Genomic DNA, 112233 nt, shown 5'->3' with positions numbered 1-112233 from the left:
AGCACGCACAGCAGCCAGACCCTGGCCTCGCAGCGCAGGGCCAGCAGCGCCCCTTCACGCAGGGCGCTGCGCGCCTCGTGGCTGCCGTCAAAGGCCAGGACGATCTTCTGATACATGCGTACCTCCCCCAAGGATTTTAGGGAAAGCTAGGTCAGACCTGGCCCGGTGTCGACGCGCCCTACTTCAGGCGGGTCCACTTCTGGGTCTTGCACAGCGGGGCGACGATGCAGCCCTTCAGCTTCAGCTCGTTGGCGCTGAGCAGCTCGATCGTGCCCGAATAGGTGCCGCCGTCCTCGGGATTGTAGACCTTGCCGCCGGTCCACTTGGTCGGGCCGCCGGTGAAGTCGTACAGCATCTGCAGGTTCTTCAAGGTGCGGCCGCGCTGGGCTTCGTCCTTGTTCTTGACGTCCTTGCGGGTCGGGTCGGTCTTGATGTGGTCCGAGGTCACCAGCTTGCCGCACAGGCTGTTGCCGCAGCGGGCGATCTCGACCTGGCCGCCGTTGCCGGGCGTGGCCCACAGGCCGGTGACGTCGGCGGCGAAGGCCGAGCCAGACACCAAGGTCAGGGCGGCGGCCATCAAGGCGGTGCGGATCATTTGTCTCTCCCTAGTCGCGCGATTTCCAACGCGCGTTTCAGGTCCCTCGTTGCGCGAAGTTCATAGCAACGGCAAGCTCCGAGGCGTTTTCAGGGCGGAAACGGGGAAGATGATGCGTAAACAGCTAGCCCAATTGCCGCAGCTGGCGCGCGGGACCGACGCGGCCATGCTGCTGCTGCGCCTGCTGGTCGGCGTGTTTCTGATCCACGGGGTCTGGGACAATGTCACTAGCGCCGCGCGGATGGCCGAGTTCGAAAGCTTCCTGGCCGCTCACCACTGCCCTCGCCCGCACCTGGCCGCGCCCTTGTCGGTCTATGCGCAGCTGATCTGCGGCGGCCTGTTCGTGGCCGGCCTCTTCACCCGCTGGGCCGGACTGGTCATGGCCTTCAACTTCATGGTCGCCTTCGTCCTGGTGCACCTGGACGAGACCCTGCGCGAGCAGTTCCCCGCCCTGGTGCTGGTCGCCGTCTCGCTGGTCCTGGCCACCCACGGCCCGGGTCGCTACGCCCTGGACGCCCGCCGCTAGCCGTAACGCCGCCGCGGCCCGGCCGCCGCGCGCGACGGGGTGTAGCCGTCGTGGTCCAGCCGGCCCAGGCTCATGCCCAAGTGGCTCGGCAGGTCGCGCACATGACCCAGGCTGTTCAGGCTCATCGCCGCCAGCGCCACCTGCCCGCAGGCATAGGCGTCACCGGCCGCGTCGTGGTGCTTGAAGTCGACGCCCAGGTGGCCGCAGACCACGTTCAGCTTGTGCGACGGCAGGTCGGGCCAGACGCCGCGCGCCACCTGCACGGTGCACAGATAGTCGAAACCCGGCGCCGGCACGTCATAGTGCTCGCAGGAGCGGCGGATCACGCTGATGTCGAACGAGGCGTTGTGGGCCAGGACCAGCGCGCCCTCCAGTTCGGGCCGCAGCCGCGCCAGCACGTCCGGCCACTCGTCGGCGTCCTCGACATCCTGCGGGCCGATGCCGTGGAAGGCGATGTTGAAGCGCGCGAAGCGGTTGCCCGGCGGGCGGATCCAGTGGTGCTCGACCCGCGCCACCTGGCCATCCTCGATCCAGGCCAGGCCGATCGAGCACGGGCTGGAGCGCTGCTCGTTGGCGGTCTCGAAGTCCAGGGCGATGACCTTCATTTGGCGCCCACCATGGCCAGCCACTCGTCCTCGGTCATCACCTGGATGCCCAGCTCGGTGGCGGTCTTGAGCTTGGAACCCGCGCCGGGGCCGGCGACGACCAAGTCGGTCTTCTTGGACACCGACGAGGCGACCTTGGCGCCCAGGCCCTCGGCCTGCGCCTTGGCCTCGTCGCGGGTCATCTTCTCCAGCGAGCCGGTGAAGACGATGGTCTTGCCGGCCACGGCCGTGTCGGTCTTGGGCTTGGCCACCGGCTGGATGTCCAGCTCGGCGACCAGGTTGGCGACCTTCTGGCGGTTGTGCTCCTCGGCGAAGAACCGGGCCAGCGACTGGGCAGCCACGGGGCCGACGCCGTCGACGGCGGCCAGGTGCAGATAGTCATCGCCCGGCGCGCCCGACGCGGCCTCGGCCAGGCCCTGGGCGAAGGCGTCCCAGGTCCCGTAGCGCTGGGCCAGGGCCGCCTTGGCGGGCTTGGTCAGCTTGGGCACGGCGTGGCCGATCTTGATCTCCAGGTCGGCGGCTTCCGGCCACGGATCGGCCAGCAGGCCGCCCTTCCCCGCCTCGATCAGCAAATCGAGCGCCTTGGGGCCGACGCCCTGAGCGGTGGAGAGTTCCAGATAGGTCTCGCCCGGCAGCCCCTGAGCGGCGGCCTCGGCGGCGGCTTGCAGGTCCTCGAAGCGGTCGAAGTTGCGGGCCAGCACGGTCGAGGTCGTCTCGCCGATGTCGCGCGCGCCCAGGCCGTAGATCATCCGGTCCATGCCGATCGTGCGGCGGGCCTCGATGCCCTTCACCAGGTTGGCGATCGAGGTCTCGCCGTAGCCGTCGCGCTCGCGCAGGGCCGCCAGCTTTTCCTCGTCCTTGGCCAGCTTGAATATGTCGGCCGGCTCGGTGATCCAGCCCTCGTCGAAGAAGGCCTGCAGCTGCTTTTCGCCCAGGCCCTCGATGTCGAAGGCGCGGCGGGAGACGAAGTGGCGCAGGTGCTCGACTCGCTGGAAGGGACAGGCGAACTCGCCGGTGCAGCGGCGCACCACCGACTCCTGGCCCGAGGCGGTGACCTCGCGGGTCAGGGCCGTCTTCAGCGGGCATTCGCAGACGTGCGGGAATTCGTAGGGCTCCGGCGCGGGGTCGGGACGCGCGGTGAGGTCGACCTCGACGATCTGCGGGATCACGTCGCCGGCGCGCTGCAAGACGACGGTGTCGCCGATGCGGACGTCCAGGCGGGCGATCTCGTCGCCGTTGTGCAGGGTGGCGTTGGTCACCGAGACGCCGCCGACCGTGACGGGCTTCAGGCGCGCGACCGGCGTGTGGGCCCCGGTGCGGCCGACCTGGATGTCGATGGCTTCCAGGATGGTGCGGGCCTGCTGGGCCGGGAACTTACGGGCGATGGCCCAGCGCGGCGAGCGCGAGACGAAGCCCAGGCGGCGCTGCTGCTCCAGGTCGTCGACCTTGTAGACCACGCCGTCGATGTCGAAGCCCAGCTGCGGTCGCAGCGTCTCGAAGGCGGCGTAGACGTCCAGAAGGCCCTGGGCGTTCTCGACCCGCTTGGCGGGCGGGGCTGTGGTGACGAAGCCCCATTCAGCGAGCTTCTCGAGCGCCCCCCACTGGCTGTCGGCGAAGGGTTCGGAGACTAGGCCCCAGGCATAGCCGAAGAACCGCAGCGGCCGCTGGGCGCTGATCTTGGGATCGATCTGGCGCAACGAGCCGGCGGCGAAATTGCGCGGGTTGGCGTAGGTGCGCTGGCCGGCCTCCTCGGCCGCCTTGTTGAAGCTCGCGAAGGCCTCGAGTTCGACATAGACCTCGCCGCGCACCTCGATCACGTCGGGCCAGCCCGAGCCCTTCAGCCGGTGCGGGATGTCGGCGATGGTGCGCAGGTTGGCGGTGACGTCCTCGCCCACCCGGCCATCGCCCCGCGTCGCGCCCTGGACCAGCACGCCCTTCTCGTAGCGCAGCGAGGCCGACAGGCCGTCGATCTTCGGCTCGGCGGTATAGGCGACGGTCTCACCCGGCGCGATCCGCAGGAACCGGCGGATGCGGGCGTCGAACTCGATCGCCTCGTCGTTGGAGAAAGCGTTGTCCAGGCTCAGCATCGGCACGCCGTGCTCGACCGGCGAGAATTGCTCGGCCCTTGCTGCGCCCACCCGCATGGACGGGGAGTTGTCGCGGATCAGGTGCGGGAAGCGGGTCTCGATGTCGAGATTGCGGCGCTTGAGGGCGTCGTACTCGCCGTCGCTGATCGTGGGCGCGTCCTGCTGGTGATAGGCCAGGTCGTGGGCCGTCAGGTCGTCGGCCAGACGCTCCAGTTCCTCGACGGCCTGGGCTTCGGTGAGGTCGGCGATGGGGATCAGGGACACGTCGGCGAATCCGGGAAGGCGGGAAGTTTCGCGAGGTTAGCAACCTGGCGCGACGCTTGCGACAGCGGGCTCGAAGGAGTCCACGATGTTCAAAGCCGGCACAGTTCCCGCCCTGCCCGTCCTGTCGCGGGACGGTCCGCTGGACGCCCTGCGCTTCCTGGCGGCGCTGTTCATCGTGCTCTACCACGTCGCCGAGCGCGCCCCGGTGTCGCTGTTCAGCCTGAGCCCCGCCTTCGGTCGCGGTTATCTGGCGACCGACTTCTTCCTGATGCTGTCGGGCTATGTGCTGGCCCGCACCTACGGCCCGCGCGTGCTGGGCGCTGAAGTCGACACGCTGGGCTTCCTGAAGCGCCGCGTGCAGCGCATCTGGCCCGCGCACCTGGTCATGCTGGCCGCCTTCGTCGCCTTCTTCGTCGGGACCTCGGCCATCGGCCTGGCGCCGCAGAACCCGCAGTGGTTCGCCTGGGACCAGCTGCTGCCGCAGATCTTCCTGGTCCAGGCCTGGTTCGTGCCGGGGACCTCGGGCTGGAACATGCCGACCTGGACCCTGTCGGCCCTGATCGCCGCCTACGCCCTGTTCCCGCTGGTCTGGCGCAAGGTCGCCGCCAGCAAGCGTCCGCTGCAACTGCTGGCCATGGGCGTCTGCGCCTGGGTGGCCATCGATTTCGCGGCGCTGATGATCTTCAACGTGCCCAGCTACCAGCTGCCGCTACGTTTCGGCCTGATCCGGGGCGTGCCGCTGTTCATGATCGGTCTGCTGGTCGCCCGCCTGCCGGTCACGGCGCTGGCCCGCCGCCAAGCCCTACCGCTGGCGCTCGCGACCCTGGCCATCGTCATCGGCATCCAGGGCCTGGGGAACTTCGATCACTTCAGCCTGGCCCTGCTGGCCTTCCTGATCTACGCGGCCGGCGCCTCCAAGCCGCGCGCCTGGCGCTGGGCCGGCGCGGCCGGCAAGCTGTCGTTCTCGCTGTTCCTGACCAACACCCTGACCGCCGCCGTGTGGTTCGGTGTCGCGCGGATGGCCGAGGCCAAGTTGGGCCTGCCGACGGCGGCGCAATGGGCGCTGTGGGCGGCGGCCATTCCGGCGACGATCGTCGTGGCCTGGGTGTTCGAGCGCGTGGTGGACGCGCCGCTGCAAAAGTGGATCAAGGGGCGTCAGGCCCGCCCCCAACAACCGCTCATCCCCGCGAAAGCGGGGACCCAAGCGGCTTCTCCGCTTGCTGCGCGTCTCGGGACAAACGTCTGACTCAGCTTGGGTTCCCGCTTTCGCGGGAATGAGCGGAGTGTGGGTTAAGCCATCAACGCCCGCGCAGCCGCCCGCGCGGCCTCGGTGACCTCGGCGCCCGACAGCATGCGGGCGATCTCTTCCTCGCGCTGAGCGGGGGTCAGCGGCTCGACCTTGGTGCGGGTCGAGGTGTCGTCGCCCGACTTCGAGATTCGCCAGTGCGCGTCACCGCGCGCCGCCACCTGGGCCGAGTGGGTCACGACCAGCACCTGGGCTTCAGCCGCCAGACGCTTGAGGCGCAGGCCCACCGCGTCGGCCACGGCCCCGCCAACGCCCTGATCCACTTCGTCGAAGATCATCAGCGGCTGCGGGCCGCCGCTGCGGGTGGCCAAGGCGGCTTTCAAAGCGAGCGCGAAGCGGGCCAGTTCGCCGCCAGAGGCGATGGCCTCCATCGGTCCGAACGGCGCGCCGGGATTGGTCGAGATCTCGAAGGCGATGCGGTCCAGGCCCGTCGGACCGGCGCGATCCTCGGCCAGAGGCTCGACGGCGACGCGGAACTTGGCCTTCTCCAGCTTCAGCGGCGTCAGCTCGGCCTCGACGGCCTTGGCCAGGGCGTCGCCGGCGGCGCGGCGTTCGGCCGACAGGGCTTCGGCGGCGTAGAGGAAGGCCTCACGGGCCTCGGCGGCCTCGGCGTCGGCGACCTTCAGGGCGTCTTCCGACGTCTCGATGGCTTGCAGGCGGGCGGCGAACTCGGCGCGCTTGGCCGGCAGGTCCTCGACGAGGACGTTCAGCTTGCGGGCCATGCCGCGCAGCGCGAACAAGCGCTCCTCGGCCTTTTCCAGGCGGTCGGGCTCGAACTCGAAGCTCTCGGCGACATTATCGATGGCGGCGCTGGCTTCCTGAGCCTCGACCAGGGCGCGGTCAACGGCGTCGCAGGCGGCCTGCAGCCGGATCATGGCCGCGCCGTCGGCGGGCGCGCCGGCCTGGAGGGCACGGTCGCGGGCGCGTTCCAGGGCGCGATAGGCCTGGGCCAGCTTGCCCGAGAACTCACCGCTCATCGCGTCCTGGGCCGAAGCCACATCGGTGATGACCTTCTCGGCCGAGCTGAGCAGCGCCCGCTCCTCGGCCAGGGCCGTCTCCTCGCCCTCGCGGGGGTCCAGACGGTCCAGCTCCGAAAGGCGCAGGGTCAGTTCTTCGGTCTCGGCGGCGGCGCGGCCGGCCAGGTCGCGCAGCTCTTCGGCCTTCGTGCGGGCGGCGCGCCAGCCGCTCCAGGCCGCGCCGACGGCGCCGACCGACACGCCGCCAAAGGCGTCCAGCAGGCCCCGGTGGGTCTTGGGATCCAACAAGCCAACGGTCTCGTGCTGGCCGTGCACCTCCAGCAGCAGCGCGCCCAGGTCCTTGAGCACGCCGACGCTGGTGGCCTGGTCGTTGACGAAGGCTCTGGAGCGGCCGTCCGGCGACAGTTGACGGCGCAAAACGAGGTCCTCGTCGCGGCCGTAGTCCAGGCCCTTCTCGTCCAGATAGGCGAAGGCCGGATGGTCGGCGGTCAGGGCGAAGATGGCCGTGGCCGAGGCGTGGCCGGCGGCCCCTCTACGCACCAGGCCGGCGTCGGCGCGCGCGCCGGTGGCCAGGCCCAGGGCGTCCAGAATGATCGACTTGCCGGCCCCGGTCTCGCCGGTCAGCGCGGTCAAGCCCTCGCCGATGGCAAGGTCCAGGCTCTCGATGAGCACGACGTCACGGATGGAGAGGCCGATCAGCATGACGCGCAAGATCGCCGGGAATCAGAGTTTTTCAAAGCGCAAAGACAGAACAAAACAAGATCGGGCCTTTGGAGGCGACCGATCCTGTCGTCGTTACATGCCCAGAACGCCCATCAGCCCCTTCTTGGGCTTCTTTTCACCTGGCGGCGCCAGGGTCGTGTTCTTGTCGCGAGACAGGGCGCGTTCAAGCGCGTTGCGCTTCGTGCCGGCCTTCAGCGGCTCCACCGCAGGGCGCAGGCCGTTGTCGTTCAGCAGCTTGTAGGCGTCGGCGTACCAGCGGTCGCCCGGGAAGTTGTAGCCCAGGATCGCGCCGTTGCGCTTGGCTTCGTCCAGCAGGCCCAGGGTCATGTAACCCTCGACCAGGCGGAACAAGGCTTCGGGCGTGTGCGAGGTCGTCTGGTGGCGCTCGAGCACGGTCTTGAAGCGGCCGATGGCGGCCAGGGTCTGGCCGTTCTTCAGGTAGTAGCGACCGATGGCCATTTCCTTGCCGGCCAGCTGGTCGTTGACCATGTCGATCTTCAGGCGGGCGTCGGTGGCGTATTCGGTGTTCGGATAGCGCTGGACGACGTCGCGCAGCGCGGCCAGGGCCTGCTCGGTAGCCGCTTGGTCGCGGTTCACGTCGACGATCTGTTCGAAGTAGCAGATGGCTTTCAGATAGAAGGCGTACTGGGCCGACGGGTTACCCGGGTACAGCGAGATAAAGCGGTCGGCGTCGCCGATGGCCTCGTTGTACTGGTTGCCCTGATAGTGGGCGTAGCCGGTCATCAGGATCGAGCGGCGCGACCATTCCGAATACGGGTGCTGGCGCTCGACTTCGCGGAAATAGTCGACGGCCTCGTTCCAGTTGCCGCGGTCCAGGCGATCGGCGCCGGTGGAGTACAGCAGCTCGACGGGGCGCTCTTCGTAGGCGAGAGTCGGCTTCTTGGACTTGCCGGCGCAGCCAGCCACCGACACGGCGGCGAGCACAGCGGCGATAGTGACGGCCGAACGTCCCGAGAAATTACGAAGCACGGAGTCTCTCACCTTCGAAGCAAACGCGCGCCCCTGCGCCGTGCAAGGCTTCTACACCACGCCGTGAAAGGCGCAAATGCGATCGCCAAGCCTCGGAGCTGGGGAGCTCCCCCTTTAGACCGCTTCAGCCAGTTCCGGCGCGAGAGCGCGCAGGCGCCAGGCGCGCGGCTGGGACAGCAACGCTCTAACCACGGCGTTATTGAGGCCGTGACCGGCCAGAACGCCTTCGAAGCGGCCCAGGATGGGCTTGCCCAGCACATAGAGATCGCCGATGGCGTCCAGCGCCTTGTGGCGCACGAACTCGTCCGGACGGCGCAGGCCTTCCGGGTTCAGCACGCGGTCGCCGTCGATGACCACGGCGTTTTCCATCGAGCCGCCACGGGCCAGGCCGATGGCGCGCAGGGCCTCGACGTCGCGAACGAAGCCGAAGGTGCGGCAGTCCGACAGCTCGGCGCGGAACGATTCTTCGTCGACGACCAGGTCCACGGCCTGGCGACCGATGGCCTTGGAGCCGAAGGCGATCTCGAAGGCCACTTCGAAACGATCGGCCGGCAGCAGACTGGCGCGCTTGTCACCCTCCTCGACCGTGATCGGGGCCAGGATCTCGATGTACTGGCGGACGGCTTCTTGGCGGCGGCGGCCGGCGCGATCCAGGATCTGGACGAAGGGCTCGGACGAGCCGTCCATGATCGGCACTTCCGGACCGTCCAGCTCGACGACGCAGTTGTCGATCGACAGCGCGGCCAGGGCCGCCATCAGGTGCTCGATGGTCGAGACGCGAACGTCGTCGCCATTGCAGATCACCGTGCCCAATTGCGTTTGGCAGACCGACTCGGCGGTGACAGGGACACGATTGTCGCGGTCATGCACATCGGTCCGCACAAAGACGATCCCCGCGTCGGGAGAAGCCGGGCGCACGGCGACGCGCACATGCGCGCCCGTGTGCAGGCCGATCCCCGCAAAGATCACCGGCCCTGCGACCGTGTGCTGAAAATAACCCGAAGCCGACACTAGAGACCCTTATCGTTGGACGGACAGCTCTGCGGCTATCCTATCGCCCCGCTTAAGCATGTAAGGAGGATGCTGCGTCGCGGCAAAGCAAGTCCTGTTTCGGATTGTTACGCGCTAAGCGACGGATTTAATTACAGAATTGTCACAGGAACGCATGCGCCGAAACAGACCGCCGATCGGCGATCCGTGGTCGGGAATCTCTTGTCTCGCTCCCCTAGCGATAGGCGAAAAGCGGGACTAGGCTCCGCCGCCAAAGGGATAACCGTTTCCAGGAATTTCGGTTTCATGATCAAGACCTTGCGTTTCGCCGCCTCGGCTGTCGTCCTATCAGCCGCCCTCGCGGGAGCGGCCCATGCGCAGGCGCCGCAAAAGCCCCACGTCTTCACCGCCAAGGACATGGCCAGCCTGGACCGCCTGTCCGATCCGCGCGTCTCGCCCGATGGTCGCTTCGTGCTCTATTCCGTGCGGACCATGAACTACCCGGCTAACAAGGCCGCGATGTCGCTGTGGGTCGCCGACCTGAAGACCAAGATGGCCCCGCGCCGGCTGAAGATCTCGGACGGCGGCGCCTCCAGCGGCCGGTGGAGCGCCGACGGCAAGGCCATCTACTTCTCGTCCAGCCGCGCCGGCGGGACCGAGCAGGTGTTCAAGACCGACGTCAGCGGCGAGACCGCGACCCAGGTGACCTCGGCCCCGTTCGACGTGCTGGCCTTCAAGGTCGCGCCGAACGGCAAGAGCATCGTGGTCGGTCAGGCGGTCTTCCCAGACTGCCCCGACTTCTCGTGCACCGAGGCCCGCCTGGCGGCCAAGACCGCGACCAAGGCCACGGGCGTCGTCTATGACAAGCTGTTCGTCCGCCACTGGGATACGTGGAACGACGGCACCCAGAACCACCTCTTCGCCTGGAGCCTGGACGCCAACGGCGTGGCGGCGGGCCAGCCGGTCGACCTGATGAAGGGCTTCGACGGCGACACCCCGACCAAGCCCTATGGCGGCGACGATGACTTCTCGATCAGCTCCGACAGCAAGCTGGTGATCTTCTCGGCCAAGATCGCCGGCAAGGACGAGCCCTGGACCACCAACTACGACATGTGGGGCGTGCCGCTGGACGGCTCGGCCAAGCCGGAGAACTACACCGCCAAGAACAAGGCCTGGGACACGGTCGAGGTCGCCTCGCCGGACGGCAAGCTGATGGCCTATCGCGCCATGAAGCGCCCGGGCTTCGAGGCCGACCGCTTCGCGATCATGATCTGGGACGAGGCGGCCAAGACCGAACGTGAACTGGCCCCGACCTGGGACCGTTCGGCCGACGCCATCGCCTGGAGCCGCGACGGCAAGACGATCTACGCCACCGCCATGGACGTGGGCCAAGGCAAGCTGTTCGCGATCGATGTGAAGACCGGCAAGGTCACGCCCCTGACCGGCGACGGCCACGTCACGGCCTTCGACGTCGGTCCCAACGGCATCGTCTATGCCTCCGACTCGCTGAAGAGCCCGTCGGAGCTGTTCCTGCTGCCCGCCAAGAAGGGTCCGCCGATCCGCGTGGCCAGCGTCAGCGACGAGGCCCTGAAGGACGTCGCCTGGGGCGAACCCGAGCAGTTCGACTTCAAGGGCTGGAACGACGAGACCGTGCACGGCTTCGTCCTCAAGCCCGCCAACTTCGATCCGGCCAAGAAGTATCCGGTGGCCTTCCTGATCCACGGCGGCCCGCAGGGCTCGTTCGGCAACAGCTGGTCATACCGCTGGAACCCGCAGGTCTACGCCAATGCCGGCTACGCCGTGGTGATGATCGATTTCCACGGTTCGACGGGGTACGGCCAGGCCTTCACTGACGCGATCAGCCAGCACTGGGGCGACCGCCCGCTGGAGGACCTGCAGAAGGGCTGGGCCTTCGCGACCCAGAAGTACGGCTTCCTGGACGCCGACCGCGCCTGCGCCCTGGGCGCCTCGTACGGCGGCTACATGGTCAACTGGATCGCGGGCAACTGGGCCGAGCCCTGGAAGTGCCTGGTGACCCACGACGGCGTCTTCGACACCCGCGCCATGGGCTACGCCACCGAGGAGCTGTGGTTCACCGAATGGGAGAACGGCGGCACGCCGTGGGAGGCCAACACCACCTACGACAAGTTCAACCCGGTCGATCACGTGGCCCAGTGGACCAAGCCGCAGCTGATCGTGCAGGGCCAGCTGGACTACCGCATCCCTGTCGAACAGGGCCTGGGCGCCTTCACCGCCCTGCAGCGCAGGGGCGTGCCCAGCAAGTTCCTGTACTTCCCGAACGAGAACCACTGGGTGCTGAAGGCCCAGAACTCGGTGCAGTGGCACAAGGAAGTGCTGGACTGGCTGGATCAGTGGACGGGGAATAGCCGGCCGGGCAAATGACCTAACCCAATCCCCGTTTCCCCGGCGAAAGCCGGGGCCTAGATGCAAGAGCGCCCGCGATCCGGACAGGACCGCGGGCGTTTCTGCGTGCGCCTCCCAGCTCTATGATCTGGGTCCCGGCTTTCGCCGGGAAAACGGATGAAGGTTAGAGCCTTCCGGTAGCCACCGCGAACGTCAGCCGCGCCTTCTTCTCCAGTTCGCCCATCTCGCGCCCCGCCGCATAGGACCGCGCCAGGGCCGCCGGCGCCACGGCCGGGAAGGCCGCCACGGGCAGCCCCCTCACCTCGCCGCGCGCGGCTTTCAGCTGCACCTCGACCCGCTGCTTGACGTCGGCCTGCGTCCAGTCCGCCGGCAGCCGGTCACGCCCGGACTGCTTCAGCCGCCACAGGCCCGACAGCCCCCAGGCCCGCGCCGCGCCCTTCACGGCGTGCGGGTCGGCGCTCGGGTCCAGACGTCGAGCCGCCAGCACCGCCAGCGCCCCGGCCGTGCCGTCGACATAGGCCAGCACCGCCGCCTCGTCCTTCAGCGGCCCTTCGTCCAGGTCGGTGAAGCGGGCCTCAGACAACGCCGCCAAGGCGTTGGGGTCGAACTTGGAGGCGGCCAGCGCCTCGACATTGGGATGCTTGCGGGGCGGCTTGCCGGCCGCGATCTCTTCCATGGCCTCGCGCCACCAGGTCAGGCGGATCTCGCCCATCAGGGCGTTGGAAACCCCGCCGGCCACCCGGGCCAGCTCGTAGTTCATGGCGTACAGCGCGATGACGTCGGCCCGCGCGGCGGCGTCGCCGATGAAGCGGCTGGCCAGCCAGCGGTCGGGATCGACGCGGCGGACGAGGTCGTCGAGGGTTTCGGTATCGGCCATGGTCACAAACAGAAAAGGGCCCGTCCAGACGACGGGCCCTCCCCTTACACGAATTCGTGGCGGTGTTTAGCCGAACAGCGTCTGGTTCATCGCCATGGTCGCCAGCATCGGGATGCTGAGCAGGGTGTTGGTGCGCGAGAACAGCATGGCCAGCTTGGCCGCCTTGGCCTTGGCGTCGGCGTCTGCCTCAACTAGCCCCAAGGCGATCTTCTGGTTCGGCCAGATGAAGACCCAGACGTTGAAGAACATCACCGTGGCCAGCCACATGCCGGTGCCGATGAAGGTGAAGCCCATATCGACGCCGGGCGTATAGCCGCCGGCCAGACCCAGGGTGGCGGCTTCCAGCAGGTAGCCACGGCTGAAGGCCAGGATCACGCCCATCACCCAGGTGAACAGCGCCGCCCAGCGGAACCAGAACAAGGCCTCTGGCGCGATGTACTTGCTGACCGCCGGCTTCAGCTCGGCCGGGATCTGCGGCATCACCCGGATCTGCACGAAGTTGAAGTAGTACAGCAGCCCGATCCACAGGATGCCGAACCAGACGTGCAGCAGGCGGAAGATGGCTTGGAAGTAGCTGCTGTCATGACCGTGCGGGCTGTGCCCGTAACCGATGATGATCACCAGGCCCAGCACGACGCTGACAATGATGGTGTTGCGGAAATTGGAAAGCAGTCCGGACATCGTTTCCCCCAGTCCTTCTGAAAGCTTGGCCCGGACCATAGGACCGTTCGCCAGAGTCGGCAAAGTCGGCCGCTAGGAAGTCCTTAAGGTCGCATCCATAACCTGTAGTTGAACCATAGCGAGGTCCGCCATGCAGGTATCGGCCACCACCCCGTCCGCCCCGGCTCCGCCCGCAACAGGCGGCGTCGTAGCGGAGGTCATGCGCCAGGCCGCGATCCTGGCCGACGACTCCGGCGCCTCGGAGGATCAGAAGATCGACGCCTATATCGCGATCTCCACGGCCATCGTCACCTCTGCCGCAGGCCGGGCCGGCTGGTTCCAGCAGAGCACCCAGGCCGATCGCGACGCCCTGAATGCGACCTGGAACAACTCGGCCGTCTCCAAGCAGATCCGCAAGGCGGCCGACGACTTCAACGCCAGAGGCATGAGCGCCCCGCGCGAGGGCAATGTGATGGCCGACCAGATCGCGCACCTGAACAAGATGTCGGCCACCCAGCAGAAGATGATCTTCGCGGGAACGTCCAGCCTGGATCAGACGCCTACGATCGAGGGCTGGAAAGCCTTCCTGCAGGAGAACGCCGACGGTCGCGACCAACAGCTGGCGGCGGAAAAGGCCGAAAAAGCCAGCAAGGAGCAAGCCGTGCAGGTCTCGCTGTCGGACGACGCCAAGGCGGCCCTGGAGGCCCTGACCGACGAAAACCGCGTCGGCGGCGTCGCCGAAGCGGCGCTCGGCATGCTGCGGAAAGCGGCGGAAGAGCGCGCGGAGGCCAAGGCCGAAAAAGATCGCGCCAAAGAGCCGGGCGCGATCGTTGACGAGACCGCCTAGACCGCGATCAGGGCCGCGGCCAGTCGACGGCCTTCGCTGGCCAGCACGTTGTAGGTGCGCGCGGCGGCCTCTGTGCTCATGAACTCCAGGCCCAGGCCCGCGGCCTTGATGGCGTCGCGGATGGGGCGCGGCGGCAGGGCGTTGACCAGGCCCGTGCCCAGCAGGACGAACTCGACCGCCCCGCCGGCGGCGAACACCTCGGCGAAGGCCTCCGGCGTCAGGCCCTCTAGGGACGTCGCGGCCCAGTCTTGCGGCTGATCGTCGATGATCAGCAGCGAGCCGGGCCGCCAGTCGCCGGCGACCCGAAAGCCGCCGCCGCCCCAGGCGTCGATGGACGGCGGCTGACGCATCAGGGACGCGAGGCCGCGCCGAGCTTGATCGGCGTGGCTTCTTCGTCGCCCCGCTTGACGCCCCACACCAGGATCATCGGCAGGGCGATGTAGATCGACGAATAGGTGCCGATGATGATGCCGAAGATCATGGTGGTGACCAGCGGGAACAGCACCGGACCACCGAACGCCATCGTCCCGCCCAGGGCCAGCAGAGCCGTGGTGCCGGTGATGATCGTCCGCGACAGACGCTCGTTCTCCGACAGATCGATGATGTCGCGCAGCGGGGTCGTCTTGTACTTGCGCAGGTTCTCTTTCAGGCGGTCGAAGGTGATGACCTTCTCGTTCATCGAGTAACCGATGACCGTCAGAAGGGCGGCGATTTCCGTCATCGAGAACTCGATGCCCACCACCGACAGCAGACCCAGGGTCAGGACGATGTCGTGGATCACGGCGACGACCGCGCCCGTGCCGTACGACAGGCCAAAGCGGAACCAGATGTAGCCCAGGGTCAGCAGCAGGGCGACGCCCAGGGCCTTGAAGCCGGACATCAAGAGCTCGCCCGAGACCTTGGCGCCCACTTCCGAGCGGCTGGTCACCTTCAGGTCGGGGAAGCGCTTCACCAGTTCGGCTTCGACGTGCTTGGACGCGGCCGTGGCGGCCTCGCCCTCGGCTGGGCGGAACTTGACCATGGCCGCGTTCGGCGAGCCGAAGCCCTGGACCTGGCCGTCATGGGCGCCGATCTGGTCCAGCGCCGTGCGCAGCTCGCCCTGGGGCACCGGGCGCGGCATGTTGATTTCCAGGGCGACGCCGCCCTTGAAGTCGATGCCCAGGTTCAGGCCCTGGAAGACCAGCGAGCCGATCGAGCCCAGGATCAGGATGGCCGAAAAGACGGCCGCGACCGGGGCCCATCGCACGAACCGATAGTGGGTCGAGCGCGGGATGTAGCGAATGAGGGGCCAACGCATGGTCGGGTCTCCTATGCGATCGGCAGCTTCTTCGGCTTGGTCGCTTTGAACCACCAGCCGATGAGCACTTGGGTGATGAAGATGGCGGTGAACAGCGACGTGAACACGCCGATCACCAGGGTCCAGGCAAAGCCCTTCACCGGGCCCGAGCCGAAGCTGAACATGATCAGGCCCGAGATCAGGCTGGTGATGTTGGCGTCCAGGATCGAGGTCAGGGCCAGCTTGTAGCCGTGGTCGGCCGCGGCCATGGGCGTTCGCCCGGCATTGGCCTCGTCGCGCATGCGCTCATAGATCAGCACGTTGGCGTCGACGGCGACGGCCAGGGTCAGGATCAGGCCGGCGATGCCGGGGAAGGTCAGGGTCGCCTGGCTGAACGACATGATGCCGATGATCAGCAGCACGTTGACGACCAGGGCGATGGCCGCGAAGGCGCCGAACAGGCCATAGGCCAGGATCACGAACACGAACATCGAGGCCGCGCCGATGGCCAGCGAGATCGAGCCGGCCTTGACGGCGTCGGCGCCGAGCTCGGCGGTCACGGTGCGCTGGTCTTCGATGTTCAGTGGGGCCGGCAGGGCGCCCGAGCGCAGCAGCAGGGCCAGTTCGTTGGCGCTCTGGGCCGTGAAGCTGCCGGTGATGATGCCGCTGCCGCCGGTGATCGGGTCATTGATCGTCGGCGCCGAGATCACCTGCTTGTCCAGCACGATGGCGAAGCGCTTGCCGCGGTTGCGGGTGGTGACGTCACCGAACTTCTTGGCGCCCGAGCCGTTGAAGGCGAAGCCCACGGCCGGCGAGCCGTTCTGGTCGAAGGTCTGCGAGGCGTTGGTCAGTTCGTCGCCCGACACCACGGCGCGCTTCTTGACGACGTAGACCGGCGCGAAGCGGTCGCCCTTCAGCACTTCCGAACCGGGCGGGATGCGGCCGGCCTGCATGTCCTCGGGCGTGACCGTCTCGTCGACCATCTGGAAAGTCAGCTTGGCGGTCTTGCCGATGACGGCGCGCAGGCGCTCGGGATCGCTCTCGCCGGCCGCCTGGATCATGATCCGGTTCGTGCCCTGGCGGTTGATCGAGGGCTCCTTGGTGCCCAGGCTGTCGATACGGCGACGGACCGTTTCGATCGATTGGTCGACGGCCTTGGCGGCGTCGGCGCGGATCGCTTCCGGCACGTATTCCAGCTCGATGCGCTGATCGCCCTTGCCGTTGACCGCCACGTCCTTGCCGCTGATCCCGCCGGCCAGCGGCGCGCCGATGTTCTTGCGCAGAACATTCATCGCGTCGTTGTAGCGGGCGGCGTCACCGATGCGGACGCTGACCACATCGCCCTGCTGGGCCAGCTCGCCGAACGGGATCTGCTCGTTACGCAGCTGGAGGCGCACGTCTTCGACCAGGTTCGACAGGCGTTCGCGGTGCAGAGCGTCGGTGTCGACCTCGTACAGCAGATACGAACCGCCCTGCAGGTCGAGGCCGAGGTTCAGCTTCTGGTGTGGCAGCCAGCCGGGCATGGCGTCCAACGTCTTCTGCGGAAGCACGTTGGGCAGGGAGAACAGGATGCCGAAGATCACCGACAGGGTAACGGCGATGATCTTCCAGCGGGAAAGGGTCAGCATGGATCAGTGACTTTTCAGGCGGCGTCAGGAAAACGCCTCGAGAGGGGTTCTAGCGCCTTAGTTCTTGGCGTCGTTGGCCGCGGCCGGTTCGCCCTTGGCGCGGACCTCGGTGATCATGCCCTTGACGACCTTCACGGTCACGCCGCTGGCGATCTCGACGCCGACTTCCTTGTCTTCGACGCGCATCACCTTGCCGATGATGCCGCTGGACAGCACGACGGTGTCGTTGCGCTTCAGGTTGCCCAGCATGTTCTGGTGCTCTTTGGCGCGCTTCTGCTGCGGACGGATCAGCATGAAGTAGAACAGCACGACCATCAGGAGGATGGGAGCGAGCTGGATGATCTGGGCGTTCAGGCTATTCATAGGGACTCCGAGAATTCCGTGCGGCGCGCCGCCTCAAGATAGGGTCGCGCCAAGTCGGCGGAAGCTATGCGTTCGCCTCCCCTTTTGCAATGCAAGCGCACCCGGTATGCAGCTTGCCTATGACTGAAGGCACCGCTCCCCTGCTCGCCCGCATCGCCGACGCCCTGGAACGCTTGGCGCCGCCGCCCCCGCCCGCTCCGGATTTCAGCGGCGCGCGCCTCTTCCGGCATGAGCCCAAAAGCGGCGCTTTCGTACCCGCCCCGGACTATCCGCTGTCGCTGGACAGCCTGGTCGGCATCGATCGCCAGAAGACCCGCTTCGTCGAGAACCTGCGCCGCTTCGCCGTCGGCGTGCCTAACAACCACGTCCTGCTGTGGGGCGTGCGCGGCACGGGCAAGAGCTCGGTGACCAAGTCCGCCTTCGTTGCCCTAGCCAATGAGTTTCCCGACCTGAAGCTGATCGAGGTCGATCGCGACGAGGTCACGGCCCTGCCGCCGCTGTTCGACCTGCTGCGCGCCCGCTCGGAACGTTTCGTGGTGCTGTGCGACGACCTCTCGTTCGAGGACGGCGCGGCCGCGGCCAAGGCCCTGAAGTCGGCCCTGGAGGGCGGCGTCTCGGGTCCGCCCGAGAACGTGCTGTTCGTCGCCACCTCGAACCGCCGCCACCTGATGCCGCGCGACCACGTCGAGCGCCAGGGCGCCATCGCCGCCGCAGAGAACGCGGAAGAGGAGATGAGCGTCTCGGATCGCTTCGGTCTGTGGATCGGCTTCCCGCCCATGGACCAGGACACCTACCTGGCCGCCATCCGGGGCTATGCCGAGCAGTTCGGCCTGCACGCCCAGGACCTGGACCGCCGCGCCCTGCAGTGGTCGACCCAGCGCGGCGCCCGCTCGGGCCGGGTGGCCTGGCAGTTCATCCGCGACCTGGCGGGCGAGTTGGGGGTGAAGCTGCCGGCCTAAACCAAGGCGGCTTGCCACAAGATCAAATCCGGGAATAATTCTCGATTATGAGAATCTCATTCCCGGATTGGCGTCGCCATGCCTGCGCCTGAACCCGTCGAGCCGTCCGACCACGCCCTGGCCGCGCGGCTGGAGGCCCTGCGCCACGAGCGCAGTCTCTCGCTGGACGCCGCCGCCGGTCTGACGGGCCTGAGCCGCGCCACCATCTCCCGGATCGAGCGCGGCGAGACCAGCCCGACCGCCAACGCCCTGGGCCGGCTATGCGGCGCCTACGGCCTGACCATGTCGCGCTTGATGGCGGCGGTCGAGGAGAATGCCCCTCGCCTGCTGCGCGGCAGCGAGGCCGCCCGCTGGCGCGATCCGGAGAGCGGCTATGTCCGCGCCCTCGTCGCTCCGCCAAGCCAGGACTACGCTACCGAACTGGCCCTGGGCGAAATGCCGGCCGGGGCCGAGATCCACTACGATGGTCGCCAGGCGCCCGGGCGCGAGCAGTTCTTCTACCTGCTCGAGGGCGCGCTGAGCCTGGACGTCGACGGCGAGACTTACCGCCTCGAGCCCGGCGACTGCCTGCGCCACCGAGGTGTCGACGCCACCCGCATCGGCAATCCGGGCGCGATCCCGGCCCGCTACCTGATCATCAACAGCACGACGACCTGAGGCCATGACCGACCTTCGCATCATCCCCGGCGACTTCGATGACGCAAGGGTCATCGCCTTGCTGGCCGGCCACTTCGCGGCCATGCGCTCGACTGGCCCCGAGGAGAGCTGTCACGTCATGCCCCTGGACGCCATGCGCGAGGCGGGTCTGGACTTCTTCGGCGCCTGGGACGGCGAGATCCTGGCAGGCGTCGGGGCGATCAAGCGGCTGGACGCCGAGCACGGCGAGATCAAGTCGATGCACACGGCGGCGGCCTATCGCCGGCGCGGCGTGGGCCAGGCGACGCTGGACCACCTGATCGCTCATGCGGCCGCTCTAGGCCTGTCGCGCCTGAGCCTGGAGACCGGAGCCGGCGACTTCTTCATCCCGGCGCGGGCCATGTACGCCCGCAACGGCTTTGCCGATTGCGAGCCCTTCGGCGACTACAAGCCCGACCCGAACAGCGCTTTCATGAGCCGCGCGCTCTGAAGCAAAAAGGCCCGCCTCTTTCGAATCGGGCCTTTTGTCTTTAGCGCGGAAGAACCAGCGCCGGATCGACCGGCTTGGCCTTGTCCTTGGGCGTCGGCGCATAGCGCATCTCGAAGTGCAGCTTGGGCTCGTTGGTCCCGCCGGTGGCGCCGACCGCACCCAGCTGTTCGCCCTGACGCACGTCCTGCTGCATCTTCACATTGATGCTGGAGAGGTGGGCATAGGCCGTGACCCAGCCGTCGGCGTGACGCACCAGCACCAGGTTGCCGTAGCTGGGCACCTGGTTGCCGGCATAGGCCACCTTGCCCTCGGCGGCCGACAACACCGGCGTGCCCGAGGCGGCGCGGATGTCCAGGCCGTCATTGCGCTGGCCCGTGCTCTTGGCGCCGAAGTCCGAGATGATCTCGCCGCGCACCGGCCAGGCGAACTTGCCACGGCCCGAGGCGATGATCTCGGCCTCGGTCGGCGCGGCGCTGCTCTCGATGATCGGACGCGTCGTCGACGGCGGCGGGGTCACGGGCTGAGCCGCGACCGGCGCGCTGGGACGCGAATAGGTGTTGCCGCTGGGCTGGTACGGCTGCGGGCTGGACGGCGTCGGGGCCGGACGCGAGGTCGTCGGCGTCTCGACCTTGGCGTAGCTGGTCGACGGCGTGGACGGGGCCGGCTTGGTCACAGTCGTCGTGGTCTTGATCGGACCCTTGTCCTTGTAGCCGTCCGGCAGGACCAGCTTCTGGCCCTTCTTGACCGAGGCGCTGGCGCGCAGGTTGTTCTCGGCCGCCAGTTCCTTGACGCTGACATTGAAGCGCTTGGCGACGCCGGTCAGGGTGTCGCCGCTCTGGGCCACATAGGCCTTGGACGTCGTCGCCGGGCCCTTGATCTTGGCGCCCAGCTTCAGCGGCTTGTCGGTGTCCAGGTCGTTGGCGTCGGCCAACTCCTTGATGCTCATGTCGAACTTGCGGGCGATCGCGGTCAGGGTGTCGCCCGACTTGACCGTGTGGACCTCGCGCGGGCCCGCCACCGAGACGACGGCGCCGGTAACGCTGAGCGTGGTGGTGCTGACCTGGGTCGTGGCCGGCTCGTCATCGGCCGGCGGCGTGTAGGTCGGACGCGAGGGCGCAGGACGGGTCGGCGTCGGCGCGGCGGGCTCGGCGCCGGCCAGGCTGGTCCCCGGCGTACCCGGGATCACCGTCGTGGTCTTGATCGGGCCCTTGTCCTTGTAGCCGTCCGGCAGGACCAGCTTCTGGCCCTTCTTGATCGCCGAGCCGGTCTTCAGGTCGTTCTCGTCGGCCAGGGCCGCGGCGGTGACGTTGAAGCGCTTGGCGATGGCAAAGATCGTGTCACCGGTCTGGACCACATAGGCCTTCTGCTCGCTGGCGGGGCCGGTGATCTTCTGGCCCAGACGCAGGGTCTGGCCCTTCTTGAAATCATTGTCCCGGGCCAGGTCGTTGACATTGACGTCAAAGCGCTTGGCGATCGAGGTCAGGGTGTCGCCAGACTTCACCACATGCACCTGCGGCTTGCCCGGGACAGTGACCACGGAGCCGGTGACGGTGGTGGTGACCACGGTCTTGGGCGGAACCGGACGGATCACGGGCTGCGGCGCCGGCGCGGGAGCCGGCGGCGGGGGCAGTTCGGAACTGGTGACCGAGGGCTGGGCCTGGGTCGGGATCGGCTGGCTCTGGATCGCCTGCGGCGGCGGCAGGGTCTCGGCCGCGTCGCTCTCGTTCGCGCTGTTGGGTGCCGTGGCTTGCGGGGCCTGGGTGATCGGGAAGTTCGGCGTCGCCCGTGCCGGCACCGGCGCAGGCGCCTGGCCTTCACGCGCCGGATACTGCGGCGCGTCGGTCGCGCAGGCGGAGAGCGTTCCAGCCGTCAGGGCGATCACCGCCGCTTGCGTCCACAACTGCCTCATAACGTCTCCTTTCCCGCCGGAGCCACCAAAGGGCTTCGTCAGGGTGAATCAACCTTTAACACCGAAGGCCGCGGATGCCGCGACCTCCAAACTCACTGATCCTTGGCGACGCCCGCCAGCAGCGGCACGAAGCGCACGTCGCACAGGATCTCTACCCGGAAGCCCCCCTTGCCGTCGCCGGCGTAGCGGCGAAGGCTCTGCACAGGCCCCTTCCCCACCGGCGCGACCAGCACGCCGTTGGGCTTCAGCTGCGAAAGCAGCCGCTTGGGATCATCTTCGGCCGCAGCCGTGACCATAATACGGTCGAACGGCGCCTGTTCGGCCCAACCTTCACCGCCGTCGCCGAATTTGGTGATGACGTTGGTCAAGCCCAGGGTGTTGAAGCGGCTCTCGGCCTCCTTCATCAGGGTCCGATAGCGCTCGATCGTATAGACGAGGCGCGAGACCTTGCTGAGGATGGTGGTCTGGTAGCCCGATCCCGTGCCGATCTCCAGCACGCGCGAGCGCGGCTCGACGGTCAGGGCCTGGGTCATCAGGCCGACGATATAGGGCTGGCTGATCGTCTGGCCGCAGGCGATCGGCAGGGCCGAGTCCTCCCACGAGCGGTCCTTGAACAGGTCCGGCGTGAACAGGTCGCGCGGCGTGGTCTCGATGGCCTTCAGCACCTGCTGGTCGGTCACCCCCTGGTCGCGCAGGGCCTGCATCAGGCGCGGCAGGTCGGCCTTGGCGTTCTCGGCGGCCTTGGTCGTCCGTCCGCTCATGCTTCCGCCTTGAGTTTCGGCGGAGCGCCGCCCAGGACGCCCTTCAGTTTGTGGACACTCTCGTGATGCGTCAGGTCGATGTGCAGCGGCGTGACCGAGATGCGGCCTTCATAGATGGCGCGCAGGTCAGTGCCCTCGGCCGGCTGCGACGCCTTGGCCGAGAAGCCCATCCAGTAATAGTCGCGGCCGCGCAGGTCGGTGCGCTTTTCCATGTTGCGCAGCAGGCCGTCGCGGAAGCCCTGACGGGTCACCTCGACCGCCGTGACCTCTTCGATCGGCAAGGCCGGGAAGTTGACGTTCATGACCACGTCGCCTGGCCAACCCACCTCCAGCAGGCGCTGGACGATGCCGGGACCGAAGTGCTCGGCGGTCTCCCAGTGGGCGACGACCTCGTCATGGAAGAAGGTCATGGTCTGCGACAGGGCGATCGAGCGGATGCCGTGGGCCATGCCCTCGATGGCGCCGGCGACGGTGCCCGACAGGGTGACATCCTCGGCCAGGTTCTGGCCGCGATTGACGCCCGACAGCACCAGGTCCGGCGCGGGGCCGTCGATCAGCTGCTGCACGGCCATCATCACGCAGTCTGTCGGCGTGCCCTCGACGGCGAAGCGACGGTCGTCCAGCTTGCGCACGCGGATCGGGTCCGACAGCGTCAGGGCCCGGCTGGCGCCCGACTGCTCGTATTCCGGCGCGCAGATCCAGACGTCGTCGGTCAGGGCGCGAGCGATCGTCTCCAGGGCCTTCAGGCCCGGCGCGTTGATGCCGTCGTCGTTGGTGAGGAGGATCCTCACGCATCGCCTCCGATGTGGGTGACGCCGCCCATATAGGGCTGCAGCACGGCCGGGATGTGGATGCGGCCGGCCTCGTCCTGATAGTTCTCCAGCACGGCCACCAGGGTGCGGCCGACGGCCAGGCCCGAGCCGTTCAGGGTGTGCACGAAGTGGCCGCCCTTCTCGCCGGTCTTGCGGTAGCGGGCTTCCATGCGGCGCGCCTGGAAGTCGCCGCAGTTCGAGCACGAGCTGATCTCGCGGTACATGTTCTGCGACGGCAGCCAGACTTCGAGGTCGTAGGTCTTCTTGGCGCCAAAGCCCATGTCGCCCGTGCACAGCAGCATGGTGCGGAACGGCAGCTCCAGTTTCTTCAGCACGGCCTCGGCGCACTCGACCATGCGCTGGTGCTCGGCTTCCGACTGGTCGGGCGTGGTGATCGAGACCAGCTCGACCTTGTAGAACTGGTGCTGGCGGATCATGCCGCGCGTGTCGCGACCGGCCGAACCGGCCTCGGCGCGGAAGCTGGGCGTCAGGGCCGTCAGGCGCATCGGCAGCTCTTCCTCGGCCACCAGCTGTTCGCGGACGATGTTGGTCAGCGAGACCTCGGCGGTGGGGATCAGCCAGCGACGGCTTTGCGTGAACCGGCCCACCGATCCCTCGGCAGGAACGATCCACAAGCGCCCATTGTCTCTTTCAAGAACCTCGGCGGCCTCGACGCTGGGATAGTAAATTCCAATCCCCCCCACCTTTCCGCTTTCAGATGGCAGATGAGTGGAGGTGGCCAGGAACAAGTCATCCTCGAATTTCGGCAGCTGGCCAGTGCCGAACAGTGCTTCGTCCTTCACCAGCAGCGGCGGGCTCACCTCGGTGTAGCCGTGCTCGACCGTTTGTAGGTCCAGCATGAACTGGCCGATCGCACGCTCCAGGCGGGCGATTTGGCTCTTGAGGACCACGAAGCGCGCGCCGCTCATGCGGGCGGCGGCCTCGAAGTCCATGCCGCCCAGGGCGTGGCCCAGGTCGACGTGATCCTTGGGGGCGTTCAGCTTGCCGGCCGGCAGGGCCTTGGCGTCGCCCCAGACGCGCTGCTCGACGTTACCGCTCTCATCCTCGCCCACGGGAACTTCCGAGGCGGGGACATTGGGCAGCGAGGCGAGCAGCTCCTTCAGCTTGCCACCGACGATGGCTTCCTCTTCGGCGGCGGTCGCCATGACGCCCTTCAGCGCCTCGACCTCGGCCATCAGGCGCGAAGCCTCGGCCTCATCCTTCTTGGCCTTGGCCTGGCCGATCAGCTTGGAGCTCTCGTTGCGCTTGGCTTGCGCTTCCTGCAGGGCGGTCTGGGCGGCGCGCAGCTGGGCGTCCAGCTTGACCGCTTCAGCGGCCGCGCCCGACCGGCCCTTGCCCGACCAATGCAGGTCGAACGTTTCGGGATTGTCGCGGATGGCCTTGATGTCGTGCATCGAACGCTAGCTCGGAAGAGGCAGGAGAAACGCCCTCTCTAAGGCGCGTCGGCGGGGGCGCCAAGCTTTCCGGGTGGCCTGCCCGGCTCTCAACGGCTTCGTGATCCGGCCGGGCGGCGGCGAAACCTGGGCGCCATTGCGCGAAAACCCGATTTCGGGACACGTGCGACCGCATGACGCAGGCCCAAAAAGCCATTCTTTCCCCGTTTTCGCACCAATCCGCACGAACCATCCAACTGTTAACGGAAATTAGCCGCACTTTGTCATGACGGCTTAATCCCGATGCCCGAAAAGCCGCGCCAAGTTCAGTACGCGTCCTTTTTCAGCGGCCCTCCCCGGCCCTCCCGATCATTCATTAGGAACAAGAAACACCATGAAGACGTTCGCCGCTTTCGCCGCCCTCGCCATCGCCGCCGCCATCGCCGCTCCGGCCGGCGCCAAGACCGCCTCGAACGAAGTCCGCGTCTCGATCGCCGGCAAGAACTCGGTTCAGATCGAAAACGAAATCAAGGCCGCCGCCGCGACCGTCTGCGCCGACACCTCGAAGCTGAACGCCCAGGACTGCATCGAAGGCGCCACCACCAGCGCTCACCGCCAGCTGGCCTCGCTGCTGCGCGCCCGTGACTCGGGCAAGGCCTTCGCCAACGAAACCGTCTCGGTCGTCCGCATCTCGCTGAAGGGCAAGACCCGCGACCAGATCCACCAGGAAATCCGCGCCGCCGCGGCCACGGTCTGCAAGGCCCAGCCGAACTTCAGCGCCATCAGCTACCAGGCCTGCGTGACCGACACCGTCCGCGCCGCCAAGGCTCAACTGCAGGCGCGCATGGGCGCCGCCGCCTAGGTTTCACTCGCTTATCTGAGTGGAAAACGGAGGGCTCCGCGGCTTAAGCAGCGGGGCCCTCTTCGTATCCGGACTAAACCGAAACGATGTCCGTGCCGGCTTCCTCGTCGTCTTCCCGCTTGCGGCGGCGTTCGATCAGCCACACGCACCAGATCGAGATCTCGTAGAGCAGGCACAGCGGCACGGCCAAGGTGATCTGGCTGATCGGGTCCGGCGGGGTGACGACAGCCGCCACGACGAAGACGGCGACGATGGCGTAGCGACGACCGGCGCGCAGCATCTGCGAGGTGACTAGGCCCGCCAGGCCGCCCAGCGACAGCACCACCGGCAGCTGGAAGCTGAGGCCAAAAGCCAGCAGCAGGGTCGTGACCAGGGTCAGATATTCCGACACCCGCGTCTGCAACACCACCTTCACGCCGTCGCCGACGATCTGCTGGCTCAGCGAGAACCACAGCACGAACGGCAGCATCACGTAATAGACCAGCGACGCGCCCATCAGGAACAGCACCGGCGAGGCGATCAGGAACGGCAGGAACGCGTTGCGCTCCTTCTTGTACAGGCCCGGCGCAACGAAGCGGTACAGCTGCCAGGCGATGATCGGGAAGGCCAGGATGATGGCCCCGAACGCCGCCAGCTTGATGTTGGTGAAGAACTGCTCCAGCGGCGCGGTGGCCTGCAGGGTGATCTGGGCCAGCGAGGCGGCCGGGACCTTCTTCACGCCAATCAGCGCCAGGATCAGGTCGAACGAGCCGTGATGGCCGCCGGCGTCCTGCATGGCCTTCAGCCCCTCGGCCACCGTGAACGGGCGAACCAGGAACAGGAAGATCGGCTTGACGAACGCAAAGCAGACGCCGAACGCCACGGCGATGGCGCCGACGCAGATGATCAGGCGGGTGCGCAGCTCGACCAGATGGTCCAGCAGCGGTGCGCGAGAGGACTCGATCTCGTCCTCGGCGTCGTATCCGATGGCTTTGTCGTTCACGAGACGATGTCCGAAGCGGTCGAGCCGCCGGCCTTGGCGGCGCGCTTACGCGGCGCGCGAACGGCCTTGGGAGCTTCGACGGTAATGTCTTTCTTCGCGGCGACGGCCGTCTTCTTGCGCGGCGCCTTTGCAGGTTCGGCGACGGCCGGCTCGGCGGCCGCGACAGCCTTCTTGCGCGGCGCGCGCTTGGGCTTCTCGACGATCTCCACGCCCGGCTCGGCCGGCGGCAGGATCGAATTGTCTGTCGTCAGGGCCGGATTGTGGATCTCGCCCCCGGCATAGGGATGCATCTGGGTCGCGCCGCTGGACAGCGAGGCGTCGATGTCGGCGAACACCTGGTCCACGCCGGTGTCCTGTACCGGATTGGTGAACTGGCCCGAGCGCATGGCCTGCACTTCGCGGCGCAGCTCGTCCAGCTCGGACTGACGGGCCATTTCGTCGAAGCTGGCCCGGAATTCCGAAGCCATGCCGCGCATGCGCCCGACGAACTGGCCGAGCTTGCGCAGGAGAACGGGCAGGTCCTTGGGGCCGACCACGATCAGGGCGACGGCGGCGATGACAAGGAGTTCTGTGCCGCCGATATCAGGAAGCATGGACGCGCCTTAGAACGGTGGAGCTGAACTGCTCCCCGCGAGGTTGGATCGTCGCGCGCGGAGAGCCCCTCCCCGCGCGCCCTAAAGCCTTACGACTTGCGAAGCTCTTCGGCTTCCTGCTCGGTGCGCGGCAGGGCGCCCTTGGCCTTGTTGTCGGCCACTTCACTGCTCGTGTCGTCGTCCTTCAGGCCTTCCTTGAACGCCTTAATGCCCTTGGCCGCGTCACCCATGATGCCCGACAGCTTGCCGCGGCCGCCGAACAGCAGCAGCACCACGATGGCGACGATGATCCAGTGGATAGGACCGAAACTTCCCATAACCGAGACTCCTTGCGACAAGCGCCCTGTAGCCGCTGTGACGCGTCGTTACAACATGCCGGACAATATAGGCGCTCGCGGGGCCGCAGACCATCGTTCGCCCGCGAGGCGATAGGTCGCGTGAGCCCCGGCAAGTTCTGCTCGGTCAAGTTGACCGCCTGGCCAAGCCTTCACTGAACCCTTACGCCACAAGCCTTTGAAAAGCATAGCTAAGCGTAACTGGCGCGCTTCTTGCCAGAATGTCGCACCCCTTGTGTTCGGGAGTGCATTGTCATGTCGATTTCCTCGATTGGTTCTTCCTCGCCCTATGCCGGCCTCTACAGCGGCCTGAGCGCCTCGTCGTCCAACGCGCCGCTGGGCGAGACCTCGCCCCGCGAAGAGTTCATGAAGTTCCAGGCGATGACGCCCGCGCAGAAGATGCGGGCCATGATGCTGGCCAAGCTGGGCGTGACCGAAGAGCAGCTCAAGGCCATGAAGCCCGAAGAGCGCAAGAAGATCGAGGACAAGCTCAAGGAGATGGTCAAGCAGGAGGTCCAGAACGATCCCGAGAAAAAGGATCAGAAGGGCCTGGTGGCGAACATCTTCGCCTAGTCAGCCTTTTCCGGCTCGCCCAGGAAGTCCTGGGCGAATTCCACCTGCTCGCCGTCGTCCAACTCCAGCGGATCCTCATCCTCGTTCGGGCGCAGGCCCAGCGGATCGGGCACCGAGAAGCCCGGCGGAAGGTTCATTTCCAGGAGGCCCGCGGCCTTCATCTCGGCAATGCCCGGCAGGTCGCCCAGATTGGCCAGGCCGTAGTGTTCCAGGAACACATCCGTCGTCCCGAACGTCACCGGCCGGCCCGGCGTGCGCCGACGGCCGCGCATGCGGATCAGGCCCAGCTCCAGCAGGACGTCAATCGTCCCCCGGCTGGCCTGGACGCCGCGCACGGCCTCGATCTCGGCCCGGGTCACCGGCTGGTGATAGGCGACGATGGCCAGGGTCTCCTGGGCGGCCTTGGACAGGCGGCGCGGCTCCTCGCGCTCTTCCGTCATCAGGAACGACAGGTCATTGGCGGTCTGGAAGCGCCAGCGCCCAGCGACCTCGACCAGCTCGATCCCCCTGCCCTCGTAGCGCGTCCGAAGACCCGCCAGGCCGGTAGCGATGTCCGCGCCTGCTGGCAGGCGCTTGGCCAGGTCGACATCGCTGAGCGGCTCGGCCGCCGCGAACAGCAGGGCCTCGATGCAGCGCTCGACGAAGAGAGGTTCCAGCTCGACGGTCATTCAAACCCCATAACCGATTTCCCCGGCGAAAGCCGGGGCCCAGATCCAGCCTGAGCGGTTTGGGATGATCCGAGATACGCGTTTGCAGCCTGTCGAACGCTCGTGGGTTCGATCTGGGCCCCTGCTTTCGCCGGGGAGATCGGAGATGGGGAAAGGCTCATTCCATCACCTCCAAAGGCTCCGCTCTCGTCCGCAAGTAGATGTCCTTGAAGTGCTCCAGCTGGCGCGCCTCCAGGATGCCTTCCTTCACCAGTTCCAGCGAGGCCGACAGGGTCGAGGCCAGGTACGAGGCGGGCGTGGGGCCGTCATCGTCCTCCAGCGCCTTCTCGATCGGGGCGATGGTGGAGAGGACCGTCCAGTCCTCCATCTTGGGCAGCAGGCTGCGCAGGCGGTCGCGGGCGTCTTCCAGCGGATAGGCCGTGGGCGGGCGTGGGGCGTAGTGGCGGCTGTGCTCGCGCTTGCGCTGCTCGATATAGGCGCTCATCAAGCCGTAGAGGTCGCCCTCCAGCCGGGTCGAGGAGACGATCTTGACCGCTTCGGGGTCGCCGCGCATGAAGACGTCCTGCTTGAGGATCGGGCGCTCCTTGAGAGCCTCGACGGCCTTGCGCATGACGTCCAGCTTGGCCAGGCGGAAGGCCAGCTGGGCGGCCATCTCCTCGGCGGGCGGCTCCTCGGCCTTGGCGCGTTCGGGCTTGGGCAGCAGCAGGCGGGACTTCAGATAGGCCAGCCAGGCGGCCATCACCAGATAGTCGGCGGCCAGCGAGAACCGCACGCGGCGAGCCTGCTGGACGAAGGCCAGGTACTGCTCGGCCAGCTTGGTGATCGACAGCTGCAGCAGGTCGACCTTCTGGCTGCGGGCCAGCGCGAGCAGCACGTGCAGCGGGCCTTCATAGCCGTCGATGTCGATGACCAGCGCCGCGCCGTCTTCGGCCGCTTCATCGGCGGCGGCAAAGTCGAAAGTGGGCTGGAAGCCCGTGTTCAAGCGTACTTGCCGTCAAACGCCGCGTCGAAGCGGGCGCGGGCCTCGGCCACGTCGAAGGGCTCGGGAACCTTGACCAGGCGGCCCATGACGACCTGGGCGCGGCGGCGGGCCTCTTTGCCCAGCTTGCCGACGCCCGACATCACGGCCTTCATCTCGCCCATGTCGCCGTTGCAGTGCAGGACGACGTCGCAGCCGGCCGACAGGCTGTCCTTGGCGCGTTGCTTGAAGTCGCCGCTCAGCGCCTTCATCGACAGGTCATCGCTCATCAAGAGGCCGTCGAAGCCGATCGACTCGCGGATGATTTTCTTGATGGCCTTCTTGGACGTGGTGGCCGGGTTCTTGCGGTCGATGGCCGTGTAGACGACGTGAGCCGTCATCGCCATCGGCATGTCCGACAGCACCCGGAACGGCGCGAAGTCGCGCTTGTCCAGCTCGTCCAGCTTGGCCTTCACCACCGGCAGCTCCAGGTGGCTGTCGCTCATGGCGCGGCCGTGGCCGGGGATGTGCTTGATGATCGGCAGGACGCCGCCGGCCAGCAGGCCTTCTGCGGCGGCGCGGCCCAGGGTCGCCACCTGCTCGGGCGTGTCGCCATAGGCGCGGTCGCCGATGATCTCGTGACCCTTGGGGTCGGGCACGTCCAGCACCGGCACGCAGTCGACATTGATGCCGAGGCTGAGCAGGTCATGGGCGATCAGGCGCGAGCCCAGGCGCGTGATCTCGCGCGCGACCAGCGGATCGTTGGCGACCAGCTGGCCATAGGCGCGGCCTGGCGGATAAATGCGCCAGTGCGGCGGTTGCAGGCGGGCGACGCGGCCGCCCTCCTGGTCGATCAGGATGGGCGCGTCAGGCCGGCCGACCGTCTCGCGCAGGGCCGCCGTCAGGGCGCGCACCTGGTTGGGATCGGCGATGTTGCGCTTGAACAGGATGAAGCCCCACGGCTTCACGTCCCGAAAGAGCGCGACCTCTTCGGCCGTCAGGGTGGTCCCGGCGCAGCCGAGGATGGCGGCGGAGGACGAGGCGCCCATCAAGAGGCTCATTTGACGAAGCAGGACTTGCCCGAGGCCGAGATGGCCTCGCAGAACGCCTTGGCCGCTTCGCGCGAGGCAAAGCCCGTGACCGAGGTGCGGTAGAGGGTGGCGCCGTTCTTGTCGATCGCCTCGACCTTCTTGCCCTTGCCGGCGGCCAGGCCGGGGGCCAGGCGCGTGGCTTCAGTCCAGGCCTTGTCGGCCAGGGCGGGCGAGGACAACGCGCCGATCTGCACCGAGGCCGGGCCCGAGGCGGTCGCGACCGGCTTGGGAGCCGGCGTCGTGGTGGCGACCTGGACGGGCTTGGGCGCGGCGGCGACCGGCCGCTGGGCGGCGGCGGTGGCCAGGGACTCGATGGTCGGAGCCGGCTTGGCGGCCGGGGTCGCCGGCTGCGTGACAGTCGGCGCGGGCTTGGCCGGCGGCAGGGCGGCGGTCTGGACCGGCGCGGTCGGCAGCGGCGCGGCCGGACGGGCCTGAGGCGTCTCCGGCGGCGCGGCGAAGGTCGCCGACGGCTGCGGGTCCTCGTTGTGATAGATCTGCAGGCCCGCGGCGGGGTCCTGCGGCTGGCTGCCGGCCGGCGGCGGGGTTTTCATCTGGGCGACCTCGGTCCCCACGGCCTGCGGCGGCTCGTTCGGATTCCGGATGCCGTTGCGATAGATCATCATCACGGCGGCCACCAGGGTCACCAGCACCACCGCGCTGATGATCAGGGTCATGGGCAGCGGGCGCGCACCGCGCACGGGCTGACGCGCGTCGAACGACAGCGGCGCGTCGGTGGGCGGCGTATAGGCCCCGCGGTGCGGATCGGACATCTCAGATAGGCTCCAGCATACTCGGCCCTAGAACAAGGGGCGCACGGATCGAACGCATCGAATCAGACGCGCGCGACCCTAGGTTACCCTCCGGGGGCGCGTCTCAGAAGCGTCCGCCCCGCTCAGGTGGCAGACTTCAAGCCGCTCGCGTCCCCGTTCCGAGTCTTGAGCCTTACGGCCTAGTTCCAGACGTCGAGGTGGAACAGCTTACGGTGCTCTTCTATCGCGAAGCGGTCGGTCATGCCTGCGATGTAATCGCACACCACGCGGGCTCGACCGGCTTCGTCGCGGTTCTGCGACTTGGCGAACCAGACGGTCGGCAGGACCTCCGGCTCCCTCAGGAATAGCGCGAACATTTCGCCCAGAATACGGCGGGCCTGGCTGCGGGTGCGGTTGACGCGCCAGTGGCGGTACATGCGCTCGTAAAGGAAGGCGCGCAGGCGGGCCAGATCCTCGGCCATGTCCGGCGAGAAGGCGACCAGGGCGTGGTCCAGGGCGCGGACGTCGTCGGCCGAGCCCACGCCGGTAGCGGCGGCGCGCTGCAGGGTCTCGCCCATCACGTCGTCGATCATCGCGCCGATCATGCGGCGGACGGCTTCCAGGTGGGTCAGGCGCGGGTCGAGGTCGGGACGCTCGCTCTTCACGGCGAACAGGATCGGGCCGATCAGCGGCACGTCCAGCAGCTCGTCCAGGGTGAAGAGGCCCGCGGTGACGCCGTCATCGACGTCGTGGTTGTTGTAGGCGATGTCATCGGCCAGGGCCGCGACCTGCGCCTCGGCCGACGCCCAGGTGTTCAGGCCCAGCTCGTACTCGTTGTCGTACTTCTGGATGGCCTTCCAGGACGGCTTGCCCAGTTTGTTGGTCACCGGGCCGTTGTGCTTGATGATCCCTTCCAGGGTCTCCCAGGTGAGGTTCAGGCCCAGGAAATCCGGATAGCGGTGCTCCAGCTCGGTCACGACTCGGAACGTCTGCACGTTGTGGTCGAAGCCGCCGTAGTCGCGCATCTGGATCTCGAGCTCGTCCTCGCCGGCGTGGCCGAACGGCGGATGGCCCAGGTCGTGACCCAGGGCGATGGTCTCGGCCAGGTCGCTGTCCAGACCCAAGGCCGTGGCCAGCGATCGCGCCACCTGCGCCACTTCCAGCGAGTGTGTCAGGCGGGTGCGGAAGTTGTCACCCTCGTGCGCGACGAAGACCTGGGTCTTTTCCTTCAGACGGCGGAAGGCCGAGGTATGGATGATACGGTCGCGGTCGCGCGCGAACGGCGTGCGGGTGCGGCTTTCGTCCTCCTGGAACCGGCGGCCCTTCGACTTGAAGGGATCCTCGGCATAGGGCGCGCGGGGGACGAAGTACGGGGTCGAGGACATGAACCGCCTTTATCGCGTTTGACCATTTGACCCCTTCCGTAGAGGCCGCGTCACCCTCATATAGGCCGAAGGTGACTTTTCCACAGCCATGACCCAAGTAGACTTAACGCTTTCCGAAAACGCCGCTCGTCGGATCAAGACCATCGCTGCTAGCGAAGGCCGCCCCCTCATGCTGCGCGTCGCCGTCGACGGCGGCGGCTGCTCGGGCTTCCAGTACCGCTTCGACCTGGTCGACACCGTCGAGGACGACGACCTGAAGATCGAGCGCGACGACGCCGTGGCCCTGGTCGACGTCGTCTCCCTGGCCCTGCTGAAGGGCTCGGAGATCGACTTCGTCGACGAACTGGCCGGCGCCGAGTTCCGCGTCCGCAACCCGAACGCCAAGTCCAGCTGCGGCTGCGGCGTCAGCTTCTCGATCTGAGAACTCTGAAATTTTTGCGATGTTCAAAAACATTGCCTTCCTCGCCTTTGTGGCGAGGACCCAGCGTTCAGCTGGCTTTGAACACGACCATGCTGGCTGAGCCCATCCGGCTTCTCCCAGCCTAACGGCGCCATGGGTCCTCGCCACAAGGGCGAGGAAGGCAACGATATTTTGCCTCGGGTGCTAGGTCGGCACGAACTGCAGCAAGGTCAGCGCCACCGCGCCCCAGGCCAGCGGCGCGGCCATGGCGGCCCAGGACAGGGTCGTCTCGTTCTTGCGCCACAGGATCCAGCCGGCCAGCGGGGCCAGCAGGCACACCACCCAGAACGAGGCGGCGAACACGAAACCCAGCCAGGCGACGGGGTTCGTCAGGTTGCCTGAGCGATCGAAGACCAGCGGCGTGAAGATCGCCAGGATGCCGCCCAGCACGGCCAGAGCCACGCATGCGCCGGTGGCCAGGACCATCAGCAGGACCTGTCTCTTGTCGATCGATCGTTTGCCCGACTTGAGCACACCCGTCATGGGCTCTAGCCTCCCGCCGCTGTCTGGAGCCGTCAATGCGTATAGCCACCTGGAACGTCAATTCGATCAACGCTCGCCTGGAAGGCGTGCTGGCCTGGTTCGAATCGGAGGCCCCCGATGTCGCGGTGCTCCAGGAGATCAAATGCGTCGACGAGAAGTTCCCGACCGAAGCCTTTGAACGGCTGGGCTACAACGTCGTCGTCCACGGCCAGAAGACCTATAACGGCGTCGCCCTGCTGTCGAAGTTCCCGCTGGACGACGTGCGCAAGGGCCTGCCCTTCCTGTCGCAGGACGAGGTCGACGAGCAGTCGCGCTATGTCGAGGCGGTGATCAACGCGCCGACGCCGTTCCGGGTGGTCGGCATCTACCTGCCCAACGGCAATCCGATCGGGACCGAGAAGTTCGACTACAAGCTGGCCTGGATGCGCCGGCTGCAAGCCCATGCCCAGAGCCTGCTCGCCTTCGAGGAGCCGCTGGTGATCTTGGGCGACTACAACGTCATCCCCGAGGCCGAAGACGTCGCCAATCCCGAAGCCTGGCTGGGCGACGCCCTGTTCCAGCCCGAGAGCCGCGGCGCGTTCCGGGCGCTGAAGAACCTGGGCTTCACCGATGCCTACATGCAGGTCGACGGCGCGCCAGGCGGCTACACCTTCTGGGACTACCAGGCCGGCGCCTGGCCACGGAACCTGGGGATCCGCATCGACCACCTGCTGTGCTCGCCCCAGGCCGTCGACCGCCTGGAAGCCGTGGTCATCCACCGCGACGAGCGCGACAAGGAAAAGCCCTCCGACCACGTGCCGGTCGTCGGCCACTTCCGCGACTAGAGCATGGCAGCCGAAAGTGTGTGCGGTTTCGGCGCCCGCCATGCTCTAGATGATAGAGATAGAGCCTATTTATCCGTTTCTGATTTCCATCAGAAACGGACAGGCTCTAGGCGCCGCCTGTCGGCGATCCGCGACTCTCGCTAGCCTGAGCTTCATTATGAGCGAGCTTGCCCGCCTCCTGCTGTTCGTCGCCATCGCCGGTACGGCGGTGACGTTCCTCGGCAGCCTGGCCATCTGGTACGGCGACGAGGACCGCCGCATCCGGCGCGCCCTGCGCAACGTGCTGAAGAGCGAGCCGGAAGGCCTGATCGTCGCGCGTGGCCGGGGTCGTGGCGCGGGCTTCTCGTTCGCTACCAACCTGCTGGCCGTGGCCTGGGACCGGGGCGCCTGGTGCCTGGTCTACCGGCTGGACGAGATGATGGGCGCCGAGCTGCTGGTCGACGGCCAGGTGATGGGCCGCGTCTTCCGGGGCGAAGGCCGCCGGGCCATCGACCACGTCGCGCCCCAGGCCGAACGGGTCACCCTGCGCCTGATCTTCGACGATCCGCGCCATCCCGACTTCACCCTGGACCTGTGGGCGCCTGGCGACGAGCAGCGCCGCGAGACCGCCTCGCCCGGCGAGCTGGTGCAGGAGGCCAACCGCTGGCTGGCCCGTTGCGAAGCCATCGTCCGCCGTCCCCTGCCGCCGCGTCCGGAAAAGCCCGCTGCCGCGCCGGCGACGGTCGCCGTCCGCCCCGCGCCCGCGCCGCCGCCTCCCGCCCCGATGGTCGACGACTTCGACGACGACATGTTCGAGGACGAGGACGACGACTTCCAGGCGCCGCCCCCGCCCCTGCCCGACACCCCGCCGCCACTGCCGCGCCGCTCGTCGTTCGACGACGTCCCGCGCGCCGCCGCGGCCCGGCCGATCTCGCGTCCGACCACGCCGGTCCCAGCGCCCGCGCCCTCCTCTTCTTCCGCTCCGGCCAAGGCGCGCCCAGTCGAGCCCGACATGTTCGACGATCCGCCTTGGGACGAAGAGGACGGCGACCTGCCGCCCCTGCGCCCCGCGCCGGAACCGGAATACAAGCCCGTCTCCAAGGCTCGCCGCGAGACCGCCAGCGACCAGGACGAGCTGCCGTTCGACCTGGACGACTAGAGATCGCGCCCGCGCTGATCACGCTTTCGAGACTGCCAACCGCCGTTCTGCCTTTTTCGATTGCTGCGACGCAGCGACGGGCGTAAAGCGCCGGCCGCCGGTCGCGAACCGGCGCTTTGGAGCCTCGTGCTTGCATGGCGGGTAAAGACCCCCTCGCCGCGTCCGACCTCACCACCCCGACAACTCAAGCTTCCCACCACGGCCACGCGGCGTCGCGTTTCTGGCCGTTGGCGCTGGGCAGCGTGGGCGTCGTGTTCGGCGACATCGGCACCAGCCCCCTCTACGCCTTCCGCGATGCGTTGGCCGAGGCCGCCCGCGACGGCCTGGTCCGTCCCGAGATCATGGGCGTGCTATCCCTGGCGCTATGGGCGCTGATCCTGGTCGTGACGGTCAAGTACGTCCTGTTCCTGATGCGCGCCTCCAACAAGGGCGAAGGCGGGGTGCTGTCGCTGATGGCCCTGGCTCAGCAGGGCGCGGCGGGCCGCACCGGCCTGATCTTCGCCCTGGGCGCCATCGGGGCTGCCCTGTTCTACGGCGACGGCGTCATCACCCCGGCGGTCTCGGTGCTGTCGGCGGTCGAGGGCTTGAAGTCGGTGAAGGGCTTCGAGCACTGGTTCGGCACGCAGGAAGTCATCGTCGTCAGCCTGGTCATCCTGGCCGGCCTGTTCAGCTTCCAGGCCAAGGGCACGGCCAAGGTGGCCGGCATCTTCGGCCCGATCATGGTCTGCTGGTTCCTGTGCCTGGGCGCCCTGGGCGTCTGGCACATCAAGGACGACCCCAGCGTGCTGGGCGCGATCTCGCCGACCTACGCCATCTATTTCCTGACCCACCACGGCCTGACCGGCTTCCTGGTGATGGGCGCGGTGTTCCTGACCGTGACCGGAGCCGAGGCCCTGACCGCCGACATGGGCCACTTCGGTCGCGGCCCGATCCAGATGTCGTGGTTCGGCCTGGCCCTGCCGATGCTGGCCCTGAACTATTTCGGCCAGGCGGCCCTGGCGTCCAAGGCCCTGGCCGTCGCCGAGGCCTCCGGAACCGCCCTGCCCAACGCCGACTGGTTCTTCCTGATGGCCCCGCACCAGTGGCGCCTGGGCCTGGTCCTGTTCTCCGGCGTCGCCACCGTCATCGCCAGCCAGGCGGTAATCACCGGCGCCTTCTCGCTGACCCAGCAGGCGATCCAGCTGGGCCTGCTGCCCCGCATGGACATCAAGATCACCTCATCGACCGAGGCCGGCCAGATCTATGTCGCGCCGATCAACTGGCTGCTGTTCGTCGGCGTCGTGCTGGTGGTGCTGTCGTTCCGCTCGTCCTCGGCCCTGGCCCATGCCTACGGCATCTCGGTGACTGGCACGATGGTGGTCACCACCCTGCTGGCCTACATCGTCGTGCGCCACGTCTGGAAATGGCGCCTGGTCACGGCTCTCGCTTTGATCGTGCCGCTGTTCGCCCTGGACCTGACCTTCTTCACCGCCAACCTGCTCAAGGTTCTGACCGGCGGCTGGGCCCCGCTGGCCCTGGGCGCGGGCCTGTGCCTCTTGATGTCGATCTTCGTCAGCGCCACCGAGCGCCTGCGACTCAAGCTCAGCAAGGACGGCCTGCCGTTCGGCGATTTCCGCGAGATGATCCTGCGCCGCCCGGCCGGCTCGACGGCCGGCTCGACGGCCGGCACGGCCGTGTTCCTGACCTCGGATCCGAACACCACCCCGCCGGCTCTGATGCACAGCCTCAAGCACTTCAAGGTGCTGCACGAGCGCAACGTGCTGCTGAAGGTGGTCAACGAGACCCGCCCCTACGTCCCCGAGGCCGAGCGGATCGAGACTCAGACCCTGGACGACCGCTTCTCGCTGGTCACCCTGCGCTACGGCTATATGGAAAGTCCGAACATCCCGAAGGCCCTGGCCGCCTGCCGCAAGCAGGGCCTGAAGTTCGACATCATGAGCACCTCGTTCTTCGTCAGCCGCCGCACCATCGTGCCGTCGACGGCCAACGACGCCCTGCCGGCCTGGAAGCGCAAGCTGTTCACCTTCCTGACCCGCAACGCCGCCGACCCGACGACCTTCTTCCACCTGCCTCCGGGCCGGGTGGTCGAACTGGGCACGCAGGTGAGCCTGTAAAAAAGTCTGAAAGAAACTTCGCCGCGCCCCGACTAGGGCCTCGTATCAAGAAGCGAGGATCGCGCGATGAAGTTGAAGTGGATGCTGCCGATAGGCCTGTTCGCCCTGAGCCTGGCGACCTGGATCGCGTTCGGGATCGCGGTGGCGATGCATGTCGAGCGTAAGGTGCTGATCGCCATGGCCGCGTTCGGCGCCCTGGCGCTGGAAGGCGTCATGTGGAGCACGGCGGCCATCTTGGGCGTCAGCGCGTTCCAGGCCCGCCGCCAGATCTGGGGCCGGGTGCGCGCGGTCTTCCAGAGGGCCTGATCACCGTTGTCGTCGCCACCGACCTTCCGGACCGTCGTTCAGGATCACGGCCCCATGCTGGCCCGCGTCGCCGCGGCCTATGAGGCCGACCCGGCTTTGCGCGAAGAGCTGAACCAGGAGATCCTGCTGGCGGTCTGGAAGGCCCTGCCAAACTGGCGCGGCGACGCCTCGCTGCGCACCTTCGCGGCCCGCATCGCCCACAACCGCGCCGTCGACCACGTAGCCCGCCAGGCCTCGCGGCCGCGCTCGGCCGTGCTGGACGAGGCCCTGCCCAGCGGCGCGCCCTCACCGCTCGACACCCTGGAGCAGCGCGACCGGCACGAGCGCCTGATGGCTGCCGTGCGCCGCCTGCCGCTGCCCCTGCGCCAGGTGACCGTCCAGACCCTGGAAGGCTTCACCCCGGCCGAGATCGCCGAGGTGCTGGGCGTCAACGCCAACACGGTCTCGATCCGCCTGACACGCGCCAAGGCTGCCCTCAAGCTCGAAATGGAGAAGGGCTGATGAGCCAGGATCCCTGGAACGAATGGTCCGACGCCTGGCAGGACACGCCGCCCGCGCCGACCGCCGAGATCGACGCCATCGAACGCCGGATCCGCCGCCGCCTGTTCTGGCGTTCGGCCCAGGCGGCCGCCGACATCGCCGCGTGCGTCTTCGCCCTGGCGCTGTGCGCCTGGGTCCTGCTGACGCGCGACGACGCCGTCTCCAGAAGCACGGGCGCCATCGGCCTGGCCTTCTCTTTGTTTGGCCTGTTCGTCGTGTTGGCCGCCCGCCGGCCGCCCGGCGCGATGGCCGATCGCTCGGTGGCCTCGGCCCTGGACTGGGAGATCCTGGAGATCGACTCCGACATCCGCCGTTCGTGGGGCGGCCTGGTCATGGCGGCGGCCGGCCTGGTCTTCCTGGCCGCGATCGTGGCCATCGCCTTCGAGGCGCACCGGCTGCCGCGCGCGGTGTGGGGACTGCCGGCCGCCGGGTTCGTATCCATCCTGGGCTCGGTGGCGTGGTCCGGCGGCCTGCTGGTGCGGCGCAAGGCCCGGAAGCGCCGCCTCCGGGCCCTGCGTGACGAACTGATCGACGACTAGACGAGGCCCCGCAGGACCGCGTCCAGCGCGGTCACTCCCTGGCGCGGCTGACCTTCGAAGGTCAGCCAGCCTTCGTTGAAGCCGTCCAGCATCTGGATGCGCGGCAGCGGCTCGGCCATGCCCTGGGCGCGGAACAGGCCGCCCCAGGTCTCGCGCGGCACGACCTCTGCGCGGACGTCACGGCCCAGCACGCGGGCCAGGGCGGCGGCCAGGTCGTTCGGACTGATCGCAGCGGGACCTTCCAGTTCGATCAGGCGATGACCGGTCCAGGTCTCGCGCAGCAATTCGGCCGCCGTCGCCCCGACGTCGCGCGCCGCCACCATCGGGATGGCGCGGTCCAGCGGGGCCAGGAAGCTGCGAAGCACGCCTTCGTCGCGTGCGGCGGCGATGTCCCACTCGGCATTGTCCATGAACCAGGCCGGCCGCAGCACCGTCACCGGCAGAGCCAGGTCGGCGATCGCCGCCTCCATCAGGGTATGCTGGCTCAGCAGGTTCGGCTGCCTGGCCTGGGCGCCGACGGTCGACAGCCAGACCACGCGGCCGGGCCGGCTGGCTTCGAGGGCCGCCCGCAGCGCGGCGACGTTCGCACGCGCTTCCGGAAAGCCTGGGGCGGGATCGAACACCGGCGGCGGCACGACGAAGACCGCCTCCGCGTCCGCGAAAGCCCGTATCAGGGCCGCCGCATCGTCCATGGCCGCCACCGCGACCTTACAGCCGCGCTCGGCCCAGGCCGCGCCTTTGGCGGCGTCGCGAACGACGGCGCGGACCGGCAGGCCGGCCTCCAGCAGACGACGGGCGGCGGCTCCGCCCACCCGACCGGTGATCCCCGTGATGACGTACATGGCGCACTCCTTCTCGATGTCGCGCCAGGACATCTATGCCAGTAGACGCGTTGCCTTAATCGCCATTGAGTCACATCATTCATGACATCAAATCATGGATGATCGCATGACCTTCGACGGACGCCTGGTCGCCAATATCGGGGTGCTGGCCGCGATCGTGGAAAGCGGCAGCTTTGCCCGCGCCGCCGACGCCCTGGGCCTGTCGCCGTCGGGCGTCAGCCGGGCCCTGGCGCGGTTGGAGCAGCGGATCGGCGTGCGACTGCTCGAACGCACCACCCGCTCGCTGGCCCTCACCGACGAAGGCCGCCGGCTCTATGCCGAGATCGGACCTCTGCTTAGCGGCATCGAGGACGTAGTCGCCGGCGCCTCGGGCGCGGCCGGGGCGGTGCGCGGCCGCCTGCGGGTCAATGTCGACGCCTTTTTCTCGCGCCACCTCTTGGCGCCGCACCTGCCGCGCTTCCTGGATGCGCATCCGGAGCTGGCGCTGGAGCTCGTGGCCAGAGACCAGCTAGGCGACCTGATCGGCGACGGCTTCGACCTGGCCGTCCGCTTCGGCGAGCCGCCGGCCTCTTCCCTGGTGTCGCGCAAGCTCTTGGAGACCCGCACCGCGACCCTGGCCGCCCCGGCCTATCTGGCGCGGATGGGACGGCCAGCCCAGCCCGCCGACCTCGCCGCCCACGCCTGTATCCAGATGCGTCACGCCCAGACCGGCGAGCCCCTGCCCTGGACCTTCCGGCGCGGCGCGGAAACCCTGACCGTACCGACCAGCGGCCGGCTAGCGGTCAACGAGGTCGGCGCCTTGATGGGAGCCTGCCTGGCGGGCGTCGGCGTCGCCCGCGTCAAGGCGATCGGCGTCCAGGACCTGATCGATCGCGGCGAGCTCGTCGACCTCTTCCCCGACTGGACCGGCGAGACCTTCCCGCTCTACGCCCTCTATCCGTCACGCCACCTGCCGGCGGCCAAGACCCGGGCCTTCGTGGATTTCGTGGCGCAGATCGTGAAGGGTTAGGCCTTCAGGTGCGCGGCCAGGGCGTCGATGAACAGGCGCGTCTTGGCCGGGACCAAGCGGGCGCTGGGATAGACGGCCCAGATCGACCAGGACTCCAGCACCGCGTCGGCCAGCGGGACCTCGACCAGCCGGCCGGCGGCGACGTCCTCGCGGATGTTCCAGTCCGACAGCATGGTGATTCCCAGACCGCCCAGGCAGGCCATGTGCAAAGTCTCGACCCCGCTGGCCGTGAACCGCCCGGCCACCCGCTGCTGAACCGGCTTGTCGCCGATCATGAAGGTCCAGTGCGAGACGCCGGTGATCGCCAGGCACTGGTGCTCAGCCAGGTCGGCCAGCACTCTGGGCGCACCGTGCTCGGCCACATAGTCCGGCGAGGCGTAGAGCTTGCGCGGGTTGTCATCCAGGCGGCGGGCGATCAGCGAGTTGTCGCGTAGCACCGCGATGCGGATGGCTACGTCGATGCCGCTGGCGACAATGTCGGTGATGGCGTCGGTGACCTGCAGGTCGACCTGCAGGTCCGGATTGGCCCGCATGAAGGCCGGGATCATCGGCGCGACCATCTTGCGGCCGAACGGGGCCGAGGCTGTCACCCGCAGCATGCCCGAGGCCCCTGCGCCCGATGGCCGGATCGCCGCCCGCGCCGCCGCCTCGCCCTCCAGCATGGCCTGGGCATGGGGCAGGAACGCCTCGCCCTCGGCGGTCAGGGACAGGGCGCGGGTCGTGCGGTGGACAAGCCGCGCGCCAACCTCATCCTCCAGCGCCGCCAGTCGGCGCGAGGCGGCCATTGGCGCGATACCCAGACGACGGGCCGCGGCCGCCAGGCTGCCCGCCCGCGCCGCCTCGACGAAGACGCCTATGTCCGCAAGATCCATTATATCGAAATCCGATCGGCCGACTTATCGAATATGACCAATTATACGCGAAATCGATAGCCCATACATCCCGGCCCGACGGAGAGCGAACGCTGCTCTCCAGGGAGCCGATCATGACCTTCATTCTTCCCCGCGCCGCCTTCCGGGCCGCGCCATTGGGCCGGGGCCTGACCTTCGCCATGGCGACCGCCGCCGGGCTGGCGGTCGCCAACATCTATTACAGCCAGCCGATGTTGGGCCTGATCGAGCGCGAGCTGCCCGGCCCGCTCACCGCCTTCGTGCCCACCGCGACCCAGCTGGGTTATGCCGCCGGCCTGCTGCTGCTGGCCCCGTTGGGCGACCGCGTCGAGCGCAAGACGCTGATCGTCGGCCAGTTCATGGCGCTGGCCTTCGCGTTGGTCCTCGCGGCCCAGGCCCCCAGCGCCGGCTGGCTGCTGGCCGCCTCGCTGTTGCTGGGCATGGCCGCCACGGTCGCCCAGCAGATCGTGCCGCTGGCCGCACACCTCGCGTCGGCCGAGAAGCGCGGCGCCACGGTAGGCGTCGTGATGTCGGGCCTGCTGTGCGGCATCCTTCTCAGCCGCACCGTCGCCGGCTTTGTCGCCACGGGCCTGGGATGGCGAGCGATGTTCTGGCTGGCCGCGCCCGTCGCCTCGGCCGCCGGCTTGCTGATGGCCGCGACCCTGCCGCGTAGCAAGCCCGACAGCGACCTCTCCTACGGCGCCCTGCTGAGCTCGCTCGGCAAGCTGTGGATCGAGCACCCCGCCCTGCGGCTGGCGGCCTTCACCCAGGCCAATCTGTTCGCCGCCTTCACCGCCTTCTGGACGATCCTGGCCCTGCACCTGCAAGAGCCGCGCTTTGGCCTGGGCGCCGACGTCGCCGGCGTGTTCGGGATCGTGGGCGTGGTCGGCGTCATGGCCGCGCCCCTGGCCGGCCAGCTGGCCGACAGGCGCGGGCCGCACCTGGCCATCGCCTTGGGCGCGGTCCTGACTCTGGTCGCCTGGCTGATCTTCGGCCTGTGGAGCTCGGTCGCCGGCCTGCTCGTCGGGGTCGTGGTGCTGGACTTCGCCGTGCAGGGCGCCCTCGTGTCGAACCAGGCCCTGGTCTACGCCCTGAAGCCCCAGGCCCGCGCCCGCCTGAACACCCTCTTCATGGGCGCGATGTTCTTAGGCGGCGCAGGCGGCTCGGCCGCGGCGGCGGCGGCCTGGACCCACGGCGGCTGGAGCGCGGTCGCGGTGCTCGGCGGCGGCCTGGCGGTGATCGCGGTACTGCTGCAGGTGTCGGGCGGCCGGCGGCGCTAGCCTTCCGCCGCCCACTCCACGGCCAGGGCCAGGTCCAGCGCCCGGGCGGCCTCCTCGCCGGTCACCACCGGCCGGGGGGCCTCGCCGCGCACCGCCTTCAGGAAACCCGCGACCGACAGGCCCAGCGGGTCCTTGCCGGCCGGGGTTTCGGTGAAGTTCTCGATCAGCGGGAACGGCGTGGTGTTGCGGAAGGTGCGCTGGAGGAAGTCGATCTCGACCTCGCCCGAAGGGTAGACGACCTTCATGGTGCGCTCGCGGGCTTCGGCCACGCGTGAGCTGTCGAAGATGGCGACAAAACCGTTGTCGAAAGTGGCCTCGGCTTTCACCCAATCCAGCGAGGTCGAGCGGGTGATGGCCCCCTCGCCTTCCACCGTGATCGGCTGACCGTCACAGAGGGCCAGGGCCAGATCGATGTCGTGGATCATCAGGTCCAGCACCACCGAGACGTCCAGGTTGCGGTCCGAAGGCGTGCCCCGGCGGACGGCTTCCAGGCGCAGGGGCTGTTCGGGAATGTCCAGAAGGCCCATGGCCTGGAACACGACGCGTTCCTGGTGACCGCAGGCCAGCGGCACGCCGGCCTTGGCGGCGGCGGCGACCATCTTGTCGGCGTCCTCGGGCGAAACGGCGATCGGCTTTTCCGAATAGACTGGCTTGCCCGCCTTCAGCGCGGCCAGGGCCGGCGCGGCGTGATGGACAGCCGGCGCGGCGACCGTGACCACATCGACGGCGGCCAGGAAAGCGTCGATGTCGTCGAAGGCCTGGGCGCCCAGCGGTCCCGCCAACGCTTCGGCGCGCGCCAGATCGACGTCGTAGACGCCGACCAAGGTCACCCCCTCCAGCTCGACATACTTCTTGGCGTGATAGCCGCCGAACACACCGGCGCCGACGACGCCTGCCTTCAGGTTCTGGGTCATGGGCGGTGTCTACCCCGCTTCGGGACCGCTTAGAAGCACTGGAGACTTCCGTAAGGGCGCGCTAAACATCCGTTTAAATTAGCAACGCTCACCAAGAGCAGTCGGAGGAACCGTCATGACCACCTCGCGTGAGATCCGCCTGAAGAGCCGCCCCGTCGGCCTGCCCAAGGCCTCGGACTTCGAACTGGCGACCGTCGAGCTGGCCGCGCCGGGCGACGGCGAGGTGCAGGTCCGGAATCTGTGGATGTCGGTCGACCCCTATATGCGCGGCCGCATGTACGATCGCCCCAGCTACGTGCCGCCCTTCCAGATCGGCCACGCCCTGCAGGGCGGCGCGATCGGCGAGGTCACGGCCTCCAATGATCCCGACTTCAAGCCGGGCGACGTCGTCAACTCGATGTTCGGCTGGCGCGAGGCGTTCAACGCCAATCCCAAGGCCCTGGCCGCCGCCGGCATGGGCGCGATCACCAAGATCGACACGCAGGGCGTCCCGCCCCAGGCCTTCCTGGGCGTGGCCGGCATGCCCGGCATGACCGCCTATGTGGGCCTGCTGCGCGTCGCGGCGCTGAAGGACGGCGACGTGGTCTTCGTCTCGGCCGCCGCCGGCGCGGTGGGCTCGGTCGTCTGCCAGATCGCCAAGCTGAAGGGCCACACCGTGATCGGCTCGGCCGGCGGGCCCGAGAAGGTCGCGTTCCTGAAGTCGATCGGCGTCGACCACGTCATCGACTACAAGGCCACGCCCGACGTCGTCGCCGAACTGGCCAAGGTCGCGCCCAAGGGCATCGACGTCTATTTCGAGAATGTCGGCGGCATCCACCTAGAGGCGGCCATCAACTCGGCGCGGCCGTTCGCCCGCTTCGCCCTGTGCGGGATGATCTCGCAATATAACGAGACCGGTAAGCCGGAAGGCCCACCCAACATCATCCTGGCCGTGGGCAAGAGCCTGCGCCTGGAGGGCTTCATCGTCTCGAACCACTACGACCTCTATCCGCAGTTCGCCAAGGACATGGGCGAGTGGATCAAGGCCGGGAAGATCAAGTGGAACGAGACGGTCGAGGACGGCGTCGAGCGCGCCCCGGACGCCTTCCTGAAGCTGTTCTCGGGCGAGAACCTGGGGAAGATGCTGGTGAAGCTGGCCTAGGCGCCCGTCAGTCGCGGGGTTCGAGCTTGAACAGTTCGAGCCCCGTCGGCGTCTTCTTGAACTGGAACTTCACGCGCGAGCCCGGCGTGATGGGCGCCTCGGCGATGGTGTCCGCATAGACCTTGAACTGGTTGCGGCCAGGCTTGAGACCCGCCGCGCTCGCGCCGTCGTGATCGAGCGTGAGAATTTGCCCATCCAAGCTGGAAATCACCCCCTGCGCATCATAGGCGGGTAGCGATTCCGTTGACGGCATGGCCTCGACGACGCCCGGTTTTGAACGCCCGTCCTGTGAAGCTTGTCCACATGCGGTCAAGCTGAGAACGGCAAACGCGGCGATAAAATATCGGAAATTCATAGGCTTACCGAAATTCCCCAAAACGGCGAGCGTCGCTCGCGCGGCGCGCCCCCCATGTTTTTTCTCGCAACTGCGAAATCGGCGTGATTTCCGGTAGCGAATTTGTGATCGAAGTTTTACTGTAGGGGTAACCGACGGCTCTCCACGTCGGCTTCGACCGTCATCGAGCTGTCACACACCCCATCGCCTTCCCCTAGCGGAGGCGCGGCGGGGCGGAAAGAGGCTCTCGGCGTCGAAATAGCGGAGAGAGCCCGGCCCGCCGGAAAAAGTCCGAGATCTGACGATATGAGCGATCGCTCCAGCCTCTTCGACGTACGCTCCTCCACGAGCGTCACCCTCGATCAGGTCGTTCGCCGTGACACGGTCGAGATCCCGGCGGAAGTGCCGCTGGCCATGCCGGTCCAGCCGCTGGGCTTCTGGCAAGGCGGCCCGCGCCGCGCCACCGCGCTCACCGCCAACATGACCATGCGCCGCTGGGTCGTGGCCCTGGCGACCATCGTCATGGGCTTCGCCGGCTGGAAGGCCACCTTCGACACCGTGGCCCTGGGCGGCGTGACCCGTCTGGAAGCCGTGGTCGTGGTGCTGCTGGCCCCGCTGTTCCTGGCGCTGTCGCTGTGGTTCTGCACCGCCGTGGCGGGCTTCGCGATCCTGCTGGGCAAGCCCAAGGATCCGCTGGGCATCGACGGCGAAGCGCCCATGCCCAAGCTGCACACCCGCACCGCCATCCTGATGCCGGTGCACAACGAGGACGCCGCCGGCGTCTTCGCCCGCCTGCGCGCCATGGACGCCTCGATCGCCGAGACGGGCATGAGCCGCCACTTCGACATCTTCGTCCTCAGCGACACCCGCGACGCGCAAGTTGCCCTGGCCGAGCAGGCCTGCTTCGCCCGCTTCCGCCGCGAGGCCCACAGCAACGTCTTCTACCGCGTCCGCAAGGAAAACACGGGCCGCAAGGCCGGCAACGTCGCCGACTGGGTGCGCCGCTGGGGCAGCGCCTACGAGCACATGCTGGTGCTGGACGCCGACAGCCTGATGACCGGCGAGGCCATGGTCCGCCTGGCCGACGCCATGGAGCGTCACCCGGGCGCCGGTCTGATCCAGACCATGCCGATGATCATCAACGCCCAGACGATCTTCGCGCGCACCCTGCAGTTCGCCACGCGCCTGTACGGCCGCGTCGCCTGGACCGGCCTGGCCTGGTGGTCGGGCACGGAGAGCTCGTTCTGGGGCCACAACGCCATCGTCCGCACGCGCGCCTTCGCCGAGACCTGCGGCCTGCCGCACCTGGGCGGTCCCAAGCCGTTCGGCGGTGAAGTGATGAGCCACGACGCCCTGGAAAGCGCCCTGCTGCGCCGCGGCGGCTGGAGCGTCCACCTGGCCCCGTATTTGGAAGGCTCGTACGAGGAGAGCCCCTCGAACCTGCTGGACTTCGCCACCCGCGATCGCCGCTGGTGCCGCGGCAACGTCCAGCACGTGCCGCTGATCGCCCTGCCCGGCCTGCACTGGATGAGCCGCCTGCACCTGGTGATCGGCGTGCTCAGCTACGCCCTGTCGCCGCTGTGGTTCATCGCCCTGTCGGCCGGTATCACCTCGCGCGCCCTGATGCCCGAGCTGAAGAAGGCGGCCTTCACCATGGCCGACCTGCAGGCCGCCGCCCATGCGCTGATCGACTGGCGCGAGATCCAGGCCACCGCCTGGGCCATGATCATCACCTTCGTGCTGCTGTTCGGCCCCAAGATCCTGGGCTCGATCCTGGTGTTCTCGCGCAAGCAGGAGACCAAGGGCTTCGGCGGCAAGCGCCGCGTGGCCGCCGGCCTGGCCGTCGAGATGCTGCTCTCGGCGCTGGTCGCCCCGATGCTGATGTTCACTCAGACCCGCGCGATCATCGAGATCATGGCCGGCAAGGTCGGCGGCTGGGCCACCCAGCGCCGCGACGCCGACAAGGTCAGCTTCAAGGAAGCCTGCGCCGCCATGGGCTGGATCAGCGCCACCGGCCTGGCCCTGGGCGCGGTGTTCTGGTTCACGCCGGACCTGTTCACCTCGACCGCTCCGATCCTGCTGGGCCTGATCGTCGCCGTGCCGCTGACCATGCTGGGCGCCAACAAGGTCGCCGGCCTGAAGCTGAAGACCAACGGCCTGTTCATGACCCCGGAAGAGCGCCGCCCGCCGGCCATCGTCCGCGCGGCCCTGGGCCCGTCGTGCGAGCCGCCGATCCGCTGGTTCGCCCGCAACGGCAGCCCGATCGGCCCCAGCAACGAAGTGCGCGACGCCGCCTGATAACAGGCGTCAAGCGCTTTCCTAGGCTGGTTAGAAGGCTCTCGGCGGAGTAGAAGCGCGGCTTCCTCTCTCTCGGAGCCGCGTGCCGTGTCGCGTCTGTTCAGCGCCTATGTGATCGTCGACTGGAGCGCGGCCGCCAAGCCGACGACCGGCGCGGACTCCATCTGGATCGGCGTTCTCAAGCGCGACGTGCGCTTCCGCCTCACCTTCGAGAGCTACAATCCCGCCACGCGCGGCGAGGCCGAGACCCGGCTGGCCGCCATCCTCGACGACCTGAAGAAGCGCAATGAGCGCGCCCTGGTGGGCTTCGACTTCCCGCTGGGCTTCCCGCGCGGGCTGTCGGCGGCCCTGTCGCTGCCGGGCGAGGTCCGCTGGCGCGCGGTCTGGGACCAGCTGGCCAAGATGGTCAAGGACAAGGCCGACAACACCAACAACCGCTTCGGCGTCGGCTCGGAAATCAACCGCCGCCTGACCGGTGGCCCCTTCCCGTTCTGGGGCTGCCCGCCCAAGGACGCCCTGACCACCCTGCAGCCCAAGCGCCCGCGTGAGCATGGTCCGGACGATCTGCCGGAGTTCCGCTACGCTGACGAGGCGGCCAAGGGCGCGCACTCGATCTGGAAGCTCTACTACAACGGCTCGGTCGGCGGTCAGGCGATCGTCGGCATCCCGGCCGTGCGCCGCCTCAAGGACGCGCGCGGCGAGACCGTGCGGGTGTGGCCGTTCGAGACGGGCTTCAAGACCCTGACCGAGGCCGACCTGGACGGCGTCGCCACCGTGGTCGCCGAGGTCTACCCGTCGCTGATCAAGGCCGTTCCGGCCGCCGGCGAGGTCAAGGACCTGGCCCAGGTGCGGGGCCTGGCCGAACACTTCGCCAAGCTGGACGAAGCCGGCAAGCTGGGCGCGATCTTCGAAGCGCCCAAGGGGCTGTCCGAGGACGCCGTCGTGGCCGCCGAGACGGAAGAAGGCTGGATCCTGGGGGCTTAACCCCCTCTCCCCTTGCGGGAGAGGGTGGCCGCCGAAGGCGGTCGGGTGAGGGGTCGCGCTCCGCTACCCGACAGGCCTTTCAACCCCTCATCCGTCAGCTGCGCTGACACCGTCTCCCGCAAGGGGAGAAGGAGAATTCTTCCGATCGCGCCAGTCCAGCATCCGGAACCGGGTCAGCAGGAAGCCGGCCGCCAGGAAGCTGGTGACGATGATCGAGACCAGCACCCCGTTCAGGCCCATGCCTCTGGGGATGGCCAGGAACCAGGCCAGCGGACCCATGACCAGGGCGTAGCTGATCAGGTGCGTCACCGTCGGGACCCACACCTCGCCGCGCGCCCGCAGGGCCTGGGCCGCCACCACCTGAACGGCGTCCGGGGCCAGGAAGAAGCAGGCCAGCACCAGGGCCGGCAGGATCATCTGCAAAGCCGCCGGGTCGGTCGTATAGGCCAGGGCCACCCAGTGCTTGGTCGGGTACAGGATCAGGCCCGACAGCACGCCCACTGCGCCGATCACCGCGAAGGCGATCCAGCCGGCGCGCTTCATGCCTTCCGGATCGCGCGCGCCATAGGCCCGGCCGACCTGCACGGCCGTGGCGGTCGCCATGCCCAGCGGGATCATGAAGATGATCGCCGAGACGTTCAGCACCACGGTGTAGGCGGCCACCGCGATGGCGCTGATCCAGCCGCAGACCAGATTCATGCCGGCGAAGGCCGAGACCTCGAAGAAGTTCGACGCGCCGGCCCCGTAGCCGATCTTGCGCTGCTCGATCTCGGCCGGCTTGTCGCGCGGCGGCTTGTCGAAGACGCCCAGGTCGCGGGCCTCCTTCATGCGCAAGACATAGATGGCCAGGGCCAGCATCAGGGCGGTGCGGGCGATGAAGGTCGACCAGGCCCCGCCTGTCGCCCCTAGCGCCGGCAGGCCGAAGGTCCCGGGCACCAGCAGCAGGTTGGCGGCCAGGTTGACGACATTGGCCAGCCACATGAACACCGCGCCCGGCCCCGGCCGCGACAGGCCCTCCAGCCAGAAGGTCAAGACGACCGAGACGGCATAGACCGGTAGCGACAGCGAGAAGACGATCAGCGGAATGGTCGCGCCGTCCGCCAGGCCGTCCTTCAGGCCCAGGCTGTGGAGGAACAGCGAGCCGAACAGCGCCAGCAACACCATCGAGGCCAGGCCCAGTCCCAGGCCGTAGCTGAGGCCCCGGCGCAGCACCGCGCCGGTCTCGTGCCGCTTGCCGGCCCCGATGGCGCGGGCGGTCATCACCTGCACCCCGACCAACAAGCCGACATTCATGGTCACGAAGATCGACGACGGCGCCCAGGCCATGGCGTGGAAGCCCAGCTGCTGGGCCGAGAAGTGGCCGACGACGATGGCGTCCGTCAGGCCCATGACCATGATGCCCAGGCGCGACAGGATCACCGGCCCCGCCAGGCGGAGCAGTTCGATCAGATCGGTCATGATGGGGCCGCGCGGCCGCTTCGGAGGAAGCGCCGTTCCGGCCGCGTCGCGCGGCATGGTCGTCACCAATGTCAAAGAAGGGGCGCAAGGTGGCGCATGCCTGCTTTTGCGGCAACACCCATTCGGCGCAGGTTGGAACATCGCTCCCGGCCAGTGGTTTTCGAGGCTCAGTCCTTCAGGAGCGCGCCATGTCCGAGAACCAGACCCCCGAGTTCGAACAGACCGGCGAACGCGTCGCCCAGGCCTATCGTGACATCCAGGCGCCGCTGGACGCCAAGGAGCAGAGGTCCTTCGAGCCCAAGGAAGAAGACCCCAAGAAGAGTCACGCCATGCAGGCGGGCGCCCGCCCCTACCCGGCCCCGCCCTTCCCCGAGCAGCACCAGGCCAAGCCGGGCGAAGAATACAAGCTGGACCCCGCCCCGATGTACGACGCGCCCTTCTACAAGGGCTCGGGCAAGCTGGAGCACAAGGTCGCCCTGATCACCGGCGCCGACAGCGGCATCGGCCGCGCCGTGGCGGTGCTGTTCGCCCGCGAAGGCGCGGACGTGGCCATCGGCTATCTCAGTGAAGACACCGACGCCCAGGAGACTAAAGAAGCCGTCGAACGCGAGGGCCGTCGCGCCATCCTATTGCCCGGCGACGTCGCCGACCCCGCCTATGCCAAGGCGGCGGTCGAGCGGACCGTCGCCGAGTTCGGCCGGCTGGACATCCTGGTCAACAACGCCGCCTTCCAGGAGCACGTACTCGACTTCGAGGACCTGACCGAAGAGCACTTCGACCGCACCCTGCGGACCAACCTCTATGGCTATTTCCACATGGCCAAGGCGGCGGTGAAGCATCTGCCCAACGGCGGTTCGATCATCAATACCGGCTCGGTCACCGGCCTGCTCGGCAACAAGGACCTGCTGGACTACTCCCTGACCAAGGGCGGCATCCACGCCTTCACGCGGTCGCTGGCCACGCACCTGATCGAGAAGGGCATCCGCGTGAACGCCGTGGCGCCCGGCCCGGTCTGGACCCCGCTAAACCCGGCCGACAAGCTAGGTCCGGACGTCGCCGAGTTCGGGGCCAAGACCCCGATGAAGCGGGCGGCGCAACCCGAGGAGATCGCGCCGGCCTACGTGTTTTTGGCCTCGCCCCAGACGGCTAGCTACATCACGGGCGAGATCCTGCCGATTATTGGCGGGTACAATGGGGGTTAGCCCCCTCCCCGACTTCCCCGGCGAAAGCCGGGGCCCAGATCGAACCCAGGGCGCCCGACGTCGAGGCGCAGAATTAGGCGCACTCACCCCAAATTCTCCGGATGAATCTGGGCCCCGGCTTTCGCCGGAGAGATCGGAGTTCGGGAATGGTTAGTGCGGCCACACCTCGGCCAGCACCTTGGCGTGACCGTCCTTCAGGCTGACCTCCATCGAAGGTTCGTCGGGCTTGCCGGCCGCGAACAGCTCGTAGATCACCATGCCGTCGGTCTGCTTGCTCTCGATGACGCGGACCGGCTTGATCGCCTTGCCCGACGCGGCGGCCGCGTCCCGCACGATCTGCGGCGCTGACGCCCAGGCCACGTCGCGCTGGGTCTCGACGATCTCCCAGCCGCCGTTCTTTTCCAGCAGGTCGAACTCGATCTCCGAACCATCCGGCATCACGCCCTCGACGTCGTAGTAGCGGCGGTCGGCGCGCTCTTTCAGCTCGGCTTCCTTGATGGTCATGCCCGGCGCGGCGGCCTTCACGACCGAGGTGACGGCGGCGGGGATATCCTTGACCGCGACCTCGGTGACCTTGGTCTTGGGCGCGTCCGCCAGGGCGGCCGGAGCGATGGCCAGCGCGGCGAGGGTCAGGATCAGCGAGCGGTTCATGGGAAATCTCCTGGTCTTCGGGAAGGATGGGCGCCGTTCTAGAACGCCGACGCTGACAACCGCCTGACGCATGCTATGCAATCGCCTCCGAACAAGGAGTCGCAAATGGCCCGCCGCGTCGCTCTCGTGTCCCTGCTCGTCGCCGACTATGACGAGGCGATCGGCTTCTATGTCGGCAAGCTGGGGTTCACCCTGGTGGAAGACACCGACATGGGCCACGGCAAGCGCTGGGTCGTCGTCTCGCCCGGCAGCGATGGAACCAACTTCCTGCTGGCCCGCGCCACCGGCGATCAGGCGGCGGCGATCGGCCAGCAAGGCGGCGGTCGCGTCTGGCTGTTCCTGCACACCGACGACTTCGCCGGCGACCACGCCCGCATGAGCGCCGCCGGCGTCACCTTCCTGGAGGAGCCCCGCCACGAGGCCTATGGCACGGTGGCGGTATTCGAGGACCTGTCCGGCAATCGCTGGGACCTGCTGCAACCCAAACACTGAGAAGAACAATGGCCCGCCTGCTGACCCTCATCGCGGCGGTCGCCGCGCTCTCCGTTTCCACGGCCGAAGCCGCGCCGAAGATCCGCGTGCTGTATCTCGACCAGTCGGTCGGCTTCGTCCACCGGCCCGTCGCGCGACCCAAGAACAGCAACGGCCCGACGCCGTCCGAGATTGCCCTGGCCGAGATCGGCGCCAAGTCGGGGGCCTTCACGGTCGAGTCGACCCAGGACGCCCGCACCATCACGCCCGAAAAGCTAAAGGACGTCGACGTCCTGGCCTTCTACACCACCGGTGAGCTGCCGATCCCCGCCGAGAACTGGGCGGCGATCCAGAAGTGGGTCGAGAGCGGCAAGGGCGGGTTCCTGGGCCTGCACAGCTCGACCGACACCCACTGGGACTATGCGGGTCCCGGTCAGACCTATACCGCCTTCATCAACGGCAAGTTCGCCGGCCATCCCTGGACGCAAGGCACGCCGATCACGGTGCAGGCGCTGGGCGGCAAGGACCCGCTGAACACCGCCTGGCCCGCCCGGTTCGCTTTCGCCGAGGAGATCTATCAGTACTCGGACTATGATCCGGCAAAGGTGCGCGTGCTGCAGGCCCTGGACTTCACCGAGACGCCGCTGAAGCGTCCGTGGTTCGTGCCGATCACCTGGACCCGCCAGATCGGCCAGGGTCGCCTGTACCACTCGAACCTCGGCCACACGCCCAGTACCTGGGACGACCCGCGCTACCGCGCCCAGCTGGTCGACGCCATCCGCTGGACGGCCCATCGCGCGCCGGGTTCGGCCAAGCCCAATGCCGACGAGCAGGCCCTGTGGGCGCTACGTTCGCTGCTGGCCTATGACGGTCGCCCCAAGGCGGACGTGGAGGCGCGGATCGCCAAGCTGGCCAAGGCCGATCCCGCCTGGCTGCGCGACGCCGCCGCCCGCACCGCCGCCCTGCGCCCACTGTGGCCGGCCAAGCCCGACAGCGACAAGGCCCCGTTCGAGACGGCCTACAAGGCGGTGCTGGACGAGGTGGTGGCTAAATCAAACCCCTAGTCTCCACCCCGCCTTCCTAGGCCTTGTGCCTAGGACCCATGGTTCAGCGCCTCCGAGCTCCCGGATCTAGCGCGTAGGTCGACGCTTTACCGGCCACGTCCGGCCTGGCGGCGCGATGGGTCCTAGGCACAAGGCCTAGGAAGGCAAAAAGGGGGAGCGGAGCACGCTACTTGCTCTCCACCACGTCTCCGCTATCGATCGCGCCCGACGGCCAGGGCGTGCGCTTGTCCCCTCGCACCCGCGTCAGGCCGGTGAAGGCGCTGGGCACGCCCTCGGCGGCGAAGTCGGGGCCGTCCATCAGCTGATAGTGCAGGTGCGGGAACATCGAGGTCCCGGAGCTGCCGACGGCGGCCACCGTCTGGCCGGCCTTGACCCTGTCGCCGGCCTTCACCGTCACGCTGCCCTGCTTCAGGTGTCCCAGGGCGCTGTAGAGGCCGTCGGCGTGGCGGATGATGACGTAGTTGCCCAGCACCAGGTTCGAGCGCGCCTTGAAGGTAGACGGATCGAACTTGCCATCGTCGGTCTGGGCGTTCTCGGTGTCGACCACCACCCCATCGGCCGGCGCGCGCACCGGCTGGCCGAAGCTGTAGTAGTCCTCGTTCCGCTTGGGATCGTCGGCGTGGTCCAGACCCGCCTCGTCCAGTCGCACGAAGTCGTACGAATAGCGCATGGCGTTGCTGGTGAAGCCGAAACCCAACAGGGCCGGGTGGTGGTAGTCCCAGCGCCGGTGATGGGCCAGGTGGTCGTGGCCGTCCCAGACCCAGACCTTGCCGGCCAGCGGCATCATCAGCTTCAGGGCCGAGGCTGGCGGGGCGCGAAAGCCCGCCTTGGCCGAACCCTTCACGGTCGCGTCCTCCCCCTCGCTGGGCGACAGCTCGACCTCGACCCGCACGCCGCCGGGCGCGATGTCGGCCGGGATCAGCGGGAACGGATTGAACATCAGCCGCGACTCGCCGGGCTTCAGCGGCGCGATGGCCAGGGTCTTGACCGAGGCGGCCACGCCATTGCCGTCAACGCGGCGCTCCAGCACCTCGCGACCCGAGGCGTCGGCGATGTGGACGGTCAGCTGCCCGACCTCCATCGGCTTGTCGCCGTCATTACGGACCAGGATGTCGAAATTAGCGCTGGGGCCGGCGGCGGTCGCTTCCAGATAGGGCCGCTCGGGCAGGATCTTGACGGTCTGGGCGATGGCCGCGCCGGCGCACGAGGTCAGCAGCAGCGCCGCGAGCGCGGTCTTCACGTGGTTCATGGGGTCCCTCCGAAACCGACCCTGCCATGCGTCCCGGCGGCGCGCCGCTTAAACCTCCGTCATGTCTGGACCAAAGGCCTCGGCGGCATAGGTGCGCAGCTGTGCGGCGATGTCGGCGGGCCAAGCCTGGATGCGCGTCTCGAAGCCCGCATAGTCGCCGGCGAACAGCGCCCGCATGGCCTCCTCGAAGCCTGGCAGGTCGCCGCCGATCGCCGAGGCGAAGCGGTAAGCCGCCTCGCGGGCGGCGCGGATGCGGTCAGGTCCCTCGTTCTCACGGCGGGCGGCCTCCACCAGCTTGCGCAGCGCCACCGACGCGCCGCCCGGCTGGCTGGCCAGCCAGTCCCAGTGGCGAGGCAGCAGAGTCACCTCGCGCGCCGTCACACCCAGCTTGGGCCGGCCTCGTCCGCGCGGCGCCTCGGCCGGCGGGGAGAGTCGCGCGGCGATCGCTTCAGGGCCGCCGCTGAGGTCGAAGTCGACGCCTCGGCCGTCGGGTCCGAAGATCAGGACACCCGCCTCGCCCATCAGCCGCTGAGCCGCCAGGGCCGCGTCCAGGCGCGAACCGGCGGCCACGCGGTCCTGGCCGTGGAACACCACGTACAACTCTTCCATCACAACAGCCCCGTGGCGTTCATGGCCGCGATCCAGTGCTCACGACGTTCCTTCAGTCGGCTGTCTCGCCCGAACCTGTCCAGTCCCTCGACGTCGACCGCCTCCACGGCTTCGAAGGCGAGGGCCTCGGCGCCGTGCGTGTTCCAGGCCGCCTGCAGGGACTTGTCGCGGTGCGAGCCGAGGCGCAGCGAGAACCAGATGCCATTCTGGCGGGTGGACAGGTCGGCCGTCGCCCCGACCCAAGCCTGCCCCGTCACTGGGCAGCGCACGGCGTAGATGCCGGCCTCGACCTTGCGTTCCTTGTATTCGCGCAGCAGCGCCTTGCGTCCGGACATGGCGAACCTCCTAGGGCGCGCCTTTTACCCGGATGAAATGCGAAGTCAATAATATCCGGGTAAATTAGGCTTGCGAGGGCCGATAGGCGATGTAGCCCCGCTCGACCATCCGCCGCGTGGCCTCGTAGACCGCCGACAGCTCCTCATAGGTCGCCCGCAGATGGGCCAGGCGCGCGACCTGGGCTTCGGACAGGGTGGTCCCCGCCTCGGTCATCGACGCGGCCTCGGCCACCCACTTGGCGCGGGCGGTGGCGGCGGCGACGGCGAGCCTTTGAAAGCGCTCAGCGTCGGCATGGGCCACGGTCGCGCCCAATACGGCCTTGTTCGACGCGAAAGCGGTGTAGTCGATCTGCTCGAGATAGCCGCGCAGCCGGCGCTGGACCTGGGGATCGACGTCGCTGGGCTCGAAGTGGTCGCCCGTACGCCGCGTGCTGGAAGTCATGATCGCCATGACGGCCTCCGATCCGGCCGAAGCGGCCGCTCAGACGCACAGGGTGCGCCTGACAGTTTAAGGAGCGATTACGGGCCAACCACTGACGCGGAGGTTGATTTAATGCGTGAGGCGCCTAGCCTGCCGGTATCCTTAGGAGCCGCCATGCGTCTGATCGCTCTGTTGTTCGCCGCATCCCTGGCGACCGCTTCCCTACCTGCTCCGCCGGCGGCGGCGCAGATCGCGCAGATCCAGCTCTCCGCCCAGGAAGCGGCGGACCAAGCCGTTGTGCGCAAGGCCCAGCAAGCCGGCTCATTCACGGCAATGGCGCCGATGGAGAAAGACCTGATCGCGGTCTTGGACCATGCGCCGGCCCACTATCCTCAGATCGAGCGTGTGGGCGACGTGACGAACATCCGCTTCACCGGCGCATCTGGCCCGGGCGCGGGGGCGCTCGCGGGAGCCATTCAGGCCAAGGGCGAGACGTTCGCCGTGGGCATGAACACCTACGCCGTCGCCGCGATGATGCTGGGTTCGCTGGCCAACGAGCGGCGCGATCCACGGAAGGCCATCGCCTATCTGGATCGAGGGCTGGCCCTGCAACCCGGCAACCTAGTGCTGCTCGCCGAGCGCGGCATGGCCATGGTCGTGCTCCGTCAGTTCTCCGACGCCCTTGCGCTCTACGAGAAGGCCGAGAAGCTCGACTTCGTCACCAAGGGGCTGAACCGCGGCGCCGAGGGCCGACTGCTGCGCGGCAAGGGCTTTGTCCTGATCGAGCTGAAGCGCCTGGACGAGGCCGAGGCCGCCTATGTCGCCGCCCTGAAGCTCGAACCCGATCACCCGACGGCCAAGGCCGAGCTGGATTACATTCGCAAGCAGCGGGGCGGCGCACCTCAGACCGAAATCGAGCTGAAGAACGTGCCCCCGCCGCCCGCCAAACCCTAGCTCAACAGCTTGCGGAAGTTGATCCGCACCGTGCGGCCCAGCGGGTCCAGATAGTCCTTCTGATAGGCCTGGGGCGTGGCGCCGTTCTGGTCGCGGACGGTCTGCTTGGTGTCGAGCAGGTTCTCGAAGTTCAGCGACACCTGAGCGCCCTTCAGGATCGGGAACTTGTCGACCGCCTTCTTGCGGGCCGGGACGGCGAAGTTGGCGAAGAAGTTCACACCCACCGTCGCCAGGTCCGAGAAGTACAGCGTCTGGCCGCCAGTCGCGCCGCCATTGACCCAGGTCGAGGCCTTCCAGGCGCCGTTGAAGCGCATGCCCAGGCCGTCCTTGAAGTAGCCGCCCTGGATCTGCAGCTCGTGCCGCGCCTGGCCGCCGCGCGCGCTCAGCGCCGAGCCGTCCAGCTGGTCCAGCACCGGCAGGCCCTTGCGGACGGTGATCTCATCGGTCAGGCGCCAGGTGTGATAGACCGAAAGCTGGAACATGCCCTGCCCCGGCCGCATCATGCCGGGAGGCGGGCCGCCCATGCCGCCGCCCGGACCACCGGGACCGCCGCCGCCCATGCGCATCATGCCGCCGCCACCGGGACCGCGACCACCGCCCGGACCGCCAAAGCCCCCCGGCGCGCCCGGCGTCGGCTGGCCGACCGCCTTGAACAGGTTGAAGCCCCAGCGAATGTTCTCGGTCTCGGCGCTGGCGAAGTTCACCGGCCGCGCGTCGATGGCCAGCAGGCGGCCCGTGGCGTCGCGCGTGAAGCGGTCGGGGAACGCGGCCTCCAGGTCCGGCGTGATGGCCGGGAACGAGGCGATCATGTTCTTGGTCTCGGACCGCGTGTAGGTGGCGTTGAAGGTCAGCTCGATCTTCTCGATCGGCTTGTAGTTCACGCCCAGCTTCTGGACCTGGCGGTTGTCGTTGCGCAGGGCCGCGTTGCCGCCGTCGGTGCGGTTGATGATCACCGTCTGGCCGGTGGTGAAGTCGAACACCGAGACGTTGGGCGTCACGACCACCGGATCGTTGATCTGGTTGGTGGTCGGCGCGCCCTCTTCGTCGGTGAAGCTGGCGATGAGGCTGATCTTCTTGATCGGCGACCAGTTCACGCCGCCGCCCAGGGTAGTCAGCCCCCCCAGGTCCGACAGCTCGTCATAGCCGGCGTTGAAGTTGACCGACAGGTCGCCGACCTTGGCCAGGACGTTCTGGCGCGTGCTGGTCAGCGGCAGGCTGAAGCTGCCCTGGACGCTTTCGGTGGTGCGGGTGATGTCGCGCGTGGTCGTCACGCCCGAACGGACGGTCTTGGAGTCCAGGCTCTTGCTGTTGGCCCCGATCTTCAGGGTCGTCTGCAGCGCGCCGGCCGGGACCTGGAACAGGTTGCCGTTCAGCACCAGTTCGGCGCTGGCCGAGGTCGAGACCGAGTGGGCGGTGTCGGGCGCGGCGGTCTTGTACAGGCTGGGCGAGATGTAGCCGAACGGATTGACGTTGGGATCGCGCGCCGTCACCGCCGCCTGGAAGGCGGTGACGTCCAGGCCGCGGCCCGTGGTGGTGTCGGTCGTGGTGCGGTCGAAGTCGCCGGTCAGGTTCCAGCGCCAGTCCTTGATCCGGCCGTTGGCGGCCGTGCTGACCTGGGTGCGCAGCGTGTCGACGTCGCGCGTCATGGCGCTGGGCGCATCAATGAAACGATAGCCGCTCACGGCCTGCGAGAACGGTGAGAACGGGCTGCCGGTCGGCAGGTTGAAGGTCACGCCCGGCAGACCCAGCAGCGAACGGCTGCTGCTGTCCTCGAGATTGCCGGTGATGGTCAGCTGGGTCTGGCGGTTCAGATCCATGCTGTAGGAGCCCTTCAGCGTGGCCTTGTCCGACTGTGCGATCAGCGAGCGGTCGCGGGTCAGGTCGCCGGTGTTGTAGCGGTTGGCGCTGGAGACGAACTCCGACAGGCCCGCGCGGCCGACCAGGGCGGAACTCGGCACGCCGGCGAAGGTCACCGGGCCGCCGACCAGGGCCGACAGGGCCGGATCCAGCTGGCCGCCGCCGATGCCGCCGACATTGCCCACTAGGTCGAACGGCTGGCCATTGGGCGAGCGGACGATGTCGCGGTCCTTCTCCAGCAGGTACGGGTCGTGGGAGACCTGCAGGTCGACGTTCCAGCGCTTGTCGCCGTTGATGTGCACGCGGTTGGCGCCGGCGTTCGGGTCGATGCGCCCGCCGTCCGTGGCGACCGTCGCCGCCACCTGGGTCATCAGGGCGTTGTAGTTCTTCTTGAGGATGATGTTCACGACCCGCTGGTCGGCCTTGTAGCCGTAGCTGAGCGCAACCTCCTCTGGCAGGACCTGGAACTTCTCGATCGCCTCGGGCGGGATGCCCTGGATCTCCTGGAAGCCCGAGATGCGGCGGCCATTGACCAGCATCACCGGCCCGCCGCCGCCATCGCGGCCGCGCGTGCTGGTGGTCTGGGGCGTCAGCATGGTCATCAGTTCGCCGATGCTGGTCGCGCCGAAGCTCTGGATCTCGGCTTCGTTCAGCTCGATCTCCGGCTCGATCATCCCCTCGACCTTGCCGCGCGGATCGGCCTGGATGGTCAGGCCCTCGACCTCATTGGGACCGTCGTCCTTCACCTGCGGCTTGGCCTGCTCCACGGCCGCCGGCGCCAGGGGCGCGCTCACGGTGGTCGCGGGATCAAACGCGGCGGCGGCCAGGCCGTAGAGAAGCACGGTCGAAAGGGTCATAGAGGCCCGTGAAACAGGAGTGACGGAAGACGCCGACACGTGTCGACGCCAACGCTGGGTTGCCGCTCCTTACGGGCCTGCGCCCTGCCTCGCAACGCCCCCCGGCGCTAAGAAAAGGCAATGCAGCATAAACCGCACACGGGTGTGTCTTTCAGGCCCTGCATCGCGGCCTGAGCATTGAAATAACGTCACATTTTGAGCAGTGACGTGTTGCATTGGAAATTATGTTACAAATGAGAAACAAACTGCGCCATTGGGCCGCAGGATGCTCGAGCACGTCGAAATCGGCCGCCGCTCGCAAGACTCTTCCGCGAGCGGCGCAACCTGGACGCGTCAGCGTTCAAGGAACGGCTGGAAGCCGCCGAAGATCATCCGCTTGCCGTCGAACGGCATCTTGTCCATGTAGCCGTTCAGCCGCTCGTCGGCCATGACCTTGGCGTTGATCTCGTCGCGGCTGGCGCGGTCCTTGTAGGTGATCCACGAGAAGATCACGATCTCGCCCTCCTGCGCATGCACCGCACGCGGGAACGAGGTCAGCTCGCCATAGGGCACGTCGTCGGCGACGCACTCGACATACGACAGGGCGCCGTACTCCATCCAGACCCTGGCCCCGAGCTCGGCCATCTCCTTGTAGGCGTCCAGTTTGTCCTTGGGGACCGGCACCAGAAAACCATCGACATAGGCCATGAGGTTCCTCCTTGTGATCGTCGTTGACGAACCAAGGACGTGGGACGACCGGCGGTTCCGACAGCCTAGCGGACGTCCTCGCGAATTTTCTGCATCAGGCCCTGAATGGCCTTGGCGTGACCGCCGGTCAGATCATTGTCGGGGAACACCGTCAGCGGCATGTCGGGCGCCAGCCCCCTGCCCTCCAGGTCCTCGCCCTTGGGTCCCTTGTAGGTCTCGGCCGGTAGGCCCAGGGCCCAACCGTTGGGCAGCGGTTTGGGCAGCTGGTCCGAGAAGGCCCCGCGCGTAGTTCCACCGACCTGCTTCACATTGGGCAGGGCCTTCATCATCAGGGTGAAGGTCTCGCCAGCGCTGACCGTGACGTCGCTGGTCACCAGATAGACCGGCCCGGTGAAGCGCGCCCCGCTGGCCGGCTCGACCCGCACGGGCTGCAACGACGCCTTGGCCCCGACGCCGACCTTCGAATAGGCCAGGTGCGAGGCGTCGGCAAAGCGGCCGGCGACCCGCGCGCTGATGGTGTCGTAGCCGCCCCGGTTGTTGCTGACGTCGACGATCACCGCCTTGGCCCCGGCGAAGGCGGCGATGGCCTCATCCAGGATGGCGTCCAGGGGCCGGGGATCGTCCGGCGCGGCGTTGCGAGCGAAGGCGCCCATCGTCACCAGGTTCAGATAGCCAATGTCGTCAACACGGCCCCAGAACACGCGGTTGGCGCCCGCCTGCCGCCCTTTGCCTTGGAGGACCTGGGTCAGGATCCCCTCACGATAGGCCTGCAGCCAGGTCTTCTCGTCGCCGGCCGGATCGGCGGCGCGCACGCGCATCAGGGTCGGGGCGTCGCCAGGCTCCAGGTCGCGGCGATTGCCGTCGACCATGCCGTGCAGCTCGACATGCGGATCATCCAGGCCCGCCAGCAGGTCGGCCAGGGCGGTCCACAGCTGGAACTCGGTCGAGCTGGGCGTGACCTTGGCCAGCGTAGCGGCCTTGCGCGCCTTCCAGTCGATGCCCGGGCGCGGATAGAGCTCGGCGAAGGTGTCGGCCGCGAAGGCGACGATGCGGTCGGGCGTCCAGCCGGCCGCGCTGATGCAGGCATTGGGCAGGTTCGGCAGACGGTCGAACATGTAGCGCGTGCCGTCCGGATCCCCGGTCAGGGTGATCGCCCCCTGCCCCTCGGGCCGCCACTGGCTGAGCACCCCGTCGGGGTCAGGCTCGTTGCGGGGATCGGGATAGCAGGCCTCGCCGGCGGCCTGGAACAGCTGCGCGCCGTCCGGCCCGAACTGCACGATCCAGCCATAACCCCGCGACTTCCACGCGCCCCGCAGTTCAGCCGCCACGGACCCGCCCTTGGGCTGGACGGGCCAGAACGGGCTTTCGGCCAGGGCCGGCGTGGACAGGGCAAGGACGGCGACGGCCGCAAGACTCAAGCGTTTCATGGGCGCGACGGTGAAGGTGTCTCCCCCGCCGCGCCAGTGAAATTGTGGTCAGCCGCGCGCGGCGCTCTTCTTCTGATGAAGGGTGACGACCGCGTTCTCGACAGCGACCTGCTTGCCCAGGAACTTTCCGGATCGCTCCTCCTGCGTGCCCTCACGCGCTATTCGAGCGGCCTCGTGAAGTGCTCTCTCGACGCGCTCAATATCGAAAATCGGCTTTGTCACAGGCCGAATTCTAGCCCAGCTCGATCTTCGCCGTAAGAATACAGTCAGCCCCCAAACCGCTCATCCCCGCGAAAGCGGGGACCCAAGCTGACGATCAGTTTGATTGCGCGCCTCCGATATTAGCCCGCCGACTCGGCTTGGGTCCCCGCTTTCGCGGGGATGAGCTGCGGGAGAAGCAGCGCAAGGCCGGAGCTCCCGCCGAGCGGCGAACGTTGAGAGAAACGAAATCACAAAGGCCCGGTCCATCGGAACCGGGCCTCGGAAGTCGATTTAACGCCTGCGGCTCCCCGTTTTCACCCTAAGAACGAGCCATGCGTCGACCACGCTTAGAGGGTCAGGCGACCATCAAAGAGGTGTTCAAGTGACATCCCTTTCACCGCCTTTGTGGGCGGCATGGGGTGAAACGCTCACAACCGCCCAGCGTGCCTTCGCTACTCCGTCTTCAGGTAGATCTCGCTACCCTGTTCCTTGAACTTCTCGCTCATCTCCGCCATCCCGAGCTCGGCGCTGTTGGGCGCCTTGCCGGCCGCGAAGTCGCGGACTTCCTGGCTGATCTTCATCGAGCAGAACTTGGGTCCGCACATCGAGCAGAAGTGGGCGGTCTTGTGCGCTTCCTTCGGCAGGGTCTCGTCGTGGAACTTGCGGGCGGTCTCGGGGTCCAGGCCCAGGTTGAACTGGTCTTCCCAGCGGAACTCGAAGCGCGCGCGGCTGATGGCGTCGTCCCACATCGCAGCGCCCGGGTGGCCCTTGGCGAGGTCGGCGGCGTGGGCGGCCAGCTTGTAGGTGATGACGCCGGTCTTGACGTCGTCGCGGTCCGGCAGACCCAGGTGCTCCTTAGGCGTGACGTAGCAGAGCATCGCCGTGCCGAACCAGCCGATCATCGCCGCGCCGATGGCCGAGGTGATGTGGTCGTAGCCAGGCGCGATGTCCGTGGTCAACGGGCCGAGGGTGTAGAACGGGGCCTCGTGGCAGTGCTTCAGCTGCTCGTCCATGTTGGCCTTGATCTTGTGCATGGCCACGTGGCCCGGCCCCTCGATCATCACCTGGACGCCGTGGTTCCAGGCCACCTTGGTCAGCTCGCCCAGGGTGCGCAGTTCCGAGAACTGAGCCTCGTCATTGGCGTCGGCGGTCGAGCCGGGACGCAGGCCGTCACCCAGCGAGAACGACACGTCGTAGGCGCGCATGATCTCGCAGATCTCGTCGAAGCGCTCGTAGAGGAAGTTCTCCTTGTGGTGGGCCAGGCACCACTTGGCCATGATCGAGCCGCCGCGGCTGACGATGCCGGTGACGCGCTTGGCGGTCATCGGGATGAACGGCAGGCGCACGCCGGCGTGGATCGTGAAGTAGTCGACGCCCTGCTCGCACTGCTCGATCAGGGTGTCGCGGAAGACCTCCCAGTTCAGGTCCTCGGCCACGCCGTTGACCTTCTCCAGCGCCTGGTAGATCGGCACCGTGCCGATCGGGACGCTCGAGTTGCGGATGATCCAGTCGCGGATGTTGTGGATGTTGCGGCCGGTCGACAGATCCATGACCGTGTCGGCGCCCCAGCGCGTGGCCCAGACCAGCTTGTCGACCTCGTCGGCGACAGTGGAGAGCACCGCCGAGTTGCCGATATTGGCGTTGATCTTGACCAGGAAGTTACGGCCGATCGCCATCGGCTCCAGCTCGCCGTGGTTGATGTTGGCCGGGATGATGGCGCGGCCGCGGGCGATTTCCTGGCGCACGAACTCGGGGGTCACGAAGTCCGGGATCGAGGCGCCGAAGTCCTCGCCGTCGCGCACGCACGGGCGGGTCTGCTCGCGGCGCAGGTTCTCGCGGATGGCGACATATTCCATCTCGGCCGTGATGATCCCGGCGCGGGCGTATTCCAGCTGGGTGACCAGCTTGCCCGGCTTGCTGCGATAGATCTTGCGGTCGGTCGCCGGGAATTCGGGGGCCAGATGCTTGCCCTGGGCGAAGCCGTTGTCCTCGGGCTTCACCAGGCGGGGCTGGGTCACCAGCTCGACGTCGCCGCGCGCTACGACGAAGGCCTCGCGGGTGCGCGGCAGGCCCTTCTCGATGTCGATGGTCACGGTCGGGTCGCTGTACGGACCCGACGGGTCGTAGATGGTCACCGGCGGCTCGTTGGCCGACGGGTGGACGGCCACCTCGCGGAACGGCACGCGCAGTTCGGGGAACAGCTCGCCGGCCTGATAGACCTTGCGCGAGCCGGGGATCGGGCCGGTCGAGATCGTCTCGGCCACGGATTTGATGGTCGTCTGGATGTTCATTTCGGGCGCTCCTTCGGCTTTAAGGAGACCCGGACGTGCGCGCTTAAGTCGGTTTACGGACGGACGATAAGCTCCGATCCGCGTTCCCTCCCTTCGCCGGCATGACCCGGATCAGGTTCTACGGGTCAGGGCCAAAGCCCAATCTCAGCCGCGCGAGCGACCCCCCGGTGAACAATGGCCGGACCCTAGGCCGATTGCCGTGCAGGTCAAGCGCCGCGTGCGAGCGGCATCACGAAGCCGTCAACGCCGTTACCTTTGCCCTTGTCGGCGCGAATGGAGCGTGACCGCCTTAGTTCACCGCCTTCGAGGGCAAGCTCATGATCCTTCATCCCGACCGCCGCGCCGTCCTGCTGGGCGCGCTCGCCGCTGGCCTCGCCACGCCGGCCCTGGCCAAGACCACCGCCCGCAACATCGTGCTGGTCCACGGCGCCTGGGCCGACGGCTCATGCTGGAGCGAGGTGATCCCGCTGTTGCAGGCCAAAGGCTTCAACGTCACGGCGGTGCAGAACCCCCTCACCTCTCTGGCCGACGACGTGGCGGCGACCCGGCGGGTGCTGGCGCGGCAGGACGGCCCGACCGTACTGGTTGGCCACTCGTGGGGCGGCGTGCCGATCACCGAGGCTGGGCTGGACCCGAAGGTCACCGCCCTGGTCTATGTCGCCGCCCGCGCGCCGGATGTCGGCGAGGACTTCAACGCCCTGGCGGCGACCTATCCGACCATGCCGGTCCGCGCCGGGGTGGTGACGGTCGACGGCTTTTCCTGGCTGAACCAGGACGTCTTCGTTCGCTTCTTCGCTGGCGATCTGCCGCCGGCCAAGGCCCTGGCGCTGTACGCCACCCAGCAGCCCATCGCCGCCACGCTGTTTGCAAACCGCACCACCGTCGCCGCCTGGCGCGAGAAGCCCAGCTTCTACGCCGTCTCGGCCAACGACCAGACGACCAATCCGGACCTGGAGCGCTTCGTGGCCAAGCGGATGAAGGCCACGACGATCGAGCTGCCGTCCAGCCACGTGTCGATGATCTCGCATCCCAAGGCGATCACCGACCTGATCGTCCAGGCAGCGAGCGCCTAGAGCCGCGACGCCGAGAAGGTGTCGCAGGCCGCCGGATCGCCCTGGTCGTAGCCGCGCGTGAACCAGCGCTGGCGCTGGGCGCTGGTGCCGTGGGTGAAGCTGTCTGGGACCACCTCGCCCTGGCCGCGCTTCTGGATGGTGTCGTCGCCGACCGCCGCCGCCGCGCCCAGGCCGTCCTGGATGTCGGAGCGGTTGATGACAATCTGGCCGCCGGAAACCTTGCCCGCATGGGCCGCCCAGACGCCGGCATAGCAGTCGGCCTGCAACTCCAGCCGCACCGAGCCGCTCTCCTCGCCGCGCGCGCCCAGACGGCGGGCCTGCTGGTCGGCGCCCAAGAGGTGCTGCACGTGGTGGCCGATCTCGTGACTGATGACATAGGCGCGAGCGAACTCGCCCTGGGCGCCGAAGCGGGTCTCCAGCTCGCTCCAGAACGACAGGTCCAGATAGACCTTCTGGTCGGCCGGGCAATAGAACGGCCCCATGGCCGACTGCCCCGTGCCGCAGCCCGTGCCGGTGGCCTGCTTGTACAGCACGATGGCCTCGGGCGGCCGGTAGTCGACGCCTTCGTTGCGGAAGATCGGCGTCCAGACCTCGCGGTTGGAGGTCTCGATCACGTCGACGAAGCGGCCATCGCGGTCACTGACCTCGCCGCGCACGCCTTCCTGCTGAGCGGGCTGTTGCAGGCCCTGCGTCGCCTCCAGGGTCGTGCGCGGATCGATGCCGAACACGAAGTAGCCGATGGCGGCCAACACCACCGCGCCCACGCCGCCGCCGGCGATACCGACAGGCCCCAGACCACGCCGGTCCTCGATGTTGCCGGACCGGCGCCCGCCTTCCCACTCCATAGGATCCTCGCGTCTGGTGCTATTTCGGTTCGCTGGCCGGCCGGATGGCCCGCATGCGCGCATTGCTCTCGGCCAGAGCCTGCGCCGTCAAGCGCTCAAGCTGCTGGGTCGAGGCGGAAAGGTCGGTGTCGCGGCTGGGAACGGCGTCCGTCGTCAGCGGGCGCAGGTTCGGCCCGGCGCGCTGCTCGTCCAAACCCCGCAGCCGCAGCGCGGTGTCGGCGCGCGCCTGGGTGTTCTGGATTTCGGTCTGGCTGGCCATCAGATCGCGGCGAGCATCCTGCAGAGCGTGCTCGGTCATGAACCGGTCCTGCAGCGCGGTCTGGGCGTAAGCGGCGCCACCCAGCACCGCCAAACCTCCGAAAAGAAGGCCGGCCGTCAGCAATAAAAGCCCACGCGTCATCGGATACTCCTCGTCACAGGACGGCCGATGACGCGCAGAAGCGTATCAGGGCCGCTTGACCGTGAAACGCGCGAGCTCGGTCTTCGGCGCCAGCCAGTCGGGGGCCAGCTCCGAGGCGCGGTTGTAGTCACGATAGGCTGCGTTCAGATCGCCCAGGCCTTCATTGGCCAGGCCGCGATTGAAGAACGCCTTCTCAGGGTCCTTCACGCCCAGGGCCAGACCCTTGTCGATCTGCTCGACGCCTTCGCGATAGCGGTCCTCGCCGACGAAGGTCGCGCCGCGATTCACATAGGCCTCGCCCAGGTTGGGATCGATGCTGGACGCCTGGTCGAAGTCGGCGCGGGCGGCGCCGAACTGGCGCTGGCGCATCTGCAGCACGCCGCGGTTCACATAGGTGCGGGCGCGGTCGCGGAAGTTCAGGGTCTCGACCTGCAAGGCCGTGGTGCAGGCCAGGACCGAGCGGTTGTCGGCGCGGCCCTTGAGGGCGGCGTCGGAGCACTCCTGGGCCGAGCCGCTGCCGATCACCAGGTTCGAGGCGGCGGCGGCGCCAGCAACGGAAAGAAACGCCGCCGCGCCGAGCGCGACGAGCGGGAACGTACGGTTCATGTCGTCCTCCCTGGGCCGGTCTCAGGGCCGGCCTCATGCGACCGATCATAGCACCACGCCACCAAGCCGGACATGGTTTCCGCACAATGCGCGTGGCGCGCCTCATCTAAATTTAAGGTTGCGACAGACCCCACCTCGGTTCACCATCGCGGAGCTTTCAAGGAAGCCGTTCCATGTTGCTTTTCGCCTTCATGACGCTGTTGGCCGCCCAGGACCCCGTCCCGCCGCCGCCCGGCAATGTTGTCGCGCCCCTGGTGATCGAAGGCCGCAAGGTTCCGGAGGTCCCGTCCAGGCTGGAAATCACCGATGGCTTGAACGACCTGCTGAAAAAAGAGCCGGATCGTATGATCTGTCTGATGATGACGCCGACCGGCTCGCGCATCCCGCGCTGGAATTGCGGCACGCTTCGCCAGTGGTATCGGTTCCAGGCCAATACCGGTGGGCGGGATGGCGGTCCGATCGAGGACGTGCCGCCCACCGAATTGGTCGCCGCCGTCCAGGACCAGTACATGCGCAAGGCCATGCAGATCCGCGCCGAGAAGAATGCGGCGGAAGCCGCCCCGAAGCGCTAGGCCATGTTGCTTCTAGCCATCACAGCCTTGCTGGCCGCCCAGGATCCCGCCTCGCCGCCGCCCGGCAACCTTGTCTCGCCGCTTGTGATCGAGGGCAAGAAGGCTGCCGAGGTCCCCTCCCGGCTGGAGATCACTGAAGGCCTGAACGGCCTGCTGAAGAAAGAGCCCGATCGCGTGGTCTGCCTGGACCGCAAGCCGCTGGGCAGCCGTATCCCCAGGATCCAATGCGACACCCTACGGAACTGGTATCTCCTCCAGGCCAAGACCGGCGAGCGGGACGGCGGCGCACTCGAGGACACGCCCCCCACCGAACTGGTCGCGGCCGTCCAGGAGCAGTACCTGCGCAAGGCCATGCAGATCCGCGAGCAGAAGGCAGCGGCGGCGGCGGCCGGCAAGCGCTAGCTCGCGCTTTGCCCGGGGCGTGCTAACAGAGGCGGCGAGTCCCTTCAGGAACCGCGTCTCATGCATCTCGCCCGCTTTCCCCGCGCCCGCTTCGCTCACCTGCCCACGCCGCTGGAGCCCTTGCCCCGCCTGGGCGCGGAACTCGGCATCGACCTCTGGGTCAAGCGCGACGACTGCACCGGCCTGGCCGGCGGCGGCAACAAGACCCGCAAGCTGGAGTTCCTGCTGGGCGAGGCCCTGGCCCAGGGCGCCGACACCCTGGTCACCCAAGGCGCGGTTCAGTCCAACCACGTGCGCCAGACCATCGCCGCCGGCGCGCGCTTTGGCCTGAAGACCGAAGTGATCCTGGAAGAGCGCACCGGCTCCAAGGCCAGCGACTACATGGGCAACGGCAACGTCCTGCTGGACAAGCTGATGGGCGCGGCGATCCGCTATGTGCCCGGCGGCACGGACATGGTCGCCGAGCTGGAAGCCACCGCCGACAGCGTCCGCCAGCGCGGCGGCAAGCCCTACATCATCCCCGGTGGCGGCTCGAATACGGTCGGCGCGCTGGGCTATGTCGACTGCGCCCGCGAGTTCGTCGTCCAGGCCGACCAGATGGACCTGAAGTTCGACCGCTTCGTCACCGCCACCGGCAGCGCTGGCACCCACGCGGGCCTGGTCGCCGGCTTCGCGGCCCTCTCGGTCGACATTCCGATCCTGGGCTTTGGCGTCCGCGCCCCCAAGCCCAAGCAGGAAGAGAACGTCTACAACCTGGCCGTCGCCACCGCCGAGACGATCGGCGCGGCCGGCAAGGTCAAGCGCGAGGCCGTCGTGGCCGACTGCGACTATGTCGGAGAAGGCTACGGCCTGGTCGACCAGGGCGTGATCGACGCCCTGACCCTGGCTGCCCGCACCGAGGGCCTGCTGTTCGACCCCGTCTACTCCGGCAAGGCGCTGAAGGGCCTGATCGACCAGGCCAAGAAGGGTGCGTTCAAGGGTGAGCGGGTCGTGTTCCTGCACACCGGCGGCGCCCAGGGCCTGTTCGGCTATCAGAGCATCCTGGAGCCCGCCCTCTGATGAGCAAGGTTCTCGGGGTTCTGGGCGGCATGGGTCCGGCGGCGACCCTGGACTTCCTCGCGAAGCTCCAGGCCGCCACGCCGGTCAAGCGCGAGCAGGATCACCTGCGGGTGCTGGTCGACATCAATCCGCACGTGCCGGACCGCAATGTCTCGACGTCGGATCCAGGCCCCGTGCTGGCGGCCATGGCGACAGGCCTGCGCGACGGCGGCGCCCAGGTGCTGGCGATCGCCTGCAACACCGCCCACGCCTATGCCGAGGAGGTCCGCGCAAGCGGCCTCCCCCTGGTCGACATGCTGGAAACCGCGGGCCTGGCCGCACAGGCCAAGGGCGCGACCGTCGTCGGCGTGCTGGGCACCAGCCTGGCCCTCGGCCTCTATCGCGACCGCTTCTCGCACATGGGGCTGGAGGTGGTGATGCTGGACGACCACGAGCAGGTCGAGTTCATGGCCCTGCTCTATCGCATCAAGCAGGGCGATGTCGGCGAGGCCTCCCGCGAGACCATGGCCGCCCTCGCCCATCGCCTGGTCGGCAAGGGCGCGCAAAGCGTGGTGGCGGGCTGCACGGAGGTGCCGCTGGTGCTGAACGCGTCGGACCTGTCGGTGCCGTTCCTGGATGCGACGGAAGAGCTGGCGCGGCGCTGCGTGGCCGTCTGCCTGGAAGCCTAGCTGTTCAAGGTCTTGAACGGGACGTCGTCATGCGAGGCCTCGAACATGCCCAGCAGGGCCGCCGCGCCGCGCGAGGCCTGGGCCATGCGCAGCAGCGCCGCCCGGGCATGGGCGTTGTCGGCGATCTCGGCTTGACGCTCGAGACGCTCGGCTTCCGTCAGGTGATCGTTTCGGTTCCCCATGCTGCAAACGTTTACAGGACATGAATGACACCACCATGCGACCGCTGGACGCACACCGTTCATTAACCAACGTTTGGCGTGCGCCCGATTGTCACAGAATGTTAAAATCCAAGCATAGCCGGAAATGAAAACGCCCCCGGACCTGGAAGGTCCGGGGGCGTTGTCCTGTTCCCCAACAGGACGGCGTCGGCTGCGCTGAAACACGAGCGCGGCGGCGTCGCCTCAAAACTGATGACGCTATTTCGCCGAACGCGGATCGGCAGGCAACGCGTCGCCCTGTCGCAGGCCCCATTTTGAGGAGCCGGTCAAGCTAGAAATCGTTTGCGATCAATGGGCTCGACCAGAAACCGGGATTTCCCCCGCGACGAGGCGCCGCACTTGGCCCGCCCGATGGGACCGGTCGCAAAAATGGGTGGTCAAATCAATGACACCGGTAGCAAGCTGCATAAAGATCGTCGCGACAAGACGACGGGGCCCTTATCGGCCTGGGAGGAACGCTTCTAAGGCCCACCCTTTGGCCTGGCTCTTCCGGTACGATGACGGCTCCGCGCCAGCCGGAGTTACCGCATGCCGCTCAGCCCCATCTCTCGCCGCCGCCTGATGGCCACCACCGCCGCCGCCTTCGCGGCCGCCGGTCTTCCGTTCAAGGCCATGGCCCAGACCAGCAAGACCCAGGCGCTGGACGTGATGAAGAAGGCCTCCAAGTTCATGGTCGAAAAGGCCGCCTACAAGGGCGGCTACGTCTGGAGCTACCTGCCCGACTTCTCGCGCCGCTGGGGCGAGATGGAAGCCTTCCCGACGATGATCTGGGTGCAGCCTCCCGGCACCGGCACCGTGGGCCACCTGTTCCTGGACGCCTATCACGCCACGGGCGACGAGTATTATTACGACGCCGCCTGCAAGGCCGCCGACGCCCTGATCGCCATCCAGAACCCGGCCGGCGGCTGGAACTACATCGGCGACATGGCCGGCGAGGCCTCGCTGAAGAAGTGGTACGACACCATCGGCAAGAACGGCTGGCGTCTCGAGGAATTCCAGCACTACTACGGCAATTGCACCTTCGACGACGAAGGCACCGCCGAGTGCTGCAAGTTCATGCTGCGCATGTACGTCGAGAAGAAGGACGCCAAGTACAAGGCCGCCTTCGAGAAGGCCCTGAAGTTCGTCCTCGACAGCCAGTATCCGGTCGGCGGCTGGCCGCAGCGCTATCCGCTGAAGGACGAGTTCCACCACCACGGCAATCCGGACTACACCAGCTTCATCACCTTCAACGATGACGTGGTCGGCGAGAACATCGAGTTCCTGATCATGGTCTACCAGGCCCTGGGCGACAAAAGCGTCCTGGACCCGATCCGTCGCGCCATGGACTGCTACGTCGCCTGCCAGCAGCCGATGCCGCAGCCGGGCTGGGGCCTGCAGCACACCGTCGCCGACCTGAAGCCGGCCGGCGCCCGCACCTACGAGCCCAAGGCCTTCGCCACCCACGCCAGCGCCAGCTGCCTCTCGCAGCTGATGACCTTCTACCAGCTGACGGGCGACCCGAAGTACATCGCCCGCGTGCCGGAAGCCCTGGACTGGCTGGACAGCGTGCGCCTGCCCGACAACGTCATGCCCGGCAAGCCGCGCTATCCGACGTTCATCCAGATCGGCAACGGCCGTCCGCTGTTCGTGCACCGCACGGGCTCGAACGTCGTCAACGGCCGCTACTACACCGACGAGAACCCCGAGAAGACGGTCACTCACTACTCGTCGTTCCGCAGCGTCGACACCAAGGGCATGCGCGCGCGCTACGAGAAGCTGAAGGCCATGGGTCCCGAAGAGGCCAGCAAGCACTCGCCGCTGAAGGGCACTCGCCCGCTGCCCAAGTACTTCATGGTCAAGGACCTTTCGGTCGACGACCTCACCGTCGGCGGCGACCTGTCCAGTTCGGCGACCAAGGGCGTCCAGGCCGATCCGGCCAAGGTCGCCAAGCTGACGGCCGAGCTGAACGCCGAGGGCTGGTGGCCCACGCCCCTGACCTCGACCAGCCAGCCCTATATCGGCGATGGCCCCGCCACCCCGACGCCTGGCGACTTCTCCGAGACCAAGGTCGGCGACAAGTACGACACCTCGCCCTATCCGGATCCGCATCCGGCGATCGGCATCTCCACGGGGGCGTTCATCGCCAACATGGCGACGCTGATCAAATACGTGGACGCCCAGGCTTAAGCAGCCTCAGGCGATCAGACGCGTCTCGGCTGGCGTCACTTCGGCGAGCAGCCGGCCGAGCGCGTATTGATAGAGGGCGATGTCGTTCTGGTTCTGCGACAGCAACTGGCGGTGGGCCTTGGGGTTCAAGGCCTCGGCCGTATCCTCGCCGCCCGTGACGTTCAGCCGGCGCACGCCCGGCAACCGCCCCGCGAAGGCCATGTCGGCCCAGGCCAGCGACTCGTAGGGGTGCTCGCAGACATAGAACCAGACCATCTGGTCGATCAGCGTCTTGGCCGACGCCTGGTCGCCCTCATAGACCGGCGACCAGCCCGAGCCCGTCAGCTGGCGGAAATGATGGTCATAGGTATGGATCACCACCGCCGGGTCGTCGCAGGTCACGAAGTCGTTCAGCGACAGTTGCTTGGCCAACGACACCGCCCGCCAGCGCGGATCGCGGGCCTGGGCATCGCTCATCTCGACCACGTGGCGGAAGTAGCGATAGACTGAAACCACGCGATCGACCGGCCAGCGGAAGTTCGTCGCCGCCGCCATCCCCTCACCCACCGCCTGGTAGATATCCAGACCGTAGTGGCCCGCATAAAGGTCGTAGCCGGCGAAGACGTCATAGCAACCTCCGCGCGCGGCATGCTCGGTCGCGTCGTTCTCGATCACCGGACAGCGGCGCTCGGTCGTGAACAGGCCCTTCAGCGCGGAGACCAGAGAAGTCCCGCCCGCCTTGGGATTATGGAAGAAGAACAGACGCTCGACCATCTTACGCCCCGCCGCTGACAAGGCGCCGAGTCGCGACACCTCAAGTTGTCTAACGTAGAAGCGTCACCAATCCGTCGTGAATTCGACGGCGAGCATTGAAAAAAGATAGCGCTACCGATCCGGCCAGAAATCATCCGGACCTGGACGGTGTCCGAGCTTTCAGGAAATGCTTTCGCCCAGCGCCGCGCGCACGACGTGGGGCGCGTGGTCGATGACTCGCAGATAGGCGGTCAGGGCGGCATCCGGGCGCGCCTCGCCGTGCTCCAAGTCTTCCAGCAGCGTCAGGTCGATGTGGAACACGCGGGCGAAGTCGGCCTGGCTGAGACCCGTGCGCCAGCGGACCGCCTGGACCAGGGCGCGGGCCGACCGGGCACGCGCGGGCGTGGCGGCTTCGTCGATCGCGAGGTCGGCAGCGGTTCGGGTCATCATCGGTACGCTCCTGGACTGACGGCCTCCCCTGTGACGCCCTTTTAGGACGCCCCGATTGCAGAAATTCGACGGCTTTGAGTCAGTGCGTGTCTATCGCGTGGCGGTCAGGGCGCGGGCCTTGGAATCCACTTGGTCGACCCCGCGCAGGGCGTCGCCGGATGCTTCCAGCATGGTGTTGAAGACCTTCAGGTCGCCGGTGGTGATGTGCTTGACCTTCTTGTCCCGCGACCACTCAAGCCCGATCAGCTGTCCCAGGCGGCAGGCCTTGGGGAGCAAGGCGAGCTGCTCCTTGGGGCCGCCCTTGACCAGCAGCTTGCCGACCACCTCGTTCCAGTTGGGCGCGCCGGGCAGGCACAGGGCCAGGTGATCGCAGTCGCCGGTCCAGAAGCGCTTGTACCAGCGAGCGTGCTCGGGCGTGTCGTATTTGAGGACGGCGCTGGGCATGACGACGCTACGGCAGTCGCCGCGCACGAACTCGTCGGCGCGCGCCGTGCTGGCCGTCAAAAACGCTCCGACCACGATCAAACCTAGAAGACGGACCAATCCAAAAGACCCCGAAACAAGCGGAGCCGTTCTTAAGACCGATCCTTCGACAAAAATGCGGCGGTGGCCTCGATCGCCTCGACCAGGCTGACCCGTTCCAGGGTCACGCCCTCGGGCAGGCTGGAGAACAGCCGGGTCGGCGCGGCCGCATCCAGCATGACGAAGACGCCCCGGTCGTCGGCGCGGCGGATCAGGCGGCCGAAGGCCTGGCTGATGCGGGCGCGCGCCACGGCGTCGTCATAACCCTTGCCGCCAAAGCGCAGGCGGCGGGCCTTGTGCAGTACGTCCGGACGCGGCCAGGGCACGCGGTCGAAGACCAGCAGGCGCAGAGATCGGCCCGGCACGTCCACCCCGTCGCGGATGGCGTCGGTGCCCAGCAGGCACGCGTCCTCCTCGGCCCGGAAGATGTCGACCAGCGCGCCCACCTCCAGCGGATCGACATGCTGGGCGTAGAGGGCCAGGCCATTGTCGGCCAGCGGCGCGGCGATGCGCTCGTGCACGGCTTTCAGGCGACGGATGGCGGTGAACAGGCCAAGACCCCCGCCCCCGGCCGCAAGGAACAGCTCGCGCATGGCGGCCGAGACCTGGCGCGGGTCTTCCTTGTTCACGTCGGTGACGACATAGGCCTTGGCGTTGTTCTCATAGTCGAACGGCGAGGCCAGGCGCAGCACCTTGGGCGCGGACGGCAGGCGCGCCGCCCCCGTGCGCATCTCGGCCAGGGCGAACGGATCCTCCAGGGCCGGGTCGACCAGGGTGGCGCTGGTCACCAGCACCCCGTGGGCCGGCGACAGCACCGCCGCGCGCAGCGGCTCGGTGGGATCCACCCAGTGACGGCGGCAGGCGGCATCGACCACGCGGCCGTACAGGAAGGTGGCCTCGAACCAGTCGACGAAGTCCGGATCGGTCTCGGTCGGTTCGACGTCGTCGTCCTCGATGGCCTTCAGGATCGAGCGCCAGGCCGGCAGGGTCATGCGGGCGCGACGGTCCAGGCCGCGCAGCGCGCCTTCGATCCGAGCGCGTTCCGAGGCGCCCAGGTGTTCGGCGTCCTCGTCCAGCACGTCCTCAAGGGCGCGAGCCAGGGCCAGCAGCGGCGCTTCGATGGCGGCCAGGGCCTTGGCGGCCTCCGGCGCGCGCTCGCGGACGAGGTCGGTGGCCGGACGGGCGTCGCATTGCAGGCCCAGGTCGGCCCCGCCACGATCGCTGGTGCGGGCGCGCAGCTGCTCGATCACCGCGACCAGGAAGTTCTCGATCGGCCCGATCGGATTGATCTGGCCGTCCGGGGGCGCGACCCGACCCGACCAGCCCTCGCCCGGCAGGGCGGCGGCGGCCTGGATGACCTGGTTCATCGCCCCGCGCGCCCCCTCACGGTCACCCAGGATGTCGAGCAGACGCGCTTCAAGCCCCCTGCCCCGCCGGCCGCGGCCTTCGGGTCCCCGGATCCAGCGCCGCAGTTCCGCCGCCTCGGCGCCCGAAAGCGCCGCCGAGAACGCGCTGTCGGCGGCCTCGAACAGGTGGTGGCCTTCGTCGAAGACAATGCGCTTGAGGCTTGTGGTCTCGCCGTCGCTCTTCAGCCCCCGCGCCGTCCGCGCGCCGTCGAAGGCGGCCTGGGTCAGGACGAGAGCGTGGTTGGCGATCACCAGGTCGGCGCGCTTGGACGCCCGCACGGCCTTTTCGATGTAGCAGATGCGATAGTGCTGGCAGCCGGCGTGGATGCACTCTCCGCGTCGGTCGACCAGGTTCGACGGGCTGGCCTGGGCCGAGGGCGGCACCGCGCTCAGCGTCGGCAGCCAGGCCGGGAAGTCGCCGCCGGTCATGTCGCCGTCGCGAGTGGCGCGGGTCCAGCGGGCCGTCAGGGCCAGGCCGATCAGGTCGCCATTGCCCAGCTGGGCGCTGTTGATCTGTTCCTGAAAGTTCAGCAGGCACAGATAGTTCTCACGCCCCTTGCGGACGACAGCCTTCTTGGCCCGCTCCTTGGGGTCGGGATAGATCGACCGGCTCTCGCGCTCGATCTGCCGCTGCAGGGCGCGGGTATAGGTGCTGACCCAGACCGACGGGCCGTTGGCCTCGGCCCACAGCGAGGCCGGCGCCAGATAGCCCAGGGTCTTGCCGACGCCGGTGCCGGCCTCGGCCAGCATCATGCGCGGCTCGCCCTCGCGCTCACGCGGCTGGAAGGCGAAGGCCGCCTCCTTGGCGAAGATCGCCTGAGCCTCGCGCACCTCTTCCAGGCCGGAGCGCTGCAGCAGCTGGGCCAGGCGCTCACCGGCGCGTTCGGGATCGATCGGCCGCGAGCCAGCCTCACCGGGCGGGGCTTGGTCTTCCCATTCCAACAGGCGCGCCCAGACATCCAGACCCGAGCCTCTGAAGTGGTTTCCGGCCTGCACCGAACGCAAGGCGCCGATCACCGCCGGCCCCCACGACCAGCCGGCCTTGGCCAGGGTCTCGGCGACGGCCAGGGCTTCCTCGCGCGACGGAACCGGCGTCAGGGCCAGCTCGCGCAGCAAGGCGTCAGCGCTCTCACGCAGGCTCTGGGCCTGTTCGGCGGCGCCGTGTGGCTCGCGCAGGCCCAGCGCCATGGCCAGGCCCACGGCCGAGGGCGCGCAGAAGGTTGCTGGGCGGACGAAGGCATAGAGTTCCAGCACGTCGAACAAGCGGGCGTGACGCGCTGGCGGCGACAGGTTCAGGCGGCGGGCGGTCATGGCCGCGTGGGCCACCAGCACCGGGCCGTGCTCGAACAGGTCCCGCGCATCCGGCGGACGCAGCATCCGGCCTTCGCCGCCGCCATCGGCCACGCCGGCGCGCGGTCCGGGCAGGACGACCAGGGCGGGCGCCAGGTCCAGAGTCGGGGGGGAAGCAGTCACGCGAGTCTGTTAGCAAAAACCGGCGCGAAACAGAATAAGAACAACGGGGTATCTAGCCGATCGAGCCGTCGTCTTCCTCGTCGTCCAGGCCCAGCAGCCGATTGACCGCCTTCTGGGCCTTGCGGCGCAGCTCCGGCTCGTCGCTCTGCGCGGCCTTGCGGTACATCATCAGAGCCAGCTCGTCATTGGCGGCGATGCCCTGACCGCGCTCGCACATGATGCCCAAGTCGTACCAGGCTTCGAGGTAGCCGCGATCGGCGGCCCGCTGGAACCAGCGCATGGCCTCGGTGTAGTTGACCGGCACGCCTTCGCCGTTGTGGTGCACCACACCCAGGTTCGACATGCCGGCGGCCAGATCGTTGCTGGCGGCGGCGGCGTAGAAGCGCACGGCCTCGGCATGGTCCTGCTTCACGCCCGAACCTTCCGAGTGCAGTCGGCCCATCTCGTTCATGGCGTCGGCCGAACCCATCTCGATCGCGCGCCGCAGCATGGCCACGCCCTTGGCGGTGTCCCTGCGCGTGCCGTAGCCGGCCAGATAGGCCTCGCCAGCGCTATAGGCCCCGCGGGCGGAACCGGCGTCGGCGGCCTTCAGGTACCAGGCCAGCGCCACGCGCGGGTCCGGGGGCAGGCCGTTGCCGCCCTCGTGGCTGACCCCGATATTGTACATGCCGTTCGGATCGCCCAGCCGAGCGGCCTCGCTATAGAGCATCAGGGCCGCGCGTCGGTTCTTGGGCACGCCGTCCGCGCCGTCGAAGTAGATATTGCCCAGCTCGACCATGGCGTCGGTGTCACCGCGAGCCACGCCCTTGCGTAGCCAAGCCAGAGCCTGTGGCACGTCGCGGGTCACGCCCTCGCCGTCCAGGTAGAGCATGGCCAGGTCGACATAGCGGGTGGCGTCACCGCCCTGGGCGTCACGCAGGGTGGCCTCGAAGGTCGCCTTGGCTTCCGGTCCCGCATCCGCCCGCGCGAAGGCCGCGCCGCCGGAGACCGACAGCGCCAAGGCCAACATCACAGGCAGAACTCGTCGACGCATCGCACCCCACCGTCCCCCGGATCGTCGCACCGAGGAGCCTGACGTCAAGCCAGACACCGGAACAGGCCGCCCGCGCAACCGGACTCGCCCGTCAGGCGGCGACGAACGACGCGGCGCCCGATTGCCAAGCCGATCGACCTCGCCGAATACTCAACTCACAACCTCCAATGGAGCCTCATTCGTGCGCCACGCCCTCCTCGCCATCAGCCTGCTCGCCGTCGCAGCGCCGGCGCTGGCCGCAGAAGCCCCCGCGCCAACCATCAATGTCGTCGGCAGCGGCCGGGCCGAGCGCTTGGCCGACTACGCCTTCCTGAACTTCACGCTGCGGGGCGAAGGCGCCGCCTCGCCTGAGGCCGTCAAAGCTCTCGCCCTGGCCCAGGCGCGGCTCGAGGCCAGCCTGCCCAAGCTGCCCGGCAAACCCACGACCGAGACCCGCAGCTTCAACCTGCAGATCCGCGAAGTCCGCGCCAAGGGCTGCGAGAACCGTGGCTATCCGCAGATGACGAGCGGCGACTGCACGATCGTCGGCAGCATCGCCACCCAGGGCTTCCAGCTACGCATTACCCCGGCCTCACGCGCCGGCGACGCGGCCTCGTTGATCGCCCAGTTGGGCGGGGCGGACGTCAACGCCTCGGGCGGCGGCGTGACCGACGACAAGGCCCTGAACGAAGCGGCCATGCGCGATGCGATCGCCGACGCCAAGCGGCAGGCCCAGCTGATCGCGGCCGCGTCCGGCGTGAAGCTGGGCCCGATCGTCCGTGTGCAGGACAGCCAGGAGATGCCGATCGGGGCCTTCAGCTATGGCGCGCCGCCTCCGCCACCGCCACCTCCGCCCCTGCCGGTCTCGGCCGTGCAGCTGACTTCGCCGCTGAACTACGCGCCCCAGCCGATCGTGCGGACGGCCCGCGTCATGGTGACCTACGGCCTGGAGCCGTAATCACTGGACGAAACAGAAGGGGAACATGCTATACCGCGATCAATGCTCGCGGCTGACGCCCTTCCCCCGAAGTTCCGAGACTGGTTCGCCGCCCGCGGCTGGAGCCCTCGCGCGCATCAGCTGGCCATGCTGGAGAAAGCGCGGGCCGGTCGCGGGGCGCTGCTGATCGCCCCGACGGGCGGCGGCAAGACCCTGGCGGGCTTCCTGCCCAGCCTGATCGAGCTGGCGCAGCGCCCGCCGCGCAATACGCCGGCCGGCATCCACACCCTCTACATCTCGCCGCTGAAGGCCCTGGCCGTCGACGTCGAGCGCAACCTGCTGACCCCCATCCGCGAGATGGGCCTGCCGATCGTGGCCGAGAGCCGCACCGGCGACACGGGCGAAAGCCGCAAGGCCCGCCAGCGCATCAAGCCGCCGGACATCCTGCTGACCACGCCCGAGCAGCTGGCCCTGTTCTGCGCCTGGGAAGGGGCGCGCGAATACTTCGCCGACCTGCGCTGCGTGATCATCGACGAGGCCCACGCCATCTGGCCGTCCAAGCGCGGCGACCTGCTGGCGCTGGATCTGGCCCGCCTGCAGCAGTTCGCGCCGAACATGCGGCGGGTGGGCCTGTCGGCGACGGTTGACGATCCGGACCTGGTGCGAAAATGGCTGGGCGCTGGCGAGGCCGTCGACCTCGTCCTCGGCTCGGGCGGCGCGCAGCCGGTGGTCGAGGTGCTGGTTTCCGGCGGCCGCGTGCCTTGGGCCGGCCACACGGCCGAGCACGCCATGGCCGAGGTCTACGAGATCATCAAGCAGAGCCAGACGGCGCTGATCTTCGTCAACACCCGCTTCCAGGCCGAGTTCGCGTTCCAACGCCTGTGGGAGCTGAACGACGAGGGCCTGCCGATCGCCCTGCACCACGGCAGCCTCTCGGCCGAGCAACGCCGCAAGGTCGAGGCGGCCATGGCGCGCGGCGAGCTGCGGGCCGTGGTCTGCACCTCCACGCTCGACATGGGCATCGACTGGGGCGACGTGGATCTGGTCATCCAGCTGGCCGCGCCCAAGGGCGCCTCGCGGATGGTCCAGCGGATCGGCCGCGCCAACCACCGCCTGGACGAGCCCAGCCGCGCCCTGTTCGTGCCCGCCAGCCGCTTCGAGATGCTGGAATGCCGCGCCGCCGCCGACGCCATCCTGGAAAACCACCTGGACGGTGATCCGCCTCGTGTCGGCGCCTTGGACGTCCTGGCCCAGCACATCATGGGCTGCGCGTGCTCGGAGCCCTTCAAGCTGACCGATCTCTATGACGAGGTCCGCTCAGCCGGTCCCTATGCGGACCTCAGCTGGGAGGACTTCGAGACCGTCGTCGACTTCGTCTCGACCGGCGGCTACGCCCTGCGCACCTACGACAAGTTCCGCCGCATCGTGCAGACCCAGGACGGCCTGTGGACCGCCCGCGACGGCCATGCCCGGCAGCAGCACCGCATGAACGTCGGCGTCATCGTCACGCCGGGCATGATCAACATCCGCATCGGCGGCGGCAAACGCCCCATGGGCGGCCGCAAGATCGGCGAGGCCGAGGAAGGCTATTTCGAGCAGCTGACGCCGGGCGACACCTTCATCTTCGCCGGCCAGGTCTGGCGCTACAACAGCCTGGTCGGCGCCGACGCCTTCGTCTCGCCTGCCCCGAACGACGACCCGAAGATGCCCAGCTGGGGCGGCTCGAAGTTCCCGCTGTCGACCTATCTGGCCAGCCGCGTGCGCCAGATGATGCACGACGAGACCGAGTGGAAAGCCCTGCCCCCGGACGTCCAGGAATGGCTGGCCTGGCAGAAGATCCGCTCGGCCATCCCCGATGAGGGCGAAATGCTGCTGGAGACCTTCCAGCGCGGCAAGCGCTTCCACATGGTCTGCTACCCGTTCGACGGCCGCCTGGCCCACACCACCCTGGCCATGCTGCTGACCCGGCGGTTGGACCGCCTGGGCGTGGGGCCGCTGGGCTTCGTCTGCAACGACTATGCGCTGAACATCTGGTCGCTGCGGCCGATGGACAGTCTGGATCTCGACGAACTGTTCGCCCAGGACATGCTAGGCGACGACCTGGAGGCCTGGCTCGACGAGAGCTTCATGATGAAGCGGGCCTTCAAGCATTGCGCCCTGATCGCCGGGCTGATCGAACGCCGCCACCCCGGCGCCGAGAAGTCCGGACGGCAGGTAACCTTCTCGACCGACCTGATCTACGACGTGCTGCGTAAACACCAACCCGACCACCTGATGCTGCGCTGCGCCCGCCATGATGCGGCCACCGGCATGCTCGACATCGCCCGCCTGGGCGACATGCTCCAGCGCGTGCGCGGCCACATCCGCCACGTCCAGCTGGACCGCGTCTCGCCCTTCGCCGTGCCGATCATGCTGGAGATCGGCCGGGAGCGCGCGCCGGGCGACGCCGCCGGCGAAATGATCCTGGCCGAGGCCGAGGAAGACCTGATCGCCGAGGCCATGTCGTGACGCGTTTCTCCCCTTCAACCTGCGGCGGCCTGCGGATCGGCCTCTCCAATGTCGAGGTCATGCTGCGCTGGTCCGGCGGCCTGTGGCTGGAGCGCGAGCGCGCCCTGGTCGTGGCCGACCTGCACTTCGAGAAGGGCAGCAGCTACGCCGCGCGTTTTGGCCAGATGCTGCCGCCCTACGACACCCGCGAGACCCTGGACCGCCTGGACCGCGAGATCGCCCTGCTCTCGCCGGCGCGGCTGATCTTCTTAGGCGACAGCTTCCACGACGGCGACGGTGAGGCCCGCCTGGCGGTCGACGACTACAAGCGCCTGGAAGGCCTGGCGGTGGGGCGCGAGCTTGTCTGGGCGGTGGGCAACCACGACGCCGACGGCCCCAAGGCGCTGCCGGGTGAGATCATCGATGAAGCCGAGATCGCCGGCCTGACCCTGCGCCACGAGCCTCTGCCTGGCGTTCAGCTGGGCGAGGTCGCCGGCCACCTGCACCCGGCGGCCAAGGTCTCCAGCGGCCGGGCCACCACCCGCCGCCGCTGCTTCGTCACCGACGGCCAGCGCCTGGTGCTCCCGGCCTTCGGGGCCTTCACGGGCGGTCTGAACATCCTGGACGAAGCGTTCTCGAACCTGTTCGCCGGCCCGCTGCTGGCGGGTGCGCTGGGGCCGAGCCGAGTCCACGCGGTGGGGATGAAGTCGCTGCGGCCGGACTAAAGCTTCCTTCTCCCCTTGCGGGAGAAGGTGTCAGCGAAGCTGACGGATGAGGGGTTGAAAGGCCTGTCCGGACAACGGAGCGCAACCCCTCACCCGACCCGCTGCGCGGGCCACCCTCTCCCTCAAGGGGAGAGGGAAATCTACATATGCAGCGCCTGCTCCAGCGAGAACGCCAGCGAGATCGCCGCGCCGGCGGTCAGCAGGGTGCGCATGCGCGGGCGCCAGGTGGGGCCGTCGTGGTCGGTGACGTCCCAGACCCATTGCAGCAGGAAGACCAGCAGGAAGCCTGACAGCTGCCAGGCCGGCTCGAACTTCAGCTCGCCCAGCAGCAGGCCGAACCCGGCCAGGGGGAACAGCAGGGAGATGCCCAGCACCGACCAGCGCGGGCTGACGTTCTCGATCTCGAGCCCGCTGCGCACGCCGCCGAAGTACGAGACCATGGCGGCCGAATAGGCCAGCAGGCCCAGCAAGGCCGACTTCTGGATGGGCGCGGGGCCGTAGCAAAACAGCATCGACGCGATGAAAAAGGGAATAAGGGTCGATAGACCAAAGACCCATACCGCCGGCGGCACCGGCGTCCGCACCCCCGCGGACTCGTTCATGACTCAACTCCTTCGGAAGGCCACCGAAGCGGCCCACCCTGCCCCGAGCGCGACTATTACCGACACGAGCCCATAGGTCCACGGACGATCTTTGGCGAAGACGTAGAGGGCGCGCTCGGCCCCCGCCTTCTCGACCACCAGGGTGCGATCGCGGATCGAGACCGGTTTTCCGTCCTGGAAGAGGACGATCCGGGCCGTGTACTGGCCGATCGGGGCCTCGGCGGGCAAGTCCAGCTGGGCGCGGAACAGGCCCTTGTCCACAAAGCGGACGCCCTGCGGGTCGGCGGCGTAGAGGCCGGCCTTTTCTTTCAGACGCAGCACGGCGCGTCGCCAATCCAGATAGTCGGCGCCGAGTCGGCTGACCACGACATCGCGGACGCCGTATGTGGTCTCGACGCGTTGCTCCAGCGGCGCGGCGATGGCCAGGTGCTCCAGGCCCGCGCCAAGGTGACGCAGCGGCGCGAAGCCGGCGATGTCCTGCAGCTTGCGGGTCGAGGCCACGCGGTAGAAGCCCGGCGCGCCGTGGAACACGACGGGACGGCTGTTCAGCCACAGACCGGCGACCTGGGTCTTGCGGGCGATGCGCAACGGTTGGTCGGGGCCGCGCACGATGACGACGATGTCGCTGGGTCGATCCTTAGGATCGAACACCGCGCCGTACAGCACGATCCGCGCGCCGCGGAAGCCGGAGCTGACCCGGATCTCGGTGTCGGTCAGGGCCGCAGAAACCGCGGGCGCGGGAGGCGCTTCGACCAAGGGGATCATCGCGCCGTCCCCGTCATGATAACGAAGGCCTCGTCGGGCTTGATGAACAGGTCCGCGCCCATGCGCAGGCCAACCAGCAGCACCAGCAGCGCCAGCAGCGCCCGCAACTCCTCGGCGCGGAACCGGCCCGAGGCCCTCGCGCCCAGCTGGGCCCCGATCACCCCGCCCAGCAGCAGCAGGGTCGCCAGCACGATGTCGACCGTCTGGTTGCGGCCGGCCTGCAGCACGCTGGTCAGCGAAGTGGTGATGACGATCTGGAACAGGCTGGTGCCCACCACCACCGGCGCGGGCATGCGCAGCAGGTAGATCATGGCCGGCACCAGGATGAAGCCGCCGCCCACGCCCATCACCGCCGACAGGATGCCGACGAAGACGCCCAGCAGGATCGGCGGAATGACGCTGATGTAGAGCCGCGAGCGCGGGAAGCGAATCTTGAACGGCAGGGCGTACAGCAAGGCCGGTCGGCGGTCGCGACGCGGCTTGGGCGGCTGTCCGCTGCGACGACGCAGGATCGCGCCCACTGACTCGGTCAGCATCAGCGCGCCGATCACGCCCAGGAACAGCAGGTACGAGACCGACACCGCCAGATCCGCCTGGCCGATCAGGCGCAGCCAGCGGAACACCTCGACCCCGGCGAACGAACCGATCGCCCCGCCGCTGGCCAAGACCGCGCCCATCTTGAAGTCGACCGAACGCTTCTTGCTGTAGGCGATGACGCTGGAGACCGACGAGGCCGCGACGTGGTTGGCCTCGCTGGCCACGGCCACGACCGGCGGGATGCCCATGAACACCAGCACCGGCGTCATCAGGAAGCCGCCGCCAATGCCGAACATGCCCGAGATGAAGCCCACGAGCCCGCCCAGCACTACCAGCAGCAGCGCATTCACCGAGACCTCGGCGATGGGAAGGTAGAAGTGCAAAGCTCGCGCGGCCCTTGCGGCGTCAGGGTTTACCCTGATTGCCGGGCCGCGCCTTGCGCGTCAACGCGTGGCTAGCGCGCGTAGACCGAAAGCTTGTTCAGCGTCTCGCCATCGACGCTGCCGGTCGAGGGCAGGCCCTGATCACGCTGATAGGCCTGGATGGCCATGCGCAGGGCCGGCGAAGCGACGCCGTCGCGCGGACCTTGGTAATAGCCCAGTTGCGACAACACCCGCTGGGCCATGCCCAGATTGGCGTTGGCGGCGGCCGGAGCGGCGCCGGTCGACAGGCTGGCCGTGGTCTGCGTCTGCGGACGGAAGGCCTGGGCCGAACGGTCGGCGGTCTGCTGGGCTTCAGCGGTCAGCTGAGCGCGCAGGGCCGTGGCGCGGCTGCGGGCGGTGGCGTCACCGGCGCGGCCGGCGATCACGTACCACTTGTAGGCCTCGGCCGGGTTCTGGCTGACGCCGTAGCCGCCTTCGTACAGCTGGGCCAGATTGAACTGGCTGTCGACGAGGCCCAGGTCCGCGGCCTTGCGGAACCAGGTCGCGGCGGTGGTCACGTTACGCGGACCGCCCTCGCCCTTGAAATAGTAGAGCGCCAGGTTGTGCATGGCGCGCGGGTCGCCACCGGCGGCGGCGCGCTCGCTCCAGCGGCGGGCCTCCGGCATATCCGACTTCACGCCGCCCTTGCCGGCCTCGAACATCTTCGAGAGGTAGAACTGGGCGGCCGGATAGCCACCGTTGGCGGCCTTCTTGACGCCGTCCAGGCCCGAGCGGTCGCCCGTCTCGATCTTGCGGACGCCATCCTCGAACAGGGCCTTGGCTTCATCGGTCGGCTGAGCCGGGGTCTCGGCGGCGACCGGAGTCGCTTGAGCGGCCGTCAGGGCGACAGCCGCGCGGGGCGCGCCCGGCGTCGTGTCGGCTTCCGGACCGGTGATCTCGACGTCGGCCTTGCGGCCGTTGATGGCGTCCGCCACGCGCGGCGGCAGCGCGCCGGCGCCGTCGGTGTTCATCAGCATCAGGCCGCCGACGCCAGCGCCAACGACAGCCGCCGAGCCGATGGCGACGGCGACGGTCGCCACGGTGGCGCCCAGGCGGTTCTTGGTCTTCTTGCCGGCGAAGCCGAAGCCGCTGAACAGCGACGCGCCCGACTTCTCGGCCTTGGCGGCCTTGCCCTTCTTCTCCGGCTTGGCCTTGCCGCCGCCCTTGGCGTCGGCGGCAGCCGCCGCGCGGGCGGCCGCGCGGGCCTGCTCGATGATGTCGCGGGTCGACATCGGACGCGTCGGCTCGGCCGGGGCGAAGTCGGAGACGTCCGGCTCGATCTCGTAGCGCGGCGCTTCCGGCTCGAAGCCGTCGGCCAGGGCGTAGTCGTCGTGACCGAAGCTGGGCTCCTCCGGCTCGGCGGCCGGGAATTCGGCGACGTCCTCGGCATACGAGGGGGCAGCTTGAGCGCGCGACGGAGCCGGCGCCGCGAAGACGTCCTGCTCTTCTTCTTCATGACCGCTGAACGAAGCGGCCTGGTTGAAGTAGCTCTCTTCAAACGGCGAGACCGGCGGCGGCGCGGCGCGAGCCGGCGCGGGCGCCGGGGTCGGGGCCGCCGCGACGGGCGCGGGGGCCGGAGCGGCCTCCAGCTTGCGGGCGGCGTCGTGAAGGCGGGTGTCGATCTTCTCGCGCGCTTCCTCCAGCATGCGGAGCGTGCGCTCCTCGCTCTGGCGGATGCGGTCGACCAGCTCCTGGCTGGAACGCTCGTGACGCTGGTTCAGGCGCTCGGTGACGCGGGCGACCTGCTCGCCGACATCGTCGATGGCCAGGGCGTTGCGACGCTCGGCGCTGCCGATGCGCTCGGCCAGCTTCTCGGTGATGCGGGCGATCTCGCTGCCCAGCTTTTCCAGGGCTTGAGCCTGGACGCTGTCGTTGCGGTTCAGCTTGTGCTCGACGGTGGCGGCGATGCGCGCCACTTCCCCGCCGACCTGCTCGATGGCGGTGGCGTTGCGCTGCTCGGACGCCTGGACGCGGCGGTTGAAGGCGTCGGCGACGCCGACCACTTCGCGGCCCATGCGCTCGATGGCCTGGGCCGAGCGCTGCTCGGCGGCCTGCACGTGCGCGGCCATCTCGCCCAGCTTGCGCTCCATGCGGTCGAAACGACCGTCGGCGGTGTCGCGCAGCTTGGCGGCCATCTCGACGCGAGCGGCTTCCATCTTCTGGGTCAGGGTGGCGGCCAGGCTGTCCAGGCGCTCCTGCACGCCGGCGGCCGGGTTGGCGCCTTCGACCGCGCCCATGCGCTGGTCCAGGGCCGAGAACGACGAGCTCATTTCGCGCAGGGCCTCGCTGGTGCGGGTCTCGGCGGCTTCAAGACGTTCGGACAGGCGCGCCACGACGGCGTCGACCAGGGCGGACGGATCCTGAGGAGCAGCGGCTGATTGTTCGTTTATACGGGCTTCCAGGGCGGCGATCGCCTCGCGGGTGCGAGCCTCGCCGTCATAGAGATGGCCGGCGACCTTACCCAGAGCGCCTTCCAGGGCACGCAGGGCCTCGGCCGAGCGCGGGCCAGCCGCCTCGGTCTCGATGCGACGCACGCGCTCGGTCGCGCGGCTCTGCTCGGTCTTAAGCTCGTCCACAGCGCCTTCAAAACGGGCGGCGACGGCGATCTGTTCACGCTCGGATTGTCCCAAACGCGTGAGCGCGTCGCGGACCGAGTGGTCGATGCCGGAAATGGCGGCGGCGTTGCGGCCTTCGGCGGCCTCGATGCGCTGGGTCAGGCGGTCCAGGGCCAAGGCCACGCGGCCGACCTCGTCCGCCGGGTGTTCGGCGATCTCGATGCGCGAGGGCGCGTCGCCCTTGACGATCTCCAGATAGGCGCGGTTCGGCGTGTTTTCGGAGCCGGCATTCTGCTCCGAACCCAGACCATCGCCTTCGATGATCATCCGATTGAGCCATTCGCCCAGAGTCATGCCGGAGCGACGCGCGAGGTCTTTAGCGACCTCTCGTGCCTTGGGGTCGATCCCCTTAACGCTCCATGGCGACGCCGCAGTCATTGCGAATCGATCTCCTCGCATCTGAGGAAAACGCTAGTCACCGATTCCTGGGGTGTAAACGCGACCAAAACGCCAGATCTAGTGGCGGATCGATTCATTGTGGAGGAATCGGAACGGAGTCCCAAGGTTCTGTAGCGTGGTTAAAACGCAAGAGGGTTAACGCAGGTTAACCATTTGCCAGGCCGATTGTCGCAGGCCTAGAAGCGGCCATGGACTTGACCCTAACGATCATCGCCGCGAGCGCGTTCCTGATCCTGGCCGTCTTCTGCGGCTGGCGCGGCGCGCGTCCGCTCAATATTTTAAAGGGCCCGCGCATGATCCCGTGGCGTCCCCTGATGATGGTCTGCGTGGTCGCCCTGATGCTGATGCTGGTGCATCTGTTCAACCTGCTGGGCGTCCAGACCGGCAACCAGCAGCGCTACTAGGTCGCAGGAGTCGCACCCGTCAGCTGGCGGCCTTTTTGGGCCGTTTCGTCAGCCCGGACATGCCGCCCGAGGACAGCAGACCGATGTCGGCGAGCAGGAAAGGGATGGCCCACTTGTGGGGCGCGGCAATGTAGCGCGGCTGCCAGACGGGGTCGTACTTGTCCTTGTACCGCCGCACGCCCTGGAAATTGTAGATCTCCTCGCCGCGCTCGTAGAGCAGCCGGCCCACCCGCGACATGATCGGCGCCAGGGGACGATCCTCCAGCCCCGCCAACGGCGCGACGCCGAACTCGAACGCCTGGTAGCCCTCGTCCTTGCCCCACTGCAGGAGCTCGACGAACAGGTAGTCCATGACGTTCTTGGGCGCCTCGTCGGAGTAGCGCATCAGATCCATCGAGAACGCGGTCTTGCAGGCCGTCAGCCACAGGGTGGCGAAGGCGACGATCTTGCCCTCCTCGCCCCGCACCACCGCGACCGGGAACTCGGCCACGTAGCGCGGGTCGAAGCCGCCCATCGAAAAGCTCTTCTCGCCGCCGGCGTGGTGCGAGAGCCAGACGTCGGAGATCGCCTTCAGCTCGTCCATGATCGCCGTGGCCGCGCCGACCGGCAGGACCTCGAAGGCCGCCCCGCCCTCCCCGGCCTTGCGCCAGTTGCGACGCAGCACCTCGCGGCGGCGGCCGACCAGGCTGAAGGCTTCCAGCGGCACGGCGGCGCTCTCGCCGGTCTTCTGGATGGCCAGGCCCAGGTCGACGGTGTCGGGCAGGTCCTCGGGACCCAGGTTGTAGAAGCCGGCGCGCGCGGCGTGGGCGTCGGCCAGCTCGCGGAAGCGCCAGAACAGCTCCATGCGCTCCTCGTCCTTGCCGATCGGCGGCCCCAGGGCCACCCACGAGCGGCCGCGCACCCCGAACATCAGGAAGCTCTCGCCCGAGGCCGAGAACAGGAAACGCTTGTCGCCCAGCAGGGCCAGGTTGGCGCTGGGCTCGGCGTCCTGCGCCTTGGCCAGGATGGCGCGGACGCGGTCGAACTCGGGATCGGTGTCGTCGACCACGCCCGGCGTGGCGGCGGTGGCGATCAGGCGCCAGATGCCAACGGCCAGCAGCACGATGGCGGCGGCCACCGACGAGCGGATGGCGCGGGCGGCCTCGTCATGGTCCTGCAGGACGCGGATCCAGGACTTGTCGGCGAATTCGGTGTGGTTGAACGACCACCAGCCCAAGAGGCTGGCGCCGACGATGGCCGCGCCGGCCGAAAGCAGCCAGCCGGGCGTGATCTCCATCCGGGCCAAGGCGGCCTTGCGGGGAAAGGCGTCGTGGAACGGCAGGATCGCCAGGAAGCAGACGGCCAGCATCGCCGTCTCTTCCCAGTTCAGGCCCTTGAAGATCGCCAGCACCGCCGAGGCGGCCAGCACGATCAGCGCCGCCCACCAGGCCGCCCCCAGCCGCGCGCGCAGGCCAAAGGCCAGCAGCAGCAAGACAAGGCCCAGGATCGAGGAGAAGAAGTGGCTGATCTCGATCAGCAGGTCCGGCGCGAAGGCCAGCAGCAGCAGGAACCGGGTCGGCTCGGAGGGCGTCGCGCCCGAGGCCAGCAGCATGACCCCCGCCGACGCGGCCAGGATCGCCGCCAGCATCGGGGCGATCGCCAGGGCCGCGGGCCTGAAAACTGTCGAGGACATCCAGATCCCGGAGAGACGAATCCCCAGCGGGATTCAGCAGTGAGCCCTCGTATAGCGCGCAAACGATGACATGGTCGCCAGCCAAGATGCGAACGACCGTTTGAATCGACTTGCCGCCGTCGTCGCGTGGCGTAGTGTGGGCGCCAATCAGAGACGTCCGCTTAGGGAGAAGAACCATGGCCGATTTCGGGGGAACCGAGCTCGACGCCTTCCGCGCCGAGACCCGCGCCTGGCTGGAGGCCAACTATCCCAAGTCCCTGAACGCGCCGATGAGCAGCGAGGACGAGGCTCCCTGGGGCGGCCGTCGGATGGTCTGGAAGAACCCGGACGCGAAACTCTGGCTGGACCGCATGGCCGAGAAGGGCTGGACGGCCCCGATGTGGCCCAAGGAATACGGCGGCGGCGGCCTCTCGAAGGCCCAGAACAAGGTGCTGGAGCAGGAGCTGCGCCGGCTGAAGGCCCGCCCGGCCCTGATGAGCTTCGGCATCTGGATGCTGGGCCCGGTGCTCCTGGAATACGCCACCGAGGAGCAGAAGCAGCGCTTCCTGCCCCAGATCGTGAAGGGCGAGATCCGCTGGTGCCAGGGCTATAGCGAGCCCGGCGCCGGCTCCGACCTCGCCGCCCTCCAGACCAAGTGCGAGGACAAGGGCGACCACTATCTGATCAACGGCCAGAAGGTCTGGACCAGCTATGCCGACCAGGCCGACTGGATCTTCTGCCTGGTGCGCACCGACACCACCAAGAAGCACGAGGGCATCTCGTTCGTGCTGTTCGACATGACCTCGCCCGGCGTCGAGGCCCGCCCGATCAAGCTGATCAGCGGCTCGTCGCCCTTCTGCGAGACCTTCTTCGACAATGTGCAGGTTCCCAAGGAACAGCTGGTCGGCAAGCTGAACGGCGGCTGGGACATCGCCAAGCGGCTGCTCCAATACGAACGCCAGAACATCAGCGCCTCGGGCTTCGGCGGCGGCGGTGGCCTATCGCCGGTCGAGGCGGCCAAGAAGGAGATCGGCGTCGACAGCGAAGGCCGCATCGCCGACGGCGACTTCCGCGCCCGCCTGGCGGCCCATTCGATGGACGCCCACGCCTTCATGCTGACCGTGCGCCGCGCCGAGGCCGAATCCAAGCAGGGCTCGGGCCCCAGCGCCGCCGTCTCGATCATCAAATACGCCGCCGCCAAGATGAACCAGGAGCGCACCGAGCTGCTGGTCGAGGCGCTGGGCCTGCAGGGCCTGGGCTGGGAAGGCGAAGGCTTCGCGTCGGAAGAGCTGGCCGCCCCGCGCGCCATGCTGCGCGCCAAGGGCAACTCGATCGAGGGCGGCACCAGCGAGGTGAACCTCAACGTCGTCGCCAAGCGCGTCCTCGGCCTGCTGGATCATCAGTAAGCCATGATCGAGTTCTGGTACGAGTTCGCCTCGACCTATTCCTATCCGGCGGCCATGCGCATCGAGCGCCTGGCCGCCGAGAAGGGGGTGGCCGTGGCTTGGCGTCCGTTCCTGCTGGGTCCGCTGTTCCATGAGCAGCAGGGGCTGAACGACAGCCCGTTCAACGCGGTGCCCGTGAAGGGCGAGTACATGTGGCGGGACCTTGAGCGGGTCTGCGACCAACAAGGCCTGCCGCTGCATCATCCCAGCCAGTTCCCGCGCAACAGCCTGCTGGCCGCCCGCGTGGCGCTGGTCGGGATCGAGGACGGCTGGACGCCGGCGTTCAGCCGCGCGGTCTACCAGGCCAACTTCGTCGACGACCTGGACATCGGCAGTCCCGAGGTTCTGGCCCCACTGATCGCCGAGGTCGGTGCGGGTCCCGAGCACGTCCTGGCCGCCGCCCAGTCCGATCCGATCAAGGCCCTGCTGAAGGACCATGTCCGCCAGGCCAAGGAACGCGGTCTGTTCGGCGCGCCCAGCTTTCTCACCGCCGACGGCGAGCTCTTCTGGGGCAACGACCGTCTGGAACAGGCCCTCGACTGGGCCGTCCGTCACCAATCCAGGGAGCACGCCTGATGGCCGTCCTGACCGAAGAACAGACCATGCTGCGCGACGCCGCCAAGGGCTGGGCCAGCGAAAGCGCGCCCGTCGGCGCCCTGCGCAAGCTGCGCGACGGCAAGTCCAGGCAGAGCTTCGACCCGGCCGCCTGGGCCGAGATGGGCGAGATGGGCTGGGCGGGCGTGATCGTCCCCGAAGAGCATGACGGCTCGGCCTTCGGCTATCTGGGCCTGGGGCTGATCCTGGAAGAGACCGGCCGGACCCTGGCGGCCTCTCCCCTGCTCTCCACCGCCATGATCGGCGCCTCGGCGCTGAATCTGGGCGGTTCGGACGCGCAGAAGGCCGCCTGGCTGAGCAAGATCGCCACCGGCGCGGCCGTCGCCACCCTGGCCATCGACGAGGGCTCGCACCACAATCCGGCCCGCACCGCCCTGACCGCGACCAAGGGTGGCGCGGGCTACGTCCTGAATGGGACCAAGACCTTCGTACTGGATGGCGAGGCCGCCGATCTGCTGATCGTCGCGGCTCGCACCAGCGGCTCGGGCACGGACGGCCTGACCCTGTTCCTGGTTCCCGGCGACGCGCCCGGCGTCACCCGTACCCACCTCGCTTTGCTGGACTCGCGCGGCGCGGCCCAGATCGCCTTCGACGGCGTCGAGGTCGGCGCCGACGCGGTGCTGGGCGAGGTCGACAAGGGCTGGGCGGTGCTGGAGCCGGTGCTGGATCGCGCTTATGCGGGTCTCGCGGCCGAGATGCTGGGCAGCGCCTCGGCGGCCTTCGACATCACGCTGGACTACATCAAGACCCGCACCCAGTTTGGCCAGGTCATCGGCACGTTCCAGGCCCTGCAACACCGCGCCGCCAAGTGGTTCACCGACATCGAGACCACCCGCTCGTGCGTCGAGGCCGCTCTTGAAGCGTTTGACGCCGGCGGCGACACCCGCGCCCTCGCCTCCCTGGCCAAGGCCAAGGCGTCGGAGCTGGTCCACCTGGCCAGCAACGAGATGGTCCAGATGCACGGCGGCATTGGCATGACCGACGCCCACGACAGCGGCCTGTTCATGAAGCGCGCCCGCGTCACCGAGGCCCTGTTCGGCGGCGCCAGCTTCCACCGCGACCGCTACGCCCGCCTGATGGGCTTCTAGCGAAACACCACCCCCAGTCCTGGGGATAGGCCGCCCTCGCGGCCTCCGGATACCGTTGTTCTTGTATCGACGGACCGGGGGTCCCGCGGGGAGCGGGTTTCAAAGACGGCTTCCGTCATTGGGGAGCCGCTTATGACCAAGATCATCGCCACCGCCGCCGTGTTGGGCCTCGCCCTCGCCGCGACCACCGCCCACGCTCAGACCCTGCAGCTGACCTATCCGACCGACGCGTCGATGAGCTGCGACCAGATCAGCGCCGAGATGACGCGCATGGATCAGGTGATGGGCGTCTCGAACGGGGCCATCGCCAGCGCTGAGGGCGCCGCGCGCGGAGCCGAGACCGCCGCCAGCCTGGGCGTCAACGCCGCGCTCTACAGCGGCGCCCTGGGCCGGGTGCCGGGCCTGGGCATGTTCGCCAACGCCGCCGCCGCGCAGGCCAAGGCCGCCGCGGCCGCCAAGGCCCAGCGCGAAGCCCAGAACATCCAGGTCGCCCAGCAGCGCCGGGCCGTGATGGCCGGCCTCTATCAAGGCAAGTGCGGCGCGGCCGCCGCCGTGGTGCCCGCGACGCTCACGACCACCAGCCCGGCTCCTGCCGCCCTTCCCACCCTGGCTGCGACCCAGGACGTCATCCTGCGTGGCTCGGCGGCCCCCAACGGCGCGGCGGTCGGCACGGTCAAGGCCGGCGGCGCGGTCTATCCGACCGGCCAGCGCAACGGCGTCTGGATTGAGGTCGACGACGAGAACGGCGCCCGGGGCTGGATGTCCTCGGCCTTCGCCAAGGCGAAGTAGCCACCGGCGCTGGGTCGCTCACCTTCAGGGTAGCTGATGGGCGACCGCGCGCGTGGGACCAGGCGAACCAGGCCTCCTCCCCATCCCTTAGGGTTGGGCCTACCGCCTGAGGCGTAGGAACCGCCGCCCGCGCCATCGGCCTTCCTTGCGGCTCCCCGGACGCAAGGAAGCCGCCCATGCCAACGAAATCCTTCACTTGAGGGCCGCCGCAAGGCGGCCTTTTCTTTGCCTCTTCCAGATAATCAGAGGTTGAAGGATCGATAGACTGACTAGTTATGTCGACTTCCCGACAAACAACCAGCATGTCAAATGATGGATACCCACAAAGAGTTTGCCTGACTCTTTTCTTTTTGCTGCGCTCCTGACTGGATTGTGTCGGCTAAGCGACGGCGCCCAGCAACTGGCCCACCTATAGCTTGCAACCCTTGCCGTGAGACGGCGTTCGATTCGCCATGACTGGGCCGTTAGCGACCTTGAAGAACCGCCTTCTTTCCGCATTGCCGACCGAGGACCGGGCTCTTCTCACCCCTCATCTTTCCACGGTGGACCTCGAGAAGGGCCGCCTGCTCTATGATCCGGGCGACCTGATCGATCAGGTCTATTTCCCGACCGACTGCATCATCTCGCTGATGACGCTGATGGAGAACGGCGCGGCCATCGAGTCCGCCACCATCGGTCGGGAAGGCGCCCTGGGCCTGATGGCCGCCGTGGCGCCGCGCCAGTCACTGAGCCGCGCCATCGTCCAAGCCCCCGGCTCGGCCCTGCGCATCGCGTCCGGCCCGCTGCACGAGGCCTGGAGCCGCAGCGCCGCCCTGCGCGACCTGGTCGACCGCCACAACGAGGCCCTGTTCGGCCACGCCATCCAGTCGGTCGCCTGCAACGCCCTGCACGCGGTCGAGGCGCGTTTTTGCCGCTGGCTGCTGTCGTGCCACGACCGCCTGGACAGCAACACCATCAGCCTGACCCAGGAGTTCCTGGCCGATATGCTGGGCGTCCAGCGCACCACCGTGACGGCGGTCGCCGGATCGCTGCAGGCCAAGGGCCTGATCCGCTATCGCCGGGGCGTGGTGGATATCCTGGATCGCGCGGGGCTCGAGACCATGACCTGCGAGTGCTACGGCGCGGTGCGCCGGGGCTACGAGCGGCTGCTGCCGACGTCGTTCGCGTAGCTACAGAACCCGCTTTCCCGGCGAAAGCCGGGACCCAGATCTCAAGGCGCTGGGGCTGATTGGAAGAGCGCAAAGCTTCTAGAGCCCACTTCAGCGCTCCTCCATCTGGGCCCGGCTTTCGCCGGGGAGATCGGATGTAGATTGTCTACCTACGACGAACCGGAGCCGGCGCATGCGCCAGGCGCAGCAGATTAGCCGCGCCCGGAGCGCCGAACGGCGTCCCCGCCACGACCAGCAGGCGTTCGCCCGGCGCCACCAGGCCCAGGTCCAGGGCCTTGCTCGAGGCGTCGGTGGTGACGACTTCCAGACTGTCGGGCTGGGCGCTGACGCGCGGCTCGATGCCCCAGCACAGAGCCATGCGACGCACGGCGTTGATGTCCGGCGACAGCGCCAGCACCGGCTGCAGCGGACGTTCCCGAGAGAGACGACGCGCGGTTGCTCCTGTGGTGGTGAAGGCCACCAGGCACTTGGTCGAGCCCGACTTGGCCGCGCCGGCGGCGGCGACCACCAGCACGTCGGCGTCGTCGTCGTCGTGGCTCTGCTCGGCCTGCATCAGCTCGGGCCAGCGCGGATCACGCTCCACGCGCTCGATGATGCGGTTCATCATCGACACCGACTCTTCGGGATATTCGCCGGCGGCGGACTCGGCCGACAGCATCACCGCGTCCGCGCCTTCGTAGACGGCGTTGGCGACGTCCGAGGCTTCAGCGCGGGTCGGGGTCGGCGAGCTGATCATCGACTCCAGCATCTGGGTCGCGACGATCACCGGGATGCCGCGCGCGCGCGCTTCCCGCAGGATTTCCTTCTGGGCCACCGGCACTTCTTCCGGCGCCATTTCGACGCCCAGGTCGCCACGGGCGACCATGACGCCGTCGCACAGGTCCATGATCGGACCCAGCACCTTCAGGGCCTGGGGCTTTTCGATCTTGGCCAGCACGGCGGCGCGGCCTTCGACGATGCGGCGCAGCTCGGCCATGTCTTCCGGGGCCTGCACGAACGACAGGGCGATCCAGTCCACGCCCAGGCGCAGGGCGAAGGCCAGGTCCTCGCGGTCCTTCGGCGTCAGGGGCGACATCGGGATAACGACGTCCGGCACCGCCACGCCCTTGCGCTCCGACAGCTTGCCGCCGTTGACCACGGTGGTGTTGGCATAGCCGGGACCCGCGTCGGTCACGGTCATGCGCAGCTTGCCGTCGTCCAGCAGCAGGGTCGCGCCCGGCCGCATCGCGGTCAGGATCTCGGGGTGCGGCAGGTGCACCCGCGTCTCGTCGCCCGGGGTCGGGTCGTTGTCGAAACGGAAGGCCTGGCCGGCCTGGAGCACCACCGGACCGTTGGCGAACTTGCCGACGCGCAGCTTGGGACCTTGCAGGTCAGCCAGAATGCCCAGCGGACGGCCCACGGTCTTTTCGGCCTCGCGGATCGCCGCATAGACGGCCGCGTGGGTCTCGTGCGCCCCGTGGCTGAAATTCAGGCGGAAGACGTCAGCCCCGGCCTTGGCCAGGGTGACGATCATTTCGGGGGAGCTCGACGCCGGGCCAATCGTGGCCACGATGCGAGAGCGACGGGCGCGGATCATGCCGTCGCTCCTTCTTTTTGGGTCAGCTTGGCGGACAGAAGGCGTCGCCCTCGTTGGAGGCCAGTCTGATTTCGGTGAATGACAGAGTCATGCGTCCGGCGGTGGACAGCGAGAACGGGGACGAAACATGCGTCATGTCCGCGCCCTTGGCCTTGAAGCAGGAAAGTTTGATCTTGGCCGTACGCCATTCGCCGAGTTTCGCACCTGACAACGTTGACGTTACGTCTACCGTCGCGCCACAGGATTCGCCACAGGCCAAAGCCAAGGAAACCGGTTTCCCTGGGGACGCATCCACCCTGTAGCGGATCGAGATCGCCATGTCGCCGGTGGTCTGTCGCGACAAATCCACAGGCGGGCCAGCGATGGTAACGGTCCCAATCCCCTCGCCGCTCCAGGTCGCCTCGCGTGCATTTTCTTGGGCGCCCGCATCGACCGTTTTCACGGACGCCGCGCCGGCGACGTTCATCGCCCACGGCGCGGGAACGCGGCCGGCGACGAAGTAGCGATCGACATTGGCCTCAGCGCCGGCCGCGCCGGGGTTCTCCGACAAAGCAGCCACCTTGCCGGGCTTGGCGTAGCTCAAGCCGTAGCCATAGGCGAACAGCGGATCGTAATTGGCGTCGCCGACATTGATCGGCTCCTGGTCGGCGCGCTTGGGCCAGCTGAACGACAGCTTGCCGTGGAAGTCGTTGCGCGGCTTGCCGGCGCCGTCGCCCACCAGCACGTCGGCCACGCCGCCGCCTTCCGAGCCCGGCAGCCAGGCCGCCACGAAGGCGTCCGAGGCGTTGATCTCGGGATTGGTCCACATCGGGCGGCCGCTCAGGAACACCGACACCACCGGGATGCCGGCGGCCTTCAGCTTCCTGAGCAAGGCCAGATCGGTCTTGTCGCCCGGCTGGTACTCGTTGCTGGCGACGTCGCCCTGGAACTCGGCATAGGGGTTCTCGCCGAACACCACGATGGCCACGTCGGGCTTGGTCTTGAAGTCGCCCGAGGTCGACAACTCGGCGCTGCCGCCGCCGGCCTTCACCGCTTCCGCGATGCCGCCATAGATCGACTGGCCGTGCGGGAAGTCGCTATTCTTGTTGCCCGTGCCCTGCCAGGTCAGGGTCCAGCCGCCGGCCGCCTTGCCGATGTCGTCGGCGCCGTCGCCGGCCACCAGCACGTGGGCCGAGCTCTTCAGCGGCAGCACGCCCTCGTTCTTCAGCAAGACGAGCGACTTGCGGACAGCCTCGCGGGCCACGGCGCGGTGGGCGGGCGAGCCAAGAAGCTCGTACTTGCCCTCCAGCGGCCGCTTGTTCTCGAACAGGCCCGACTTGACCTTGACCCGCAGGATGCGGCGCACGGCGTCGTCGATGCGCGCCATCGGGATCTGGCCGGCCTTCACCTGAGCCAGGGTGTTGTCGTACAGGCCCTTCCAGCTGTCGGGGGCCATGATCATGTCCATGCCCGCGATATAGGCCTGGGCGCAGTTGGTGTTGGTGCAGCCCTCGACCTGGCCGTGGGCGTTCCAGTCGCCGACGACGAAGCCCTGGAAGCCCAGCCGTCCCTTCAGCACGTCGGTCACCAGGCTCTTGTTGCCGGTGTGCTTGACCCCGTGCCAGCTTGAGAACGAGACCATCACCGACAGGATGCCGGCGTCGATCGCGGGCGGATAACCGGCCGCGTGCAGGCGGACGAGATCGGCTTCCGAGATCTGGGCGTCGCCCTGGTCCTTGCCGCCTTCGGTGCCGCCGTCGGCCAGGAAGTGCTTGGCCGAGCCGGCCACGTGCGCCGCGCCCAGCGGCTTGCCGGCGACCAGTGGCCCTTGCAGGCCCAGGGTCATCGGGCCTGAATAGCTCTTCACGACCTCCGGATCCTCGGCATAGCCCTCATAGGCCCGGCCCCAGCGCTCGTCGCGGGGCACGGCCACGGTGGGGCCAAAGGTCCAGTCGGCGCCGGTGGCGACCATCTCTTCGGCGGTCGCCTCGCCGATGCGGCGGATCAGGTCCGGATCGCGCGCCGCGCCCAGGCCGATATTGTGCGGGAAGATCGTCGCGCCCACGACGTTGTTGTGCCCGTGCACGGCGTCGACGCCGAACATGATCGGGATCTCCTGGTGGCCGCCGCGGGGCTCCAGCGCCGCGGCGCGGAAGGCGCGGATCCACTCGACCCAGCGCTGGGGCGTGGCGCGGTCGTTGCCGTCCGGCGCGCTGTTGCCGCCGACCAGCACCGAGCCCAGGCGGTATTTCTTGAGTTCCTCAGGCGTGATCGAGGCGCCGTCGGCCTGGATGGTCTGGGCGACCTTCTCCTCGACGGTCATCTGGCCCATCAGCTTGGTGATGAAGGCCTCGGTCTTGGCGTCGGTGATCGCCGCGGGGCTGGCGGCCTTGGGCCACATCTCTGGATGGGCGGTGGCGGCGGCAGCGTTGGTCTGGGCCGAGGCGACGCTCGCCAGGCCTGCGGCGAGGATCAGGGTCAGCGCCGAGGCGGCGGCGAGACGACCGTATGCGGACATGGTGTTTCCCAGGATACGCCCGCCCCCCTGGCGGACCATGTGAACTCGAAAAACGCTCGGCGCGGCGCTTGCGGGATGACCGCGCCGAGCGAAAGAAAAGCGGTTCAGGGCCGCTTGGAGGGGAGTGATCGTGCGCACAGGATGGCGCGACGGACGCTGGTCCGGTCAGGCGAGGTCATGGTGTTTCCTCCTGACGCCGCCTTACCGTGGGCGACCGTCTTGATCACTGCGATCTCATGTAAATCGGACAGCGCTGTCAAGAGCAATATGATTGCGGTAACATCGATTACACCCCTGAAGCGTGTCTAACGCGGGCCCCTCCTAGGTGGCTGGGCCCGTGGATTCCCGGACGACCAGCTCGAAGTCCAGCAGGCGCGACGGCGGCGGCGCGCCCTCCTCCCGCTCGACGCCGTGCATCAGCATGTCGGCGGCCGCGCCGGCCATGGCGTGGATCGGCTGGCGCACGGTGGTCAGCTGCGGCCAGGTGATCTTGGCGCCGGGCGTGTCGTCGAAACCGGCGACCGACAGCTGGGCCGGCAGGTCCAGGCGCATGCGGTTGGCCACGGCCATGACGCCCAGCGCCATGTCGTCGTTCGAGGCGAAGATGGCGGTCGGCCGGTCGACGCCGCCCAGCAACTTCTCGGCGGCCTCGAAGCCAGAGCGGAACGAGAACCAGCCCTGCTCGACCCGGTCGTCGCGGATCGGCAGGCCAGCGTCGCGCATGGCGTCGATGAAGCCCTGGTGGCGCTGGTGGGAGGCGCCGTGGTCGGGGTGGCCGATGATGAAGCCGATGTCGGTATGACCCAGCCCGATCAGGTGCTTGGTCATCTCGTAGGCGGCCAGGCGGTCGTCCATGCTGACCCACGGGGCGCGGTCGATATCGCCGCCCGGCGCGATGCGGACATAGGCGACACCTTCCCTCTCCAGCGCGGCCAGCACCACCGGGTGGTCACTGAGCGGCGGCGTCAGGATCACCCCGTCCATGCGCAGGGTCGCCAGCATCGGCGCGATCTGGTCCTCGACGTCGGCGGTCGAGTCGACTGGCTCGACGATCAGGTGGAAGCCTTCCTGCCGGCACCGCGCGATGGCGCCCAGCTGCACGTCGGTGACATAGCCGGGACTGGGGTTGTCGAAGAAGACGCCGATCAGATAGGCCTTCGAGCCCGCCAGGCTGCGGGCCGAGATGTTGGGGCGATAGTTCAGCGCGGCCACGGCGGCCTGCACCCGGTCGCGGGTGTCGGCCTTGACGTTGGGCTCACGGTTCAGGACCCGCGACACCGTCTTGATCGAGACGCCGCTTTCGCGCGCCACGTCGTGGATCGTGATCTTGGCGCTCAATTCCGTCCCTCGCCGCCCCGATTCGTGCGTTATGGCGGCTACTTAGCCATGACAAGGCTGTCATGGCGAGCCCCCTCCGGCGGGAAACCGGAACGCGTGCGCAGCAGGGTTCTCAGCTGGAAATCGAGCCGCTATCCAAGGCTTGAGGCGTCACCGCCTCGAGGGGGACGACGGCATGTTGAATTGGAAAGTCCTGGCGACCACGGTCGCGCTCACCGCGCTGGGCGCGACCTCGGTCCAGGCTCAGGTCGAGAGCGACCCGGTCATGCGCCTCAACCAGATCGGACGCCATATCGGGCGCGCGACGGTCTGCGAGGAGTTCGGCTTCGACGTGCACAAGGAGCGCGTCGAGGCGCTGGCGGTCGACGCCATCGCCGTCGGCGTCCGCGGCGGCTTCTCGGAAAACCTTTCCGGAACCTACGTCCAGAACGCCATGAACCAGGCCATGCAGCAGGCGCAGCAGGACATCCAGGCGATGTCGGCGGTCGATCAGAAAGACGGCGCCCGGTTCGCCGAGAACATCCGCACCCAGGCCCGCAAGATCGTCTCGGCCTGTCGCGCCGCCGCCAACGATCCGATGACCAGGACGATCATCGAGGCGCCGTCGTCGAGCGACGAAACCCTGGTCCGCGAATTCGCCGACAAGGTGCTGACGCCCGCCGGCCAGGCCAGCTGGCAGACGCCCTACATCAACGCCGGCGCCGACGTCGTCCAGGCCGTCGCCGTCTGCGCCAACCACCTGACCCGCGCTCAATCCGACGCCTATGTCGCCGAACTATACGCGCCCAACCGCTTCCCGCTGGCGATCGAGGAGAAGGCCATGACCTATTTCGACTTCTGGAAGCAGAAGGGCCGCGAAAGCATGGCCGAACTGGATCTCGACGCCACCCAGTGCAACCGGCTGCTGACGACCCGCGCCGCTGCGTTAAAGGCGGCGCGCTAGGTCATGAAATCCCGCGCCAAACTGCTCGCCACGCTCCTCGCCCTATTCGCGACCAGCGCCGCCTCCCAGACCGACCAGCAGGCCATGATCGAGCGCCTGAACATGCTGGGGGCGATCAGCACCGAAGGGGTCTATTGCGAAGGCATGGGCTTCAAGGTCCGGCTCGACATACCTCCGGCCGAAGCGGAGAAGTACCGCAGGATCGCCGTGGCGGACGCCAAGCGGGCGGGCATCAGCGAGACGCTCGCCAACCTCTACATGCAAAACGCCGGGCAGAGCCGGCTAGCGCTGATCGAGACCCAGAGCCAGTTCATGCTGGACTCCTGGCGCGTACGCGACCGCAAGCCGGATGCGACCCTTAGGTTCGCGAGGCAACGCGCCGAAGCTTGTCGTCGTATTGCCGACGATCCGATCGGGTCGCTCATGGTCTCTGGGCCGCTGACCGTCGATGAGGGAACTCGGAACTATGCCGACCAACTCCTCACGCCCATGGCCCTGGCGTCCTGGCAGACGCCCTTCATCAAGGTCGGCGGCGAGCTGGCCGGCTCCGTCGGCGGTTGCGAGACCCACCTCACGCCCGTCCAGACCGACGCCTATCTGGCGCTGCTTTCCGAGCCCGGACGCGTCGCGCCAGACGTCGACGAAAAGGCCAAAAAGTACTTCGCTTGGAAACGCGAGCGCTCGCGCAAGGAGATCGCCTCCGACGGGCTGGGCGCGACGGCCCACGGCTACAGCCCGGCGCGTTGCAGCGAGCTGCTCACCGAACTCAGTGGTTTGCTGAAGACGGCGGCCAACCAGTAGCCGCCGTCCAGGCGGTCCCTTACGAGACCGCCGCCCGGCCCTCGGGCGTCAGCGCCACCGCCGCGCCGATCAGCGCCGTGTGCGGGTGCAGGATGACATGCGTCGGGATCGCCTGGGTGAAGCTCGACAGGCGGCCCTTCTCTTCGAAGCGCGCGCGGAACGGGCTCTTTTCCAGGATGTCGATGATCCGGGGCGCGATGCCGCCGGCGATGAACACGCCGCCGCGCGAGCCCAGAGTCAGGGCGATGTCGCCGGCCGTCGAGCCCAGCACCGCGCAGAAGCGGTTCACCGTGGCCAGGCTGTCGGCGCAGCCCTCGGTGGCGCGTTCGGTGATCTGCTTGGCGGTCAGGGTCTCCACCTTGCGGCCTTCGGCGGCGCCCAGAGCGACGTGCAGGTCTTCCATGCCGGGGCCCGACAGGATGCGCTCGACCGAGACGCGGCCGCCGTCCAGCATCTTGGTCAGGTAGCGCAGCACCTCGATCTCGACCTCGTCCAGCGGCGCGAAGGCGACGTGGCCGCCTTCGGTGGCCAGCGGGATCTCCTGGCCGTGACGGCGCACCAGGCCGGCGACGCCAAAGCCGGTGCCGGGGCCGAGGATGGCGAGATCGCCCTCGCCAGAGGTCGGCAGGTGGCCGATCTGGCGCAGGTCCTTGGGCGCCAGGCGCGGGGCGGCCAGGGCCTGGGCGGTGAAGTCGTTGATCAGCTTGGCGTTCCGGAAGCCGCCGGCGCGACGCAGGCCATCTTCCGAAATCCGCCAGTCCAGGTTGGTCATGTGGACCTGGCCGTGGTCGATCGGACCGGCCACCGCCACCACCGCCTGGTCGGCGTGCTTGACGCCGACCTTGTGCAGATAGGCCTCGATGGCGTCCTCGGCCGTGCCGTAGTCTTCGCCCTTGAAGGCGGTGGGTTCGATCAGGCGCGGGTCCTGACCGTCGAATTCGACCAGGGCGAAGCGGGCGTTGGTGCCGCCGATGTCGCCGACGAGGCCGAGACCCCCGCTGTGATTGCCGTCCATGACCTAGTGCTTTCCTAAGCGAAGACGGAGGCGCCGGCATCGGCCGCGCCGACCCCGCTGCGCATCCATCCAAACAGTTCCCTACCAAAGCCCGGCTTGGACGCCGGGACGTTCGCCGGCGTACGGGCCAGCAGAGCCGCCTCGTCCACCAGGATCTTCAGTTCGCCGGTTTCGGCGTTGACGCTGATCACGTCGCCATCCTGGACATAGGCCAGAGGCCCGCCCTTGGCGGCTTCCGGCGTCACGTGGATGGCGGCCGGGGTCTTGCCCGACGCGCCCGACATGCGGCCGTCGGTGACCAGGGCGACCTTGTAGCCGCGATCCAGCAGCACCGAGATCGACGGCGACAGGTTGTGCAGTTCGGGCATGCCGTTGGCCGACGGGCCCTGGAAGCGGACGACCACGACCACGTCGCGATCCAGCTCGCCGCGCTTGAAGGCGGCGATGAAGTCTTCCTGCTCCTGGAACACGGCGCAGGGAGCTTCGATCACGTGGTGCTCGGGCTTCACGGCCGAGATCTTCATGACGCCGCGACCCAGATTGCCGGCCAGCAGGCGCAGGCCGCCTTCCTTGCTGAACGGGTCGGAGACCGGGCGCACGATGGCGGTGTCCAGGCTCTCGGCCGCGCCGTCACGCCAGGTCAGGACGCCGTCCTCAAGGTGCGGCTCCTGGGCGTACAGCGACAGGCCCGGACCGGCGATGGTCTGGACGTCCTCGTGCACCAGACCGGCCTTGAGCAGCTCGCGGATCACGAACGCCATGCCGCCGGCGGCCTGGAAGTGGTTCACGTCGGCCGAGCCGTTCGGATAGACGCGGGCCAGCAGCGGCGTGGCCTTGGAGATGTCGTCCAGGTCTTCCAGCGTCAAGATCACGCCGGCCGCGTGGGCCATGGCGATCAGGTGCAGGGCCAGATTGGTCGAGCCGCCCGTGGCCATCAGGCCGACCACGCCGTTGACGATCGACTTCTCGTCGATCATCCGGCCGACCGGGATGAATTCGTTGCCCTTGTTGGTCACGGCGGCGGCGCGGCGCGCGGCTTCCTTGACCAGGGCCTCGCGCAGCGGCGTGTTGGGGTGGACAAAGGCCGAGCCGGGCAGATGGAAGCCCATCAGCTCCATCAGCATCTGGTTGGTGTTGGCCGTGCCGTAGAAGGTGCAGGTGCCGGGGCCGTGATAGCTGGCCTGCTCGGCTTCCAGCAGTTCGGCGCGTCCGACCTTGCCCTCGGCGTAGAGGGCGCGGATGCGGGCCTTCTCGCTGTTGGGCAGGCCCGAGGTCATCGGACCGGCGGGCACGAACAGGGCCGGCAGGTGGCTGAACGTTAACGCGCCCATCACCAGGCCCGGCACGATCTTGTCGCAGACGCCCAGGTACAGCGCCGAGTCGAAGGCGTCGTGGGTCAGGGCGACGGCCGTGGCCATGGCGATGACGTCGCGCGAGAACAGCGACAGCTCCATGCCCGGACGGCCTTGGGTGACGCCATCGCACATGGCCGGCACGCCGCCGGCGAACTGGGCCGTCGCGCCCACTTCACGGGCCGCGACCTTGATCAGCGCCGGATACTCTTCCAGCGGCTGGTGAGCCGACAGCATGTCGTTATAGGCCGAGACGATGCCGATGTTCGGCGCGTTCGGGTCCAGCGCGCGCACCTTGTCGACGCCCGGCGAGGCGGCGAAGGCGTGAGCCCAGTTGGCGCAGGACAGCTTGGCCCGGCCCGGCTGGCTGTCGATCGCGTGCTGCATATTGGCGAGATACGCCGCGCGGCTGTCCTTGCTGCGCTCGACGATGCGGGCGGTGACTTCAGCGATGACCGGGTTCAGGCTCATGGCGATTACTCCGCCCACAGGATGCGGACCTTGGCGCGGTCCTGCTTCAGGATGGCGGCGACCGGCAGGGCCGGATCGAAGTCGCCTTCCAACAACGCTTTCTTGGCCGCGCCGGTCACCAGCAGCACGATCAGGTCGGTGCGGGTCAGGGCGGCCAGGGTCAGGCTCAGACGCTGGATGTCCGGCGCCGGATCGCCGGGCGGCACGGCCAGGACCGAGCGCTCGGTGTGCGGATCCAACCCGCGCGCCAGCACCGGATTGCCCGGAAACAGCGAGGCGAAGTGGCCATCGGCGCCCACGCCCAGCAGCACCACGCCGAACGGCGCGGCGGCGTTGACGCCCTCCTCCGCCTTCAGCGCGCTCTCTTCGTGGGTCACGCCCTCGAAGAACAGCGGCGCGAACTCGGCTTTCGCCGCCTCGCCGACCAGCAGGTGGCGACGGACCAGGCCCTCGTTGCTGCCCGGATCGGACGGCGGGACGAAGCGCTCGTCGGTCAGGGTGACCGTAATCTTGTCCCAGGGCGCGGTCATGCCGGCCATGCGATCATAGACCGGGGCCGGCGTCGTGCCGCCGGTGGCCGCGAAGCCCGCCTTGCCGTGGGTGGCGACGGCCGTGGTCAGCGCCCCGACCAGGATCGAGGCGGCGGCGTCATAGAGGTCTTCGCGCGAGCCGAAGGCTTCAAACTTGGCCATCGCTTACGCCTTCCACGACCGGCCGCCGGGCGAGATCAGCCCTTGCGCCGACTGCGGTCCCCAGGTGCCCGCCGCGTAGTGGGCCGGCTCGACGCCCGCTTCCGCCCAGGCGGCCGAGACGGCGTCGATGAACTTCCAGGCCTGCTCGACCTCGTCGCGACGCACGAACAGGGTGCGGTCGCCGCGGAAGGCGTCCAGGAACAGCTTCTCGTAGGCGATGCGGCGACGCCCGCCGCTCTGGCCGAACGACAGCGACAGCGGCAGCGACTGCAGGCGCATGCCCTCTTCCGACAGGCCTGGGCGCTTGTTCATCAGCGTCAGGACGATGTTCTCGTCGGGCTGCAGGTCGATGACCAGGCGGTTGGCGCACAGGTCGCTGTCGGTAGCCTTGCCGAAGATGTTGTGCGGCAGCGGCTTGAACTGGACGACGATCTGGGTGCGGCGGTCGGGCAGGTTCTTGCCGGTGCGCAGGAAGAACGGCACGCCGTCCCAACGCCAGTTGTCGATCGCCACCTTCATGGCCACGAAGGTCTCGGTCTTGGTGGGCTTGCCCACTTCCGCGACATAACCCTCGCGGGCCGAGCCCTCGACCACGCCGGCCACGTACTGACCGCGCACGGTGTCGTGGGCCACGCTCTCCTTGGTGAAGGGGCGCAAGCTGCGCAGCACCTTGACCTTCTCGTCGCGGACCGCGTCGGGGTCGAAGCCCGACGGCGCCTCCATGGCGACCAGGCACAAGAGCTGCAGCATGTGGTTCTGCACCATGTCCCGCAGCGCGCCGTACTCGTCGTAATAGGGCCAGCGGTCGCCGACCTTCTCGGTCTCGGCGATTGTGATCTGCACGTGGTCGATCGTGTTGCGGTCCCACAGGGGCTCGAACAGCACGTTGGCGAAGCGCAGGGCGGTCAGGTTCTGGACCGTCTCCTTGCCCAGATAGTGGTCGATCCGGAAGACCTGGCTTTCGTCGACCACGGCGGCGACGGCGGCGTTGGTGGCCTTGGAGCTCTCCAGGTCGCGCCCCAGCGGCTTTTCCAGGATCAGGCGGGCCTTGGGACCGGTCAGGCCGGCGGCTTGCAGCGCCTGGCAGGCCGGGCCGTACAGGCTGGGCGACAGCGAGAAGAAGATTACCAGGTCGCCGTGCTCGCCGATGCGCTCGGCCAGCTTCTTGGTGTCGTCCTCGCTGGTGATGTTGGCGGGTACGTAGTCCAGGCGGGCGGCCAGGCGGTTCCAGGCCGCCTCTTCCACCGTCGCGCGCTTGCCCAGTTGCTCGCGAACCAGGGCGCGATAGCTGGCGGCGTCATGGTCCGCGCGAGCAACGCCGATGATCCGCAAGTCGTGCGGCAGCAGTCGATCAAGTTCGAGGAAGTAGAGCGAAGGCAAAAGCATTCGCAGAGCCAGATCCCCCGCACCGCCCAGCAGCACAAGGACCTCGCGGCCGTTCTCGCCGTCGTCTTTTTTCTTCACCAATGTCGTCCACCCTATGACAACGTTGTCATGACATGCCTGCGGCAGAAAGGCAAGCGCTCGCGGATCCTCCCGCCATATGGGACGGGAGGCGGGCTCTAACTAGGCTAAACGTCTAGAGCCCGCCATAAGACCAATCGGGTTTTGACGGGTGAATTTTCCGTGACGCGGCAGGGCTTTCAGGCCGCCCGTGCCTCTAACTTCAGCGGAATTGACGTGTAGGGGAAACCCCTGCCCTATCGGGCGCCGGCCGGCTTCCCGGTGCGGAAGCGGTCCTTCATCCGACCGATCCAGCCGTTGAAGGCCTCGTTGTCGGCGGTCACGCGGCTGAAGTCCGAGGCCGACAGCGATTCGACGCTCATGCCCTGCAGGGCCACGCGCAGACCGTCCGGATTGCCGGCGGTGTCAATGAAACCCGACCAGCGCTGGCGCAGGCGCGCCAGCGACTTGTCGTCGTCGGCCAGGCTGTAGGCTACGGCCGTGCGCAGCAGGCGCGCCTCGTCGCCGGGGCTGAGGGGGCCGGTGGTCTTGAAGCGGTCGCCCAGCGAGCGTTCGTACATCGCCCCGGCCAGCGGCCAGGCGTGCTGCTTCCAGGCGATCTCGGCGCGGATCTCCTGGCCGTCGCGGCTGTTGTCCTTCTCGATCAGCTCCAGGGCGTCGTCGTAACGGCCAAGGCTCATCAGGGCGCGAGCGGTGGCCAGGCGACGCTCGACGTTCAGGGCCGGCGGCAGGATCGTGGTCCGGGTCGCGTTGATGGTGTCCAGCGCGTCTTCCGGCTTCTTGTTCATCAGGTAGATCCAGGCCAGGTCGGTGGCGACCTGGGCCTTGGGCACGCCGTTCAGGCGGTTGTCGACCTGGTACTTCAAGAGCTTGGCGGCGTCGTCCAGCAGGTCGACATCGACCAGGCGGCGCACCAGGTTGCGGACCATCTGGTCGCCGTCGGCGCCGATCGGGGTCAGGTCCTGGAAGTCGTAGAACAGGCCCACGGCCTGCACCGGCTGCATGCCGTCGGCCAGGCCTTGCAGGAACAGCTGGCGGAAGGTGTTCGACAGGTCGTTCTGCAGAGCCACCGCCTCGGGACGGTCGGGTAGCTGACGACCAGCCGAACGCAGCACTTCCAGCGCCTCGCGATAGCGGCCCTGGTCGATATAGAGCTTGCCCAGCGCGCGAATGACTTCCAGCTCGACGCCGTCGCCGCGCCAGCGATAGCGCAGCTGGTTCAGGGTCTCGGCGGTCTTCTGGGCGGTGATCTGGCCCTTGGCGTAGCCCAGCTGGGTCGCGTGCAGGATGGCCGGCGTCGCCAGCCGGTCGATCGGCGCTTTCGCGATCGCTTCGAACATGCGGCGCGCGCGGACCTTCTCGCCCTTGGCTTCGAAGATGCGGGCCTGGGTCAGGCGGATGTCCAGCTGGTCGGGCACGGGCACGTTGGGCACGGCCAGGGCCTTGGTCACCAGTTGCATGGCGCCGATCAGGTCGCCGACACCCAGGGCCGCCTGGGCCTGGGCGTGCAGGAAGCGCGCGCGCCAGACCGGCGGGAACAGGTCGAGAGCCCGGCCGCCGCCCGCGAACTTGCTGCGCGCGTCGGCCCACTGGCCTTGCTTGGTCGAGATATAGCCGCGCCACAGGGCGCTGGATGGATCGTCGCTGAGCACCGGCGAGGAGAAGTCGGCGTCGGCCTCGGTCAGGCGGCCGGCCATCACCTTGGCCACGCCGCGCAGGCCGCGGAACTCGGCGTCGCCCAGCAGGGTCTGGTGCTTGCGGCCCGCGGCGTTCAGCACGCCGATGGCCTCGAACGACATCTGCGAGCCGACCAGGAAGCGGGCCAGGGCCATGCGGGCGCCGGTGTCGCTGTCCTTGCCGTCGCCTTCCGGCGCGGCGGGGATGGCGCCTTGCAGGGCGTTGTAGCGAGTGAGGAAGCCGCCCGAGCCGGTCTTGGGCCAGTTGTCCAGGTCGATCAGGGCCGGCATCGACATCGGCTGCGGCGCGCCGGCGGCGGCCTCTTCCGGCGGGGTATTGGCCGAGATCGGCGACAGGATCAGGCCCTTGGGCCGGCCGATGCGCAGCAGGTCGCCGTCGGCCTGCACCAGCAGGTCAGTGGCGTAGGGTTCGATGGCCAGGCCCTGCACCGATTGCAGCAGCGCCATCTCGACATATTCGCGCCGCGACGGCAGGCCCTTGGACGGGGCCAGGGCCGGCGCGACGATCATCTTGTCGCCGACGGCCGGATCGGCCACCCAGACCGCCTTGGTCACGCCCGAAACGCTGGCCGACAAGGTCGCCGGGTGCACGCTCTCGTCGCGCGCGACCTTGATGATGTCGGGGCTTTCCTGCGAGCCGGGACCCAGGCTGATCTTCCACAGACCGCCCTGCCCTTCGGCCACATAGGGCTTGCCGGCCTGGGTGACGATGCGCAGGGCGCTGTAGTCGGGGCCCTTGAAGACCTGGAACTTGGAATAGCCGACGCTGGACGACGGCAGTTTGGACGTATCGAGCCGCGCGGGCGTGTCGAACACGATCCAGACGGCCTCGCCGCGCCGGAACACGGCGGCGCCAGCCGGGGCCGCCCAGTTGAAGCTGAGCGTGACTTGCTGGTCCTCGCGCTCGAACTCGACCTTGACCACGCCGCTGGCGGGCATGGGATTGGGGCGGCCGATCGGGGCGGCTGGCGCGGCAGTCGTCTGACTGGCCGGCGGCGCGCCCGGGCGGGCGAAGATGTTGACGAAATCGACCCCGTCGGCGTTGCCCAGACGCGCGTCGGCGTCGTCGGTAAGGGTCAGCACGATCTCGAGCACGCCGTTGACGTGGCGCGCTTCGGAGGCCTTCACCCAGCGCGGCGGCGCGATCTTCAGGCTGGAGAGATCGGGATTGGCGTCGCGGCTGAACCGCATCACCAGCGTCTGGCCCTCGCGGTGCGAGACCATCTTCGCGCCGCCGCCCCAATGGAATTCGACCCGCGAGAAGTCAGCCGCCTGCGCCACGCGCACGTCCAGCGAACCGCGCGCCGCAGCGGGCGGCGGCGCGGCGTAGCCGGACGGCGCCAGCGTGCCCGCGATGACCGCGGCGGCGACGCTGGAGCGCAGGAGCTGGCGAAGGGTCATGGGCCTCCCTTAGCCGGCTTTTTTGGGAGCCGACTTGGCCTTGGGGGCCGCGGCGCCGGCCAGGCCGGCGTCGGCCTGCTGGGTCGGCGCGGCGGCGCCAGGCGCAGCGGCCGCATTCTCGGCGATCGCGGCCTTGCCCTTCTCGACGGCCGGGTTGGCCATGCGCGAGGCCAGGCGCTCGGTCAGGATCTTGGCTTCGCCCGGCGCCATGTTGGCCAGGATCTGCGACAGCGCCCGTTCCTTCATCTTGGCCGCGATCGGCAAGCGAACTTCGTCCGACAGCAGGGTGATGCGGGCGGCGGCATCCTTGGGCTTCATGCCCTGATAGACGGTGACCAAGCGATCGACTTCGGCCTGCTTCTGGTTGTCGACCTGGCCCAGAAGCCCCTGGATGTCGCCCTTCAGGCCCGTCAGGGACTTCATCTTGGCGTCCAGCTTGGCTTCGGCGGCGGCCAGCAGCTGCAGCTGGACGTCGATGTCCTGCTCACGCTGGTCCAGCTGGCCACGGCGCGCGCCCAGGCTTTGCAGCACGCGCAGTTCGGCGGGCGAGAGGCCGGCCTCCTTGGCCAGCGCATCCGCCGAAGGGGCGCAGACGCGCGGCGGCGGGGCGTTGGCGGCGGCCGGTTGACCAGCGCCCTCGGCCGAAGCGGCCTGCTCGCCTTCAGCCTTCTTGCCTTCCGGCTTGGCGACGCCTTCAGCGAAAGCCTTGGCCCCGCCCAGCAGGTCGGGCAGCGACTTGGCGCCGGCCATGGCGTTGATCGCCAGGACGCCGCCGACAGCGATACCGACCAGGGGGAGGATGCGAGGAACGTTCTTCATCAGCGGGGCGCTCTGGGGTTGCTTCCGGGACGCGAGCCATCGGCCGGTCCGTCGAAGAGGTCATCATCGATCCGCGCCCGTGAACGCGGGGTTTCGCGGGAGGCGCTGGGGCCTCCCAGATTGCTGCGAGCGGCCGGCGGGAGGCGGTCTTCCCGGTCCAGCAGACGCTCGAAATCTTCAGCCTTCAGCCGGCGTTCCGGCTGAGGAGCCGGCTCAGGCTCCCGGCGCGTCAGCGCAGGGCGCTCGAAGCGTTCCTCACGCTCGACCGGACGCTCCGGGCGAGCGGGCGTCGGGGCCGGAAGCGGACGGCTGGTCCGCTCTTCCAGCTGGGCCGCCAGGGCCTGGGCGCGCTCGATGCGCACCGCCAGGGTCTCGGCCGCCTCGTCGGTGGCCGCGCGCAGGTCGGCCAGGCCCTGCTCGGCGCGGGCCGCGGCCTGGTCCAGTTCCGCCACCGCCTTGGCGAAGCCCTCGTGGCTGTCGCGCAGGGCCTTCAGGCGGCGCTCGAGACGCCAGCCGAAGGCCAGCGCCGCGATCAGCAGCACCGCGAGAAACCCGTTCATGGCGAAGGCGATCAGGCTCATTTCAGCTTCTGCACGGCCTTCTTGGCGGCGGGCGTCAGCGGAGCCTCGGCCCGGACGGCGATAGAGTGATTCCGGCGACCCATGCGGCCGCGCGTCAGCGGGATCGACCCGGCGCGCAGCTCGACCAGGCTGTCAGGCGTGGCGTTCAGCATCAGGGTGTCGCCCACCTGCATGTTCAACACGCGCGACAGCGGCACCTGCTGCTCGTCCAGAACGGCGCGAACCTCGGTCTGGGTGGTCCACAGCTCGGTGGCCAAGTGGCCTTCCCAGATGTTGTCACGGCCGAACTTCTCACCCATGAACTGCTGCAGCAGCATCTTCCGGATGGGTTCCAGCGTGGCGTAGGGCAGCAGCAGTTCGATGCGGCCGCCGCGGTCTTCCATGTCGATGCGCAGCTTCACCAGGATGGCCGCGTTGGCCGGACGGGCGATAGCCGCGAAGCGCGGGTTGGTTTCCAGGCGGTCCAGCGAGAAGCCGACCGGATGCAGAGGTTCGAAGGCGCTCTTCAGGTCCTGCAGCACGACCTCGATCATCCGCTGCACCAGCACGCGCTCGATCGTGGTGTAGGGACGGCCTTCGATGCGCATCGCGGCCGTGCCGCGACGGCCGCCCAGCAGCACGTCGACGATCGAGTAGATCAGGTTGGAGTCGACCGTCAGCAGGCCGTAGTTGTCCAGCTCCTCGGCCCGGAACACCGCCAGGATGGCCGGCAGCGGGATCGAGTTCAGGTAGTCGCCGAAACGGATCGAGCTGATGTTGTCGAGCGAGACTTCGACGTTATCCGACGTGAAGTTCCGCAGGGACGTCGTCATCAACCGCACCAGGCGGTCGAAGACGATTTCCAGCATCGGCAGACGCTCGTACGAGACCAGCGCCGAGTTGATGATGGCGCGGATGCCCGTGCGGTCTTCACCGCCGTCGCCGGAGAGGTCGAAGCCCAGCAGGCTGTCGATCTCGTCCTGGTTCAGGATGCGTTCCGAGCCCGCCTCACCGCCGCCGTCATCCCAGCCGCCCATGCCGCCGGAAAAGTCGCCGAACTCGTTGCCGCCGCCAGCATCACCGCCGCCATCGAAGGCGCCGGGGGGGTTCTGCGAGGCCCATTGGGCCATCGCGGCCTGATCGTCCAGTTCGTCCGCCATGTTTGTTCGCCCAACCAGCCCGAAGGCTTAGTTGATCAGCATCTCCTCGATGAGGACCGCATTCACCTTGGCCGGCGCGGCGACCAGGTTCACCCGGCGCA

At 68.2% G+C, this 112233-nt stretch carries 109 protein-coding genes and 1 riboswitch (2 of these 110 cut by a window edge); of the genes, 42 read left to right on the top strand and 67 right to left on the bottom strand.

Features of this window, described 5'->3' with window-relative positions:
- Positions 1-116 carry the 5' portion of a universal stress protein gene (locus tag J7528_RS01155; RefSeq protein WP_291870512.1) on the bottom strand. Its footprint begins 370 nt before the window's first position, so 116 of the gene's 486 nt are visible here — the first part of the coding sequence; its start codon is at positions 114-116; its stop codon lies off the left edge, out of view.
- A 62-nt stretch (positions 117-178) separates the two neighbouring features.
- The gene (locus tag J7528_RS01150) at positions 179-595 is read right to left on the bottom strand and encodes a DUF2147 domain-containing protein (RefSeq protein ID WP_291870510.1); all 417 of its coding nucleotides are present in this window, start codon (positions 593-595) and stop codon (positions 179-181) included.
- 112 nt (positions 596-707) lie between these two features.
- Between J7528_RS01150 and J7528_RS01145 the strand changes: the two genes are divergently transcribed.
- On the top strand, positions 708-1121 hold the full coding sequence (locus J7528_RS01145; RefSeq protein WP_291870508.1) for a DoxX family protein: 414 nt from the start codon (positions 708-710) through the stop codon (positions 1119-1121).
- Here J7528_RS01145 and J7528_RS01140 read toward each other — a convergent pair.
- Both J7528_RS01140 and ligA read right to left on the bottom strand, forming a co-directional pair.
- Complete coding sequence (locus J7528_RS01140; RefSeq protein ID WP_291870506.1) at positions 1118-1750, bottom strand: 3'-5' exonuclease; 633 nt, start codon at positions 1748-1750, stop codon at positions 1118-1120. The two genes, J7528_RS01145 and J7528_RS01140, sit on opposite strands and share 4 nt — an antisense overlap.
- Positions 1723-4077: an NAD-dependent DNA ligase LigA gene (gene ligA / locus J7528_RS01135; protein WP_291870504.1), complete on the bottom strand. Its 2355-nt coding sequence runs from the start codon at positions 4075-4077 to the stop codon at positions 1723-1725. Before ligA ends, J7528_RS01140 begins: the two co-directional genes overlap by 28 nt.
- Positions 4078-4162: 85 nt before the next feature.
- Here ligA and J7528_RS01130 point away from each other — a divergent pair, with 85 nt between their 5' ends.
- Positions 4163-5323, top strand: coding sequence for an acyltransferase (locus J7528_RS01130; protein WP_291870502.1), 1161 nt, complete (start codon positions 4163-4165; stop codon positions 5321-5323).
- A gap of 44 nt (positions 5324-5367) precedes the next feature.
- Here the strand turns inward: J7528_RS01130 and recN are convergent, their stop codons facing one another.
- The 3 genes from recN to lpxC form a co-directional block, all read right to left on the bottom strand.
- On the bottom strand, positions 5368-7062 hold the full coding sequence (gene recN / locus J7528_RS01125) for a DNA repair protein RecN (protein WP_291870500.1): 1695 nt from the start codon (positions 7060-7062) through the stop codon (positions 5368-5370).
- 93 nt (positions 7063-7155) lie between these two features.
- On the bottom strand, positions 7156-8085 hold the full coding sequence (locus J7528_RS01120) for an outer membrane protein assembly factor BamD (protein ID WP_291870498.1): 930 nt from the start codon (positions 8083-8085) through the stop codon (positions 7156-7158).
- 102 nt (positions 8086-8187) lie between these two features.
- On the bottom strand, positions 8188-9084 hold the full coding sequence (gene lpxC / locus J7528_RS01115) for a UDP-3-O-acyl-N-acetylglucosamine deacetylase (protein ID WP_291870496.1): 897 nt from the start codon (positions 9082-9084) through the stop codon (positions 8188-8190).
- Positions 9085-9369: 285 nt separating this feature from the next.
- On the opposite strand from lpxC, the gene J7528_RS01110 reads away from it, so the two are divergent.
- Positions 9370-11466 (top strand): S9 family peptidase, encoded by a 2097-nt coding sequence (locus J7528_RS01110; protein ID WP_291870495.1) that lies wholly within the window; start codon positions 9370-9372, stop codon positions 11464-11466.
- Positions 11467-11611: 145 nt separating this feature from the next.
- Here J7528_RS01110 and J7528_RS01105 read toward each other — a convergent pair whose 3' ends face one another.
- Both J7528_RS01105 and J7528_RS01100 read right to left on the bottom strand, forming a co-directional pair.
- Positions 11612-12325: a squalene/phytoene synthase family protein gene (locus tag J7528_RS01105; RefSeq protein WP_291870492.1), complete on the bottom strand. Its 714-nt coding sequence runs from the start codon at positions 12323-12325 to the stop codon at positions 11612-11614.
- 66 nt (positions 12326-12391) lie between these two features.
- Positions 12392-13006 (bottom strand): urate hydroxylase PuuD, encoded by a 615-nt coding sequence (locus J7528_RS01100; protein WP_291870490.1) that lies wholly within the window; start codon positions 13004-13006, stop codon positions 12392-12394.
- A 130-nt stretch (positions 13007-13136) separates the two neighbouring features.
- Between J7528_RS01100 and J7528_RS01095 the strand changes: the two genes are divergently transcribed.
- Positions 13137-13832 (top strand): hypothetical protein, encoded by a 696-nt coding sequence (locus tag J7528_RS01095; protein WP_291870488.1) that lies wholly within the window; start codon positions 13137-13139, stop codon positions 13830-13832.
- On the opposite strand, the gene J7528_RS01090 is transcribed toward J7528_RS01095, so the two are convergent.
- Genes J7528_RS01090 through yajC form a run of 4 tightly spaced genes read right to left on the bottom strand, consistent with a single transcriptional unit; the run spans position 13829 to position 17099 of the window.
- A complete protein-coding gene (locus J7528_RS01090; RefSeq protein WP_291870486.1) occupies positions 13829-14182 on the bottom strand; it encodes an MTH938/NDUFAF3 family protein in 354 nt (117 codons plus the stop codon). The two genes, J7528_RS01095 and J7528_RS01090, sit on opposite strands and share 4 nt — an antisense overlap.
- Positions 14182-15129 (bottom strand): protein translocase subunit SecF, encoded by a 948-nt coding sequence (secF, locus tag J7528_RS01085; protein WP_291870484.1) that lies wholly within the window; start codon positions 15127-15129, stop codon positions 14182-14184. Before secF ends, J7528_RS01090 begins: the two co-directional genes overlap by 1 nt.
- An 11-nt stretch (positions 15130-15140) precedes the next feature.
- Entirely contained in the window at positions 15141-16736 is a 1596-nt protein-coding gene (gene secD, locus J7528_RS01080; RefSeq protein WP_291870482.1) for a protein translocase subunit SecD, read from the bottom strand.
- Positions 16737-16793: 57 nt separating this feature from the next.
- Complete coding sequence (yajC, locus tag J7528_RS01075) at positions 16794-17099, bottom strand: preprotein translocase subunit YajC (protein ID WP_291870480.1); 306 nt, start codon at positions 17097-17099, stop codon at positions 16794-16796.
- A 119-nt stretch (positions 17100-17218) separates the two neighbouring features.
- On the opposite strand from yajC, the gene J7528_RS01070 reads away from it, so the two are divergent.
- The 3 genes from J7528_RS01070 to J7528_RS01060 all read left to right on the top strand — a co-directional run bounded on the left by J7528_RS01070 (position 17219) and on the right by J7528_RS01060 (position 19184).
- On the top strand, positions 17219-18058 hold the full coding sequence (locus J7528_RS01070) for an ATP-binding protein (RefSeq protein WP_291870478.1): 840 nt from the start codon (positions 17219-17221) through the stop codon (positions 18056-18058).
- 78 nt (positions 18059-18136) lie between these two features.
- Positions 18137-18715 carry an XRE family transcriptional regulator gene (locus J7528_RS01065; RefSeq protein ID WP_291870477.1) on the top strand — a complete coding sequence of 193 codons (579 nt, stop codon included), beginning with the start codon at positions 18137-18139 and terminating at the stop codon, positions 18713-18715.
- A 4-nt stretch (positions 18716-18719) separates the two neighbouring features.
- Positions 18720-19184: a GNAT family N-acetyltransferase gene (locus J7528_RS01060; protein ID WP_291870475.1), complete on the top strand. Its 465-nt coding sequence runs from the start codon at positions 18720-18722 to the stop codon at positions 19182-19184.
- Between the two features lie 40 nt (positions 19185-19224).
- Here the strand turns inward: J7528_RS01060 and J7528_RS01055 are convergent, their stop codons facing one another.
- The 4 genes from J7528_RS01055 to serS all read right to left on the bottom strand — a co-directional run bounded on the left by J7528_RS01055 (position 19225) and on the right by serS (position 24081).
- The gene (locus J7528_RS01055) at positions 19225-21093 is read right to left on the bottom strand and encodes a LysM peptidoglycan-binding domain-containing protein (protein WP_291870473.1); all 1869 of its coding nucleotides are present in this window, start codon (positions 21091-21093) and stop codon (positions 19225-19227) included.
- A gap of 92 nt (positions 21094-21185) precedes the next feature.
- Positions 21186-21854, bottom strand: a complete 669-nt coding sequence (locus tag J7528_RS01050; protein ID WP_291870469.1) for a protein-L-isoaspartate(D-aspartate) O-methyltransferase — start codon at positions 21852-21854, stop codon at positions 21186-21188.
- Positions 21851-22645, bottom strand: coding sequence for a 5'/3'-nucleotidase SurE (surE, locus tag J7528_RS01045; protein WP_291870467.1), 795 nt, complete (start codon positions 22643-22645; stop codon positions 21851-21853). The genes J7528_RS01050 and surE overlap by 4 nt, the downstream gene beginning before the upstream one ends.
- Positions 22642-24081 carry a serine--tRNA ligase gene (gene serS / locus J7528_RS01040; protein ID WP_291870465.1) on the bottom strand — a complete coding sequence of 480 codons (1440 nt, stop codon included), beginning with the start codon at positions 24079-24081 and terminating at the stop codon, positions 22642-22644. The genes surE and serS overlap by 4 nt, the downstream gene beginning before the upstream one ends.
- Before the next feature lie 373 nt (positions 24082-24454).
- Between serS and J7528_RS01035 the strand changes: the two genes are divergently transcribed.
- Positions 24455-24922, top strand: coding sequence for a hypothetical protein (locus J7528_RS01035; RefSeq protein WP_291870463.1), 468 nt, complete (start codon positions 24455-24457; stop codon positions 24920-24922).
- Between the two features lie 73 nt (positions 24923-24995).
- On the opposite strand, the gene tatC is transcribed toward J7528_RS01035, so the two are convergent.
- The 3 genes from tatC to J7528_RS01020 all read right to left on the bottom strand — a co-directional run bounded on the left by tatC (position 24996) and on the right by J7528_RS01020 (position 26814).
- Entirely contained in the window at positions 24996-25904 is a 909-nt protein-coding gene (gene tatC / locus J7528_RS01030; protein WP_291870461.1) for a twin-arginine translocase subunit TatC, read from the bottom strand.
- Positions 25901-26497, bottom strand: a complete 597-nt coding sequence (gene tatB / locus J7528_RS01025) for a Sec-independent protein translocase protein TatB (RefSeq protein ID WP_291870459.1) — start codon at positions 26495-26497, stop codon at positions 25901-25903. Before tatB ends, tatC begins: the two co-directional genes overlap by 4 nt.
- 89 nt (positions 26498-26586) lie before the next feature.
- Positions 26587-26814, bottom strand: a complete 228-nt coding sequence (locus J7528_RS01020) for a twin-arginine translocase TatA/TatE family subunit (protein WP_291870457.1) — start codon at positions 26812-26814, stop codon at positions 26587-26589.
- Positions 26815-27087: 273 nt separating this feature from the next.
- Here J7528_RS01020 and J7528_RS01015 point away from each other — a divergent pair, with 273 nt between their 5' ends.
- Positions 27088-27405, top strand: a complete 318-nt coding sequence (locus tag J7528_RS01015; protein WP_291870455.1) for a hypothetical protein — start codon at positions 27088-27090, stop codon at positions 27403-27405.
- Here J7528_RS01015 and scpB read toward each other — a convergent pair.
- The 5 genes from scpB to J7528_RS00990 form a co-directional block, all read right to left on the bottom strand.
- Positions 27402-28073 (bottom strand): SMC-Scp complex subunit ScpB, encoded by a 672-nt coding sequence (gene scpB, locus J7528_RS01010; RefSeq protein ID WP_291870452.1) that lies wholly within the window; start codon positions 28071-28073, stop codon positions 27402-27404. The genes J7528_RS01015 and scpB overlap by 4 nt on opposite strands.
- 157 nt (positions 28074-28230) lie before the next feature.
- The gene (locus tag J7528_RS01005; protein WP_291870450.1) at positions 28231-29055 is read right to left on the bottom strand and encodes a ScpA family protein; all 825 of its coding nucleotides are present in this window, start codon (positions 29053-29055) and stop codon (positions 28231-28233) included.
- A complete protein-coding gene (gene nagZ / locus J7528_RS01000) occupies positions 29052-30092 on the bottom strand; it encodes a beta-N-acetylhexosaminidase (protein ID WP_291870448.1) in 1041 nt (346 codons plus the stop codon). Before nagZ ends, J7528_RS01005 begins: the two co-directional genes overlap by 4 nt.
- Positions 30089-30892 carry an SPOR domain-containing protein gene (locus J7528_RS00995; protein ID WP_291870446.1) on the bottom strand — a complete coding sequence of 268 codons (804 nt, stop codon included), beginning with the start codon at positions 30890-30892 and terminating at the stop codon, positions 30089-30091. Before J7528_RS00995 ends, nagZ begins: the two co-directional genes overlap by 4 nt.
- A 179-nt stretch (positions 30893-31071) precedes the next feature.
- The gene (locus J7528_RS00990; protein WP_291870445.1) at positions 31072-32256 is read right to left on the bottom strand and encodes a deoxyguanosinetriphosphate triphosphohydrolase; all 1185 of its coding nucleotides are present in this window, start codon (positions 32254-32256) and stop codon (positions 31072-31074) included.
- An 88-nt stretch (positions 32257-32344) separates the two neighbouring features.
- Between J7528_RS00990 and erpA the strand changes: the two genes are divergently transcribed.
- On the top strand, positions 32345-32677 hold the full coding sequence (erpA, locus tag J7528_RS00985) for an iron-sulfur cluster insertion protein ErpA (RefSeq protein ID WP_291870443.1): 333 nt from the start codon (positions 32345-32347) through the stop codon (positions 32675-32677).
- 183 nt (positions 32678-32860) lie between these two features.
- On the opposite strand, the gene J7528_RS00980 is transcribed toward erpA, so the two are convergent.
- Positions 32861-33199: a hypothetical protein gene (locus J7528_RS00980; RefSeq protein WP_291870441.1), complete on the bottom strand. Its 339-nt coding sequence runs from the start codon at positions 33197-33199 to the stop codon at positions 32861-32863.
- A 35-nt stretch (positions 33200-33234) separates the two neighbouring features.
- On the opposite strand from J7528_RS00980, the gene xth reads away from it, so the two are divergent.
- From xth to J7528_RS00950, 6 genes are all read left to right on the top strand, one after another.
- On the top strand, positions 33235-34023 hold the full coding sequence (xth, locus tag J7528_RS00975; RefSeq protein ID WP_291870440.1) for an exodeoxyribonuclease III: 789 nt from the start codon (positions 33235-33237) through the stop codon (positions 34021-34023).
- Positions 34024-34180: 157 nt separating this feature from the next.
- Complete coding sequence (locus J7528_RS00970) at positions 34181-35161, top strand: hypothetical protein (RefSeq protein WP_291870437.1); 981 nt, start codon at positions 34181-34183, stop codon at positions 35159-35161.
- Between the two features lie 134 nt (positions 35162-35295).
- Positions 35296-37275 (top strand): potassium transporter Kup, encoded by a 1980-nt coding sequence (locus J7528_RS00965; protein ID WP_291870435.1) that lies wholly within the window; start codon positions 35296-35298, stop codon positions 37273-37275.
- A 66-nt stretch (positions 37276-37341) separates the two neighbouring features.
- Positions 37342-37581, top strand: a complete 240-nt coding sequence (locus tag J7528_RS00960; protein WP_291870433.1) for a hypothetical protein — start codon at positions 37342-37344, stop codon at positions 37579-37581.
- A gap of 6 nt (positions 37582-37587) precedes the next feature.
- A complete protein-coding gene (locus J7528_RS00955; protein WP_291870431.1) occupies positions 37588-38082 on the top strand; it encodes a sigma-70 family RNA polymerase sigma factor in 495 nt (164 codons plus the stop codon).
- Positions 38082-38660, top strand: coding sequence for a hypothetical protein (locus tag J7528_RS00950; RefSeq protein ID WP_291870429.1), 579 nt, complete (start codon positions 38082-38084; stop codon positions 38658-38660). Before J7528_RS00955 ends, J7528_RS00950 begins: the two co-directional genes overlap by 1 nt.
- On the opposite strand, the gene J7528_RS00945 is transcribed toward J7528_RS00950, so the two are convergent.
- The gene (locus tag J7528_RS00945; RefSeq protein WP_291870427.1) at positions 38657-39535 is read right to left on the bottom strand and encodes an NAD(P)H-binding protein; all 879 of its coding nucleotides are present in this window, start codon (positions 39533-39535) and stop codon (positions 38657-38659) included. The genes J7528_RS00950 and J7528_RS00945 overlap by 4 nt on opposite strands.
- Positions 39536-39608: 73 nt before the next feature.
- Between J7528_RS00945 and J7528_RS00940 the strand changes: the two genes are divergently transcribed.
- Complete coding sequence (locus J7528_RS00940) at positions 39609-40511, top strand: LysR family transcriptional regulator (protein ID WP_291870425.1); 903 nt, start codon at positions 39609-39611, stop codon at positions 40509-40511.
- Here the strand turns inward: J7528_RS00940 and J7528_RS00935 are convergent.
- On the bottom strand, positions 40508-41383 hold the full coding sequence (locus J7528_RS00935) for a LysR family transcriptional regulator (protein WP_291870423.1): 876 nt from the start codon (positions 41381-41383) through the stop codon (positions 40508-40510). The two genes, J7528_RS00940 and J7528_RS00935, sit on opposite strands and share 4 nt — an antisense overlap.
- A 113-nt stretch (positions 41384-41496) precedes the next feature.
- On the opposite strand from J7528_RS00935, the gene J7528_RS00930 reads away from it, so the two are divergent.
- Positions 41497-42681 carry an MFS transporter gene (locus J7528_RS00930; protein WP_291870421.1) on the top strand — a complete coding sequence of 395 codons (1185 nt, stop codon included), beginning with the start codon at positions 41497-41499 and terminating at the stop codon, positions 42679-42681.
- On the opposite strand, the gene J7528_RS00925 is transcribed toward J7528_RS00930, so the two are convergent.
- Positions 42678-43595 carry a Gfo/Idh/MocA family oxidoreductase gene (locus J7528_RS00925; protein WP_291870419.1) on the bottom strand — a complete coding sequence of 306 codons (918 nt, stop codon included), beginning with the start codon at positions 43593-43595 and terminating at the stop codon, positions 42678-42680. The two genes, J7528_RS00930 and J7528_RS00925, sit on opposite strands and share 4 nt — an antisense overlap.
- A gap of 115 nt (positions 43596-43710) precedes the next feature.
- On the opposite strand from J7528_RS00925, the gene J7528_RS00920 reads away from it, so the two are divergent.
- Entirely contained in the window at positions 43711-44736 is a 1026-nt protein-coding gene (locus J7528_RS00920; RefSeq protein WP_291870417.1) for an NADP-dependent oxidoreductase, read from the top strand.
- 7 nt (positions 44737-44743) lie between these two features.
- Here the strand turns inward: J7528_RS00920 and J7528_RS00915 are convergent, their stop codons facing one another.
- Positions 44744-45091 carry a copper-binding protein gene (locus J7528_RS00915; RefSeq protein WP_291870416.1) on the bottom strand — a complete coding sequence of 116 codons (348 nt, stop codon included), beginning with the start codon at positions 45089-45091 and terminating at the stop codon, positions 44744-44746.
- A 285-nt stretch (positions 45092-45376) separates the two neighbouring features.
- Between J7528_RS00915 and mdoH the strand changes: the two genes are divergently transcribed.
- Both mdoH and J7528_RS00905 read left to right on the top strand, forming a co-directional pair.
- Positions 45377-47368, top strand: a complete 1992-nt coding sequence (gene mdoH / locus J7528_RS00910; RefSeq protein ID WP_291870414.1) for a glucans biosynthesis glucosyltransferase MdoH — start codon at positions 45377-45379, stop codon at positions 47366-47368.
- 87 nt (positions 47369-47455) lie between these two features.
- Positions 47456-48352: a cobalamin biosynthesis protein CbiG gene (locus J7528_RS00905; protein ID WP_291870412.1), complete on the top strand. Its 897-nt coding sequence runs from the start codon at positions 47456-47458 to the stop codon at positions 48350-48352.
- Positions 48353-48439: 87 nt separating this feature from the next.
- Here the strand turns inward: J7528_RS00905 and J7528_RS00900 are convergent, their stop codons facing one another.
- Positions 48440-49885 carry an MATE family efflux transporter gene (locus J7528_RS00900; RefSeq protein ID WP_291870411.1) on the bottom strand — a complete coding sequence of 482 codons (1446 nt, stop codon included), beginning with the start codon at positions 49883-49885 and terminating at the stop codon, positions 48440-48442.
- A gap of 113 nt (positions 49886-49998) precedes the next feature.
- Here J7528_RS00900 and J7528_RS00895 point away from each other — a divergent pair, with 113 nt between their 5' ends.
- Positions 49999-51012 carry an SDR family oxidoreductase gene (locus J7528_RS00895; RefSeq protein WP_291870409.1) on the top strand — a complete coding sequence of 338 codons (1014 nt, stop codon included), beginning with the start codon at positions 49999-50001 and terminating at the stop codon, positions 51010-51012.
- A gap of 150 nt (positions 51013-51162) precedes the next feature.
- Here J7528_RS00895 and J7528_RS00890 read toward each other — a convergent pair whose 3' ends face one another.
- Positions 51163-51663 carry a hypothetical protein gene (locus tag J7528_RS00890; RefSeq protein ID WP_291870407.1) on the bottom strand — a complete coding sequence of 167 codons (501 nt, stop codon included), beginning with the start codon at positions 51661-51663 and terminating at the stop codon, positions 51163-51165.
- A gap of 105 nt (positions 51664-51768) precedes the next feature.
- On the opposite strand from J7528_RS00890, the gene J7528_RS00885 reads away from it, so the two are divergent.
- Positions 51769-52155 carry a VOC family protein gene (locus J7528_RS00885; protein ID WP_291870406.1) on the top strand — a complete coding sequence of 129 codons (387 nt, stop codon included), beginning with the start codon at positions 51769-51771 and terminating at the stop codon, positions 52153-52155.
- An 8-nt stretch (positions 52156-52163) separates the two neighbouring features.
- Positions 52164-53198, top strand: coding sequence for a ThuA domain-containing protein (locus tag J7528_RS00880; RefSeq protein ID WP_291870404.1), 1035 nt, complete (start codon positions 52164-52166; stop codon positions 53196-53198).
- Between the two features lie 166 nt (positions 53199-53364).
- Here J7528_RS00880 and J7528_RS00875 read toward each other — a convergent pair whose 3' ends face one another.
- The 4 genes from J7528_RS00875 to J7528_RS00860 form a co-directional block, all read right to left on the bottom strand.
- On the bottom strand, positions 53365-54447 hold the full coding sequence (locus J7528_RS00875; RefSeq protein WP_291870402.1) for a peptidoglycan DD-metalloendopeptidase family protein: 1083 nt from the start codon (positions 54445-54447) through the stop codon (positions 53365-53367).
- Positions 54448-54495: 48 nt separating this feature from the next.
- Positions 54496-55056 (bottom strand): DUF2239 family protein, encoded by a 561-nt coding sequence (locus J7528_RS00870; RefSeq protein ID WP_291870400.1) that lies wholly within the window; start codon positions 55054-55056, stop codon positions 54496-54498.
- Positions 55056-55391 (bottom strand): GIY-YIG nuclease family protein, encoded by a 336-nt coding sequence (locus J7528_RS00865; RefSeq protein WP_291870398.1) that lies wholly within the window; start codon positions 55389-55391, stop codon positions 55056-55058. Before J7528_RS00865 ends, J7528_RS00870 begins: the two co-directional genes overlap by 1 nt.
- 64 nt (positions 55392-55455) lie before the next feature.
- Positions 55456-55842, bottom strand: a complete 387-nt coding sequence (locus tag J7528_RS00860) for a hypothetical protein (RefSeq protein WP_291870396.1) — start codon at positions 55840-55842, stop codon at positions 55456-55458.
- Between the two features lie 144 nt (positions 55843-55986).
- Here J7528_RS00860 and J7528_RS00855 point away from each other — a divergent pair, with 144 nt between their 5' ends.
- The gene (locus tag J7528_RS00855) at positions 55987-56766 is read left to right on the top strand and encodes a tetratricopeptide repeat protein (protein WP_291870394.1); all 780 of its coding nucleotides are present in this window, start codon (positions 55987-55989) and stop codon (positions 56764-56766) included.
- On the opposite strand, the gene J7528_RS00850 is transcribed toward J7528_RS00855, so the two are convergent.
- From J7528_RS00850 to thiC, 5 genes are all read right to left on the bottom strand, one after another.
- On the bottom strand, positions 56763-59480 hold the full coding sequence (locus J7528_RS00850) for a TonB-dependent receptor (RefSeq protein ID WP_291870392.1): 2718 nt from the start codon (positions 59478-59480) through the stop codon (positions 56763-56765). The two genes, J7528_RS00855 and J7528_RS00850, sit on opposite strands and share 4 nt — an antisense overlap.
- 333 nt (positions 59481-59813) lie before the next feature.
- A complete protein-coding gene (locus tag J7528_RS00845) occupies positions 59814-60167 on the bottom strand; it encodes a DUF1428 family protein (protein ID WP_291870390.1) in 354 nt (117 codons plus the stop codon).
- A 65-nt stretch (positions 60168-60232) separates the two neighbouring features.
- Positions 60233-61594, bottom strand: a complete 1362-nt coding sequence (locus J7528_RS00840) for a S41 family peptidase (protein WP_291870388.1) — start codon at positions 61592-61594, stop codon at positions 60233-60235.
- A gap of 48 nt (positions 61595-61642) precedes the next feature.
- A complete protein-coding gene (locus J7528_RS00835; RefSeq protein WP_291870386.1) occupies positions 61643-61816 on the bottom strand; it encodes a hypothetical protein in 174 nt (57 codons plus the stop codon).
- Between the two features lie 431 nt (positions 61817-62247).
- Positions 62248-64086 carry a phosphomethylpyrimidine synthase ThiC gene (gene thiC / locus J7528_RS00830; RefSeq protein ID WP_291870384.1) on the bottom strand — a complete coding sequence of 613 codons (1839 nt, stop codon included), beginning with the start codon at positions 64084-64086 and terminating at the stop codon, positions 62248-62250.
- 71 nt (positions 64087-64157) lie between these two features.
- Positions 64158-64263: riboswitch (TPP riboswitch) on the bottom strand.
- A 140-nt stretch (positions 64264-64403) separates the two neighbouring features.
- Here thiC and J7528_RS00825 point away from each other — a divergent pair.
- Positions 64404-65159: an alpha/beta hydrolase gene (locus J7528_RS00825; protein ID WP_291870382.1), complete on the top strand. Its 756-nt coding sequence runs from the start codon at positions 64404-64406 to the stop codon at positions 65157-65159.
- On the opposite strand, the gene J7528_RS00820 is transcribed toward J7528_RS00825, so the two are convergent.
- The 3 genes from J7528_RS00820 to J7528_RS00810 are packed head-to-tail and all read right to left on the bottom strand — an operon-like array spanning position 65156 to position 67010.
- On the bottom strand, positions 65156-66004 hold the full coding sequence (locus J7528_RS00820; RefSeq protein ID WP_291870380.1) for a neutral zinc metallopeptidase: 849 nt from the start codon (positions 66002-66004) through the stop codon (positions 65156-65158). The two genes, J7528_RS00825 and J7528_RS00820, sit on opposite strands and share 4 nt — an antisense overlap.
- 19 nt (positions 66005-66023) lie before the next feature.
- On the bottom strand, positions 66024-66404 hold the full coding sequence (locus J7528_RS00815) for a hypothetical protein (RefSeq protein ID WP_291870378.1): 381 nt from the start codon (positions 66402-66404) through the stop codon (positions 66024-66026).
- 45 nt (positions 66405-66449) lie between these two features.
- Complete coding sequence (locus J7528_RS00810; RefSeq protein WP_291870376.1) at positions 66450-67010, bottom strand: hypothetical protein; 561 nt, start codon at positions 67008-67010, stop codon at positions 66450-66452.
- Between the two features lie 173 nt (positions 67011-67183).
- Here J7528_RS00810 and J7528_RS00805 point away from each other — a divergent pair, with 173 nt between their 5' ends.
- The 4 genes from J7528_RS00805 to J7528_RS00790 are packed head-to-tail and all read left to right on the top strand — an operon-like array spanning position 67184 to position 69711.
- Positions 67184-67582 (top strand): hypothetical protein, encoded by a 399-nt coding sequence (locus J7528_RS00805; protein WP_291870374.1) that lies wholly within the window; start codon positions 67184-67186, stop codon positions 67580-67582.
- Between the two features lie 3 nt (positions 67583-67585).
- Positions 67586-67984: a hypothetical protein gene (locus J7528_RS00800; RefSeq protein WP_291870372.1), complete on the top strand. Its 399-nt coding sequence runs from the start codon at positions 67586-67588 to the stop codon at positions 67982-67984.
- Positions 67985-68044: 60 nt separating this feature from the next.
- Complete coding sequence (locus J7528_RS00795; RefSeq protein WP_291870371.1) at positions 68045-69043, top strand: D-cysteine desulfhydrase; 999 nt, start codon at positions 68045-68047, stop codon at positions 69041-69043.
- On the top strand, positions 69043-69711 hold the full coding sequence (locus J7528_RS00790) for an amino acid racemase (protein ID WP_291870369.1): 669 nt from the start codon (positions 69043-69045) through the stop codon (positions 69709-69711). Before J7528_RS00795 ends, J7528_RS00790 begins: the two co-directional genes overlap by 1 nt.
- On the opposite strand, the gene J7528_RS00785 is transcribed toward J7528_RS00790, so the two are convergent.
- Positions 69708-69893 carry a hypothetical protein gene (locus tag J7528_RS00785; RefSeq protein WP_291870367.1) on the bottom strand — a complete coding sequence of 62 codons (186 nt, stop codon included), beginning with the start codon at positions 69891-69893 and terminating at the stop codon, positions 69708-69710. The two genes, J7528_RS00790 and J7528_RS00785, sit on opposite strands and share 4 nt — an antisense overlap.
- 567 nt (positions 69894-70460) lie before the next feature.
- Here J7528_RS00785 and J7528_RS00780 point away from each other — a divergent pair.
- The gene (locus J7528_RS00780) at positions 70461-72101 is read left to right on the top strand and encodes a pectate lyase (protein WP_291870365.1); all 1641 of its coding nucleotides are present in this window, start codon (positions 70461-70463) and stop codon (positions 72099-72101) included.
- Between the two features lie 6 nt (positions 72102-72107).
- Here the strand turns inward: J7528_RS00780 and J7528_RS00775 are convergent, their stop codons facing one another.
- The 5 genes from J7528_RS00775 to J7528_RS00755 all read right to left on the bottom strand — a co-directional run bounded on the left by J7528_RS00775 (position 72108) and on the right by J7528_RS00755 (position 77693).
- The gene (locus tag J7528_RS00775) at positions 72108-72854 is read right to left on the bottom strand and encodes a hypothetical protein (RefSeq protein WP_291870363.1); all 747 of its coding nucleotides are present in this window, start codon (positions 72852-72854) and stop codon (positions 72108-72110) included.
- 159 nt (positions 72855-73013) lie between these two features.
- The gene (locus J7528_RS00770) at positions 73014-73280 is read right to left on the bottom strand and encodes a hypothetical protein (RefSeq protein ID WP_291870361.1); all 267 of its coding nucleotides are present in this window, start codon (positions 73278-73280) and stop codon (positions 73014-73016) included.
- 93 nt (positions 73281-73373) lie between these two features.
- A complete protein-coding gene (locus tag J7528_RS00765; protein WP_291870359.1) occupies positions 73374-73787 on the bottom strand; it encodes a hypothetical protein in 414 nt (137 codons plus the stop codon).
- A gap of 71 nt (positions 73788-73858) precedes the next feature.
- Entirely contained in the window at positions 73859-76684 is a 2826-nt protein-coding gene (locus tag J7528_RS00760) for an ATP-dependent DNA helicase (protein ID WP_291870357.1), read from the bottom strand.
- A 52-nt stretch (positions 76685-76736) separates the two neighbouring features.
- The gene (locus J7528_RS00755; RefSeq protein WP_291870355.1) at positions 76737-77693 is read right to left on the bottom strand and encodes a tetratricopeptide repeat protein; all 957 of its coding nucleotides are present in this window, start codon (positions 77691-77693) and stop codon (positions 76737-76739) included.
- A gap of 205 nt (positions 77694-77898) precedes the next feature.
- On the opposite strand from J7528_RS00755, the gene J7528_RS00750 reads away from it, so the two are divergent.
- The 3 genes from J7528_RS00750 to pdeM are packed head-to-tail and all read left to right on the top strand — an operon-like array spanning position 77899 to position 81845.
- Positions 77899-78654 (top strand): SIMPL domain-containing protein, encoded by a 756-nt coding sequence (locus tag J7528_RS00750; RefSeq protein WP_291870353.1) that lies wholly within the window; start codon positions 77899-77901, stop codon positions 78652-78654.
- A gap of 42 nt (positions 78655-78696) precedes the next feature.
- Complete coding sequence (locus J7528_RS00745) at positions 78697-81141, top strand: ligase-associated DNA damage response DEXH box helicase (protein ID WP_291870352.1); 2445 nt, start codon at positions 78697-78699, stop codon at positions 81139-81141.
- Positions 81138-81845, top strand: a complete 708-nt coding sequence (gene pdeM, locus J7528_RS00740; protein WP_291870350.1) for a ligase-associated DNA damage response endonuclease PdeM — start codon at positions 81138-81140, stop codon at positions 81843-81845. Before J7528_RS00745 ends, pdeM begins: the two co-directional genes overlap by 4 nt.
- A gap of 140 nt (positions 81846-81985) precedes the next feature.
- Here the strand turns inward: pdeM and J7528_RS00735 are convergent, their stop codons facing one another.
- The 4 genes from J7528_RS00735 to J7528_RS00720 all read right to left on the bottom strand — a co-directional run bounded on the left by J7528_RS00735 (position 81986) and on the right by J7528_RS00720 (position 87164).
- Positions 81986-82447 carry a DUF3429 domain-containing protein gene (locus J7528_RS00735; RefSeq protein ID WP_291870349.1) on the bottom strand — a complete coding sequence of 154 codons (462 nt, stop codon included), beginning with the start codon at positions 82445-82447 and terminating at the stop codon, positions 81986-81988.
- Between the two features lie 3 nt (positions 82448-82450).
- Complete coding sequence (locus J7528_RS00730; protein WP_291870347.1) at positions 82451-83212, bottom strand: TIGR02186 family protein; 762 nt, start codon at positions 83210-83212, stop codon at positions 82451-82453.
- On the bottom strand, positions 83209-84132 hold the full coding sequence (locus tag J7528_RS00725; RefSeq protein ID WP_291870345.1) for a sulfite exporter TauE/SafE family protein: 924 nt from the start codon (positions 84130-84132) through the stop codon (positions 83209-83211). The genes J7528_RS00730 and J7528_RS00725 overlap by 4 nt, the downstream gene beginning before the upstream one ends.
- 71 nt (positions 84133-84203) lie before the next feature.
- Positions 84204-87164: a peptidoglycan-binding protein gene (locus J7528_RS00720; RefSeq protein ID WP_291870343.1), complete on the bottom strand. Its 2961-nt coding sequence runs from the start codon at positions 87162-87164 to the stop codon at positions 84204-84206.
- A gap of 209 nt (positions 87165-87373) precedes the next feature.
- Between J7528_RS00720 and J7528_RS00715 the strand changes: the two genes are divergently transcribed.
- On the top strand, positions 87374-87589 hold the full coding sequence (locus J7528_RS00715; protein WP_291870341.1) for a hypothetical protein: 216 nt from the start codon (positions 87374-87376) through the stop codon (positions 87587-87589).
- Between the two features lie 19 nt (positions 87590-87608).
- Here the strand turns inward: J7528_RS00715 and J7528_RS00710 are convergent, their stop codons facing one another.
- Positions 87609-89261 carry a bifunctional lysylphosphatidylglycerol flippase/synthetase MprF gene (locus J7528_RS00710; RefSeq protein WP_291870338.1) on the bottom strand — a complete coding sequence of 551 codons (1653 nt, stop codon included), beginning with the start codon at positions 89259-89261 and terminating at the stop codon, positions 87609-87611.
- Between the two features lie 176 nt (positions 89262-89437).
- Between J7528_RS00710 and J7528_RS00705 the strand changes: the two genes are divergently transcribed.
- The 5 genes from J7528_RS00705 (at position 89438) to J7528_RS00685 (ending at position 94346) form a co-directional block, all read left to right on the top strand.
- Positions 89438-90646, top strand: coding sequence for an acyl-CoA dehydrogenase family protein (locus J7528_RS00705; RefSeq protein WP_291870337.1), 1209 nt, complete (start codon positions 89438-89440; stop codon positions 90644-90646).
- 3 nt (positions 90647-90649) lie between these two features.
- Positions 90650-91261, top strand: a complete 612-nt coding sequence (locus J7528_RS00700; RefSeq protein ID WP_291870334.1) for a 2-hydroxychromene-2-carboxylate isomerase — start codon at positions 90650-90652, stop codon at positions 91259-91261.
- Positions 91261-92388: an acyl-CoA dehydrogenase family protein gene (locus J7528_RS00695; RefSeq protein WP_291870333.1), complete on the top strand. Its 1128-nt coding sequence runs from the start codon at positions 91261-91263 to the stop codon at positions 92386-92388. The genes J7528_RS00700 and J7528_RS00695 overlap by 1 nt, the downstream gene beginning before the upstream one ends.
- A gap of 132 nt (positions 92389-92520) precedes the next feature.
- Positions 92521-93177: an SH3 domain-containing protein gene (locus J7528_RS00690; RefSeq protein WP_291870330.1), complete on the top strand. Its 657-nt coding sequence runs from the start codon at positions 92521-92523 to the stop codon at positions 93175-93177.
- A 542-nt stretch (positions 93178-93719) separates the two neighbouring features.
- The gene (locus J7528_RS00685; RefSeq protein WP_291870329.1) at positions 93720-94346 is read left to right on the top strand and encodes a Crp/Fnr family transcriptional regulator; all 627 of its coding nucleotides are present in this window, start codon (positions 93720-93722) and stop codon (positions 94344-94346) included.
- 145 nt (positions 94347-94491) lie between these two features.
- Here the strand turns inward: J7528_RS00685 and pyk are convergent, their stop codons facing one another.
- From pyk to J7528_RS00670, 3 genes are all read right to left on the bottom strand, one after another.
- Positions 94492-95922: a pyruvate kinase gene (gene pyk / locus J7528_RS00680; RefSeq protein WP_291870327.1), complete on the bottom strand. Its 1431-nt coding sequence runs from the start codon at positions 95920-95922 to the stop codon at positions 94492-94494.
- Between the two features lie 22 nt (positions 95923-95944).
- Entirely contained in the window at positions 95945-98419 is a 2475-nt protein-coding gene (locus J7528_RS00675) for an exo 1,3/1,4-beta-D-glucan glucohydrolase (protein ID WP_291870325.1), read from the bottom strand.
- Positions 98420-98740: 321 nt separating this feature from the next.
- The gene (locus J7528_RS00670) at positions 98741-99757 is read right to left on the bottom strand and encodes a LacI family DNA-binding transcriptional regulator (protein WP_291870323.1); all 1017 of its coding nucleotides are present in this window, start codon (positions 99755-99757) and stop codon (positions 98741-98743) included.
- 175 nt (positions 99758-99932) lie between these two features.
- Between J7528_RS00670 and J7528_RS00665 the strand changes: the two genes are divergently transcribed.
- Together J7528_RS00665 and J7528_RS00660 are read left to right on the top strand one after the other, a co-directional pair.
- Complete coding sequence (locus J7528_RS00665; RefSeq protein ID WP_291870321.1) at positions 99933-100700, top strand: hypothetical protein; 768 nt, start codon at positions 99933-99935, stop codon at positions 100698-100700.
- Positions 100701-100703: 3 nt separating this feature from the next.
- A complete protein-coding gene (locus J7528_RS00660; protein ID WP_291870320.1) occupies positions 100704-101501 on the top strand; it encodes a hypothetical protein in 798 nt (265 codons plus the stop codon).
- A 19-nt stretch (positions 101502-101520) separates the two neighbouring features.
- Here J7528_RS00660 and glk read toward each other — a convergent pair whose 3' ends face one another.
- The 9 genes from glk to fliL all read right to left on the bottom strand — a co-directional run.
- Entirely contained in the window at positions 101521-102516 is a 996-nt protein-coding gene (glk, locus tag J7528_RS00655; RefSeq protein WP_291870318.1) for a glucokinase, read from the bottom strand.
- A 14-nt stretch (positions 102517-102530) separates the two neighbouring features.
- On the bottom strand, positions 102531-104339 hold the full coding sequence (gene edd / locus J7528_RS00650; RefSeq protein ID WP_291870315.1) for a phosphogluconate dehydratase: 1809 nt from the start codon (positions 104337-104339) through the stop codon (positions 102531-102533).
- A 5-nt stretch (positions 104340-104344) separates the two neighbouring features.
- Positions 104345-105031, bottom strand: coding sequence for a 6-phosphogluconolactonase (gene pgl / locus J7528_RS00645; protein ID WP_291870313.1), 687 nt, complete (start codon positions 105029-105031; stop codon positions 104345-104347).
- Positions 105032-105034: 3 nt separating this feature from the next.
- Positions 105035-106498 carry a glucose-6-phosphate dehydrogenase gene (gene zwf / locus J7528_RS00640; protein ID WP_291870311.1) on the bottom strand — a complete coding sequence of 488 codons (1464 nt, stop codon included), beginning with the start codon at positions 106496-106498 and terminating at the stop codon, positions 105035-105037.
- 233 nt (positions 106499-106731) lie between these two features.
- Positions 106732-109593 carry an endoglucanase gene (locus tag J7528_RS00635; RefSeq protein WP_291870309.1) on the bottom strand — a complete coding sequence of 954 codons (2862 nt, stop codon included), beginning with the start codon at positions 109591-109593 and terminating at the stop codon, positions 106732-106734.
- Positions 109594-109602: 9 nt separating this feature from the next.
- Entirely contained in the window at positions 109603-110412 is an 810-nt protein-coding gene (locus tag J7528_RS00630; RefSeq protein ID WP_291870307.1) for a MotE family protein, read from the bottom strand.
- Positions 110412-110993, bottom strand: a complete 582-nt coding sequence (locus tag J7528_RS00625) for a DUF6468 domain-containing protein (RefSeq protein WP_291870305.1) — start codon at positions 110991-110993, stop codon at positions 110412-110414. The genes J7528_RS00630 and J7528_RS00625 overlap by 1 nt, the downstream gene beginning before the upstream one ends.
- Positions 110990-112132 carry a flagellar motor switch protein FliM gene (fliM, locus tag J7528_RS00620; RefSeq protein WP_291870303.1) on the bottom strand — a complete coding sequence of 381 codons (1143 nt, stop codon included), beginning with the start codon at positions 112130-112132 and terminating at the stop codon, positions 110990-110992. Before fliM ends, J7528_RS00625 begins: the two co-directional genes overlap by 4 nt.
- Positions 112133-112159: 27 nt before the next feature.
- Positions 112160-112233 carry the 3' end of a flagellar basal body-associated protein FliL gene (fliL, locus tag J7528_RS00615; RefSeq protein WP_291870301.1) on the bottom strand. Its footprint extends 544 nt past the window's final position, so 74 of the gene's 618 nt are visible here — the last part of the coding sequence; its start codon lies beyond the right edge, outside the window; it ends in the stop codon at positions 112160-112162.

It is taken from the genome of Caulobacter sp., assembly GCF_017744445.1.
In the GTDB taxonomy this organism is placed as follows: domain Bacteria; phylum Pseudomonadota; class Alphaproteobacteria; order Caulobacterales; family Caulobacteraceae; genus Caulobacter.
The sequence above is the reverse complement of the archived record's forward strand: the minus strand, read 5'-3'. Positions and strand labels throughout refer to the sequence as shown.

Coding starts and splice junctions, on each gene's coding strand:
- J7528_RS01150 (WP_291870510.1), bottom strand. CDS start 595: ATGATCCGCACCGCCTTGATGGCCGCCGCCCTGACCTTGGTGTCTGGC.
- J7528_RS01145 (WP_291870508.1), top strand. CDS start 708: ATGCGTAAACAGCTAGCCCAATTGCCGCAGCTGGCGCGCGGGACCGAC.
- J7528_RS01130 (WP_291870502.1), top strand. CDS start 4,163: ATGTTCAAAGCCGGCACAGTTCCCGCCCTGCCCGTCCTGTCGCGGGAC.
- recN (WP_291870500.1), bottom strand. CDS start 7,062: ATGCTGATCGGCCTCTCCATCCGTGACGTCGTGCTCATCGAGAGCCTG.
- J7528_RS01110 (WP_291870495.1), top strand. CDS start 9,370: ATGATCAAGACCTTGCGTTTCGCCGCCTCGGCTGTCGTCCTATCAGCC.
- J7528_RS01105 (WP_291870492.1), bottom strand. CDS start 12,325: ATGGCCGATACCGAAACCCTCGACGACCTCGTCCGCCGCGTCGATCCC.
- J7528_RS01100 (WP_291870490.1), bottom strand. CDS start 13,006: ATGTCCGGACTGCTTTCCAATTTCCGCAACACCATCATTGTCAGCGTC.
- J7528_RS01095 (WP_291870488.1), top strand. CDS start 13,137: ATGCAGGTATCGGCCACCACCCCGTCCGCCCCGGCTCCGCCCGCAACA.
- J7528_RS01090 (WP_291870486.1), bottom strand. CDS start 14,182: ATGCGTCAGCCGCCGTCCATCGACGCCTGGGGCGGCGGCGGCTTTCGG.
- secF (WP_291870484.1), bottom strand. CDS start 15,129: ATGCGTTGGCCCCTCATTCGCTACATCCCGCGCTCGACCCACTATCGG.
- secD (WP_291870482.1), bottom strand. CDS start 16,736: ATGCTGACCCTTTCCCGCTGGAAGATCATCGCCGTTACCCTGTCGGTG.
- yajC (WP_291870480.1), bottom strand. CDS start 17,099: ATGAATAGCCTGAACGCCCAGATCATCCAGCTCGCTCCCATCCTCCTG.
- J7528_RS01070 (WP_291870478.1), top strand. CDS start 17,219: ATGACTGAAGGCACCGCTCCCCTGCTCGCCCGCATCGCCGACGCCCTG.
- J7528_RS01065 (WP_291870477.1), top strand. CDS start 18,137: ATGCCTGCGCCTGAACCCGTCGAGCCGTCCGACCACGCCCTGGCCGCG.
- J7528_RS01060 (WP_291870475.1), top strand. CDS start 18,720: ATGACCGACCTTCGCATCATCCCCGGCGACTTCGATGACGCAAGGGTC.
- J7528_RS01055 (WP_291870473.1), bottom strand. CDS start 21,093: ATGAGGCAGTTGTGGACGCAAGCGGCGGTGATCGCCCTGACGGCTGGA.
- J7528_RS01050 (WP_291870469.1), bottom strand. CDS start 21,854: ATGAGCGGACGGACGACCAAGGCCGCCGAGAACGCCAAGGCCGACCTG.
- serS (WP_291870465.1), bottom strand. CDS start 24,081: ATGCACGACATCAAGGCCATCCGCGACAATCCCGAAACGTTCGACCTG.
- J7528_RS01035 (WP_291870463.1), top strand. CDS start 24,455: ATGAAGACGTTCGCCGCTTTCGCCGCCCTCGCCATCGCCGCCGCCATC.
- tatB (WP_291870459.1), bottom strand. CDS start 26,497: ATGCTTCCTGATATCGGCGGCACAGAACTCCTTGTCATCGCCGCCGTC.
- J7528_RS01020 (WP_291870457.1), bottom strand. CDS start 26,814: ATGGGAAGTTTCGGTCCTATCCACTGGATCATCGTCGCCATCGTGGTG.
- J7528_RS01015 (WP_291870455.1), top strand. CDS start 27,088: ATGTCGATTTCCTCGATTGGTTCTTCCTCGCCCTATGCCGGCCTCTAC.
- scpB (WP_291870452.1), bottom strand. CDS start 28,073: ATGACCGTCGAGCTGGAACCTCTCTTCGTCGAGCGCTGCATCGAGGCC.
- nagZ (WP_291870448.1), bottom strand. CDS start 30,092: ATGAGCCTCTTGATGGGCGCCTCGTCCTCCGCCGCCATCCTCGGCTGC.
- J7528_RS00995 (WP_291870446.1), bottom strand. CDS start 30,892: ATGTCCGATCCGCACCGCGGGGCCTATACGCCGCCCACCGACGCGCCG.
- J7528_RS00990 (WP_291870445.1), bottom strand. CDS start 32,256: ATGTCCTCGACCCCGTACTTCGTCCCCCGCGCGCCCTATGCCGAGGAT.
- erpA (WP_291870443.1), top strand. CDS start 32,345: ATGACCCAAGTAGACTTAACGCTTTCCGAAAACGCCGCTCGTCGGATC.
- J7528_RS00980 (WP_291870441.1), bottom strand. CDS start 33,199: ATGACGGGTGTGCTCAAGTCGGGCAAACGATCGATCGACAAGAGACAG.
- xth (WP_291870440.1), top strand. CDS start 33,235: ATGCGTATAGCCACCTGGAACGTCAATTCGATCAACGCTCGCCTGGAA.
- J7528_RS00970 (WP_291870437.1), top strand. CDS start 34,181: ATGAGCGAGCTTGCCCGCCTCCTGCTGTTCGTCGCCATCGCCGGTACG.
- J7528_RS00965 (WP_291870435.1), top strand. CDS start 35,296: ATGGCGGGTAAAGACCCCCTCGCCGCGTCCGACCTCACCACCCCGACA.
- J7528_RS00960 (WP_291870433.1), top strand. CDS start 37,342: ATGAAGTTGAAGTGGATGCTGCCGATAGGCCTGTTCGCCCTGAGCCTG.
- J7528_RS00950 (WP_291870429.1), top strand. CDS start 38,082: ATGAGCCAGGATCCCTGGAACGAATGGTCCGACGCCTGGCAGGACACG.
- J7528_RS00945 (WP_291870427.1), bottom strand. CDS start 39,535: ATGTCCTGGCGCGACATCGAGAAGGAGTGCGCCATGTACGTCATCACG.
- J7528_RS00940 (WP_291870425.1), top strand. CDS start 39,609: ATGACCTTCGACGGACGCCTGGTCGCCAATATCGGGGTGCTGGCCGCG.
- J7528_RS00935 (WP_291870423.1), bottom strand. CDS start 41,383: ATGGATCTTGCGGACATAGGCGTCTTCGTCGAGGCGGCGCGGGCGGGC.
- J7528_RS00930 (WP_291870421.1), top strand. CDS start 41,497: ATGACCTTCATTCTTCCCCGCGCCGCCTTCCGGGCCGCGCCATTGGGC.
- J7528_RS00925 (WP_291870419.1), bottom strand. CDS start 43,595: ATGACCCAGAACCTGAAGGCAGGCGTCGTCGGCGCCGGTGTGTTCGGC.
- J7528_RS00920 (WP_291870417.1), top strand. CDS start 43,711: ATGACCACCTCGCGTGAGATCCGCCTGAAGAGCCGCCCCGTCGGCCTG.
- J7528_RS00915 (WP_291870416.1), bottom strand. CDS start 45,091: ATGAATTTCCGATATTTTATCGCCGCGTTTGCCGTTCTCAGCTTGACC.
- mdoH (WP_291870414.1), top strand. CDS start 45,377: ATGAGCGATCGCTCCAGCCTCTTCGACGTACGCTCCTCCACGAGCGTC.
- J7528_RS00895 (WP_291870409.1), top strand. CDS start 49,999: ATGTCCGAGAACCAGACCCCCGAGTTCGAACAGACCGGCGAACGCGTC.
- J7528_RS00890 (WP_291870407.1), bottom strand. CDS start 51,663: ATGAACCGCTCGCTGATCCTGACCCTCGCCGCGCTGGCCATCGCTCCG.
- J7528_RS00885 (WP_291870406.1), top strand. CDS start 51,769: ATGGCCCGCCGCGTCGCTCTCGTGTCCCTGCTCGTCGCCGACTATGAC.
- J7528_RS00880 (WP_291870404.1), top strand. CDS start 52,164: ATGGCCCGCCTGCTGACCCTCATCGCGGCGGTCGCCGCGCTCTCCGTT.
- J7528_RS00875 (WP_291870402.1), bottom strand. CDS start 54,447: ATGAACCACGTGAAGACCGCGCTCGCGGCGCTGCTGCTGACCTCGTGC.
- J7528_RS00870 (WP_291870400.1), bottom strand. CDS start 55,056: ATGGAAGAGTTGTACGTGGTGTTCCACGGCCAGGACCGCGTGGCCGCC.
- J7528_RS00865 (WP_291870398.1), bottom strand. CDS start 55,391: ATGTCCGGACGCAAGGCGCTGCTGCGCGAATACAAGGAACGCAAGGTC.
- J7528_RS00860 (WP_291870396.1), bottom strand. CDS start 55,842: ATGGCGATCATGACTTCCAGCACGCGGCGTACGGGCGACCACTTCGAG.
- J7528_RS00855 (WP_291870394.1), top strand. CDS start 55,987: ATGCGTCTGATCGCTCTGTTGTTCGCCGCATCCCTGGCGACCGCTTCC.
- J7528_RS00850 (WP_291870392.1), bottom strand. CDS start 59,480: ATGACCCTTTCGACCGTGCTTCTCTACGGCCTGGCCGCCGCCGCGTTT.
- J7528_RS00845 (WP_291870390.1), bottom strand. CDS start 60,167: ATGGCCTATGTCGATGGTTTTCTGGTGCCGGTCCCCAAGGACAAACTG.
- J7528_RS00840 (WP_291870388.1), bottom strand. CDS start 61,594: ATGAAACGCTTGAGTCTTGCGGCCGTCGCCGTCCTTGCCCTGTCCACG.
- thiC (WP_291870384.1), bottom strand. CDS start 64,086: ATGAACATCCAGACGACCATCAAATCCGTGGCCGAGACGATCTCGACC.
- J7528_RS00825 (WP_291870382.1), top strand. CDS start 64,404: ATGATCCTTCATCCCGACCGCCGCGCCGTCCTGCTGGGCGCGCTCGCC.
- J7528_RS00820 (WP_291870380.1), bottom strand. CDS start 66,004: ATGGAGTGGGAAGGCGGGCGCCGGTCCGGCAACATCGAGGACCGGCGT.
- J7528_RS00815 (WP_291870378.1), bottom strand. CDS start 66,404: ATGACGCGTGGGCTTTTATTGCTGACGGCCGGCCTTCTTTTCGGAGGT.
- J7528_RS00810 (WP_291870376.1), bottom strand. CDS start 67,010: ATGAACCGTACGTTCCCGCTCGTCGCGCTCGGCGCGGCGGCGTTTCTT.
- J7528_RS00805 (WP_291870374.1), top strand. CDS start 67,184: ATGTTGCTTTTCGCCTTCATGACGCTGTTGGCCGCCCAGGACCCCGTC.
- J7528_RS00800 (WP_291870372.1), top strand. CDS start 67,586: ATGTTGCTTCTAGCCATCACAGCCTTGCTGGCCGCCCAGGATCCCGCC.
- J7528_RS00795 (WP_291870371.1), top strand. CDS start 68,045: ATGCATCTCGCCCGCTTTCCCCGCGCCCGCTTCGCTCACCTGCCCACG.
- J7528_RS00790 (WP_291870369.1), top strand. CDS start 69,043: ATGAGCAAGGTTCTCGGGGTTCTGGGCGGCATGGGTCCGGCGGCGACC.
- J7528_RS00785 (WP_291870367.1), bottom strand. CDS start 69,893: ATGGGGAACCGAAACGATCACCTGACGGAAGCCGAGCGTCTCGAGCGT.
- J7528_RS00780 (WP_291870365.1), top strand. CDS start 70,461: ATGCCGCTCAGCCCCATCTCTCGCCGCCGCCTGATGGCCACCACCGCC.
- J7528_RS00775 (WP_291870363.1), bottom strand. CDS start 72,854: ATGGTCGAGCGTCTGTTCTTCTTCCATAATCCCAAGGCGGGCGGGACT.
- J7528_RS00770 (WP_291870361.1), bottom strand. CDS start 73,280: ATGACCCGAACCGCTGCCGACCTCGCGATCGACGAAGCCGCCACGCCC.
- J7528_RS00755 (WP_291870355.1), bottom strand. CDS start 77,693: ATGTTGGCCTTGGCGCTGTCGGTCTCCGGCGGCGCGGCCTTCGCGCGG.
- J7528_RS00745 (WP_291870352.1), top strand. CDS start 78,697: ATGCTCGCGGCTGACGCCCTTCCCCCGAAGTTCCGAGACTGGTTCGCC.
- J7528_RS00735 (WP_291870349.1), bottom strand. CDS start 82,447: ATGAACGAGTCCGCGGGGGTGCGGACGCCGGTGCCGCCGGCGGTATGG.
- J7528_RS00730 (WP_291870347.1), bottom strand. CDS start 83,212: ATGATCCCCTTGGTCGAAGCGCCTCCCGCGCCCGCGGTTTCTGCGGCC.
- J7528_RS00720 (WP_291870343.1), bottom strand. CDS start 87,164: ATGACTGCGGCGTCGCCATGGAGCGTTAAGGGGATCGACCCCAAGGCA.
- J7528_RS00715 (WP_291870341.1), top strand. CDS start 87,374: ATGGACTTGACCCTAACGATCATCGCCGCGAGCGCGTTCCTGATCCTG.
- J7528_RS00710 (WP_291870338.1), bottom strand. CDS start 89,261: ATGTCCTCGACAGTTTTCAGGCCCGCGGCCCTGGCGATCGCCCCGATG.
- J7528_RS00705 (WP_291870337.1), top strand. CDS start 89,438: ATGGCCGATTTCGGGGGAACCGAGCTCGACGCCTTCCGCGCCGAGACC.
- J7528_RS00700 (WP_291870334.1), top strand. CDS start 90,650: ATGATCGAGTTCTGGTACGAGTTCGCCTCGACCTATTCCTATCCGGCG.
- J7528_RS00695 (WP_291870333.1), top strand. CDS start 91,261: ATGGCCGTCCTGACCGAAGAACAGACCATGCTGCGCGACGCCGCCAAG.
- J7528_RS00690 (WP_291870330.1), top strand. CDS start 92,521: ATGACCAAGATCATCGCCACCGCCGCCGTGTTGGGCCTCGCCCTCGCC.
- pyk (WP_291870327.1), bottom strand. CDS start 95,922: ATGATCCGCGCCCGTCGCTCTCGCATCGTGGCCACGATTGGCCCGGCG.
- J7528_RS00675 (WP_291870325.1), bottom strand. CDS start 98,419: ATGTCCGCATACGGTCGTCTCGCCGCCGCCTCGGCGCTGACCCTGATC.
- J7528_RS00665 (WP_291870321.1), top strand. CDS start 99,933: ATGTTGAATTGGAAAGTCCTGGCGACCACGGTCGCGCTCACCGCGCTG.
- J7528_RS00660 (WP_291870320.1), top strand. CDS start 100,704: ATGAAATCCCGCGCCAAACTGCTCGCCACGCTCCTCGCCCTATTCGCG.
- glk (WP_291870318.1), bottom strand. CDS start 102,516: ATGGACGGCAATCACAGCGGGGGTCTCGGCCTCGTCGGCGACATCGGC.
- edd (WP_291870315.1), bottom strand. CDS start 104,339: ATGAGCCTGAACCCGGTCATCGCTGAAGTCACCGCCCGCATCGTCGAG.
- pgl (WP_291870313.1), bottom strand. CDS start 105,031: ATGGCCAAGTTTGAAGCCTTCGGCTCGCGCGAAGACCTCTATGACGCC.
- J7528_RS00635 (WP_291870309.1), bottom strand. CDS start 109,593: ATGACCCTTCGCCAGCTCCTGCGCTCCAGCGTCGCCGCCGCGGTCATC.
- J7528_RS00630 (WP_291870307.1), bottom strand. CDS start 110,412: ATGAAGAACGTTCCTCGCATCCTCCCCCTGGTCGGTATCGCTGTCGGC.
- J7528_RS00625 (WP_291870305.1), bottom strand. CDS start 110,993: ATGAGCCTGATCGCCTTCGCCATGAACGGGTTTCTCGCGGTGCTGCTG.
- fliM (WP_291870303.1), bottom strand. CDS start 112,132: ATGGCGGACGAACTGGACGATCAGGCCGCGATGGCCCAATGGGCCTCG.